The sequence below is a fragment of the Streptomyces sp. NPDC038200 genome (genome assembly GCF_055600785.1).
Window position 1 is genome coordinate 305,475 of the sequence record NZ_JBVJYH010000001.1, and the last position, 115,343, is coordinate 420,817.

A 115,343-nucleotide genomic window follows, 5' to 3' on the forward strand; every position below is an offset into this window, starting at 1 on the left:
GCTGTTGGGGTAGACCCTGGGAAAGATTGGCACCTTTTTCCTGCCACGGGGCCCACGCTCGGTCGCGCCCCCAGGGAACTTCGTAGAAGCCGCGCACGGGGCCGGGCGCCCGGCCGGGTCACTTCAGCGTGGCCGAGGTCAGCCCCGCCTGCACCTGCCGCTGGAAGGAGAGATACACCACCAGCATCGGGATCATCGCGATGGTCACACCCGCGAAGAGAACGGGCAGGTCGGAGGCGTATCCCTGCTGCTGTTGCAGCTGGATCAGCCCCTGGGTGAGGACGTACCGCTCGGGGTCGGAGCCGCTCTGCGGCTGCATGAGGACCGTGGGCAGGATGAACTGGTTCCACTGCCCCAGGGTGTTGAAGATCCCCACGCTGATCAGTCCGGGCTTCGCCATGGGCAGCATCACCTGGAAGAAGGTCCGGGTGTGCGAGGCGCCGTCCAGGACCGCCGCCTCGAAGACCGCCGTGGGCAGGGTCCGGAAGAAGGCGTGCATGAAGAAGACCGTGAACGGCATCGAGTAGGCGATGTAGACCAGGATCAGCCCCTGGTAGGTGTTCAGCATGTCCAGCCGCTTGACCATGAAGAACAGCGGGACCAGGGCCAGGAAGACCGGGAACATCGCGCCGGCCACGAAGAAGTAGTAGAGCAGCCGGTTGCCCCAGAAGCGGTACCGGGCCAGCACGTACGCGGCCATCGAGCCGAACAGCATGGTCAGCGGCACGGAGAACACCAGGACGATCACGGTGTTCAGGAAGTAGTCGCCGATGCCCTTGTCCCAGGCACGGCTGAAGACGCCGAGGGACCAGTGCTCGGGCCAGCCGAAGGCCGAGCCGCCGATCTGGGCGTCGCTCTTGAAGGCGCTGAGCACCAGCCACAGCAGCGGCAGCACGATCAGCAGGGCCCACAGGGCGAGGAAGCCGTGGGAGAAGACGTTCAGGACCACGCCCTCGCCCCGGCGGTCGCCGGGACGGACGGGGTCCTTGGTCACGGTCCGCTCGGGCTGGACGGGGGCGTTCTCTTTGATGGGTGCGCTCATGTCGTCACTCCCGCTCAGAACTCGATGCGCTCGCGGCGGGTGGCGCGCAGCGTGACCACGGACAGGACCAGCGTGAGCAGCAGCATGACCACACCCATGGCGCAGGCGTAGCCGCTCTTGCCGTAGTAGAGGAAGTTCCGCATCATCACCGTCGACATCACGTCGCTGTGGTGGTCGGGGCCGCCGCCGTAGGCGCCCATGTTCTGGGTCATCGAGGACACCAGCACGAACATGTCCATGGCGACGATGCCGAGGTACACCCAGGCGGTCTGCACGGTGTCCCACAGCAGCGGCAGGGTGATGCGGAAGAAGGACTGGTTGCGGCTCGCGCCGTCGATCAGGGCGGCCTCGTAGATGTCCCGCGGCACGGACTGCATGGCGGCCGAGAACAGCACCAGGTAGAAGCCGACGCCGTGCCAGACCACGACCAGCATCAGCGCCCACAGCACCATGCGGGGCTCGTTGAGCCACTCCACCGGGCTGTCCGCGTCGACCAGGCCGATCTTGATCAGGAAGCCGTTGAGCAGACCGCCGCCGTCACTGCGGTACACCGCGTTGAACAGCACCGCGAGGATCGCCAGCGACAGCACCTGCGGGAAGAAGTAGACGATTTTGTAGAACTTCGATCCGGCGACCCCCTGCACCCCGCCGGCCCGGCTGCGTCCGCCCGCGTTCAGCATGAACGCGAAGAACAGGGCGAGCAGAATCGTGATCACCGGGATGAAGATCAGGAAGAGGATGTTGTGCCAGATGGCCTCCAGGAAGACGTCGTCCTGGAACAGCGTCCTGTAATTGTCCAGACCAACGAAGTCGAAGGTCTGCGACTGCCCCTTCCAGTTCGTCAGTGAATACCCGAACGTCTGGATGTACGGCCAGATCACGAAGATCACATAAAGCGCCACGGGAACGAGGAGAAACCCCGCGACGAACCGGTACTGCCCTTTGCGCATGGACTTTTCCTGCCCTGTGGTGTAGCGCCCCGCGGGGGCGGGGGCGGTATCGGTACGCGGCTCCGCCGCGCGGCCTCGACCGGCCGCGACGAAGCAGCGTCCGCACGCGCTCCCGCACCCCTACGGCGGCCCGGCGGCACTAATCCCGGTGGTTCTTCTTCGACGCGGGGTCCTTGGCCTGCTTGTCCACCGCGGCCTGACACCTCTTCAGCCACTCCTTGGGCTGGATGCGCTTGGCCATCAGCTCGTTGGAGGCCGCCTCGATGGCGGTGCCCATCTCGCCGTACCACTCGGTGTACAGGTAGCGGAAGGTGTGGTCGCCCGCGGCCTTGGACGCCTCGACCGTGGACTGGGTGCCCGGGCGCAGCCGGACGCTCGGGTCGACGCCGTCCTTGAGGATGGTGAGCGAGTTGGCCTGCTTGGCGAAGAGCGTCGACCACTCCTTGGAGAGCATGCGCCGCATGAACTCCTTGGCCGCGGGCAGGTTCGCCGCCTTCGCCGGGATGACGAAGGGCTCGCCCGAGCCGGCCCGGATCGCCTCGAACGGCAGTGTGCTGCCGGACAGCAGCGGCATGGGCAGGAACTTCATGTCGAAGTCCGTCGGCGTCTGCTTGAGCTGCTCGTTCTCCAGCCAGGAGCCGGAGGTGATGAAGACGGCCTTGTACTGGTTCCAGCGGGCCTGCGACTCGGTGTGGGTCAGGCCGTTGGTGCCGGGCATCAGATAGCCCTTCTCGACGACCTCGTAGATGGCCTCGATGGCCTCCTGCGCCGCCGCGGAGCCGACGAACGCCTTGGGGTCGAGGTTGTCGATCGCCTTCATGGCGTCCAGACCGCCCTTCTTGGCGATCAGGTCCATGATGGCGACGTTGATGTAGTACGGGTACTTGCCCTGGTGGGCGAGGCCGCCGATGCCCTGCGACTTGGCGTCCTTGCAGATGGCGAGGAAGTCGTCCCAGGTCTTGGGCTCCTCCCAGCCCTTCTCCTTGAAGAGCTTGCCGGAGTACCACAGGCCCCAGACCGTGTAGATGTAGTTCAGCGCGACGATCTTGCCCTCCTGCAGGCCCGGGTCGAGCGTGCCGGGGATCAGGGTGTCGCGGACCTTCTTGGCGGGGTCGTCGACCGAGGGCGCGTCCAGGACCTCGGCGAGGTCCAGCAGCTGACCGTTCTTGTACAGGACGTCGACATTGATCTTCTGGGCGCCCGAGTCGTCCACGATGTCCGGCGGGTTGCCCGCGTTGAAGCGAGGCTGGAGCTTGCCGGTGATCTCCTGGGTGCCGGTGTGGGTGGAGGTGATGCCGAGCTTCTTGCCGAAGTCGGCCTCCCACGCCTTGGCGTAGTCGTCGCCGTATCCGCCCTTGAAGACGACGACGTCGAGCTTGCTGCCCTTCTTGGCACCGAAGGGGTTGTCCTTGGACGCCTTCCCCTTGGTGTTGCCCTCGTCCGTCTCGTCGCTTCCGCCTCCGCTGGCGCAGGCGGACAACAGGCCCATTCCCGGGGCCGCGACCAGACCGAGCGCCGCGGACCGTTTGATCAGATCACGACGGCCGACACCTTCGGCACCGTGGTGCGCAGTGGATCCCATGCTCAAGTCCTCGCCTTCTCCAGGACTCAGGCGGTGAACCGGATCCTCCCCGGCACCGCTGTCGGGTAGTGCTGGGTCGTGCTGGAAACGCCGACAGGTATAGTCCACTTCCCGCCAGCGGAGCAAGATCGAATGCAGGGTTCGCCCTGGGTCTTTTCCGAGTTGAGACCTCACGGAAATCTAAAGGCCCGAACAACGGCCCCCCGGAAAAAGTCGCGACATAACTCCCTGAATGCCACAGCCAACACCCTTGACATCACGGGCCACTTGACCACCTACTGGTTCCTGCGCCCCGAGTTGACAACGTTGTCCGGAGGGGGCGCAGGAGGGGAAATCCGTAGATGCAGCGGAGAACTCGGCACAGATGGGCTCCGGCGGTCGTCGTCACGGCCGCCTTCGTCATGGCCGTCGGCACGCAGGGCGCGGCGGTCGCCCTGCCCGCCAAGGCTCCGGCGGCCGACCGGGAGTTCGCATCCTCGTTCGAGGCGGGCGAGCCGGCGCCGGACTGGCTGAACACCGTCGACACCGGGCCGGACGGCGGCAAACGCGCCTCGGGCGTCGACGGCGGCTACAGCACCGGCATTCCGGGCAATGTCACCGACCATGTCACCGAGGTCCGGGCGAGCGCCGAGAACACGGGCGCCGGCGAGGTCGCGGAGAACCTCGCGGACGGCGAGCCCGGCTCCAAGTGGCTCACCTTCGCGCCCACCGGCTGGGTGGAGTTCGACCTGGACAAGCCGATCAAGATAGCGACGTACGCGCTCACCTCGGCCAACGACTACGACGAGCGCGACCCCGAGGACTGGACCCTCCAGGGGTCCGCCGACGGCAAGGACTGGAAGACGGTCGACACCCGCTCGGGCGAGAACTTCTCCGAGCGATTCCAGACGAAGTCGTACGATCTCACCGAACCGGTCGAATACCAGCACTTCCGGCTGGAGGTGACGAAGAACAGCGGCGCCGCGGACATCCTGCAGCTCGCCGATGTGCAGTTCTCCACCGGAGGCGGCGGCGGACCGGTGCCCCAGGACATGCTGACCCTGGTCGACAAGGGCCCGAGCGGCTCCCCGACCGCCAAGGCGCGGGCCGGGTTCACCGGAAGGCGTGCGCTGCGCTACGCCGGCCGGCACACCGCGGACGGCAGGGCGTACTCGTTCAACAAGGTCTTCGACGTGAACGTCAGGGTCGGTGCCGACACCCAGCTGTCCTACCGCATCTTCCCGTCGATGGCCGACGGCGACCGCGACTACGACGCCACCGACGTCTCCGTCGACCTGACCTTCACCGACGGCACCTATCTGAGCGACCTGGGCGCGCGGGACCAGCACGGCTTCCCGCTCTCCCCGCGCGGGCAGGGCGCGTCGAAGGCCCTGTACGTCAACCAGTGGAACAACGTGGCCGCGCGGATCGGCTCGGTGGCGGCCGGCAGGACCGTGGACCGGATCCTGGTGGCGTACGACTCCCCCGACGGCCCGGCGAAGTTCCGCGGCTGGCTGGACGACGTGTCCCTGAAGCCGGTGGCGCCCGAGAAGCCGAAGGCGCATCTGTCGGACTACGCGCTGACCACCCGCGGCACCAACTCCAGCGGCAGCTTCTCGCGCGGCAACGACTTCCCGGCGACGGCCCTGCCGCACGGCTTCAACTTCTGGACGCCGGTGACCAACGCCTCCTCGCTGAGCTGGCTCTACGAGTACGCGCGTGCGAACAACGCCGACAACCTGCCGACGATCCAGGCGTTCAGCGCGAGCCACGAGCCCAGCCCCTGGATGGGCGACCGGCAGACCTTCCAGGTGATGCCGTCGGCCGCGGCCGGCACCCCCGACACCGCCCGGGAGGCGCGGCAACTGCCCTTCCGGCACGAGAACGAGACCGCCCGGCCCTACTACTACGGCGTGCGGTTCGAGAACGGTCTCCAGGCCGAGATGGCCCCGACCGACCACGCCGCCGCACTGCGCTTCACCTATCCCGGCGCCGACGCGAGCGTGCTGTTCGACAACGTCACCGAGCAGGCCGGCCTGACGCTCGACAAGGAGCACGGCGTCGTCACCGGCTACTCGGACGTCAAGTCGGGCCTGTCCACGGGCGCCACCCGGCTGTTCCTGTACGGCAGGTTCGACAAGCCGGTCACCGGCGGCACGGCGAGCGGCGTCAAGGGTTACCTGCGCTTCGACCCGGGCGCCGACCGTACCGTCACCCTGCGCCTGGCCACCTCGCTCATCAGCGTCGACCAGGCCGAGGACAACCTGCGTCAGGAGATCCCGGACGGCACGTCCTTCGACACGGTCAAGGCGCACGCCCAGCGCACCTGGGACAAGCTGCTCGGCAAGGTCGAGGTGGAGGGCGCGACCCCGGACCAGCTGACCACGCTCTACTCCGGTCTGTACCGGCTGTACCTGTACCCCAACTCGGGCTTCGAGAAGGTGGACGGCAAGGACCGGTACGCCTCGCCGTTCTCCCCCATGCCGGGCCCGGACACCCCGACGCACACCGGCGCGAAGATCGTCGACGGCAAGGTGTACGTCAACAACGGTTTCTGGGACACCTACCGGACCACGTGGCCGGCGTACTCGTTCCTCACCCCGTCCCAGGCGGGTGAGATGGTCGACGGTTTCGTGCAGCAGTACAAGGACGGCGGCTGGACCTCCCGCTGGTCCTCCCCCGGTTACGCGGACCTGATGACCGGCACCTCCTCGGACGTGGCGTTCGCCGACGCCTACGTCAAGGGTGTGCAGTTCGACGCGAAGGCGGCGTACGACGCGGCCGTGAAGAACGCGACCGTCGTCCCGCCGACGTCGGGCGTGGGCCGCAAGGGCATGACCACCTCGCCGTTCCTCGGCTACACCGCCACCGACACGCACGAGGGCCTGTCGTGGGCGATGGAGGGCTATGTCAACGACTACGGCATCGCGAAGATGGGCCAGGCCCTCTACAAGAAGACGGGCGAGAAGCGCTACCGGGAGGAGTCGGAGTACTTCCTCAACCGGGCGCGGGACTACGTGAAGCTGTTCGACGCCAAGGCCGGCTTCTTCCAGGGCCGGGACGCCAAGGGCGTCTGGCGCGTGCCGTCCGCCTCGTACGATCCGCGCGTGTGGGGCTACGACTACACGGAGACCAACGGCTGGGGCTACGCCTTCACCGCCCCGCAGGACAGCCGGGGCCTGGCCAACCTGTACGGCGGCCGGCAGGGCCTGGCCGACAAGCTGGACGCGTACTTCGCCACCCCGGAGACGGCCTCCCCGGACTACGTCGGCTCCTACGGCGGTGTCATCCACGAGATGACCGAGGCCCGGGACGTCCGGATGGGCATGTACGGCCACTCCAACCAGGTCGCGCACCACGTCATCTACATGTACGACGCGGCCGGCGAGCCCTGGAAGGCGCAGGCGTACGTACGTGAGGCGCTGTCCCGGCTCTACACCGGCAGCGAGATCGGGCAGGGCTACCACGGCGACGAGGACAACGGCGAGCAGTCGGCCTGGTACCTGTTCTCCGCGCTCGGCTTCTACCCGCTGGTCATGGGCAGCGGCGAGTACGCGATCGGCTCCCCGCTGTTCAAGAAGGTGACCGTGCACCTGGAGAACGGCCGGGACCTGGTGGTGCGGGCGCCGCGGAACAGCGCGAAGAACGTCTACGTCCAGGGTGTGATGGTCAACGGCCGTCCCTGGAAATCGACTTCGCTCCCCCACTCGCTGCTGTCCAAGGGCGGGGTGCTGGACTTCTCCATGGGCTCCACGCCGTCGGCCTGGGGCTCGGGCAAGGACGCGGCGCCGGTCTCCGTCACCCGGGACGACAAGGTGCCGGCGCCCCGCTCGGACGTGCTGAAGGGGGACGGCGCGCTCTTCGACGACACCTCGGCGACGAGCGCGACGCTCGCCTCGGCGGACCTGCCGGCCGAGGGCGCCGTCAAGCCCGTCCAGTACACGCTGACCTCGGGGGCCGACCGCACGAAGGCGCCGGCCGGCTGGACCCTTCAGGGCTCCACCGACGGCACCGACTGGCAGACCCTGGACCACCGCTCCGGCGAGGCGTTCGCCTGGGACCGCCAGACCCGTGCCTTCACCATCGCCCACCCGGGCACCTACACCCGGTACCGCCTGGTCCTGGACGGCGAGTCGACCCTGGCGGAGGTGGAGCTGCTGGCCTGACGCCGTACGGACCGAGCACCGACAGGGCGGCCCGCACCCGGCATCCGGGTGCGGGCCACTCCGGTGTGCGGGGCTCAGCCCGTGGCGAGGGTGAACACGTGCAGGTCCGCGTCGCGCGGCAGCGTGACGCTCCTGATCCGCTTGCCGGCCGGGGCCCGGTACGGCTCCGTGGCGAAGACGTACGTCGCCACCGGGTCCTTGTCCGCGCCCGCGACGTTGCGGTACGCGGTCCTGGCGACGACCTCGTTGCCGTACTGGACGGTGCCGCCTCCGCCGCCCACGGTCCAGTCGGTGAAGGACAGGTCGACACCGGCGGTGGTGCCGTCGGTGTAGGTGACGGTCGCCCTGGTCTGCTGGTTGCCGTTGACCGCGCTGCCGATGAACGACAACGAGGCGGCCGGGGAGGCCAGTTCGACGGTCTGGCCGGCCGCCGTGGCGTTGTCGGGGCGGCCGGCGGGCGAGCCGGGCCAGGTGAAGGTGAGGCCGTCGACCGTGGCCTGCCCGCCCGGGGTGAGACCGGCCGCGGCGAGGGCCTGGCGGGAGTAGCTCCAGCCGCCGCCGTCGTAGTCGGCCTCGTCGTGGTCGCCCTGGTCGTCGGAGACGCCCGCGTTGTCGTAGGCGGCGAGCAGACTGCCCGGGGCGGCCACGGTGAGGGACACCGGCTGCTCGTACGAGGAGTCGCCCGAGGTCACCGTGACCTGGACGTCGGCGAAGCCCTGCTCGGCGTCCCGCGCCGCCGTGAGGGTGATCTCCTCGGCGCCGTCGGTGACCGTGCCCTGCGCGGGCGTGGCCGTCACCCCGGCCGGGGTCCGGACGCGGAAGCGCACCTCCGGGCCGGTGCCGCCGGTCAGCGACCGCGCGCGGACGCCGATCTTCGTGCTGTCACCGGGGGCGAGGACGGCGGCGGTGGGCCCGACGCCGATCTGGTACGGCTGCTCGCCCTCCCGGAAGGACGGCGGCGGGTTGTCCGTGCCCCAGCCGCGGTCCGGGGTGGTGGAGAGGGTGTAGTCGAGCCGTCCGCCGTCCCGGACGAAGGACGCCGGCAGCCAGGGGCGGTCGCCGGGCCGCCCGTCCACCCTCAGGGACCGGACGTAGGGGGCGTCGGCCGCCGCGCCGGCCGCGCGCACCGAGATGTCGGCGCCGCCCGGCCGGTCGATCTCGATCCGCTCGAACAGCGGCGAGGCCAGGACCAGCTCCGCGCGGGACGGCACCTGCGGGTACATGCCGAGGGCGGAGAAGACGTACCAGGCGGACATCGCGCCGAGGTCGTCGTTGCCCGGGATGCCGCCGGGCTCGGTGGACCACAGCTGCCGCATCGCCGCGCGGACGGTCTCCTGCGTCCGGTAGGGGGCGCCCGCGTAGTCGTACAGGTAGGGGACGTTGATCGACGGTTCGTTGTCCAGCTCGGACTTGGTGCCGCCCTTGCCGGTGAAGGCCCAGCCGCCGTCGGCGTCGTGGAAGAAGTCGTCGAGGCGGGCGAGCGCCTCGTCCCGGCCGCCCAGCGCGGCGAAGAGCCCCGCCGGGTCGTGCGGGACCATCCAGGTGTACTGGGCGGCCGTGCCCTCGACGAAGCCGTTGCCGGTGCCCGGGGTGAAGCCGGTGACCCAGCTGCCGTCGGCCTTGCGGTTGGCGATGTAGCCGCCGCTCGGGTCGGCCGCGATGTTGAAGTTGTTCTGCCACCACTGGGCGCGGCGGGCGAAGCCGGCCGCCGTGTCCTGCTCCCCCGCCGCGCGGGCGAGCTGGGAGATCGCGAAGTCGGCGGTGGACATCTCCAGCGTCTCGGCGGCCCCGCCCCAGGCGTTGGAGACGGACGGCATGTAGTGCGACGCGAGGTACTTGTCGAGGGAGGGGCGCTGGCCGGCCGACAGCACGGGCTTGCCCGCCGGGGACAGGTCCTGCGGCGTGGGGACGGTCGCGGCCCGTACCAGGGACCGCAGGGCGCCCTTGAGGTCGAAGTCCGTGCCGCCGAAGGCGTGGATGCCGGCGAGGGCGGTGGGCGAGGGGTCGCCGTTCATGACGTGGGTGCCGCCCGCGCCGTGCAGCCAGCGGTCCCAGACGCCGCCGTTCTGCCGCGCGAGTGCGTACAGCGACTGGGCGATGTCCGAGCCCGTGCGCGGGTCGAGCAGCGTGAGCAGCTGCACCTGGTCCCGGTAGACGTCCCAGCCGGAGAAGGTGCCGTACTGGGCGCGGTGGCCCCTGCCGACGGTGTGCACCTTGTCGTCGCTGCCGCGGTACCGGCGGTCGGCGTCGCTGATGACGTTCGGATGCAGCAGCGCGTGGTAGAGCGCGGTGTAGAAGGTGGTGCGCTCGGCGTCCGTGCCGCCGCCGACCCGGACCGCCCCCAGCCGCTCCCGCCAGGCCCGCCGGGCCGCCTCCCGCACCGCGTCGAAGGAGCGCCGCGGCGGGTTCTCGGCGGCCAGGTTGGCCTCGGCGGCCTTCCGGCTGACGTAGGAGATGCCGACCTTGACGTTCACCGGGCCGTCGCCGGGGGCGAACTCCACATAGCCGCCCGCGCCCTTCCCGGCCACCGGCCGCCCGCCGTGCGAGAAGCCGCCGGTGCCGCCGGACGCCGCCCGGGAGCCGGGGTCCAGTGTGCCGTCCTGCCAGGTGCCGGTGGCCTTGAAGGCGCGGTCGAAGCGGGCGGTGAAGTGGAGGGTGTAGTAGGCGCGCTGCCCTTCGGGGTCGAGGTAGCCGCAGAAGTCGCCGGAGGTGACCGAGCCGGAGATCGTCCGGGTGTCCGGGTCGATCGTGACCGCCGAGTCCGCCGATCCGACCTCGGAGTTCGCGGTGCGCACCAGCAGGGACGCGGGCTTGTCCGCCGGGTAGGTGAAGCGGGCCGAGCCGGTGCGGGCGGTGGCGGTGAGGTCGGCGGTGACGCCGGAGGCCAGGCCGACCCGGTAGTGGCCGGGCTCGGCGGTCTCGTCGGCGTGGCGGAAGTCGGACGCGTAGACGGCGTCCTTGGTGTCGCTCGCCGGGGAGGAGGTGACCTCGCCGGCGTACGGGAAGAACGGGATGTCGCCGCTGCCGCCCGCGCAGCCCGTCCCGGACATGTGGGTGAGGCTGAAGCCGCGGATGCGGGTGGCGTCGTACTGGTAGCCGCCCGGGGCGGCGGTTCTCGTCGCGTCGCCGCGGGTGTTCTCCGGGCTCCAGGAGAGCATGCCGAACGGCACGACGGCGCCGGGGAAGACGTCGCCGCCGTTCCTGGTGCCGATCAGCGGATCGACGTACGGGGTGGGGTCCTCGACGAGTCCGGGGGGAGCTGCGGTCGCCGCTAGGGCGGGGGCGGTGCCGCAGGTCGCGAGGAGCGCGGCGAGCAGCAGGGACAGGGGTCGGAAACGCATGACGCGGCCCTTCCTCCAAACGGACGGGTCGCGCACCACAGGTCGCACAAGCCGCAGGGACAGTAGCGTGCGCCACCGGTACCACGGAAGACCGCGTGCGCTCCGGGAGGCGCACGCCTGGATCACCCGCCTGGGCTAATCAAGTGGCTTGACATCGTTGTCCGTTGCAGCGGTAGAGTCATGTACAGACCACACCTGACAACGATGTCGCGCGAGCCTCGGGTCGCCGCACAAGCCACGCGGTTCCAGGCCATCCCCTCCGGGCAGGCACCCCACACCCCCCTCGCCTGCCCGGCTCGCGGACCCGGTGCGCACGGCCACCGGGTCCGCCCAGAGCGGCTCAGCCGATCCGGCAGGGCAGGGTGGAGGCGCCGTCGTCGCCGTCCCCCTGGACCACGTATCCGAACGTCGTGGACCGCCCCGGACTCAGTGCTCCGTTCCAGTCGGTGTTGTGGACCATGACGTCCTGACCGCTGTAGGTGGCGTTGCCGTTCCAGAGACTGGCCACCCGCTGTCCGGCCGGCAGTGTCCAGTCGACCATCCAGCCGAGCATCGGCACGTCACCGCTGTTGGTCACCGTCACCTCGACCTGGTGGCCGCCGGACCAGCTGCTCGTGGTCTTCCGGGTGGCGCCGCAGGTGCCGGCCGGGGGCTCGGTGGGGCTGCCGGGGTCGTGGACGCCGGTCACCTCGCCGTTGCCGCCGTCGAACACGACGTCGGAGCAGGAGTAGAAGGTCTCCGCGCTGTCCGACCGCTGCCACACCATGTAGATGACGTGCCGCCCCGTCTTGTTCGACGGGAGTGTGCCGGTCCAGGAGTAGTGCGCCTCGACCGTGCCCGGCGAGCCGGTCAGCGGCGGGTGGTCGACGGTGAGGAACGGCCGGTCCTCCATCCGGTCCCAGGTGAGCGGCTGGGTCGGGTCGTAGCCGTCCTTGGTGACGTAGACGTAGAACCAGCCGGGGTGAGCCGCCCAGGCGTTGTAGGAGAAGTCGACCGTGGTGCCCGCGGTCAGGTGGGTGACCGGCCAGTCGTCACGGGCCAGGTCGAAGCCCGTGAAGTTCGGATTGCCCCCGCTGCACAGCGAGCCGTCGGGCACGAAGCCGCGGGTGCGCCCGGCGCCGTCGGAGCGGAGCACGGAGAACCAGTTGTAGAAGGGCGTGGTCCCGCCGGCCTGCTGGGCGGCTCGGCAGGCGGGGTTGACGGGCTTGATCTCACCGGTGTCGGTGAGTGCGTCCTGCCAGCACAGGAAGGTCCGGCTGCCGGGCTTCATGGGGGTGCCGTGGGCCGAGGCCGGGGCGCCGGCCGCGAGGATCAGCCCGAGGGCGGGCAGGGCGGCGAGCAGGGCCAGGACGACCAGGAAGAAGGCGCTGTGGCGGGTGGGGTGGGGTAATCGGGGACGTACGGACGTGGTTGTCATATGCATGACACTCTCGACCTCCCGTCGGCGGTCGCACGGATAGGGGGCGGACAGGGGAAGGGGTGCGGAGGATATGGGAGCGCTCCCATCCCTCTCTCGTGAAGCTAGCGCCAAGTCCGGCGGCTGTAAACGCCCGTGCGGTTCCTCGATGGGGGCTGTCCATCTCGTGGACGGACCATAGCCACTCGGAAAACACCAGTGCTACAAATACCGCATGTCGGACGCATCGGTCCGATCCAGGCGTTACGCTTGGCGCACTGTGATCGGCAAGAGTCCCCGGAGCGTCGCCGGACAGGTTTTCCTGCTCCAGGTGGCTCTGGTGGTGCTGCTCGTGCTCTGCGCCGTCCTCGCGCTCGTCCTGCAGTCGAAGCGGGACACCACCACCGAGGCCAGGCGGCGGTCCATCGCCGTCGCCGAGACCTTCGCCCACGCTCCGGGCCTGCAGCAGGCACTGAAGCTGCCTGATCCGTCCACGGTCCTGCAGCCGCTGACCGAGGCGGCGCGGAAGGCCGCGGGCGTGGACTTCATCGTGGTCATGGACACCCATGGCATCCGCTACACGCATCCGATGCCCGGCCGGATCGGCAAGCGGTTCGTGGGCGAGATCGGGCCCTCGCTCGCCGGGAAGGTCTACACCGAGAGCGTGCACGGTCCGCTCGGCCACGAGGTGCAGGCCACCGTGCCCGTCGACGACAGTCACGGCAAGGTCATCGCCCTCGTCTCCGCCGGACTGAAGGTCAAGAACGTCACCAGCGCCCTGGACCGGCAGCTGCCGATCATCTTCGCCGCCGGCGGCGGCGCGCTCCTGGTGTCGACCGGCGGTACGGCCCTGGTGGGCCGGAGGCTGCGGCGGCAGACCCACAGCCTGGCGCCGGACGAGATGACCCGGATGTACGAGCACCACGACACGGTCCTGCACTCGGTGCGCGAGGGTGTGCTCATCATCGACGCCGGCGGCCGGCTGCTGCTCGCCAACGACGAGGCCAGGCGGCTGCTGGAGCTGCCCGCCGACGCCGAGGGGCGCGCGGTGCGGGAGCTGCCGGGGATCGAGCCCGCGATGGAGGACCTGCTCGTCTCCGGGCGCGAGGCCAGCGACGAGGTGCTCTTCGCCCAGGGCCGGCTGCTGGCGGTCAACCAGCGGCCCACGGACCGCGCGGGATGCCCCGGGGGCACCGTCGTGACGCTCCGCGACTCCACCGAGCTGCAGGCACTGTCCGGCCGGGCCGAGGCCGCCCGGGAGCGGCTGGAGCTGCTGTACGACGCGGGCCTGCGCATCGGCAGCACACTGGACGTGGTCCGCACGGCCGACGAGCTGGCCCGGGTCGCCGTCCCCCGCTTCGCCGACTTCGTCACCGTCGACCTGGCCGACGCGGTGCTGCACGGGGAGGAGCCGGCTCGCACCGCCACGGACATGCGGCGCGTCGCCGTGAGCGGCATCCGGGACGACCACCCCCTCTACGAACAGGGCCGGCTGATCGACTTCCTGCCCTCCACGCCCCAGGCGCGCGGGTACGACGCCGGCCGCTCCGAGCTGGTCGACCTGCCCGGCGACGAGGGCTGGCGCGTACAGGACCCCGAGCGAGCCCAGCAGATCCTGGACTACGGCATCCACTCGCTCCTCACCGCTCCGATCCGGGCCCGCGGAGTCGTGCTGGGCATGGCCAACTTCTGGCGGGCCAAACGGGGACCCTTCGACGAGGAGGAGATGTCGCTGGCGGACGAGCTGGTGGCGCGGGCCGCGGTCAGCATCGACAACGCCCGCCGGTACACCCGCGAGCACGCCCTGGCGGTCACCCTCCAGCGCAGCCTGCTGCCGCGCGCCCTGCCCGAGCAGAGCGCCCTCGACGTCGGTTACCGCTATCTGCCCGCCCAGTCGGGCGTGAGCGGCGACTGGTTCGACGTGATACCGCTGCCGGGCGGCCGGGTGGCGCTGGCCGTCGGCGACGTGGTGGGGCACGGCCTGCACGCCGCCGCGACGATGGGCCGGCTGCGGACCGCGGTGCACAACTTCTCCACGCTCGACCTGCCGCCCGACGAGCTGCTGCACCATCTGGACGACCTGGTCGGCCGCATCGACCTGGAGGAGGCCTGTCCGGAGCGGGCCGGTGAGATCGTGGGCGCCACCTGTCTGTACGCGATCTACGACCCGGTGAGCCGCCGCTGCGCGATGGCCCGCGCCGGGCATCTGGCGCCCGCTCTGGTCCACCCCGACGGCAGTGTCACCTTCCCCGACCTGCCGGCCGGGCCTCCGCTGGGCCTGGGCGGCATGCCGTTCCAGACGGCCGAGCTGGAGCTGGCCGAGGGCAGCCAGCTCGTCCTGTACACCGACGGCCTCGTCGAGGACCGCAGACGGGACCTGGACGAGGGCCTGGAGCTGCTGCGGCGGGCGCTGGCGGATCACCCCGGCCGGCCGCCGGAGGAGAGCTGCCAGGCGGTGCTGGAGCAGCTGCTGCCCGAGCGTCCCCGGGACGACGTCGCCCTGCTCGTCGCGCGCACCCGGGTGGTGCCGGCCGACCAGGTCGCCGACTGGGACGTGCCGCGCGACCCGGCCGCGGTGTCGGGGATGCGCGGCGCCGTCTCCGCCAAGCTGGCGGAGTGGGGCCTGTCCGAGCTGGGCTTCGGCATGGAGCTGGTGCTGAGCGAGCTGATCACCAATGCCATCCGCTACGGCTCCGATCCCATCCATGTGCGGCTGATCCACGACCGCACGCTGATCTGCGAGGTGGCCGACGGCAGCTCCACCTCGCCGCATCTGCGGTACGCCGCGTCGACCGACGAGGGCGGCCGGGGCCTGTTCCTGGTCTCGCAGCTGGCCGAGCGCTGGGGCACCCGGTACACCCCGCAGGGCAAGGTGATCTGGGCGGAGCTGACGGTGCCCGACCTGAGCAAGTTCCTCGACATCTGACCGGGACGCGGTCCGCCTGCCAACGAGTGAATCCGGCCGTGCGGTGGCAGAACCCGGCGCGACAGCGGGAAGTCCCCTGTGCGTACCCGACACGTCACGGGCAGGGAGCACCCCTATGCCGAAGTTCCTCATCCAGGCCGCCTACACGCCCGAGGGCACGAGGGGGCTGCTGGAGGAGGGCGCGAGTGGCCGCCGCGCCGCCGTCGACCATGTCGTCGCCAGCCTCGGCGGAACGGTCGAGGCCATGTACTTCGCCTTCGGGGAGGACGATCTCGTGTGCATCGTCGACTTCCCCGACCCGGTCTCCATGGCCGCCGTCAGCCTCAGGGTCAAGGCCGGCGGCGCCCTCCGCACCCGGGCCACTCCCCTGCTCACCCTCGCCGAGATCGACGAGGCCACCCGCCGGCACGTCGACTTCCGCCCGCCCGGCGCGTGAACGGACCAGCGGCGGGAGAGGGACCGGGCCCGGCGCCCGAAGCGGGTGCCGCGGGTTCCGGCTGACGCCCGCTCGTCCGCCTGCGGGCACAACGGGTGATCCGCTCGGCGTGGAGCACCGGAGGTTCTGCCCCAGGCCGTTCACTGGGAGGTGTGATCAGGCTTGATACGGCGCTCGCGGGCCTCGGCGGGGCCCTCGGTGGAGGCTTCTTCGGAGCCACGGCCCACTACGTGGTCAAGTCCCTGGGGCAGCGTCGCAGGGACGAGGAGTCGGGGTTGCGGACACAGCGGCAAGCCGTCCACGAGCAGTTCAGGCGCGTCTGTGCGGCCAGGGACTGGGTGGCCGGGCTGTCCGGGCCGACCGGCGTGCCCGACTCGCCCGAGCGGCGGCGGCAGGTCCGGGCCGAAGCGATCAGGCGCAGCGACGAGTGCCACGCGACCTGGGCCACCGTCCGCACCGACATCGACAGTGACGAGGTTCGCTCGGCCATGGCCAGGCTCGATCGAGGGATCGTCGCCGTCCTGGGCCAGGTGGCGAGGGGGGACTTCGCGCCGGACCTGAACCCGCTTCGGCAGAGTCTCGACGGGCTGACAGCGGCTGCGAAGCACCGGCTCACGATCCGTCTCCCCCCGCGGTCCTCCCCCCTGACGCGGCTTCTGGCGAACGGCGAGGCCGGAGGCCGCCACGAACCTCGGTGATCCGGAAAGGCCCTCGCCGCCCCGCCCCGGTCGTCGAGGCGTGGCCGGGCCGCACACCGCCGCGCGTGGGCGGCGGGACGGTCAGGAGGTGAGGATGGAGACGCCGTCTCCGAGCAGTTTCAGCCCGAGCACGAAGAACAGGACGGCCATCACGGCGACATTGTGCCGGGCTGCCCATTCCTTCCAGTTGCCGAGCGTGGACCTGGCCCGGTCCCCGCCGAGGAGGAAGACTCCCAGCGGGGCCAGCAGACCGAGGCTGGCGATCAGGACGAAGACCGCCAGAGAGCCGATCTGCTGTCCCAGCGGCAGCCCGGCGGAGCCGATCGCGGCGCCCGCGGCGATGGTCAGCGGGGCGTTCTTGGCGTTGAGCGCGGCGAGAGCGAGTCCGAGGGCGAATATCTTGACCGGCGTGAGGCGGTCGATCGCGCCCATCCACTTGGGCAGTTGGGCTTGTGAAGGGTCCCGGGGGCGCCGGTGCCACTGCCGGGCGCCGAAGACGACGAGGAACAGGCCCAGCGCGAGTTTCAGGGCGCCCACCCAGGTGGCCGGCTGGTGGTGGGAGGAAGCACCCGCCGGGGAAGCGATCGCCAGCATGAGCGCGCCCAGTGCCGAGAGCCCCAGAATCCAGCCGACGGTGAAAAGGGCCCCGTTGAGACGCCCCCGAGGCGTGGCGAGGATCAGGATGATCGCGATGATCGGGAGCGGGCTGACCGCGACGGCTGCCGCGAAACCCAGTACGTCACCGAGGACTTTGCCCATGGTTGCCTCCGTGTGGGGGTCAGGGTGGCGATCCAGTCGAGCAGGATGCGGCAGAGGGGAGAGCCACAACCGCGCGGACGGCGCAACGTTGCTCTGTGACCGGCTGCGCCGCTGTCTTCACGGCCGCGCGCGGGCGGCCCCCGGAAGAGGTGACGGCGACGTACTCGGCACGTCCCGGATCCATCGTCCTGCGCCGGACCGGATCTGTCCTCGGGAGCCGCCGGGGAGGAGAGGACCCCGGTGCCGGCCTGCCAGGCTCTCGCCGCGGCGAGAGCCGAGATGCGTCACGGCACCCCTGCGGTCAGGATTGACGTGTGAGGGCGAGGGCGCCCCAGGTCCGGGCGCTTGGCGACCCTCGCACCGATCCGAGCAGGAGAATCTCACGATGACTGCGACGACAGGTGCAACCCCAACGGCTCACCCCGAGCGCCCGGGCCGGTCGGACGGGGTCTGCAGCGAGTTCACCGTGTTCACCAAGATCAAGCCGGGCGAGGCCGATGCGTTGCGTGAGGATCTCGCCCTGCTGGCCGACGCGACGAACGACGAGAGGGTCCACGCGGCCCTGCGCCAGATCGGCACCCTGCACGACGCACGGCACGTGATCTTCGACGATGACACCCGGCACATGTTCGCCAGCGTCTTCGACGGCTCCTGGGACAGCTACATCGACGACTTCGCCCAGACGGAGGTCGGGGACCGCTTCGACAAGGTCTTCTCGCACACCGAAGGGTTCCCCGGCGTGAAGGACCCCGGGGTGAAGGACTGGTTCGTCGCGCACCAGGCGCCCGCGGGAGTCTTCGTCAGCTCCTATCCCGATCTGACCGTTCAGCAGGTCTGGAAGGACCAGCGCGTGAGCGAGGCGTTCCAGGCGGTGCTGGACACCCCCGAGTTCCGGTCGGCGTTGGAGAACCCGGCCAATGCGGAGCTGGTGGCCACGCCGGCTTTCCAGAAGCTGCTGGAGGAAGCCTCGGCCTAGCACCCGGCCACAGCCGCCCCCAGGAGCCGACCCGACTTCGGCGGACTGCGTCGGCGGACAACGCTCCAGTCGCCGCGGGGTTGCCCGGGCGGAGACCGATGTGGAGGCGCAAGCGATCATGAGCACCGCGGAAGGCGGCAGCGCGGCCGGCGCCGGCGTGGAGATCGACGACGTCCAGAGCGGAGCCCTGCGTCCGCGCCCGGTGCCCTATGCGGGAAAGTACGTCTTCCTGCGTGTCGACGACCGCCACGCCGGACGTGCTCTGCTGCGGCGGCTGCTCCCGCTGGCCTCGGGGGGCCTGCCCGCGGCGGACCGGAGCCAGGACGCCTGGGTCGCCGTGGCGTTCACCTGGCAGGGGCTCAGGGCACTCGGGGTGCCCCAGGAGTCGCTGGACAGCTTTCCGCGAGCCTTTCGTGAGGGCATGGCCGCTCGCGCGGAGCTGATCGGCGACGTGGGCGAGAGCGCACCGGCGCGCTGGGAGGCGCCGTTCGGGACCGGGGAGGTGCACATCGCGCTGAGCGCCCTCTCCTCCGATACCGCGCAACTCGACCAGGAGCTGGAGGGGGTCCGCGCCGCCTGCGAGGACACACCCGGGGTCGAGGTGATCTGGCAGCAGGAGGTCCGCCAGCTCCCGACCGGGCGCACGACCTTCGGTTTCCGTGACGGCATCAGCCATCCGAACATCGAGGGCGTCGGACTGCCCGGCTCCAACCCGCAGGAAACGCCCATCAAGGCGGGCGAGTTCATCCTCGGCTACCCCGACGAGACCGGGAACCTGTCGCCCATGCCCACCCCCGACGTCCTGGGGCGCAACGGGACCTACGTGGCCGTGCGCAAGATCCACACCAACGTGGCGGCCTGGCGCCGGTACCTGCGCGCGCACTCCTCCGACGCCGAGGAGGAGGCGCTGCTGGCGGCGAAGATGGTCGGGCGCTGGCCCAGCGGGGCACCGCTCGAGCTGTCGCCGGACCGCGACGATCCGGAACTGGCGGCCGATCCGCACCGCGTCAACAACTTCCTGTACCGGGAGAACGACGACCGGGGGTACCGGTGCCCCGCCGGCGCGCACATCCGGCGCACCAATCCCCGGGACGCCACCATCATCGGCGACGCACGGATGCATCGCCTCATCCGTCGTGGCACCACCTACGGGCCGCCGCTGCCCGAGGGCGTGCTGGAGGACGACGGCGCCGACCGCGGCCTGATCGGAGCGTTCATCGGCGCCCACCTGGAACGACAGTTCGAGTTCATCAAGGCCGAGTGGGTCAACGACGGCAACTTCATCGGCTATCCCGGTGAGCAGGATCCGGTGGCCGGACACCACGGCGGAACCGGCAGCGTCACCATTCCGGAGAAGCCGGTCCGGCGCCGTCTGCAGAACCTGCCCAGCTTCGTCGTCACCCGCGGCGGCGAGTACTGCTTCCTGCCGGGTCTGCGGGCCCTGCACTGGCTCGCCGAGCGGGAGGACTGACGGCAGCCGGGCCGGGAAGTCCGCGATCACGCGCCGCGAGGAGAGGTCGAGTCATGGCAACGCAGTTCGTCCGCTACACGCCTGACGTCGAAGACGAGGACCCGAACTTCGACCAGAACCTGCAGACGGTGATCAAGAAGACCGAGGGGTACATCGCCGAGTCGGTCGGCGCCGGGGGCACCGGACAGGCCCTGCGCGACGCCCACGCCAAGGGCTACGGGCTGGTCCGCGGGGAAGTGGAGATCCTGGACGGGCTGCCCGCCGAGTACGCCCAGGGCATCTACGCGACGCCGGGCACCCACGACGCGCTCATCCGCTTCTCCAACGGCTCGCCGCACGCCGGAGCCGACGCGCGGCTGGGCAGTGCGACCGGACTGGCGCTGAAGATGTTCGGCGTCCCCGGCCCCACCCTGCTGGAAGACGAACCGGACACGGGCACCTTCGACTACGCCAACATCAACGGACCGATCTTCTTCTGCAACACGGTCGAGCACTACCTGTTCATCCAGGAGCTGTTCCTGAACGCGTCGGCCTACTTCTCCCAGGGCCGGCCCGGCGCACATCGCTTCTTCACCGAGTTCGTCACCGGCAAGGGCACCCTGGGCCAGGACGACTGGGCGTGGGACGAGTTCCTCGCCTTCCTGCGGCTGTCGAAGACCCCTCCCGCGAACATACTGCTGTCGAGCTACTGGACGATGGGCGCGGTCCGGCACGGGGACTACATCGCCAAGGTACGCATCACTCCCGACCCGGCCTCCGCCGCCGCGGTGGTCCGGCGCGACATCGACCCGGCCTCGGCGGCAGAGGTCTTCCGGCCGGCTCTCCAGGCCGAGCTGCAGGAGCGCCCCTTCGCCTTCGACATCCAGGTCCAGCTCTGCACCGACCTGGAACGCATGCCGGTGGAGGACACCACCGTGGAGTGGCCCGAGCGGCTCTCGCCGTCCGTCACCGTGGCCAGGCTGCGGCTGCCGCGGCAGGACATCTCCGACCCGGAGAACCTGGAGAAGATGGACGCGCTGTCCTTCACGCCCTGGCGGGTCACCGCCGAGCACAGGCCCCTGGGCAACATCATGCGGGCCCGCAAGGAGGTCTACCGGCGATCCTCCGTCGAGCGCCACAAGCTCAACCGGCAACCGCGCACGGAGCCCCGGAGCGCCGACGAGGTCCTCCCCCGCCCGACGTCGTGAGCAGGTCGCGACGGGTACGGCGAAGGGCCGCATCCCCGGTGCCGGGGATGCGGCCCTGAACCGCTGTGCCCTACCGCCTACTTGCGGATCAGGCTGCGCAGCACGTACTGCATGATGCCGCCGTTGCGGTAGTAGTCGGCCTCACCGGGGGTGTCGATGCGGACGACCGCGTCGAACTCGACACCGGTGTCGGTGGTGACCTTGACCGTGCGCGGCGTGGTGCCGTTGTTCAGCTCCTCGACGCCGGTGAAGGAGAAGGTCTCCTCGCCGGTCAGGCCGAGGGAGGACGCCGACTGGCCCTCCGGGAACTGCAGCGGCAGGACGCCCATGCCGATGAGGTTCGAGCGGTGGATGCGCTCGTACGACTCGGCGATGACGGCCTTGACGCCGAGCAGCGCGGTGCCCTTGGCGGCCCAGTCGCGGGACGAGCCGGAGCCGTACTCCTTGCCCGCGAGGACGACCAGCGGGATGCCCTGCTCGATGTAGTTGCGGGAGGCGTCGTAGATGAACGACACCGGGGCGTCGGCCTGGGTGAAGTCGCGGGTGTAGCCGCCCTCGGTGCCCGGCGCGATCTGGTTGCGCAGGCGGATGTTGGCGAACGTGCCGCGGATCATGACCTCGTGGTTGCCTCGGCGCGAGCCGTACGAGTTGAAGTCACGACGCTCCACACCGTGCTCGGTGAGGTACTTGCCCGCCGGGGTGTCGGCCTTGATCGCACCGGCCGGGGAGATGTGGTCGGTGGTGACCGAGTCGCCGAGCTTGGCCAGGACGCGGGCGCCGGAGATGTCGGAGACCGGCTCCGGCTCCATGCCCATGCCCTCGAAGTACGGGGGCTTGCGGACGTAGGTCGACTCGGTGTCCCACTCGAAGGTGTTGCCGGTGGGGACCGGGAGGGACTGCCACTGGGCGTCGCCGGCGAAGACGTCCTGGTAGGACTTGTTGAACATGTCTTCGCCGATGGCGTTGGCCACGACGTCGTTGACCTCGGCCTCGGAGGGCCAGATGTCCTTCAGGAAGACCGGGTTGCCGTCCTGGTCGGCCCCCAGGGCGTCACGGGTGATGTCCACCTTCATGGAGCCCGCGATGGCGTAGGCGACGACCAGCGGCGGGGACGCCAGGTAGTTCATCTTGACGTCGGGGTTGATGCGGCCCTCGAAGTTCCGGTTGCCGGAGAGGACCGAGGTGACCGCGAGGTCGTGGTCGTTGACGGCCTTGGAGACCTCCTCCGGCAGCGGGCCGGAGTTGCCGATGCAGGTGGTGCAGCCGTAGCCGACGAGGTTGAAGCCGACCTTGTCGAGGTACGGGGTCAGGCCCGCCTTGTCGAAGTAGTCGGTGACGACCTTCGAACCCGGGGCGAGGGTGGTCTTGACCCACGGCTTGCGGGTCAGGCCCTTCTCCACGGCCTTCTTCGCGACGAGCGCGGCGGCGACCATGACGTAGGGGTTCGAGGTGTTGGTGCAGGAGGTGATGGCCGCGACCGTCACCGCACCGTGGTCGATCTCGTACGTCGAGCCGTCGGGGGCGGTCACGGTGACCGGGTTGGACGGGGCGCCGTCGGGGTGGATGGCCGGGGCGTCGGACGCCGGGAAGGACTCCTGGCCCGCCTCGTCCACGGTGTCGACGTAGTTGCGCACGTCCTGCTTGAACTGCTCGGCGGCGTTCGCGAGGACGATGCGGTCCTGCGGGCGCTTCGGGCCGGCGATGGAGGGGACGACCGTCGACAGGTCGAGCTCCAGCTTCTCCGAGAAGTCCGGCTCGGCCTTCGGGTCCAGCCAGAGGCCCTGCTCCTTGGCGTAGGCCTCGACGAGCGCGAGCTGCTGCTCGGAGCGGCCGGTGAGCTTGAGGTACTTGATGGTCTCGTCGTCGATCGGGAAGATCGCGGCGGTGGAGCCGAACTCCGGCGACATGTTGCCGATGGTGGCGCGGTTGGCCAGGGAGGTGGCGGCCACGCCCTCGCCGTAGAACTCGACGAACTTGCCGACCACACCGTGCTTGCGGAGCATCTCGGTGATGGTGAGCACGAGGTCGGTGGCGGTCGTACCCGGCTTCAGCTCACCGGTGAGCTTGAAGCCGACGACGCGCGGGATGAGCATGGAGACCGGCTGGCCGAGCATCGCGGCCTCGGCCTCGATGCCGCCGACGCCCCAGCCGAGGACGCCGAGGCCGTTGACCATGGTGGTGTGCGAGTCGGTGCCGACGAGGGTGTCGGGGTAGGCCTGGCCGTTGCGCACCATGACCGTGCGCGCCAGGTGCTCGATGTTCACCTGGTGGACGATGCCGGTGCCGGGCGGGACGACCTTGAACTCGTCGAAGGCGGTCTGGCCCCAGCGCAGGAACTGGTAGCGCTCCTTGTTGCGGCCGTACTCCAGCTCGACGTTCTGCTTGAAGGCGTCGTTCGTGCCGAACTTGTCGGCGATGACGGAGTGGTCGATGACCAGCTCGGCCGGGGCCAGCGGGTTGATCTTGGCGGGGTCGCCGCCCAGCTCCTTCACGGCCTCACGCATGGTCGCGAGGTCCACGACACAGGGAACGCCGGTGAAGTCCTGCATGATCACGCGGGCCGGCGTGAACTGGATCTCCTGGCTGGGCTGGGCCTGGGAGTCCCAGCCGCCGAGGGCGCGGATGTGGTCGGCGGTGATGTTCGCGCCGTCCTCCGTGCGGAGCAGGTTCTCCAGCAGGACCTTGAGGCTGTACGGCAGGCGGGCCGAGCCCTCCACCTTGTCCAGCCGGAAGATCTCGTACGACTCGTCGCCCACCTGCAGCGTGCTGCGGGCGTCGAAGCTGTTCGCCGACACGACAGTCTCCTTCATTGATGTGCGCGTACCACCGTCAATCGTGCCGCCACCCCGGCCTGGCCGAACCAGTAAGGTCAGGCTAAGTTAGGCGTGCCTTACCAGTGTGGCGGCCACGGTGCGCCTCGGCAGATATCTCGATGTCGAGATAACTCTAGTACATGGGCGCGGCCTGGTCATGCCCAACCCGGCCCGGCGCGCACTCCGGGCCGAGCGGGGCGGCGGTCACCAGCTGCGCTCGGCGTCCATCTTGGCGGGGGCCAGGACCGTCACACGCCCGTGGTCGCCGTACACGGTTCCCCGCCAGCGGGCGAACACCTCGGCGGCCCGGTTCAGCTTGCCGTCCTCCCACACGCCGTAGTCGACCCACACCTCGGCCACCGTACGGCCGTCACTCGCCGGCGTGCGGACGCAGACCCGGTCGACATGGGCCGCGAGGGCGGCATCCCCCTTCGGGGCCGCCGTCTTCAGATAGGCACGGAATTCACGCGTCATCGAGAACCAGCGGTGCGACCCGACCTCCGGCACACTCGCCCCGTCCTCCGCGGTGTCACCCGCGGGCACGCCCTGATCGTCCGTGGTGGTGTCCGGAAGCTCCCGGTCGTCCGTGGTGGTGTCCGGGATCCCCTGGTCGTCACTCGTCGTGTCCGGAAGCCCCTGATCGTCGGATGTGACGTCCGGAAGCTCTTGGTCGTCGGATGTGACGTCCGGAAGCTCCTGGTCGTCGGATGTGACGTCCGGAAGCTCCTGGTCGTCACTCGTCGTGTCCGGGAGTTCCCCGTCGTCGTCCGTGGTGTCCGGAGCCTCCTCGACGGCGCACGCCTTGCCGGCCACGGTCGGTCGCGGAGCCGGCGAGCCGTGCCCCGCCACCCCCGCGCGCTGCGTACCGCAGGAGACGAGCGAGCAGCAGCCGGCGAGCAGCGCGGCGACGAGGTAGCGGCGCGTCCTGGTGTTCATGCGTATCCCCCTTCGGGGACAGAGAGGGGCACGCGTGGGCCGGGGTTGCCCGGGTAACCGTGCGTCATGCGACATCGGACGATGTGCCCGCAATGTTCGGGATGGCGTGCCGCCCGTGCGCCAGGCGGCGCTGACGGATCGTCACCGGCGTCACCCGAATGGTCCCCCTGGCGAGCGCAATCTCATATCTGAGATAGCCTCAACCTCATGTCAGACGACTACCTCGTACGCATCGGCAAGCTCATCCGTGACGCCCGGCAGCACCGGGGCTGGACACAGGCGCAGCTCGCGGAGGCGCTCGGAACCAGCCAGAGCGCGGTGAACCGCATCGAGCGCGGCAACCAGAACATCAGCCTTGAGATGATCGCCCGAATCGGTGAGGCCCTGGACAGCGAGATCGTGTCGCTGGGCTATGCGGGTCCGATGCATCTGCGCGTGGTCGGCGGTCGCCGTCTGTCCGGCGCCATCGACGTGAAGACCAGCAAGAACGCGTGCGTGGCGCTGCTGTGCGCCTCGCTGCTCAACAAGGGGCGCACGGTGCTGCGCCGGGTGGCGCGGATCGAGGAGGTGTACCGCCTGCTGGAGGTACTGAACTCCATCGGCGTGCGCACCCGCTGGATCAACGACGGCGTCGACCTGGAACTCGTCCCGCCCGCCGAGCTGGAGATGACCGCGATCGACGCGGAGGCGGCCGTCCGCACCCGCTCGATCATCATGTTCCTCGGTCCGCTCCTGCACCGCATGGACCACTTCAAGCTGCCGTACGCCGGCGGCTGCGACCTGGGCACCCGGACCATCGAGCCGCACATGATCGCGCTGCGCCGGTTCGGTCTGGACGTCGCCGCCACCGAGGGCCAGTACCACGCCCGGGTGGACCGCTCGGTCCGCCCCGACCGGCCGATCGTGCTGACCGAGCGCGGCGACACGGTGACCGAGAACGCGCTGCTGGCCGCCGCCCGGCACGACGGCGTCACGGTCATCCGCAACGCCTCCTCCAACTACATGGTCCAGGACCTGTGCTTCTTCCTGGAGGCGCTGGGCGTCAAGGTGGAGGGCATCGGCACCACCACGCTCACCGTGCACGGCGTGCCGAACATCGACGCCGACGTCGACTACTCCCCCTCCGAGGACCCGGTCGAGGCGATGAGCCTGCTGGCCGCCGCGGTGGTGACCGAGTCGGAACTGACCGTACGGCGCGTCCCCATCGAGTTCCTGGAGATCGAGCTGGCGGTCCTGGAGGAGATGGGCCTCGACCACGACCGCAGCCCGGAGTACGCCGCGGACAACGGCCGTACGCGCCTGATCGACCTGACGGTCCGGCCCTCCAAGCTGGAGGCGCCGATCGACAAGATCCACCCGATGCCCTTCCCGGGCCTGAACATCGACAACGTCCCGTTCTTCGCGGCCATCGCGGCGGTCGCGCAGGGCAAGACCCTCATCCACGACTGGGTCTACGACAACCGGGCGATCTATCTGACCGACCTCAACCGCCTCGGCGGCCGCCTGCAGCTCCTGGACCCGCACCGGGTGCTGGTCGAGGGCCCGACCCGCTGGCGCGCCGCCGAGATGATGTGCCCGCCGGCCCTGCGGCCCGCGGTGGTCGTCCTGCTGGCGATGATGGCGGCCGAGGGCACGTCGGTGCTGCGCAACGTGTACGTCATCAACCGCGGCTACGAGGATCTCGCCGAGCGCCTGAACTCGATCGGGGCGCAGATCGAGATCTTCCGGGACATCTGAGCCGTACAGGAGACCCGGGCCGCGCGTGTCCCTCCGTGGACGAGTGATCCGCGGAAACCCGCCGCGCGGCGAGGTGACGTTCGTTCGGACCGGCCGCCGAGTTACCGCTCGGCGGCCGGAGCCGCTCCCTGCCCGGCTTTGGGGAGGACCCGCTGCGCGGAACCCCGTCGCCCTGCCGTCCGGCACGAGTGCGAGCGACGCCGCAGCCGATGCGGGTCCGACAGCGTGGACGGCACCGGCAGCTTGCGCAGGCCCCCGGCTCGCACCGTGACCGGGCCGATGCGCCCTCCCCCGCCCCGGATCGGTCCGAGAGCCGCCTCCGCCGGTGATCCGGCGCCCTTCCGCGCGGCGTTCCGCCGGGCGTGACTGCAGATGGGGGACGCCGTTCGGGTGAACCACGGCGGAGCCGTGGCCTGCCGGAATCCAGGGAATACGGAGCCGGAACGCATTTCCCGGAGGGCCGGGGGACGCTTCGAAGTGGCAGCCTGCTCGGTGCCTGTCCACACTGAAACCGGTGGCCGGTGATCAGAAAAAGCCGGCCGGTCATTGGTGACGAACGTCCTCAGGAGATCGAATGGTGGAGCAGTCCTCCGAGGTCCCCATATCCGGACCGGACGAACCTGCCGTCTCCCTGCGCGACAACGGTCCGGTCAGGATAGAGACCGAGAGAAAACTCGCGGAAGTACTGGCCGAGGTCACCGGCGCCGAACGCGTGGCGACAGACAGCCATTTCTTCACCGACCTGGGTGCCAACTCCCTGGTCATGGCGCAATTTTGCGCGCGGCTCAGGAAATTGCCGGAGCTGCCGTCGCCCTCCATGCGCGACATCTACCGGAACCCCACGATCCGGGACCTGACAACGGCTCTCGTGGTGGCCGCTCCGGCTTCTCCCGCCTCTGCGGCTTCGATTTCTCCGGCTTCTTCCCCTTCTTCGGCCCCCGCCCATCCGGATTCCTCCGTTTCTTCGGTCGATCCGGCCGGCTCCGCGTCCGTGTCCCCCGCGGTGGCGGCTCCGGTGCCCCACACCAGCCGGCTGCACCACATGCTGTGCGGCACGCTCCAGCTGCTGGCCTTCCTGGTCTATTCCCTCGTCTCCGGGTTCGTCACCGCCGGGGGGTACCGGTGGGTCTCCTCCGGGTCGGGGGCAGGCGGCATCTACATACGGTCGCTTCTGTTCGGCGGCATCGGTTTCATCGCTCTGTGCACCTTCCCGATCGTCGCGAAATGGCTGCTCGTCGGCCGCTGGAAGCCCCGTGAATTCCCCGTCTGGAGCCTGACGTACCTGCGCTTCTGGCTCGTCAAGGTGCTGCTGCACGCGAATCCGATGGTCTTCCTCGTCGGCACTCCGCTGTACGTGCTGTACCTCCGGGCGCTCGGCGCGCGGATCGGCGGGGGCGTCACGATCCTCTCCCGCTCCGTCCCGGTCTGCACCGACCTGCTGACGATCGGCGCCGGCACGCTCATCCGCAAGGAATCGTTCTTCCTCGGCTACCGGGCGTACGCGGGCCGCATCCAGACAGGCCGGATCACGCTCGGCCGGAACGTGTTCATCGGCGAGAAGACCGTCCTGGACATCGACGCCTCGATGGGCGACGGCGCACAGCTGGGCCATTCCTCCTCGCTGCACCGCGGCCAGGCGGTCCCGGCCGGCGAGCACTGGCACGGCTCCCCCGCGGAGCCCACGCGGATCGACTACGTACGGGTCGCGCCGGCCCCGTGCGGCACCGCCCGCCGGACCTGGTACGGCATCGCCACGCTGCTGCAGCTGCTCTTCCTCTACGTGCCGCTCGCCGTCGGCGGGGTCTACATGCTGTTCACCGAGGTGCCGGCGATCGGCAAGCGGCTCGATCCGGAGACGGCCGTGCTGACCCGGCCGGAGCTGATCCCCGACGCGCTGGCCGTGTCGCTCTGCGTCTTCTTCGGCTTCCTCGTCGTGGGTGCCGCCGCCCTGTACGCCGTGCCGCGGCTGCTGAGCCTGATCGTCGAACCGGACCGGGTCTATCCGCTCTACGGACTCCACTACACGGTGCACCGGCTGGCGGCCCGCCTGACGAACGTCAAATTCTTCGCCTGGCTGTTCGGCGACAGTTCGTACATCGTGTACTACCTCCGCGCACTCGGCTACGACCTGTCGCGGGTCGAGCAGACCGGGTCGAACTTCGGCACGGAAGTCCAGCACGAAACCCCGTTCCTGGTCACCGTCGGCAGCGGAACCATGGTGGCCGACGGGCTTTCCCTGATCAATGCCGAATATTCCAGCACGTCGTTCCGGGTGTCCCGGGTGTCGATCGGACCGCGCAACTTCCTGGGCAACAACATCGCCTATCCGGTGGGCGGCAGAACCGGGGACAACTGTCTTCTCGCGACCAAGGTGATGATCCCCCTCGACGGAGAGATCCGGGAAGGCGTGGGACTTCTCGGTTCGCCGTGTTTCGAGATTCCGCGCTCGGTGGAGCGGGACGCACGGTTCGACCATCTCCGAAAGGGCGACGAGCTGCGCCGTCACCTCGCCGCGAAGAACCGTTACAACCTGCTCTCGATGACGTGGATGCTGTTCGTGCGCTGGCTGCACGTCTTCATGCTCACGCTGCTCGCGCTCACCTCCGTGGACCTGTACGGCGTGGTCGGGCACGTGATGATCGCCGTGTATCTGGCGCTGACCCTCGTGTTCTCCACCGCGTACTACATCCTGGTGGAACGCTGCATGACCTCGTTCCGCCGGCTGCGCCCCCAGCTGTGTTCCATCTACGACCGGAATTTCTGGCTGCACGAACGCCTGTGGAAAATTCCGATCGAGTATCTGAACGTCTTCAACGGAACGCCGTTCAAGAGCCTCATCTGGCGCATGCTGGGCGCGCGCATCGGCCGCAGGGTGTTCGACGACGGCTGCTACATGACCGAGCGGACACTCACCACCGTCGGTGACGAGTGCACCCTCAACGCCGGCACGAAGATCCAGTGCCACTCCCAGGAGGACGGCACGTTCAAGTCCGACGGGACCACGCTCGGCGCCGCCTGCACCCTGGGCGTCGGCGCCCATGTGCACTACGGCGTGACCCTGGGCGACGGCTCGGTGCTGGCCCCCGACTCCTTCCTCATGAAAGGCGAGGAAGTTCCCCCGCACGCGCACTGGGGTGGCAATCCGGCCGCGGACATGCCCGAGGCCGGGGGCTGGTCCCACGGCCCGGACCGGACCGCGGAGACGACCGACGCCACCGCCGCTGCCACGAACTGAGGAAGGCCATCCGATGGGAACGCGCGTGGAAACGGACCGGGAGTTCTGGGGCGCCGTGCTGACCGCCGGCGGCATCACCGCCGTGCCGCGGTGGGTCCGGGAGCCGGTTCCGGGAGCGCTCGTGCAGGAGACGGCCGTACCGGACGACGTGGCGTCCCTGGTGCGCGCGCTGGTGCGCCGCTCCGGGCTGCCGCTCAGCGCGCTGCTGCTGGCGGCGCACGCCAAGGTGCTGGCCGCGCTGTCCGGGGAGTCCGAGGTGGTGACGGGCTACACCGCGGGAGTGCGCGGCGAGCCGCTGCCGTGCCGCCTGACCGTCACCCCGGGGTCCTGGCGCGCGCTGGTGTCGGCCGCCGAACGCGCCGAGGCGGAGGTGCTGGCACACCGGGAGTTCCCGCTGGCGCGGCTGCGGGAGGAACTGGGGGTGACCGAGCCGTCGTACGAGGTCGTGTTCGGTCCTCTGGGTGCCGAGGAGGCCCACGCCGGCGAGGGCGTGCTGGAGGTGCGCTGGTGCGAGCTGGGCGGACGGCTGATGCTGCGGGTGCGGTACCGCACGGACGTGCTGGACGCCGACGGCGCGGCCCGGATCGGCGACTACCACCTGAAGGCGCTCCGGCTGCTGGCGGCCGACCCGGAGGCCGATCACACGCAGCAGAGTCTGCTCTCCGCCGACGAGGTGCGCGAGCAGCTGGAAGGGCTGGCGGGGCCGAGCCGGCCGCTGCCGGAGGCCCGCGTCCACGAACTGTTCGAGCAGCGGGTACGGGCGCACCCGCGGGCGGTGGCCGCGGTGCACGGCGAGCGGCAGTGGACCTACGCGGAGCTGAACGCGCGCGCCAACCGGCTGGCGCGGGCGCTGCTCGCCCGCGGGCTGGGCCGGGAGGACGTGGTCGCCGTCGTCACCGAACGGAACCTGGACTGGCTCGCGGCCACGCTGGCGGTGTTCAAGGCGGGCGGCGCGTACCTGCCGATCGAGCCGCACTTCCCGGCCGGCCGGATCGCGGCGACCCTGTCCCGGGCGGGCTGCCGGCTGGTCCTCACCGAGTCCGGCAGCACCCGGAACCTCGACGAGGCCCTGGCCACCGTGCCGGAGGCGGAGAAGCTGCCGGTCGAGACGGCGTACGCGGAACCGCACGCGGACAGCGATCCCGGCGTGCGGGTCGACGCCGGCCAGCTGGCCTACATCTACTTCACCTCCGGCTCCACCGGCGCGCCCAAGGGCGCGATGTGCGAGCACGCGGGGCTGCTCAACCACCTGCACGCCAAGATCGACGACCTGGGCATCGGCGAGGGGTCCGTGGTGGCGCAGACGGCGCCGCAGTGCTTCGACATCTCGCTCTGGCAGCTGGTGTCCGCGCTGCTGGTCGGCGGGCGGACCCTGCTCGTCGACCAGGACGTGGTCGTGGACGTGGAGCGCTTCGTGGACACGCTGGTGCGCGGCCGGGTCGCCGTGGCCCAACTCGTGCCCTCCTATCTGGAGGTCGTGGTCTCCTACCTGGAGCAGCACCCGCGCGACCTGCCGGACCTGCGGTGCGTGTCGGTGACCGGTGAGGCGCTGAAGCGGGAGCTGGTCCAGCGCTGGTTCGCGCTCCAGCCGGGGATCGGGCTGCTCAACGCCTACGGGCTGACCGAGACCTCGGACGACACCAACCACGAACTCCTGCGCGAGGTGCCCGACCGCGTGCTGCTGGGCCGCGCGGTCAACAACGTGCGTGTCTACGTCGTGGACGAGCACCTGTCGCTGGTCCCCCTGGGCGCCCCCGGACTGATCGCGTTCTCCGGTGTGTGCGTGGGCCGCGGGTACGTCAACGATCCCGAGCGGACCCGTGAGGCGTACCGGACGGACCCGTACCGGCCCGGTGAGCGGCTCTACCTGGGCGGCGACTGGGGCCGCTGGCACCCCGGCGGCAAGCTGGAGTTCCTCGGCCGCCGGGACAACCAGGTCAAGATCCGTGGTTTCCGGATCGAGATCGGCGAGATCGAGAACACCCTGCTCCGGGCGGACGGGGTGCGGGACGGTGCGGTGGTGGTCGCCGAGCGGGGCGGCGGGAACAAGCAGCTGATCGCCTTCTACAGCGGCCGTCGCCAGGAACCGGACGAGCTGCGCGAGGCGCTCGCGGCGGTCCTGCCCGGCTACATGGTCCCCTCGGCCTTCCACTGGCGGGAGAGCCTTCCGCTGACCGGCAACGGCAAGATCGACCGGAAGGCCCTGACGGCCCTGGCCGAGCAGACCGCGCAGGCCCCGCGGGCCGAGCGGGCCGAGCGGACGGCGCCGGCCGTCGCGGCGGGCGGGGAGGCGCTCAGCCCGGCCGAGCGGAGACTGGCGGCGGCCTGGGCCGAACTGCTCGGCGTGCCCGAGGACCACATCGGCCGGACGGACCACTTCTTCGACTCCGGGGGCACCTCCCTGTCGGCGGTGAAGCTCAGCATCGCGCTCGACCGAGCGGTCTCCCTGAAGGACATCACCCGGCATCCGGTCCTCGCCGATCTGGCCGTCCTCCTCGAAGGCGCCGGCCGGCGACGCCCGGAGCTGCTGCAGCCCCTGTCGGCGGCGGGCGGCACGCCGGAGAGCGCGCTGGTGTGCTTCCCCTACGCGGGCGGCAACGCGGTCAACTACCGGCCCATGGCGGCCGCGCTGGCGGGCGGCGGTCCGGCGGTCCTCGCGGTGGACCTGCCCGGTCACGACCTGGCGGCCCACCGTGAGCCGTTCGTGTCGGTCGAGGACGTCGCCCGGCAGGTCGCCGACGAGATCACCGCGCGCGGTCTGACCCGGGTCATGCTGTGGGGCCACTCGTCGGGTGCCGCGCCGGCCCTGGAGACGGCCCGCGTGCTCCAGGAGCGAGGCGTGCGGGTGACGCGGGTGTTCCTGGGCGCGCAGCTGCTCGGCACCGCCGCCGACCGGAGTGCCGCCGTCGCCGAGCTGACCCGCCGGAGCGACGCGGAGATCGCGGCGCGGCTGGCCGAGGACAGCGGCTACCCGGAACTCGCCGAACTGAACGAGCGGCACGCCGAGCACATCGGTGCCGCCTACCGGCACGACTGCGTGTCCGCTCACCGCTACTTCCAGGCGGCCCTGCGGAACCCGCCGGCGGTGAGGCTGTCCGCGCCGGTCTCGGTGGTCGTCGCCGCCGACGACCCGCACACGGCCGGTCACGCCGACCGCCACCGCGACTGGCTGCTGCTGGCCGAGCACGTCGAACTGCACGAGCTGGCCGACGGGGGCCACCACTTCCTCCGCACCCGTCCGGCCGAGGCGGCGCGGGCCGTCCTGAGTGCGGCCGTACCCCTGGCCTCCACCTGAGGCCCGTGCCTCCACCGGACGGGCGACCGAAAGGAACCGAAATGCCGTCCTCATCCTTGGCAGCACCACTCGACGCGGAGCTGCGGCCGGACAAGCCCGCGCTGCTGCGCGTCGATCCCCCGGACGACGCCGTGAGCTGGGCGGCCGAGCACCGCGAGGCGCTGCGCGCGCTGGTCACCGAGCACGGGGCGCTGCTCGTCCGCGGCCTCGGCCTGCGGGAGCCGGACCGGATCGGTGCCGTCTTCGCACGGCTGTCCGGCGGCCTCATGACGGAGCGGGAGGCGTTCGCGCCCCGGGAGGCCCACGGCCCGGGGCTGTACTCCTCCACGCCCTGGCCGGCCAATCAGCCGATGTGCATGCATCACGAGCTGAGCTATCCGCTGGAGGTGCCCGGCCTGCTGCTGTTCGCCTGCCCGACCGCGCCCGAGCAGGGCGGGGCGACGGCGGTGGCCGATGCCGAGCAGGTCCTCAAGGCCCTGCCCGCCGACCTGGCAAGGCGGTTCGAGCAGGAGGGCTGGCTGCTGACCCGCACCTACAACGACGAGATCGGGGCGTCCCTGGCGGAGTCGTTCGGCACCGAGGACCGCGCGGAGATCGAGCGCTACTGCCGGGCCAACGCGATCGACTTCACCTGGCGGCCCGACGGTTCCCTGCACACCGAGCAGCTGCGCAGCGCCGTGGTACGGCATCCGGTCACGGGCAGGCGGTGCTGGTTCAACCAGATCGCCTTCCTCAACGAGTGGACGCTGGCCCCGGAGGTGCGCGAGTACCTGGTGGAGGAGTACGGCGCGGACAACCTGCCGTTCAACACCCGCCACGGCGACGGCACCGCGCTCGGCGAGGACGTCGTCCAGCTCCTCAACAGCGTCTACGAGCAGCACACCCGGCGCGAGCCCTGGCAGGACGGTGACCTGATGCTCGTGGACAACATCCGTACCGCGCACAGCCGGGAGTCCTTCACCGGGGAGCGGCAGGTGCTGGTCGGTCTGGCCGAGCCGCGGCGCCTGGCCGACGGCCGCCCGGCCGAGGAGGCGAGCCGACGATGAGCGATCTGTTGTCCACGGCCCCCCGGTCGGCCGTGCACCACCCGGAACCGGGGCCCACCTTCGCGGTGATCTCCGGCAAGCAGGTGCAGGAGGCGCTCGACGGGCGCGAGAAGGACCTGGTGGAGCTGGTGGCGGCCACCTACCGGCTGCATGGCGCCGGTGACTCGGTCAACCCGCCGTCGTACTTCCTGCGCTTCCCCGACCGTCCGACGGCGCGGATCATCGCACTGCCCGCGTCCATCGGCGGCTCGTCGCGGGTGGACGGCGTGAAGTGGATCTCCAGCTTTCCCGAGAACGTGAGCACCGGGCTCCCCCGGGCCTCCGCGGTGCTGATCCTCAACGACCACGACACGGGCTATCCGTTCGCCTGCCTGGAGAGCGGCGTGATCAGCGCGACCAGGACCGCGGCGTCCGCGGCACTGGCGGCCGACTGGCTCAGCCGTACCCGGGCCCGCCCGACCCGGGTCGGATTCTTCGGCACGGGCCTGATCGCCCGCTACATCCACACCTTCCTGGCCGGCACCGGCTGGACCTTCGACGCCATCGGCGTGCACGACCTGTCCGCCGACAGCACCGCCGGTTTCCGCGGCTATCTGCGCGAGTCCGGCGCCACCGGGAAGATCACCGTCCACGACAGCGCCGAGGACCTCGTCCGCTCCAGCGATCTGGTGGTCTTCGCCACCGTCGCCGGACGGCCCCATGTCACGGTCCCCGGCTGGTTCGACCACAACCCCGTGGTCCTGCACGTGTCCCTGCGCGACCTCGCCCCCGAGGTCCTGCTCGCCTCGGCCAACTTCGTCGACGACGTCGAGCACTGCCTGAAGGCGGACACCTCGCCCCATCTGGTCGAACAGCGCACCGGCAACCGCGACTTCCTCAACGGCACGCTCTACGACGTGATGCTGGGCCGGGCGGCCCCGCCCCACGACCAGCCGGTGATCTTCTCGCCCTTCGGCCTCGGCGTCCTCGACCTGGCCGTCGGCAAGTACGTCTACGACCAAGTGACCCGGGCGGGGGAACTCCGCCTCGTCGACGACTTCTTCCACGATCTGCGCCGGTACGGCTGAGGCCGTTGCCCTCAGCCCTTCAGGAGGCTGCCGTGCCCGTCATCTCCGCTCCCCACGCCTTCAACGAAGGAACTCTCTTCGTCGATCTAGAGTCGATTTTCGGATGCCGCCTCTACCTCAAGTGCGAGGGCTTCAACTTCGCCGGCTCGATCAAACTGAAGGCCGCGAACGAGATGGTGGAGAGCGCCGAGCGGGACGGAACCCTGAGGCCGGATTCCATCCTCGTCGAGTCCTCGTCCGGAAACCTGGGCGTCGCCCTCAGCATGATCGCCGCGAGCAAGGGGCACCGGTTCCTGTGCGTGACCGACTCCCGGTGCAATCTGTCGACCAAACTCCTGATGGAGGCCCTCGGCAGCCAGGTGCACGTGGTGACCGACCTGGACGCCAACGGCGGCTTCCTGGGCACGCGGCTCGAGTACGTCCGTGCGCTGTGCGCGTCCGACGAGCGGTACGTGTGGCTCAGCCAGTACACCAACCCGGGGAACTGGCGGGCCCACTTCCGCACGACGGCGCCGGAGATCGCCGGCCACTTCCCTCGGCTGGACGCGCTGTTCATCGGGACCGGCACCGCCGGGACCCTGATGGGCTGCGCGCGCTACTTCCGCGACTGGCACCGTCCGGTGCGGATCGTCGCCGTGGACAGCGTGGGCTCGGTGGCCTTCGGCGGCGCTCCGGGCCGGCGGATGATCCCCGGCCTCGGCATGAGCATGCGGCCCCCGCTGCTCGACGAGTCGTACGTGGACGAGGTGATACAGGTGGAGGAGGAGGACACCATCCGCACCTGCCACCGTATGGCCAGACGCGGCTTCCTGTTCGGCGGCTCCACGGGGACGGTGGTCAGCGCCGCGACGGACTGGCTGGCCCGCCACGGCACCCCCGACCTCACCGCGGTGGCGATCGCGCCCGACCTCGGCGAGCGCTACCTCGACACGATCTACCAGTCCAACTGGCTCCAGGGCCTGTACGGCGACCACCTGGTCGACTCCGATCCGGTGCCGGAGGAGCCCTGGGACGAGAAGAAGTCCGCGTCCCGGACGCCGAACCGCCGCCGGAGGTCATGACCCGGTCCGGTGGTCCCCGCCTCGCTCAGGTTTCGACGAGGGCGGCGGTCCGGGCCCGCCACGGGATCCGGAAGGCGGTCAGTGTGACGATCAGGGCGGAGGCCGCGACCGTGGCCATGCCCAGGGTCAGGCTCGCCGCGCCCGCCACGAAGCCGATCAGGGCCGGCCCGCCCAGCAGGCCGGTGGTGCCCATCGCGGCGACCAGGGCGAGGGCGTCCGAGCCGCGCTCGGCCGCCGCCACGTAGACGCACGGGGTGACGGCCGCCGCGCCGAGGCCGACGCAGGCGAAGCCGAGCAGCGTGGGGACCACGCCGCCGGCCAGCAGGGCGAGGGCCAGGCCGGCCGCGGCCACGGCGCTGCCGGTGCGGACCACGCGTCCGTCGCCCCAGCGGGTGCGCCAGCGGTCCGCGCACACGCGGGCCAGCAGCATCATCACGGAGACGACCGCGATGCCGAGCGGGGCGACGGACGCCGACGCCTTGACGACGTCCTTCATGTAGAGCGTCGACCAGTCGTTCATCGCCCCCTCGGTGATCGTGCCGAAGGCCATGGCCGCGCCCATGAGGAGGGTCGTGCCGGAGGGGAGGCTGCGGCGGGTGCGCCGCTTCGGCTCGTCCGGGGCCGCGGCCGGCTCCCGGTGTGGCAGCAGGGCCGGGCGGGCGCAGCCGAGCAGGAGCAGCAACAGGGCGCCGGCGACGGTGAAGTGGGCCGCAACGGATCCGGTCAGGGCGGTGACGCCGGAGGCGAGCAGGGCGGCGGCGAGCAGCCCGGCGCTGAAGGTGGCGTGCAGCTGCGACATGGCGGTGCGGTCGTACGCCTTCTCCAGGGCGGCGCCCTGCGCGTTCATGGCGACGTTGAGGCAGCCGACCGCGACGCCGTCGGCGCACACGACGAGCAGCGCGAGGGGGTAGTTCGGTACGGCGGACAGGGCCGCGAGGACGGCGATCAGGGCCGCGGCGGAGGCGAGGGACAGGGCCCGGGAGCCGAGCCGGCGCATCAGGACGGCGACCAGCGGGAAGGAGGCCGCGGCACCGGCCCCGCAGGCCATCAGCAGCAGCCCGATCTCGCCGGCGCCCAGGTCCAGCCGGGTCTTCAGCGCGGGCAGCCGGGAGATCCAGGTGCCGTACTGGAAGCCGAGGAAGCAGAACAGCGCGGCGATGGACCACTTGGCGCGCTGGAAGGACGGGTCGGGCATCACAGGGTCGGGCATCACACGGCCTCCCGGGCCTCGTGCGGTCGGGGGTGCGGGCGGGGTGCGGCGGACACCTGGGCCGACATGTAGACCGCGTCGCTGCCGTAGTCCGGCGGTACGGGGGCGGCCGGGTGGGCGCGGTAGCCGTTGGCGTGCCAGAACGGTTCCTTGCCCGCGACGGCGACCAGGGAGACGGTGGCGAAGCCGCGGGCGCGGGCCGTCTCGGTCAGATGGCGTACCAGCCGGGTGCCGAGCCCCCGGCGCCTGAGCGGCGTGCCGACGACCAGGTCGTGCAGGTGGAGGTTGGTGCTGTGGTGGACGGCCTGTTCCGGGTGGGTCAGGTCGGGGCAGCGGAAGCGGGGGTAGGGCAGGGCGAGGACGTAGCCGGCGAGCCGGCCGTCGAGGTCGAGGACGAAGCAGGTGCCGGCCGAGGCGCGGGCGCGGGAGCGCAGCAGTTCCTCGCCCTCGGCGAGGGAGAGGTCCGCGTACGCCTCGCTCTCCAGGGCGGCCAGCCGCGGCCAGTCGGCCTCGGTGATCCCCCGTATGAGGTCGCTCATGTCAGTGGTGTCCTTCCGGGGCGCGTGTGCATACGCACGGCAGCGGGCGGATGCCGTTGAAGCCCTGGGTCGTGTAGCTCGTCGCGTAGGCGCCGGCGGAGAGGATCCAGACCGGGTCGCCGGAGGCGAGGGCGCGGGGGACGCGCAGCGGGTGCCGGCCGCCGCCGTAGGCGTCGTCGCTGTCGCAGGTGGGGCCCGCGACGACGGCGTGCACGAGGTCGGTGGCGTCGCGGTGGCCGGGGAAGACCAGCCGGTGGGTCACCTGGTCCATCTCGTACAGGCCGTTGAACTTGCCGCAGCTCAGGTACAGCCAGTGCGCGTCCGTGCCGTCGGGCTGCCGGCGCCGGGTGAGCCGGGAGACATGGGCGCGGACGGCTCCGTGGTCGGCGACCAGATGGCGGCCCGGCTCCATGACGAGGTCGAGGGGGGAGGGGGTGAGCGCGGTCAGGCGTTCCATGCCCTCGCGGAGCACGGTGAACATCTTGTCCAGCGGCGGTTCGAGGGGATGGCCGTGCCGGTCGAGGTAGCCGAGCGCGGGCAGGCCGCCGCCGAGGTTGACGTGGTCCGGTGCGATCCCCAGCCCGTCCAGTGCCACGAGCACCTCGGCGAGTGTGTCCAGGGCCTGCTGCCAGGCCTCGCCGGTCATCTGCTGGGAGCCGACGTGGACGGACAGGCCGGCCGGGACGAGGCCGGCCGCGCGGGCCGTGGCCAGGATGCGCACGGCGTCGTCCGGGGCGCAGCCGAACTTGCGGTTCAGGCCCCACAGGGCGCCGTCCCCGCTGGTGGCCAGGCGGCAGAACACCCGGGCGCCGGGGGCGTGCCGGGCGATCGCGGTGACGTCCTCGACGCTGTCGGTGGCGAAGGCGCGGACGCCCAGCCGGTGGGCTTCGGCGATGTCGCGGTCGGACTTGACGGTGTTGCCGTAGTGGACGCGGTCCGCGGGGACGCCGGTGCCGAGGGCCTGCACGATCTCGGCGGGGCTGGCCGCGTCGAAGCCGGCGCCGCGGTCCGCGAGGCACCGCAGGACGTCGTCCACGGGGCAGGCCTTGAGCGCGAAGCGGACCCGGACGCCGGGCAGCTCGGCCTGCAGCCGGTCGTACTGGGCCTCGATGCCGTCGAGGTCGTAGAGGAGGCGGTCGGCGGGGGCGGTGGCCAGTGCGGTGGCCAGCCGCGTGCTGATCTCCACGGTCACCGGTCCTCGGGTGCGAGCGCGGTCCGCCGGGCCGCGTCGACCAGCGCGGGCCAGGCCTCGGCGAGCAGGGCGAAGTCCTCGATGTCCTGTCGGGCCTCGGTCAGCAACCGTTCCCTGCGTCCCGCGAGCCGCTCGGCGAACCGCTCGTAGCGGCCGCCCAGCTTGCGGTAGGCGGTGTCGACCCGGTCCAGGCGCCACACGTTCTCGGCGGGGTCCAGCCAGGTGCTGTCGCGGAGTAACGCGACGATCCGGTCCGCCCGTACGTGCTGGTGGTCGTCGAGGAGCCGCGCGCCCTCGGCGGCCATCCGGTCGTAGACGTGGTGGAAGTACAGCATCGACAGCAGGAACTTCACGAAGCGGGTCTGGTAGGCCAGGAAGCCCGCGTCGGTGCGGCGTTCGGGGGTGTAGAAGTTCTCGATGTGCCGGTTGTGCAGGATACCGGGGAGCGTGGCGTCGTGGACCAGGTGGATGAGGAAGTAGTCGCTGCCGATGGTGTCGGTCGCCGGGGGCAGCGGCATCCGCTCGTAGACGTCGCGGTGGAAGGCGATGTTGCACATGTCGACCCGCATCGGGTCCACGAGGCCCAGGGTGGAGTGGTCGCCGGTGAAGGGGGCGGTGCCCGCTCCGGTGAAGGACTCCTCGACGAGGTCGCGCCGCTGCTCCGGTGACGCGTCGGCGGGTGCCCACAGGCCGACCACGTCCTGGTAGACGCCCTCGTCCAGGTCCCGTATCTCGCCGATGTCGACGGAGAGTTCACCGATGAAGGAGGCTCCGGCCAGGGAGACGGGGCGGTGGGCGTGGGCGGGGTCGAGGTCCGTGCGCGTGACGGCGGGCGACGCCTCGGCGGCCGGGCGGCCCAGCCAGGGCAGTTCGTGGTGGACGGGGAAGACGGACTCGCCGTCCAGGACCTGGTAGGTGCTGTCGGAGTCACGGCGGTGCACCGAGTGGCAGCCGAGCGCGGCGGCGAGCAGGAAGGCGCGGTTGGTGCAGGCGCCGTAGGAGACGGCGGGCGGGAGCATGAGGTGCAGCAGCCGGTCCGGCTCGGGCAGGCCGGCCGTCCGGACGGCCCGGCGCAGGAAGTCCCGCTGGGTCTCCTCGCCGAGGTGGTGGACGCTCACCCCCGGCCGCGGGGGCAGGGCGGCGACCGTGCGGGTGTGCTCGGCCCGGGTGCGGTCGTCGGCGGAGTCCAGGATCAGCAGCCGGACGTCGGCGCCGAACCGGCGGGCGGCGTGGTCGGCTTCGGCGTGCAGGGCGGTGATGGTGGCGGCGCAGGCCCGGTTGGTGGGCAGGGCGAGGCAGATGCGGGGCGGGGCGGGTGCCTGGTTCACGGTGCGGTCCACGAGTCGAGTCCAAGGAGTTTCCGGCCGAGCGGATCGAGTGTCGCGGGACCGTAGCGCAGGGCCTCCGGTTCGCGGGCGTCGCCGAGCAGGGTGGCGTTCCAGTCGGGGGTGGCGAGGGTGCGCCAGGACTGGACGCGGGAGTCGCGCAGGGTGGTGTGCTCTTCCAGCGCGGGCATCATCGACAGGTACTGGACGGCCCGGACAGCGTTGTCGGAGAGGTTCGGTGCCACGCCGTGGGCGAGCGTCCCGTTGAAGATCAGCAGGTCGCCGGCCTGGAGGTCGGGGCGGATCACCGGGAACTCGGCGCGGTCGGTCCCGGGCCGGACGGGGTCGCGGCCGGGCGGCTGGGTGAGGCGCCACTCCTCGAAGCGGCGGAAGAGTTCCGGGGCGCACTGGAAGCCGCCGAGTTCGGGGCGGGTGTCGGTGAGGGCGATGATGCCCTGGACGCGCTGCGGCAGCACGGCGAGGGTGGTGTCGACGTCCCAGTGCAGCTCGATGTCGAAGCCCTCGTCGGTGGGCTCGATCAGGGAGCGGGAACGGGTCAGCTTGTTGGGCGGGTTGAGGTTGAGCCGGTCCAGGGTGACCCACAGTTCCGGGCTGTCCCACACGTCGACGAAGGCGTCGTAGACCCGCTGGTTCTGCCGGCTGTCCCAGATGAGCTGGTGATGGTACGCCTCGACGAAGCCGTAGATGTAGAGGTGCTGGTCGAGTTCGGAGCGGAACCGCGGTTCCTCGTACCAGCTGTCGGGGCGGTCGGGGTCGAGTCCCTGGAACTGCCAGGCGAAGTCGAGGAGGCCCTTGGCCTCGCCGGGGGTGATGGCCTCGCGTACGACGACGTAGCCGTACGTCTGCCAGAAGGCGAAGTCCTCCTCGGACAGCACGCGCAGCGGCTGGGTCTTCTCGATGTCGCGCAGCGGGGTGGGGGCGAGGTAGGTCTCGCCGTCGGCGCTGAAGTAGGGGCGGCCGGTCGCCGCGCGGTGGAGGTAGGGGGCGGGCTCGTGCATGCGTTCACTCCGGGTGATCGGGACGACGGCACCTTGGGGTCGGACGTGAGACATGTGCCGGTGGCATACGCCGGGGCGCGAGAGGGCCACCGGGTTCCCTGATGTGGAAGGAGGCCGGCCGCCCGCGGCGGGCGCGGGCGGCCGGAAGGGGGTGGGTCAGCCGGCGAGGACGGCTTCGGCCGCCGCCACACCGCAGACGCGGGCGGCGCCGTAGGTGGCGATGTGCAGGGCGCCGCGCGGGGGTGCCTGCGGCAGGCCCATCTCCACGACGACGGTGTCGGGGCGGGCGGCGAGCAGGGTGTCGAGCGCGGAGCGCATCCAGTCGTGCCGGTGTGCGTCGCGGACCACGGCGACGATCCGGCGTCCGCCGGCGGCGGCGAGTACGGCGGCGCCGGCGTCCTCGCCGGTGAAGGAGCCGGCGGCGGTGCCGGGCAGCAGCCGCTGGAGTTCGGCGGCGACACCCCACGGGGTCTGGTCGCCGACGGCGATGTTGGGGGCCGGGTTGAACTGGGCGACGTAGGCGGGTCCGGTGACCGGGGCGGCGGTGCCGGCGCGGGTCACGGTCAGCGCGCGGCGGGCCGCGATCAGGCCGATCTCCGGGTCGGGCGGGGTCTTCTCCGCGTCGCCGCGGGCCGCGGCGGTCCAGGCGGCCAGGTCGCGTACCCGGGCCGCCGCGTCGGCGAGCCGCTCCTCGGGCAGTTCGCCCGAGCGGACGGCGGCGACCAGCGCGTCCCGGAGGCCCAGCACGGTGTCCTCGTCGTTCAGTCCGCCGCCCACGCAGATGGCGTCGGCGCCGGCCGCGATCGCGAGGACCACGCCGTGCTCCAGGCCGTAGGTGCCGGATATCGCGCGCATCTCCATGCCGTCGGTGACGATCAGGCCCTGGTAGCCGAGTTCGCCGCGCAGCAGCTCGGTGAGGACGCGCCGGGACAGGGTGCCGGGGCGGTCCGGGTCGAGGGCCGGGACGAGGATGTGGGCGCTCATGATCGCCCGGGTGCCGGCGGCGATCGCGGCGCGGAACGGGGGCAGTTCGCGCTCGTAGAGGGTGTCGGCGTCGACGTCGATGCGGGGTACGGCGTGGTGGGAGTCGACGTTGGTGTCGCCGTGCCCGGGAAAGTGCTTGGTGCAGGCGGCGACGCCGGTGGACTGCAGGCCCTCGACCCAGGCGGCGGTGTGCCGGGCGACCAGGCCGGGGCTCGCGCCGAAGGAGCGGACGCCGATGACGGGGTTGTCCGGGTTGGCGTTGACGTCGGCGGAGGGCGCCCAGTCGAAGTTGACGCCGCAGGCGGCCAGGCGCCGGCCCAGTTCGCGGGAGACGGCCCGGGTGAGGTCGGGGTCGTCGACGGCGCCGAGGGCGTGGTTGCCGGGGAAGGAGGAGCCGGTGCGCACGTCGAGGCGGGTGACGTCGCCGCTCTCCTCGTCGATGGCGACCAGCAGGTCGTCCCGTTCGGCGCGCAGCTGCGCGGTGAGGGCGGTGACCTGCTCCTCGCTGACGACGTTGCGTCCGAACAGGGCGACGGAGGCGAGGCCCTCACCGAGGCGGCGGCGCACCCAGTCGGGCGCGGTGGTGCCGTCGAACCCGGGCTGCAGCACGGCGAGGGCGTCCCGGGTGAGAGTGTCGCCCGCGGCGGATCCGCCGTCGGACGCGGCGGTGGCGATGGTGGTCATCGGGGGCGTCATCCCTTCACGGCGCCGTCGGTCAGACCGCTGACAGCCTTGCGTTGCAGGAAGATGAAGAGGATCAGGATGGGCAGCGCGAACAGGGACGAGGCGGCCATGGTGGCGCCCCAGTCGTCGCCGAAGGCGGTCTGGAACTGCGACAGCCACAGCGGCAGGGTCTGCGCTTCGACGTCCTTGTTGAGGATCAGGACGAGCGGGAACTCGTTCCAGGCGGTGATGAAGCCGAACAGCGAGGTCGCCATCAGGCCGGGGGCGAGCAGCGGGAAGATCACCTTGATGAACGCCTGGGGGCGGGTGCAGCCGTCGACCATCGCCGACTCCTCCAGCTCCTTGGGCACCGCGGCGACATAGCCGCGCAGCGTCAGGACGGTCAGCGGGAGCACCATCATCATGTAGATGACGGTCAGCGGGACCAGGCTGTCCAGCATGTCGTTGTCACGGACGAGCATGTAGATGGCGATGATCATGACTTCCCAGGGAGCCATCTGCGCCAGCATGAACGTCACGATGAGACCGCGCCGGCCCTTGAACCGCATCCGGGCGAGCGCGAAGGCCGCGAGCAGGGCGATGACGAGCGAGAACACGACCGACAGGACCGTGACGGTGACGGAGTTGACCACCAGGGTCCAGAAGTGGTCGGCGTCGATCGCCTTCTTGAAGTGGTCGAGGGTGGCGTGGGTGGGGAACCACACCGGGTCGTCGGAGATGATGTCACCGGTCGGCTTGAAGGCCGTGGCGAACATCCAGTACACGGGGAACGCGAAGCCGACGAAGAGGACGACGGCGGTCGCGTTGGGCCAGATACGGCCGAAGAGCGAGCGCTTCACAGCTCGTCCTCCTCTTGCTTGAGCACCAGGCGCAGGTAGTACGAGGTGATGACGAGCAGGACCAGGATGGTCAGGAAGGAGATCGCCGCGCCGACACCGAAGTGCTGGTTGCCGACTCCCTCGACGTAGGCGTAGATCGGCAGGGTCTCGGTGAGGTGGTCGGGGCCGCCCTCGTTCATCGCGAAGATCTGGGCGAAGGCCTTGAAGACCCAGATGACTTCGAGGAAGGTCGTCGCGAGCAGGAACGGCCGCAGGAAGGGCATGGTCACCGAGCTGAAGCTCTTCCACGCGCCGGCGCCGTCCAGTGAGGCGGCCTCGTACAGCTCCCGGGGGATGGTCGTGGTGGCCGCGTAGAGGTTGATCGCCACGAAGGGCACGGACTGCCAGACGATGAGCAGGGTGACCACGGCGAAGGTGGAGAACTGCGTCTGGAGCCAGTTGTGGTCGGCCATGGAGTGCCAGCCGAGCTTGTCCAGCACCCAGTTGACGACGCCGAAGCGCTGGGCGAACAGCCACTGGTAGACGGTGGTGGCCGCGACGACCGGCATGGCCCAGGCGAGCACCAGGCCGAGCATCAGCAGCAGCCGCATCTTCTTGCCGAGCCGGGCGAGCAGCAGTCCGATCAGGGTGCCGAGCGCCATGATCAGTACGACGTTGACGGCGGTGAAGACGACGGAGCGCTCGACGACGCGCCAGAAGTCCCCGCCGGTCAGCACCTCCCGGTAGTTGTCGACGCCGTTCCACTCGGTGAGGTGCTGGATGAGCTGTCGCGCGTTGAGGTTCTGGAACGACAGCAGGCCGTTCTTGACCAGGGGCCAGCCGAGCAGCACCACGGTGGCCAGCAGCGCGGGCAGCAGGAGCAGGTAAGGGGCGGCGGCGCGGCGCCGGGAGGGTGCCCCGACGGTGTGGCCGTCACCTCGCGGCGGGGCCGGCACCCGGGCCTTGCGGACAGCGGGCTCCCCGGCCGTGTCCGTGCCTTCGGTCTGCACTGACATGCGTTGTCATCTCTTCCGTGGCCGTACGAAGGCCGTACGAACGACTTCCTCGGCCGTACGCACGGCGTCCGGGGCCGTACGACGGCACAGGTGTGCCGGGGGCGCCCCGCGGGGCGCCCCCGGCGCGGCCATCAGTTCTGCTGGGCCAGGCGCTTGTTGATGTCGCCCTCGACCTGCTTGGCGGCGTCCGCCGGGGACTTACCGTTGAGCACGGCGGTCATGTAGGACTTGATCGGGTTCGGGTTGTTCTCCACCGCGCCCCACTCGGGGATCAGCGGGGTGGTGCCACCGGCCGCGGCACCGGGCGCGGCGGCCTCGGCGACGGCGTTGCCCTTGAGGTTGGACTCCAGGGACTGCTTGTTCGGGATGACGCCGTTGAGCTTGGCCAGTTCGCCCTCGTACTGGTCGGACAGGGCGATCTTCAGGAACTCCTTGGCCAGGGCCTGCTTCTTGCTGCCCTCGGCGACGGCGAGGTTGGAGCCGCCGAGGAAGACGCCCTCGGGCTTGTCCGCGGTCTCGCCCGGGATGGTGAAGTAGCCGAGGTCCTTCTCGATGGCCTTGTTGGCGGTGACGGCCGTACCGGCCTCCCAGCCCATGCCGATGAACGCGCCGGTCTTGCCCTTGGCGAAGATCTCCGCCTGCTGCGGGGTGGCCTCGTCCTTGTCCTTGGGGGCCTTGGAGAAGGCGGCGTACTTCTTGTAGATGTCCATGGCCTTGGCGACCTTCGGGTCACCGAGGTTGGAGACGTACTTGTCGCCGTCCTTCTTCACCAGGTCGCCGCCCTGGCCGATGATCAGACCGTCGAAGAAGTACCAGTTCTGGCCGGGCAGGTAGAGGGGCTCGGCGTCGGTCTTCTTGTCGATGGTCTGAAGGTCCTTGAAGAACTCGTCCCGGGTCTTCGGGGTGTCCTTGATGCCGGCCTGGGCCCAGATCTTCTTGTTGTAGATGACGACGCGGTTGGCGAAGTACCAGGGGGCGGCGTACTGCTTGCCGTCGAAGACCGAGGACTGCGAGACCGACGGCGTCCAGTCGGCGCCGATCTCCGTCTTGAGGTCGCTCAGGTCGGCGAGGCCGCCGGTGGCCGCGTAGGCCGGGGTCTGGGTGTTGCCGACCTCCAGCACGTCCGGCGGGGTGGACTCGGAGAGGGCGGTGGTGATCTTCTGCTGGATCCCGTCCCACTTCTGCGTCTCGAACTTCAGCTTCGCGCCGGTCTTCTTCTCGAAGGCCGCCGTGACGTCCTTGACCCACTGGTCCGGCGTGGAGCCGTCCATCGCCCAGACCGTCAGGGTCTGGCCCTTGAAGCTGTCCGGTCCCGCGTTCTTGCCACTGTCGTCGTCGTCCCCGCCGCACGCCGACACGGAGACCATCATGCCCGCGATCACGATCGCGGCCGCAAGCTTGCGCTTCACGCCACCCTCCTCAGGGATGCCACTAACCCCCCACGCCCTCGGCGGTGACCTGCGTACGACGCTGTTGCACGTAGGGCTCGGGACCTGGCCACTAATGGTGTAGACCAGTACGGTGGAGCTTGGCCTAGACCTTTTGGAGTGTCAAGGGTGGTTCGGAAAGCCGGTCCCGGCCGTTACGAGAAAGTCACCGGAGCGCGTCCGTCCGGATCCATCCCTTTCGCCCCGGCCCGTTCAGTTGGACTAGACCATAGGGCAGTTGGTCGCTATAACGGGAGCCCATCGACACAGCCGGGAAGGCAGGCATGACCACCGACGTCAGCAGCGCCCAGCCGCACAGAGGGGCATCCGGCCGCACCGCGCGCGTGCCGAAGTACTACCGGATCAAGCAGCAGTTGCTCAGCATGGCCGATGCGCTGCAGCCCGGCTCGGCCATGCCCGCGGAACGTCTGCTCGCCGTCCGCTTCGACACCTCGCGGACCACCGTCCGGCAGGCGCTCCAGGAACTGGTCGGCGAGGGCAGGCTCGACCGGATCCAGGGCAAGGGCACCTTCGTCGCCCAGCCCAAGCTGTACCGCACGCTCCAGCTCACCTCGCACACCGAGGACATGCGCGCCCAGGGCCTCACCCCCGCCTCGCAGACGCTGGACATCGGGGAGATCCCCGCGGACGAACAGCTGGCGGGTCTGCTCGGCATCGGGATCGGCGAGCGGGTGCTGCGCATCGAGCGGCTGCGGCTGGCCAGCGGCGACCCGATGGCGATCGAGACCACCCACCTGTCCGTGCGGCGCTTCCCCGGCCTGCGCCGGTCCCTGGCCACCTGCCCCTCGCTGTACACGGCGCTCGCCGAGGTGTACGGCGTCCATCTCGCCGAGGCCGACGAGACCATCGAGACCTCGCTGTCGACCCCGCGCGAGGCGCAGTTGCTCGGCACCGACGTGGGGCTGCCGATGCTGCTGCTGTCCCGGCACTCGCGGGACGCGGAGGGCGACCCGGTGGAATGGGTGCGCTCGGTCTACCGCGGCTCCCGCTACAAGTTCGTCGCCGCCCTGCACCGGCCGGGCACCACGGTGATCCGGCGGACGACGGCCCCGCCGGACGAACTGAGCCACGCCTGAACCGGAGGTCTCCGCCCGCGGGCCGCGGCCGGAACGCCGGGCCACCCGCACCGTGCCGTCCGCAGCGGGGCGAGCGGCGGCGGCCGAGGACGCGACGGCCCACGACCCACAGGACGCGACGGCCCACGGCCCGGCGGCATGAGCGCGTCCGGCCGGCCGGACGGGCCACGCCCCGGTCAGCGACGGCACGCGGGAGCGGGGCGCCTGACGGGCCGCCGGAAACACGGACGTCCGGCCCCTTCGGCAAAGGGCCGGACGGCGGTCCCCGGGGTCACTTCCGAGCGAGCTTGACGTCCCGGTCCGTCACCGCGTGGAAGTTCGGCAGCAGCAGGATGCCCGAGGGGCGCAGCTCCGTGAGGGTGGCCTCCACATGCGCCTTGCCCGCCTTCAGCTTCTCCGGGTCCGCCTTGCCGGAGTTCTCCCAGCGGTGCTCGGCGCCGTCGCACTGCGCGACACTGCCGCCGATGCCGTGCCGGAGGCCGGGGTCGCTCTGGCTGACCGAGGAGCTGATGAGCACCGGTCCGGTGCCGGCGGTGCAGCGGTAGGTGCCGGAGAGCAGCACGGTGCCGTCGGGCGTGAGCCGGCCGGCGGAGTCGACGGTGATGGTCTCGGCGGGGTCGGCGACGGCCGGGCCGGCGGCGGCGCACAGCAGCGCGGCGGCGCCGAGAGCCGTGGCGAGGGCGGGGCGTACGGGCATGGGATACCTCCCGGGTCCAGAGGGTCGAGGGTTCCCACTCGTACCCGGCGGCCGTGCCGGGGGACGTGACCGTCACCCCATCGGTGGCGCGTCATGGCCCCGTCCGGTCCGGTCACGGCGGACGCGCCGCCCGAGCGGGCCCGCCGGCTACGGCAGTACGGCGAACCCGTCCAGCTCCACCAGCGCCCGCTCGTCCCACAGCCGTACGACCTCCACGACCGCCATCGCCGGATAGTCGCGGCCCGCCGACTCCTGCCAGATCCGGCCCAGTTCGCGCGCGTGGGCGCGGTAGGCGGCGACATCGGTGGCGTAGACGGTGACCCGGGCGAGGTCGGCGGGGGTGCCGCCGGCCGCGCGCAGGGCGGCGAGGAGATTGCCGAGGGCCCGCCGGAACTGCTCGGGCAGGGTGTCGCCGGTGATCTTGCCGTCTCCGTCGAGGGCGGTCTGGCCGGCGAGGAACACCACCCGGGACCCGGCGGCGACGACGGCGTGCGAGAAGCCCGTGGGCGGGGACAGCTCGGGCGGGTTGACGCGCTCGGTGGTCACCGGGTCTCCTTCTCGGCCGTGGCGTACAGCTCCTTGGCGATGATGCCTCGCTGGACCTCGCTGGCACCTTCGTAGATACGGGGGGCGCGCACCTCGCGGTAGAGGTGTTCGAGGAGGTGGCCGCGGCGCAGGGCACGGGCGCCGTGCAGCTGGACGGCGGTGTCCACGACGTACTGCGCGGTCTCGGTGGCGAGCAGTTTGGCCATCGCGGCGCGCCGGGGCACGTCGTCCGCTCCCCCGTCGTACGCCGAGGCCGCCGCGTACACCATCAGCCGGGCCGCCTCGGTGCGCAGGGCCATCTCGGCGACCTGGTGGGACACGGCCTGGAGGTCCCGCAACGTGCCGTCGAACGCCCTGCGCCGGCGGGTGTGGTCCACGGTGGCGTCCAGCGCGGCCTGGGCCATGCCGACGGCGAAGGCCCCGACGCTGGGGCGGAAGAGGTTGAGGGTGCCCATGGCGACGGCGAAGCCGCGGTCGGGTGCGCCGAGCACGTCGGCGCCGGTGACGGGCACGGCGTCGAAGTCGAGGGTGCCGACGGGGTGGGGCGAGAGCATCTCCAGCGCACCGCCGGTGAGTCCGGGCCGGTCGGCCGGGACCAGGAAGGCGGTCACCCCGCGGGCTCTGCTGTCCGGTGTGGTGCGGGCGAAGACGGTGTAGAAGTCGGCCTCGGGGGCGTTGGAGATCCAGCACTTGGCGCCGGTGAGCCGCCAGCCGGTGCCGTCCGGCTCGGCCGCCAGGGCCAGCGCCGCCGCGTCCGATCCGGCTCCGGGCTCGCTCAGCGCGAAGGCGGCGACCGCGCTGCCGTCGGCGACCCGGGGCAGCCAGCGCTCGCGCTGGGCCGGGGTGCCGTGCGCGTGCACCGGGTGGCCGCCCAGCCCCTGCAGGGCGAGGGCGGTCTCCGCCTCGGTGCAGGTCTGGGCGAGGGACTCCCGCATCAGGCACAGGTCCAGCGCGCCGGAGCCGAACAGCCGGGCGAGCAGTCCCAGGCGGCCGAGTTCGGCCAGGAGCGGCCGGTTGACACGGCCGGGTTCGCCCCGGTCGGCGAGCGGGCGCAGCCGTCGGGCGGCCAGCTCGCGCAGCTCGGCACACCAGGCGGTCTGCTCCGGTCCGAGCGAGAATGCGGACACAGCCGGCCCTCCCTCCGGGACGGCCGCCACGACCGTCCCCACCATGCCTCCGGGACGGCCGCCATGGCCGTCCCCGCCACCGTCCGGGACGCGCCCACGGCAGCCCCGGAATGCTCCGGGACGGCCGCCGCGGCCGTCCCCCGCCCGTCGGGGCGGCCACCACGGCGCCCTCCCCGGTACTTCCCCGGGTCGGCCCCGCTGTCCCTCCCACCGACGTTATCGCGCACAGTTGACTGCCGTCACCAACACGATACGCTGAGGTTCCCCCCTCTGGGGGAGCGCGAGCCCACCAGGAAGCCCGTCCGGACGTCTGTCACGGCAAGGGGGCGCACCGCCATGCATCTCTCGGCCCATGTCGACACCTTCGCGCGGGACCATCTGCCCCCGCCGCACGAATGGCCCGAGCTGCGCTTCGACCTGCCGGAGCTGCGCTACCCCGATCGGCTGAACTGCGCCGCGGAACTGCTGGACCACGCCGACCCGGCCCGCCCGGTGTTCCGCACCCCGGCCGGCCCCACCTGGACGTACGGCGAACTGCGCGCCCGGGTCGACCGGATCGCGCACGTGCTCACCGGCTCCCTGGGCGTGGTCCCGGGCAACCGCGTGCTGCTGCGCGGCCCCACCACGCCCTGGCTCGCCGCCTGCTGGCTCGCCGTGCTGAAGGCGGGCGCGGTCGCGGTCACCGTGCTGGCCCAGCAGCGCCCGCACGAACTGGCGACCATCTGCGCGATGGCCCGGGTGGGACACGCGCTGTGCGACATCCGGACGGTGGACGACCTGGCGAAGGCCGCGATACCCGGGCTGCGGATCACCACGTACGGCGGTGACACACCCGACGACCTGCTGCGCCGCCCGGCCCCCGGCACCCCCTACCCCGCGGTGGACACCGCGGCCGACGACGTCGCCCTGATCGCGTTCACCTCCGGCACCACGGGTCGCCCGAAAGGGTGCATGCACTTCCACCGGGATGTGCTGGCGACGGCCGACACCTTCTCCGGACATGTGCTGCGCCCCCACGAGGACGATGTCTTCGCCGGCAGTCCCCCGCTCGGCTTCACCTTCGGCCTCGGCGGTCTGGTGATCTTCCCGCTGCGGGCCGGGGCCAGCACGCTCCTGCTCGAACAGGCGGGGCCCCGGCAGATGCTCCCGGCCATCGCCGAGCACCGCGTCTCGATCCTCTTCACCGCGCCGACCGCCTACCGCGTCATGCTGGACCACCTGGCGGGGCACGACGTCTCGTCCCTCAGGCGCTGCGTGTCGGCCGGCGAGAACCTGCCCGCGGCCACCTGGCGCTCCTGGCTGGACCGTACGGGCCTGCGCATCATCAACGGCATCGGCGCGACCGAGCTGCTGCACATCTTCATCTCCGCCGCCGACGAGCAGATCCGGCCCGGAAGCACGGGGCTGCCGGTACCGGGCTGGCAGGCACGCGTCCAGGACGCCGACGGCACGCCCGTGCCCGACGGCGAGCCCGGCCTGCTGGCCGTGCGGGGACCGGTCGGCTGCCGCTATCTCGCCGATCCACGGCAGCGGGAGTACGTCCGAGGCGGATGGAACATCACCGGCGACACCTACGTCCGCGAGGCCGACGGCTACCTCCGTTACGTGGCCCGCGCCGACGACATGATCATATCCGCCGGTTACAACATCTCCGGGCCGGAGGTCGAGGACGCGCTGCTGCGCCATCCCGACGTGGCCGAGACGGCGGTCGTCGGCCGCCCCGACGAGGCCCGCGGCCAGGTGGTCGTCGCGTACACGGTGCTGCGCCCCGGAGCCCGGCGGGACGCGGACGCGCTGCGCGCCTTCCTCACCTGCGAACTGGCGCCCTACAAATGTCCGCGCGCATTCGTCTTCCTCGACGCGCTGCCCCGCACGGCCACCGGCAAACTCCAGCGGTTCCTGCTGCGCACCGATGGTGACCAGCAGTGATGCGGACGACCTAAAATGATCAACGTGTCCGAGCAGCACGCCCCCAGGTCCCTCATCGTCACGCTCTACGGTGCGTACGGCCGCTTCATGCCCGGCCCGTTGCCCGTCGCCGAACTGATCCGGCTCCTGGCCGCGGTCGGCGTGGACGCGCCCTCCGTGCGCTCCTCGGTGTCCCGGCTCAAGCGGCGCGGCTTGCTGGTGCCGGCCCGCACGGAGTCCGGCGCGGCCGGGTACGAGCTGTCGGCGGAGGCTCGCCAGTTGCTGGACGACGGCGACCGGCGCATCTACGCCGCCGCGCCCGTGGCCGACGAGGGCTGGGTGCTCGCGGTGTTCTCGGTCCCCGAGTCGGAGCGGCAGAAGCGGCACGTGCTGCGCTCCCGGCTGGCCGGCCTGGGCTTCGGCACCGCGGCGCCGGGGGTGTGGATCGCCCCGGCCCGCCTCCACGAGGAGACGGAGCACACCCTGCGCCGGCTGCGCCTGGATCCGTACGTGGACTTCTTCCGCGGCGAGCACCTCGGCTTCGCGCCCACGGCCGAGGCGGTGGCCCGCTGGTGGGACCTGACCGCGATCGCCAAGGAGCACGAGCGCTTCCTGGACGCGCACGCGCCCGTGCTGCACATCTGGGAGCGCCGTCCGGGCACCCCGCCCGAGGACGCCTACCGCGACTACCTCCTCGCCCTGGACTCCTGGCGCCACCTCCCCTACACCGATCCGGGCCTGCCCACCCACCTCCTGCCGGCCGACTGGCCGGGCGTCCGCTCGGCCGCGGTCTTCCGGCGCCTGCACGAGAGGCTGCGGGACGCCGGCGCGGAGTTCGCGGGACTGTGACGCCGGGCCCGGCCGACAGGTCGCCTCAACTCCCCAGCGTGAGCCGGGGTTTGGGGGCGTCGGTGCGCCCGGTGCGCGGGCGGCGGCTGCCCGCCCGGTAGGGCGCGGGCCAGGTGACGCCGGGGCCCTCGTAGCCCTGCTCGGCGGCCGCGTGCAGGGTCCAGTGCGGGTCGTACAGATGGGGGCGGGCCAGCGCGCACAGGTCGGTACGGCCCGCGAGGATCAGCGAGTTGACGTCGTCCCAGGAGGAGATCGCGCCGACCGCGATCACGGGCACGCGGGCGGCCTGCCGGATCCGGTCGGCGAACGGCGTCTGGTACGACCGCCCGTACTCCGGCTGCTCCTCGGCCACCACCTGCCCGGTGGAGACGTCGATGGCGTCGGCACCGTGCGCGGCGAAGGCGCGGGCGATCTCGACGGCCTCCTCGGCGGTCGTCCCGCCCTCCGCCCAGTCGGTGGCCGAGATCCGGACGGTCATCGGCCGCTCGGCCGGCCACACCCCGCGCACGGCGTCGAAGACCTCCAGCGGGAACCGCAGCCGCCGCTCCAGCGAGCCGCCGTAGGCGTCGGTGCGCCGGTTGGTGAGCGGGGAGAGGAAGCCGGAGAGCAGATAGCCGTGGGCGCAGTGCAGTTCGAGCAGGTCGAAACCGGCCCGGGCGGCCCGCCAGGCGGCGGCGGCGAACTGCTCGCGGATGTCGGTGAGCTGGGCCCGGGAGAGCTGGCGCGGGATCTGGCCGTCCGGCCTGTACGGCAGCGGGGAGGCGGCGACTAGGGGCCAGTTGCCGGTGGGCAGCGGCTCGTCCATGCCCTCCCACATCAGCCTGGTGGAGCCCTTGCGGCCGGAGTGCCCGAGCTGCACGCCGATCGCGGTGCCCGGCGCCTGACGGTGCACGAAGTCGGTGACACGCCGCCACGCCTCGGCCTGCCGACCGGTGTACAGCCCGGCACAGCCGGGGGTGATCCGGCCCTCCCCGCTGACGCACACCATCTCGGTCATCACCAGGCCGGCCCCGCCGAGGGCGCGGGCGCCGAGGTGGACGAGGTGGAAGTCGCCGGGGATGCCGTCGGTGGCGGAGTACATGTCCATCGGGGAGACGACCACCCGGTTGCGCAGGGTCAGGCCGCGCAGCCGGAACGGCGTGAACATCGGGGGCGTGCCGGGCGCGCAGCCGAACTCGCGCTCCACGGCCCCGGTGAAACGGGGGTCGCGCAGCCGGAGGTTGTCGTGGGTGACACGGCGGCTGCGGGTGAGCAGGTTGAAGGCGAACTGGCCGGGCGGCTGGCGGAGGTACAGCCGCAGGTTCTCGAACCACTCCAGGCTGGCCCGGGCGGCCCGCTGGGTGGAGGCGACGACGGGCTTGCGCTCCTCCTCGTAGGCCGCCAGCGCGCCGGGGACGTCGGGGTGTTCCGCCAGGCAGGCGGCGAGGGCCAGGGCGTCCTCCACGGCGAGCTTGGTGCCGGAGCCGATGGAGAAGTGGGCGGTGTGGGCGGCGTCACCGAGGAGGACGACGTTGCCGTGCGACCAGCGGTCGTTGACCACCGTGCGGAAGGTGGTCCAGGCCGACTTGTTGGAGCGCAGGGGGCGACCGCGCAGCGCGTCCGCGAAGAACTTGCCGCAGCGTTCGACGGACTCCCGCGGATCGGCCTCGTCGAGCCCGGCCGCCCGCCAGACCTCCTCGCGCATCTCGACGATGACGGTGGAGGCGTCGGCCGCGTAGGGGTAGCCGTGCAGTTGCATCACGCCGTGCTCGGTCTCGGCGATCTCGAAGCGGAAGGCGTCGAAGGCGAAGTCGGCGGCGAGCCATATGTACCGGCAGCGGTGTTCGGTCACCCGGGGGCGGAACACGGGGGCGTAGGTCTCGCGGGTGGTGCTGTGCACTCCGTCGGCGGCCACGACGAGGTCGTACGCGGCGGAGAGGGCGTCCGGGTGCGGGGCCTCGGCCCGGAAGTCGATCCGCACGCCGAGGGAGTGGCAGCGGTCGTGCAGGATCTCCAGGAGGCGGCGGCGGCCGAGGGCGGCGAAGCCGTGGCCGCCGGAGCGGTGGGTGGCGCCCCGGTGCACGATGTCGATGTCGTCCCAGCGGACGAAGTCCTGCCGCAGGGCCTCGTAGACGACGGGATCGGCGTGTTCGATGCCGCCCAGCGTCTCGTCCGACAGCACGACTCCGAAGCCGAAGGTGTCGTGCGGGGCGTTGCGCTCCCAGACGGTGACGTCCCTCGCGGGGTCCAGCCGTTTCAGCAGGGCGGCGGCGTAGAGGCCACCGGGGCCGCCGCCGACGATCGCCACGCGCATCGGGGGCTCACCTCCCCCGCCACTTCGGCGGGCGCTTCTCCGTGAAGGCCGCGTGGAACTCGGCGTAGTCCTCGCCGTTCATCAGCAGGGCCTGGGTCGAGGCGTCCAGCTCGACGGCGGCCGCCAGCGGCATGTCCAGCTCGGCCGTCAGCAGGGCCTTGGTCTGGGCGTACGCCAGCGCGGGGCCGTCGGCCAGCCGGCGGGCCAGCGCGCGGGCCGTCTCGTCCGCCCGCCCCTCCTCGGCCAGCTCGCTGATCAGGCCGATGCGCTCGGCCTCGGTGGCCCGCACCGGGTCGCCGAGCATGAGGAGACGGGTGGCGTGGCCGAGGCCGACGACCCGGGGCAGCAGGTAGGCGGCACCCATGTCGCCGCCGGACAGGCCGACCCGGGTGAAGAGGAAGGCGAAGCGGGCGGAGGGGTCCGCGACCCGGAAGTCGGCGGCCAGGGCGAGGACCGCTCCGGCGCCCGCGGCCACCCCGTGCAGAGCCGCGATCACCGGGAACGGGCACTCCCTGATCGCCCGGACGACCTGGCCGGTCATCCGGTTGAAGTCGAGCAGCTGGGCGGTGTCCATGGACAGGGTGGCGCCGATGATCTCGTCCACGTCGCCGCCGGAGCAGAAGCCGCGCCCCTCGCCGGCCAGCACCAGAGCGCGCACCGAGCGCTCGCGGGACAGCTCGGCGAGCAGGTCGCGCAGGTCGGCGTAGGCGCCGAAGGTGAGGGCGTTGAGTTTGTCGGGGCGGGCGAGCGTGACGGTGGCCACCCCGTCGTCGGTCCGGACCCGCAGGTGGGCCCAGTCGGCGGTGCGGGCGGCGGAGCCGGTGAAGGGACTCATGACGTGCGGCCTCCTTGGGCGGCGGTGCCGTACGTTGCTCTGTCCCACGAAGTTATCACTTGTTTGTGACTACCGTCACGGGCACGCGACATGGCTGCGTCCGTTCGGCCGAGAAGGTCACATCGGTCACCGGTCGGCGACAGCGCCGTAACAGTGGGCGCGCACGCGCGAGGCGGGGGGTTCGGGCGGGTAAGCCGCCCGGTACCGGGGCGGAGGTCCCGGGCGAAGCCCGACGACGGTCGCTGTGGCCGGGCCCGTACCATTCCTACAGTCGAAAGCAGGACAGCCTGCTCCATGAACGGACTCGCCTTGCACGAACGCCCCGCCGAATCGGCCTCCTGGCGCATCGCGCTGCCGCACACCACGGCGGCCGTGCCCGTGGCGCGTGCCCTGGTGCGCTCGGCTCTCACCGAGGTGGAGCACGCGGCGGACTGCGACACGGCGGAGCTGCTCACCGCCGAGCTGGTGGCCAACGCGGTGGAGCACACCGCCGGGCGCGGCCCGATCGAGCTGGTGGTGGAGCTGCGGCCGACCGGCTGCCAGGTCGAGGTGCACGACCCGGACCCGGCGCCGCCCGGCCAGCTGACCCGACCGGTGATCGAGGAGCCCGACGTGTGGCAGGAGGGCGGGCGCGGGCTGCTGCTGATCCGCGCCCTCAGCTCCTCCTGCGGTCACCGCCCCACCCCGTCGGGCAAGGCGGTGTGGTTCAGACTGCCTGTGATTCCCGCTCAGCGACGGCCGGCGTGACCTCGGCGGCCGGGCGCGCCAGCGTGGAGTGCCGGCGGCCGTAGACGCCGTAGACCAGCAGTCCCACCGCGAGGAACACGGCGAACTGGATCCAGGTCGTCCAGCCGGTCTCGTACATCAGGTACAGGCAGAAGCCGACGCCGAGCAGCGGGGCCACCGGGTAGAGCGGCACGCGGAAGCTGCGGGCGAGGCCCGGCTCGCGGCGGCGCAGGGCGATCACCGTGATGTTGACGACGGCCATGATGGCGAGCGTGCCGATGGTGCACAGGTTCATCACGGCGTCGAGGGAGGCGAAGGCCGCCGGGACGGCGAAGACGACCGCGACGATCAGCGTGCCGGCGACCGGCGTGGAGGTCCTCGGGGAGACCTTCTCGAAGACGCGCGGGATCAGGCCGTCCCGGGACATCGACATCAGGATGCGGGTCTGGCCGTACATCACGGCGAGCACCACGGAGGCGATGGCGACGACCGCGCCGAAGGCGACGACACCGCCGCCGACGGTGGAGCCGGTGACCTCGTTGACGACGTAGGAGAGGGCGGCGGGGCGGCCGGCGACCTGGTCGCCGCCGATGGCGCCGATCGCGGCGAGCGCGACCGCGCAGTACAGCAGGGTGACCAGCCCCATGCAGACGAGGATCGCGACCGGGATGTCCCGGCGCGGGTTCTTCGCCTCCTCGCCGGCGGTGGTGATCGCGTCGAAGCCGATGTAGGAGAAGAACGCGGCGGTGGTGCCCGCGCCGATGCCCCCGAGGCCGGCCGGGGAGAACGGGGTGAGGTTGCCGTCCCGGAAGGCGCTGTAGCCGATGGCGCAGAAGGCCAGCAGGATGACGAGCTTCACCGCGGCCATGGCGGCGGTCGCCCGGGCGCTCTCCCGCACCCCGCGCACCAGCAGCACGGAGGCCATGGCGATGACGATCACGGCGGGGAGGTTGACGATGCCGCCGTCGCCGGGGCCCGCGGACAGGGCGGCCGGGAGCTGCCAGCCGGTGAGGCTGTGCAGCAGTTCGTTGACGTACTGGCTCCAGCCGACCGCGACGGCCGAGATGGAGATGCCGTACTCCAGCAGCAGGCACCAGCCGACGAGGAAGGCGGTGGACTCGCCGAGGCCGGCGTAGGCGAAGGAGTACGAGGAGCCGGAGACCGGGATGGCGCCGCCCAGCTCGGCGAAGGAGAGCGCGGTGAAGACGCAGGTGATCGCGGCGAGGACGAAGGAGACGACGACGGCGGGACCGGCCTTGGCGACGGAGTCGGAGAGACCGACGAAGATGCCGGTGCCGACGATGGCGCCGACGCCGAAGCAGATGAGCTGGAAGAGGCCCATGGTGCGCTTCAGGCCGTGTCCCTCGCGGTCGGCGCCGGATTCGGCGACGAGCAGGTGCGGGGATTTGATGCGGGGAGCGGGCATTGCGGGTGGTGCTCGTTTCTGGTGGTGCGGGCGCCCCTCGTACGGGCGCGGCGACGGCACCGGAAGGGGTGGCTCCGGGCCGCCGGTCAGGATAAGGCCAGGTGAGGCCGGTCAGGCAAGGCTTTCCCGGGCGAGTGTGGCGACCAGCACCGCCTTGATGGTGTGCAGGCGGTTCTCGGCCTCGTCGAAGACGACCGAGTGGGGGGACTCGAAGACCTCGTCCGTCACCTCCAGGGAACGCAGGCCGTACGTCTCGTGGATCCGCTGTCCCACGGCGGTGCCGAGATCGTGGAAGGCCGGCAGGCAGTGCAGGAACTTCACGTCCGGGTTGCCGGTGGCGCGGAGGACGTCCATGGTCACGGCGTAGGGGGCCAGGGCCGCGATCCGCTCGCCCCACACCTCTCCGGGTTCGCCCATGGAGACCCAGACGTCGGTGGCGACGAAGTCGGCGCCTTGGACGCCCTCGGCGAGGTCCTCGGTGAGCGTGACGCGGGCGCCGCCGGCGTCGGCGAGCGCCCGGGCGCGGTCGACGATCTCGGGAGCGGGCCAGTACGACTTCGGGGCGACGATCCGTACGTCCATGCCGAGCAGGGCGCCGGTGACCAGGTAGGAGTTGCCCATGTTGAAACGGGCGTCGCCGAGGTAGGCGAAGGCGATCTCCCGCAGCGGCTTGGTGCTGTGCTCGGTCATGGTGAGCACGTCGGCGAGCATCTGGGTGGGGTGCCAGTCGTCGGTGAGGCCGTTGTAGACGGGCACTCCGGCGTGGGCGGCCAGCTCCTCGACCTTGGCCTGGCTGTCGCCCCGGTACTCGATGGCGTCGTACATCCGGCCCAGTACCCGGGCGGTGTCCTTCACGGACTCCTTGTGCCCGATCTGCGAGCCGGACGGATCGAGGTAGGTCGTGTGGGCGCCCTGGTCGGCGGCGGCGACCTCGAACGCGCAGCGGGTGCGCGTCGAGGTCTTCTCGAAGATCAGCGCGATGTTGCGGCCCCGCAGGTACCGTGTCTCGGCCCCGGCCTTCTTGGCGGCCTTCAGCTCGGCGGCCAGCTCGACCAGGCCGCGGAACTCCTCCTCGGTGAAGTCCAGCTCCTTGAGGAAGTGGCGGCCTGCGAGGGCGGTCGGGACTGTCGCCATGGCGGGCGCTCCAGGGGTACGACTACGACGGACTATGGAAGTCTATACGACCACTCACATTTCTATACAGCGTCTCGCTCCACGGGACAGCTCATGCACCGGGGTCCGCCCCGCCCCCGGCCCAGCTCGCTGCCGGGGATCTCGATCACCTCGATGCCCTGCTTGCGCAGATGGGTGTTGGTGGTGGAGTTCCGTTCGTAGGCGACCACCACCCCGGGTTCCACGGCGAGGACGTTGCAGCCGTCGTCCCACTGCTCGCGTTCGGCGGCGTGCACGTCCTGCGTGGCGGTCAGCACCCGGATCTCCCCGAGGCCGAGCGCGGCGGCGATCGCCCGGTGCATGTGCTCCGGGGGGTGGTCGGTGACCTTCAGCTCCCGCTCGCCGACGCCCGGCTCGATGCTGTACGAGCGCAGCATGCCGAGCCCGGCGTACTGGGTGAAGGTGTCGCCGTCGACCATGGTCATCACCGTGTCGAGGTGCATGAAGGCACGCCGCTTGGGCATGTCGAGCGCGACGATGGTGCGCGCCGAGCCGGCCGCGAACAGCTTGTGCGCCAGCATCTCCACGGCCTGCGGGGTGGTGCGCTCGCTCATCCCGATCAGCACGGCGCCGTCGCCGATGACCAGGACGTCGCCGCCCTCGATGGTCGAGGGGTAGTCCGCCTGCCCCCGGGACCAGATCCGGAACGTTTCGTCACGGAACAGCGGATGGTGGCGGTAGATCGCCTCGAAGTGGACGGTCTCGCGCTGCCTCGCGGGCCGGCGCATGGCGTTGATGGAGACGCCGTCGTAGATCCACGCCGAGGTGTCACGGGTGAAGAGGTGGTTGGGCAGCGGGGGCAGCAGGAAGTCGTCCAGCTCCATGACGTGGAAGCGGACCGAGGCCGGTTCGGCGTGGGCGTCCAGGAACTCCCGCTTGGTCATGCCGCCGACCAGGACCTCGGCCAGCTCGTCCGGGGTCATCCGGTCGAAGGCGGCGCGCAGGTGGTCGGTGGCGAGGGGGCCGTACTCCTTCTCGTCGAAGACCCGGTCCAGGACGAGCGCCCGGGCCTCGGGGAGCGCCAGGGTCTCGGCGAGCAGGTCCCCGAAGAGATGGACGACGACGCCGCGGTCGCGCAGGACGTCGGCGAACCCGTCGTGCTCGGCGCGCGCCCGGCGCACCCAGAGCACGTCGTCGAAGAGCAGGGCGTCCTTGTTGCTGGGGGTGAGCCTTTTGAGCTCCAGATCCGGCCGGTGCAGGATGACGCGGCGCAGCCGCCCGGCCTCGGAGTCGACGTGGAATCCCATGCCTCCATCCTGACCACCGGCGTGGCGCTTCACCCCCGGCTCGGCGGTTTCCGCACCACCGGATTTCGCCCTCCCCCTCGGCTCACCCCCGGCGCACTGGGAGCGGGCGCGGTCCGGCCGGCGGGCGGCGGGGCCGGATCACGGTGCGGAGCCGCGGGCCGGCCGGAGGGCGGCGGGCTCAGATCGCGGTGCAGGGCACGGGCCACTGCCGGAGGCGCGGCGGCAGGGTCACCGCCCAGCCGCCGCCGGCCAGCACCAGCCGCTCGGCGGTGAGCAGCCCGAGCGCCTCCCGCTCCGCCGTGTCCAGCGCGTCGACGGGCGTGGGCGCCAGGAGCCGGAGGAACGTGGCGAGCAGGACGGGGTGGTCCAGGGTCAGCCGGACGGCCGTGCCGCGCTCCCTGCGGTCCAGGACCGTGACGAAGTCCGGGCCGCGCCGGTGGTAGAGGGCGCCGTGGCTGTGGTCCGCCCGCCAGGCCGCCAGCACACCCGGGTCCGCGGGCAGTTCGGTGGGCGGGGGCAGATGGCGCAGCACACGGAGGTCGTAGCCCGGGGTGCCCGTCGCCCGCCAGCTCACCCGGAGAGCGAGGCTCTGGCACTCGCGCAGGAACCGCACCGCCTCCGCCGTCCCGCGTCCCGTGCCGCTGATGTCCAGGGGCACGGCCGCTTCGACCTCGCGCCCGCCGCGCCGGTGCGGCACGGTGCCGGGCAGCCCGTTCATCCGGCCCCCTCGGGCAGCCGGACCGGCTCGCCCCAGGTCGGCAGGGCGACATGGGTGACGCCGTCCCGGAACAACAGGCCCAGGGAGAACGCCTGTCGGACCCAGGCGTCCAGGTCCGGGGCCGGCACCTCGTGGCCGTCGGCGGCCAGCAGCCGGTGCAGCGCGGCTACGGTCCTGCCGTCCTCCAGGTGACGCAGGGCCGCGGCACGCCAGCCGGTGAAGCGGTGGGTGGCGGGCGGGCGGCCGTGCCGGCGGTCGTGCACCAGCAGTTCCGTGCCGTCCTCCTCGAACAGCAGCCGGGAGCCGGCGTGCCCGGCCCGCCAGGCGGCCACCGCTTCCGTCAGCCGCCGCTCGACCGTTCCGGAGATGCCCGCGGGCTCGGTGTCGAACAGGTACACCAGATCGGCGAGTTCGTCCTCGGGCAGGTCGTAGACGTGCTGGTACATCTCGGCCGGCCGGCGCTTGCCGAAGCCGAGGCCGGAGTCGGTGAAGTGCGGGCTGAACCGCTCCAGCTGGATGCGGTGGGCACCGCTCGGCGGCTGGAGGTGGACGAGCGCCGGGAGCTGGTCGACGACGGGGGTGTAGTCGTCGGCGGTCTCGCCGGGGAAGCCGTACAGCAGGTTCCAGGAGCAGGTCAGGGCGTGGTTCTCGCACTCGCGCAGCGTGCGGACGTTGCGGGCGCCGGTGACGCCCTTGGCCATGAGGTCCAGGACGCGGCTGCCCAGGCTCTCGATGCCGGGCTGGATGTGCACCGTGCCGGCGTCGCCGAGGAGCCGGAGCTGGGCGGGTGTCAGGTTCGACTTGACCTCGTAGTGCAGCCGCAGGTCCCAGCCGCTCTCCACGACGCGGGGCAGGAAGTCGCGGAAGTAGGCCATGTCGATGATGTTGTCGACGGTGACCACGTCGAGGAGGCGGTGGCGGCGCACCAGCCGGTCGATCTCCGTCCACAGCCGCTCCCCCGGCTTGGCGCGGAAGGCCATCGAGGAGCCGTTCAGTCCGCAGAACGTGCAGTGGTGCTTCTCGCCCCACCAGCAGCCCCGGGCCCCCTCCACGACCAGTTTCGGGTGGAGGTACTCCTGGACCGGGGAGGCGTCGAGGGCGGCCTGCCACTGGTCGTAGTCGGGCGAGGGGATGTCGGCCGGGGCCACGGTCCGCCGGGTCTCCGTGTTGGCGCGGGACTCCGTGCCGTCCCACCAGCACAGGCCGGGGACGTCCACGGGGTCGGTGCCCTCCTGGAGGTGGTGCAGCAGGGCGGGGAAGGCGTACTCGGCCTCGCCGCGCACCACGTGGTCGACGAAGGGGTGGTTGCGGTGCAGCGCGTGGCCCATCGGGCCGTCGCAGTTGCTGCCGCCGAGGACGACCGTCAGCCCGGGGAGTCTGCGTCCGAGTTCGCGGGCCAGGGCGAGGGACGGCACGTTCTGCATGAAGGTGGTGGTGAATCCGACGACGTCCGGCTCGGCGGCCAGCACCTCGGTGGCGCAGGCGTCGATGAAGGCGGCCGCGTACGGGCGCATCGCCAGGGCCGTGTCGATGGGGACGCCCCGGCGGGCCGCGTAGTCCCGGAGCCGGGCCACGCCCCAGCCGGGGTCGTCGTACAGGACGCCGGAGAAGACCCAGTCGCCGAGGCCGTGGAAGATCGCGTCGCTGCCGACCTCCACGCAGTCCCCCGGCAACAGCCGGCCGCCGGAGTGCTCCAGCAGGAACTCCGCCCAGCGCAGGGAGCCGTGGAACTCGCTCACCTCGTCGCCGGGGCGGGTCTGCCGCACGATCCGGTTGAGCAGGCCCAGTTGCAGCGAGGGCAGGTCGAGCGGGTGCCACGGCATCGTGACCAGATGGACGCGCATGCTCAGCGGGTCGGCCGCTTCTCCAGGATGGCCGGCCGGCGGGAGGTGCTCTGCCGGTCCTCGCGGACCACGACCTTCTTGATCTCCACGGCCACCACTCCCTCATGGCGTGCGCACACCCCTGTGCCGCACGGCCGTCCACGATATGGACGGATGTGTGTGCGGCACAAGGGCGTTGTGTGACGGAGGTGGTGCCGCGGGCGGGGCCTACAGGCGCGGGTCGACCGGTTCCGACTCCAGCGCCAGCACCCCGAACACCGCCTCGTGCACCCGCCACAGCGGCTCCCCGTCGGCGAGCCGGTCCAGGGCCTCCAGGCCGAGGGCGTACTCGCGCAGCGCCAGCGACCGCTTGTGGTTCAGGAACCGCCGGCGCAGCCGGTCGAGGTTGTCCGGCCGGGTGTACTCCGGACCGTAGATGATCCGCAGGTACTCACGGCCGCGGCATTTGATGCCGGGCTGCACCAGCCGACCCTCCGGGGTGCGGACCAGCGCGCCGAGCGGCTTGACGACCATGCCCTCGCCGCCCCGGCCGGTCATCTCCAGCCACCAGTCGACGCCCGCGCGGACCGACTCGGGGTCACCGGTGTCGACGTACAGCCGCCGGGTGGTCTGCAGCAGTCCGCTGCCGTCGTGCTCCACCAGCCGGTCGATCAGGGCCAGTTGCTCGTCGTGCGGCAGCCCGGCGAGGCTGCGGCCCTGGACCGCCGGCAGCTGGAAGGGGGCCAGCCGGACGCCGTCCAGGCCCTCGGTGGTCCAGCAGTAGCGCCGGTAGGCGGCGGTGAACGCGTCGGCGTCGGCCGCCCGTTCCCGCTGCCGGGCGAGCAGTCCGGCCACGTCGGCGCCGCGCCCGGCCGCCGCCTCCAGCGCGGCGAGCGCACCGGGGAACACCGCCGAGGCGGCGGCGCCCACGGCCGCGTACTGGCCGCGCAGCAGCCCCGTGGCCTTCAGCGACCACGGCATCAGCTCGGCGTCCAGCAGCAGCCAGTCGGTGGACAGTTCGTCCCAGAGTCCGGCGTCCGTGATCGCCGAGCGCAGGCGGCCGAGGATCTCCTCGGTCACCGTCTCGTCGTCGAAGAACGGCCGGCCGGTACGGGTGTACAGCGATCCCGTGGGGCCGTCCACGCCGAACCTCCGGCGCGCCGCCTCCGCGTCCCGGCACACCAGCGCCACCGCGCGCGAGCCCATGTGCTTCTCCTCGCACACGACCCGCGCGACGCCGTCGCGCGCGTACTGCGCGAACGCCTCCTGGGGGTGCTCCAGGTAGCCGTCCACCTGTGAGGTCGCCGTGGGTGCCATGGTCGGCGGCAGATACGGCAGCAGGCGCGGGTCGGTCGCGAAGCGGCTCATGACCTCCAGGGCCGCCGCCGCGTTCTCCTCGCGGACCGCCACCATGCCGGCGTGCCGGGTCTCCACGGCCCGGCGGCCGCGCACGTCCGCCAGGTCCAGCGGCCGGCCGTCGTGCCCGCCGGGCGCCTCGGTGCGCAGCGGCTTGGCGGGCTCGTACCAGACCCGCTCGGCCGGTACGTCGACCAGCTCCCGCTCCGGCCAGCGCAGCGCGGTCAGCTTGCCGCCGAAGACGGCACCGGTGTCCAGGCAGATGGTGTTGTTGAGCCATGTCGCTTCCGGCACGGGCGTGTGGCCGTAGACCACCGCGGCCCGGCCCCGGTAGTCCTCCGCCCACGGATAGCGCACCGGCAGCCCGAACTCGTCGGTCTCGCCGGTGGTGTCGCCGTACAGCGCGTGCGAGCGGACCCGGCCGGAGGTGCGGCCGTGGTACTTCTCGGGCAGGCCGGCGTGGCAGACCACGAGCCGGCCGCCGTCCAGGACGTAGTGGCTGACCAGCCCGTCCAGGAACTGCCGCACCTCGGCCTTGAACTCCTCGCTCTCGCCCTCCATCTGCGCGACGGTCTCGGCGAGTCCGTGGGTGTGCTGGACCTTGCGGCCCTTGAGGTACCGGCCGTACTTGTTCTCGTGGTTGCCCGGCACGCACAGCGCGTGGCCCGCCTTCACCATGCCCATCACCCGGCGCAGCACTCCGGGGCTGTCCGGGCCGCGGTCGACCAGGTCGCCGACGAACACGGCGGTGCGGCCCTCGGGGTGGGCGCCGTCCGCGTAGCCCAGCTTCGCCAGCAGCGATTCCAGTTCGGCGGAGCAGCCGTGGATGTCGCCGATGATGTCGAAGGGGCCGGTGAGGTGGGTCAGGTCGTTGTAGCGCTTCTCGGTGACGACGGTGGCGTTCTCGGCCTCCTCGACGCCGCGCAGGACGTGCACCTTGCGGAAGCCCTCGCGCTCCAGGTGGCGCAGCGACCGGCGCAGTTCGCGGATGTGCCGCTGGATGACCCGGCGGGGCATGTCGGCGCGGTCGGTGCGGGCCGCGTTCCGCTCGGCGCACACCTCCTCGGGCACGTCCAGCACGATGGCGATGGGCAGCACGTCGTGCTTCTTCGCCAGCTCGATCAGCTGCCGCCGGGAGTCCTGCTGCACGCTGGTGGCGTCCACGACGGTGCGACGGCCGGCGGCCAGCCGCTTCCCGGCGATGTAGTGCAGGACGTCGAAGGCGTCCCGGGTCGCGCTCTGGTCGTTCTCGTCGTCGGAGACCAGGCCGCGGCAGAAGTCGGAGGAGATCACCTCGGTGGGCTTGAAGTGCCGCCGGGCGAAGGTGGACTTGCCGGAGCCGGAGGCGCCGACGAGGACGACGAGGGAGAGGTCGGTGACGGGCAGGACCCGTCCCCTGTGCTGTGTGCCGGTCATGCCGCCTTCGCCTCCTTCTCGGTGATCCTCGTGAACACGGCCATCTGGGTGGGCGGTCCCACCTCCGGGTCGTCGGCTCCGACGGGGGCGAACTCGACGTCGTAGCCGTGTCGTTCCGCCACCGTCCCCGCCCAGTCGCGGAATTCCTCGCGCGTCCACTCGAAGCGGTGGTCGCCGTGCCGGACGTGCCCGGCGGGCAGGCTCTCCCAGCGGACGTTGTACTCGACGTTCGGCGTGGTGACGACGACCGTGCGCGGGCGCGCGTGCCCGAACACGGCGTACTCCAGGGCGGGCAGCCGGGGCAGGTCGAGGTGTTCGATCACCTCGCTGAGCACGGCGGCGTCATAGCCCTTGAGCCGGTTGTCGGTGTAGGCGAGGGAGCCCTGGACGAGCTGGACGCGGGCCGCCTGCCGCTCCCCCATGCGGTCCAGTCCGAGCCGCCGGCCGGCGATGGCCAGGGCCCGTACGGACACGTCGACGCCGACGATCTCGGTGAACCGGGTGTCCTTCAGCAGCGCCTGCACCAACTGGCCCTGGCCGCAGCCGAGGTCGAGGACCCGTGCGGCACCGGACGCCTCCAGCGCGGCCAGGATCGCCACCCGGCGCTGCTCGGCGAGCGGGGTGGGCCTCTCCTCCGCCTCGGCCTCCTGCGCGACGGCGTTGTCGATCTCCTCCACCGCGCTGTCGTCGGCCTCGGCCAGCCGCACCAGCTCCAGCTGCTCGCGGGCCTGCCGGGTCAGCGACCAGCGCCGGGAGAGATAGCGGTTGATGATCAGCTGCTGCTCCGGGTGGCCGGCCAGCCAGCCCTCGCCGGCCCGCAGCAGCTTGTCGACCTCGTCGGCGGCGACCCAGTAGTGCTTGGCGTCGTCGAGGACCGGCAGCAGCACGTACAGGTGGCGCAGTGCCTCGGCGAGGGTCAGCCGGTCCGACTCCAGCACCAGCCGCACGTACCGCGAGTCGCCCCACTCCGGGAACGCGGTGTCGAGCGGCACCGGGTCGGCGGTCACGGTCCAGCCGAGCGGTACGAACAGGCGCCGTACCAGCTCCGGGCCGCCGCGGGCGGGCAGCGCGGGGACCTCGACGCGCAGCGGCAGCGGGGCGGCGGCCCGCTCCGGGCGGGCGTTGCACACCCCGCGCAGGGCGCTGGAGAAGACAGTGCTCAGTGCGACCGCGAGGAGCGAGGAGGCGGCGTAGGGGCGGTCGTTGACGTACTGGGCGAGGGCCGCGTCGGGTGCGCCGCCGCGGCCCTTGCCCTTGCCCCGCCGGACCAGCGCGACCGTGTCGATCTCCAGCAGCAGGGCGGCCGTGCAGCGCTCCGCGTCCGCCTCGGGGTAGAACACGTGCGCCGTGCCGTACGAGGTGGAGAAGGCCTGCGCCCGGCCGGGGTGCTTGTGCAGCAGGTACCCGAGGTCGGTGGCCGGGTGGCCGGCCGTGCCGGTGGTGGAGATCGTCAGGAACATGCTGGCGATTCTCCCTGGTCAGAGTGGCTCCGACCACCGGTTTTCGTCGCCTCGGCGGGCGGCCGGGTGCGCGGAGCCGGCCGCCGTGCTCAGGACTGTCCGGCGACGATCTTCCGGGCGTTGGCCAGGGTGCGCGCGTCGGCCGCGCGTTGGTCCTCCAGGGCCTTCTTGTGCCGGGCGATGGCGTCCTTCTGCGCGCGGCTCTCGATGGCGTGCACCGTCTGGATGTACTCGGTGTCGAGCTTGCACCGGGCGTCGGCGGCGGCGGTCTCCTTCTCCTTGCCCGACGCCTTGTCGGTGCCGAACCAGTCGGAGTCGATGGACGCCTCGTCCGGGCCGGGGTAGTGGAAGCCCTCCTTCTTCATGCAGTCCGACCAGGCGCGGTCGGCCTTCTTCCAGGCGGGTTTCTTCGTCGCCGCCTTGTGCGCCTGGTACCAGAGGGTCGCGGCGACCGAGTAGTGGCCGGTGAGCTTGATGCCGCCGATCTCGGTCGGCTCGGGCTCGGGACCGGCGATCTTCCGGAGCGCCTCGCCCATGCATCCCTTCTCGGGGATGGGCCTGCCGTGCGCCTGGTGGCTCTCGCCGGACTCGAAGGTGCCGGTCAGCGCCGTGTACTGGTCGGCGGGCCACTCCATGGCCTGGTCGGTGCCCTCGTCCCGCGGCCGGTCGTGGTAGCCGTGCTCGGCCGCCAGGTCGGGGTCGTCCACGCCGTACGGACTGTCGTCGCCGAGCTTGCTGCTGCCGGCGAGGGTGCCCTGCCGCACCGGGTACGTCGCGTCGACCGTCCTGATGTCGAGTGTCTTGAAGCCGGTGAACCCGAGCCGGATCATGCACTTCCGGGCGACGATCCACTGCGCCGTGCCGACGGCCTTTCCGTCGGCCGACCCCGCGTCGGGGAGGTAGGCGTGCAACGGGAACGCCTTCATGGCGTTGAGGCGGTGGGCCTCGTCACCGGGATCGTCACCGCCGACGAACTGGCATGCCGACACGGCGAACAGGCCGGTGAGAACGAGAGGGAGGAGTTTACGCACCAGGTCATACGACCAGTCAGGGATCATGCGCGCTGTGATGGAGCCCACAGTTCCGGCACGAGGCGTTCACGGAAGGCGCATGTGATCTCCGTTATGGCCGCCCGGGTCCCGGAACTGATGGAGTGAGCCCTCGTCAACTGACCAGTGACAGAAGGGGGAACCATGACCATCGGCCAGGGATTCCGAGTACGGAGAAGAGCCGCCGCCGCACTGGCGACCGGTGCCGTCCTGAGCGCGGGTGTCCTCGCGACCGCTCCGGCCCACGCGGCCACGGCACGGCCGGCGACCACCGCCGCGCGGACCGTCGCCGCGGCGCCGCAGGTGCAGGCCCAGGGCGCCTTCGCGATGAACGCGGCCACGAGCAAGAAGCTCTTCGACAAGGCTCCGGACGCCCAGCTGCGGACCGGCTCCACCACGAAGATCATGACGGCCCTCGTGGTGCTGTCGCAGCGGAACGTGGACCTCAAGAAGAAGGTCAAGATCAAGAAGGAGTACACCGACTACGTCATCGACCCGGTGACGCACACGCAGCGGTACTCCAGCGCGAACCTGATCCTCGGCGACTCGATGCCGGTGGGCGACCTGCTCTACGGCCTGCTGCTGCCGTCCGGCTGCGATGCGGCCTACGCGCTGGCGGACACCTACGGCACGGGCTCGACGACGGCCCAGCGGACCAAGTCGTTCATCGGCAAGATGAACAGCAAGGCTCGCGAACTGGGCCTGAAGAACACCCACTTCGATTCCTTCGACGGGGTGTCCAACGGGAAGAACCACTCCTCGCCGCGCGATCTGGCCAAGCTGGCCCAGGTCGCCCTGAAGAACAAGACGTTCAAGAAGGTCGTCGGCACGAAGGTCTACGACGACATGCGGTCGTACCGGCCCGGCGGCGGCACACACGCCATGACGCCGTGGAACAACTCCAACAAGCTCCTCGGCTCGTACCGGGGCGCGTTCGGTGTGAAGACCGGCTCGGGACCGGAGGCGAAGTTCTGTCTGGTGTTCGCGGCCACCCGCGGCTCCAAGACGATCGTGGGCACGATTCTCGCGGACTCCTCGGCGGACCAGCGCTTCAAGGACGCGACGAAGATCCTCGACTACGGCTTCGCCCAGCGCGGCTGAGCCGGACCGGGGGGGCCGGCGCGTCCCCCGGCGTCCCGGTCCCGGCGGAGTCCGCGCGGACTCCGCCGGGACCGCGGGGGCAACCCGAGCGGCCCGGCGGCCCTCTCACCGGGCGGACAGGTGAGACAAGGACCTCGAGGGGGAACGCACCGTGTTGACGACCTATCCGGCCGGCAGACGCCGAGGTGTCTGGGCACCGGCCGTCCTGGCGGCCCTGGGAGTGCTCGCGGTGTCCTGCGACACCGGCGCGCGGCAGCCGCCGTCCGCCGCCCGCCCGGCCGTCCCGGCCCATGTCGCGGCGTACGACGCCGGCTGGCGCACCGGCAAGGGGCTGTACGAGTCCGGGGGCAAGGGAACGGCGGTCCGCGAGGTCGTCTGGGGCGGTTGTGTGCGCCGCTCGCTCACGGCCCGGCCCCGCCAGGTGGTGGACCGGGACCGCGGCGCCTGGGTGCTCGGCTGCCGGCACGGGGTCTCCGGGGAACCGCACCGGCGGCCCGCCCATCCGGTGACCCGCCGCGAGACGGACCCCGATCTGCTGGCCCGCTTCCGGTCCTGGGCCGCACGGAACGGCGCGAAGGATGCCGCGGCCAGGGCGACCCGGGTCGTCCTGGTCCGTCTCGGCGACGACGCCTACGACGTCGAACTCACCGGCGACCACGGCCCCGGTGACGGCAAGGCGGACGCCGAGAGCCTCGCCGACGCGTTCACGCGGTGGTGGGACGGCGACGACGGGGACGCCGGCGTCGCCTGGAACCTGCTGGTCCTCAGCCGGGACGGGGAACGTCTCCTGACCCGGGATCTCTGAGCGGCTCCCGGCCCGGGGGCAGCCGGGAGCGGCATGAAGGCCGGGCCCCTCTCGGGGAGCCCGGCGTGATCCAAACGAGAGGCCCTAGGACAGCTGGGACTGGACCTGGGCGGAGATCAGCTCCAGGTGGTCCAGGTCGGCGAGGTCCAGCAGCTGGAGGTAGATCCGCCGGGAGCCGATCTCGGCGTACCGGCCGATCTTGTCGACGACCTCGGCCGGGGAGCCGGCCAGCCCGTTGGCCTTCAGCTCGTCCACCTCACGGCCGATCGCGGCGGCGCGCCGGGCGACCTCCTGGTCGTCCCTGCCGACGCAGACGACGAGCGCGTTGGAGTACGTCAGGTCGTCCGCCGCGCGGCCCGCCTCCACCGCGGCGGCCCGCACCCGGCCGAACTGCCGCTCGCTGTCCTCGACCGAGGCGAACGGGATGTTGAACTCGTCGGCGTACTGTGCGGCGAGCCGCGGGGTACGGGTCGCGCCGTGGCCGCCGATGAGCACCGGGACCTTCCGCTGCGCGGGCTTCGGCAGCGCCGGCGAGTCGGTGAGGTCGTAGAACGTGCCGTGGAAGTCGAAGGTCTTGCCCACCTCGGTCGCCCACAGCCCGGTGACGATCGCCAGCTGCTCCTCCAGCCGCGCGAACTTCTCCTTGGGGAAGGGGATGCCGTACGCCTTGTGCTCCTCCTCGAACCAGCCCGCGCCGAGGCCGAGTTCGACCCGGCCGCCGGACATCTGGTCGACCTGGGCGACCTGGATGGCGAGCACGCCGGGCAGCCGGAAGGTGCCGGCGGTCATCAGGGTGCCGAGGCGGATGCGCTTGGTCTCCCGGGCCAGGCCGGCCAGCGTGATCCAGGCGTCCGTGGGGCCGGGCAGGCCGTCCGCGCCGCCCATCCGGAGATAGTGGTCGGAGCGGAAGAAGGCGTCGAACCCGAGGTCCTCGGTCGCCTTCGCCACGGTGAGCAGTGTGTCGTAGGTAGCCCCCTGCTGGGGCTCGGTGAAGATTCGAAGGTCCATACACCTATCCTGCACGGCGACCACCGCCTCCACCTCGCCGGTACCGTCCGGCACGGCCGTCCCCGGTCGGGTGAAAATCGCCCGCCCCGCCCGCGGGCCCCGCCCCGGGCCGGTGACCGGCCCCCGGAAGTGATCGTTGATCCGCCGGAGCCGGACCGTCCGGCGCCCGCGCCGGACGGTGGCCGCCGTCGCGCGTCACCGCGCCGGTCCTGCCGGGCCGGGGGCCGAGGAGGCCGTCATGTCCGAAGAGTCCGTCCCCCCGCGGGAACCCGCCGACCGGTCCGGCCGATCCTCCGGCCGGCCGGAGGGGCTGCTGGAGCAGATGGAGGAGCTGATGGCGGCGCTGAACGCGGAGCTGTCGGCACTGGAGGACCTGCACTCCGGGGCGCCGGGCCCGAGGGCGGCCGACGAGGCGGGCTGACCCCCGCGGCCTCCGGCTCCCGCGCCGGCCGATGAGGCGCGCCCGCCGATGACGCACGCCCGCCGATGAGACGCGCCCGCCGATGAGGCGTGCCGGCCTGCGCGGACGTTCACACCCCGGACGGGCTGTCCTGGACGTCCCCCGGCAGCATCTCCTCCCGTGCCGCGAGCTTGCGCAGCATCTCCAGGACCCGGTCGCGGGACTCGTCGGCCGCGTCGATCGCCTCCATGCACTGCCAGTACGTCGTCTCGTCGGCCGCGGCGCTGGCCATGCCGACCAGGGCTATGCCCACCTCGCCGAGCAGACCGCAGAGGCAGAGCAGGGTCTCGCGGGCGTCGTCCAGCTCGGTGAGCTGGGCGGCGCGCAGGTCCCCGGGGTCCAGTTCGGGCGGGTCCAGCACTCCGCAGCCCCGGCCCGCCAGCTCGGTCAGCCCCAGCGCCTCACCGCGCAGCTCCGGCGGGCCGGAGACCGCGAGGCGGCTCCCGATCGCCTGCGCCAGGGCCTGCGCCTGCCAGACCTCCGCCATCATCTCCGCCGCGTCGGCGCCATGCGCCAGGGCTCGCCTGCTCGCGAGGATGAGTCGTACCGCATCCATCCGGTGCCCCCGTCCGTCCGCCGTGCCGTCTCGCACGGTCGCCTGAACTCCCTTGTTCACTACCCAGAGTGAGGGTCCATGGGGCGAAAAGCCAGAGGAAGACCGAAATCTGCGGACAACAATTCGGATTCGGTGCGCTTTTTGACTCCGGAGAGTAATACCGGACTCTAGGAGTCCGCCTGTTGGTCCTCCGGGCCCGCGCCCTGCCGGTCTCCGGGGCCCGGGACCGGGAACCGGTGCTCGTTGCGGTCGATCTTGGCGGCGAGGGCGGTCAGCGGGTCGACGCCGAGGACCTCGCAGAGCTGCAGGAGGTAGGCCAGCACGTCGGCGACCTCGTCCGTGACGCGGTGCGCCGTGCCGGGATCGTCCATCACCCGGGCGGACTCCTCCGGTGTCAGCCACTGGAAGATCTCGACCAGTTCGGCTGCTTCCACCGAGAGGGCGGAGGCGAGGTTCTTGGGCGTGTGGTAGGGCTGCCAGTTCCGCGCCGCGGCGAACTCGGCCAGCCGGCGCTGGAGTCGGGCCAGGTCGGGGTGTTCCGTCACGGGTTCAGGTGTACCACCGTGACACCCGGCGTTCCGGCGGCCCAGGAGGCGTCGCTCACCGCGGCCACGCAGCGGATGTGCCCGCGCTCGCCCATCCGCGCGGCCGTCCGCAGCAACTCCCGCCGCTGGGACGGGTCCAGGGCGCGCTCGAAGCCGTCGGCGAGGACGGTGAGGGACCGCAGGGCGTCGGGCACCTCGCCGGGAGTGTCCATGTCCAGCACGCCGGGTCCGGTCAGCAGCACCAGCGTCAGCGCGAGATAGCGCAGCTCGCCGTCGCCGAGCCGGGAGATCTCGGTGCGCAAGCCGTCGCCGCGGTCGAGCAGCGCCCGTACCGTCCCGTCGGGCAGCGGCTCGGCGACCAGGTCGGCCACCGAGCCGGCACATCCCGCGCGCAGCGCCTCGACCAGCAGGCCGTGCCGGCGGCCGCACTCCGCACGCGTGCGCCACAGCACGTCGGCGAGGTTGTCGCAGCCGGGGAGCAGCCGGCCGGATCCGGTGGGGACGGGGACGCGCATGTGCTCGGGGCGGGGATCGCACGGGAAGACGGAGCGCAGGGCGACGACCATCTGCTCGGCCGCGGCCAGCACATGGCGCTGGCCGTCCGTCTTGCCGGCCACGCGCAGCGGCAGCAGTGCGGTGCCCAGGCGGTCGTCGGGGAGCGGGGCGCGGGTCACCGGCGCGGAGCCCGCGGTGTGCCAGGCGGCCTGCACCGTCCGGCGTCCGGGGTCGCGCAGGGCGGTCTCCAGCAGGACGACTCCGCGCGCGGTCAGCCGTTCCCCCACGATCCGCAGCTCCGGTTCGGCCTGGACGGCGACGTCGAGCCGGACCGGGCCCTGAGCGCCGTCGGCCGTACATCCGATCCGGAAACCCCGGCGGCCCTCGGCGTCGGGACGCGCCCGCTCCGGTACACAGCCGGCCGGATCCGGGAACGCCTGCGCGAGCGGGGCCCCGCCGCCGAGCCGCGCCAGCGCCTCGTACGCGGTGAGCGCGGCCGTCTTCCCCGCCCCGCTGGGCCCCGCGAACAGGGTGAGCGGCCCCAGCGGGAAGCCGGCCCGCCGGTGCCCGGCGAAGGCCGACAGCCGCAACTCGGTGATCCGGGCGCGGAGGTCGAGGGACGGGCGGGACGGCGCGGGCACGGTCCCGGCGGGCGCGTCGGCCGCCGGCGGCTCGGCGGAAACGGAGGGCACGGCCATATGCGGACCGTAGAACTCCCCCCGCACGCCGAACCGTTTCAGCGCGGTGGTCTTCCTACGATCGGGGGACGATCCCCCGCCGCCGGGGACCGGCCCGTACCCGGCGGGGCCGACGTGGGCGGCGGTGACGGCGACACGGTCACCGCCGGTCGCCGGGACGGCCGGGTGCGCCGCCGGTCAGCCGCCCGAGATGCCCGCGCCCTCCATGAGTCCGCTGACCTCCGTGCCGGGCGGGGTGAGGAGGAAGACGTTGCGGTCGACCCGGTGCATCCCGCTGCCCAGGCCGAAGACCACGCCCGTGCTGAAGTCGAGGACGCGCTTGGCGACGTCCCCCTCCGCGCTGGACAGGTCCAGCAGGACCGGCACCCCGGCCATCAGGGTCTCGGCGACTTCCCTGGCGTCCGCGAAGATGTTGACGCGCAGGACCACGAACCGGCGCCGGGTCTCGGTCTCGGCGTCGGGCAGCGAGCGGTGATTCACCGCGGACGGCCAGGCGTCCCGGCCCCGCAGCGGCACGACCTGGGCGAGCCCTTCCCACTGTTCATCGGTGACGTCGTAACGGCTCACCGGCTCCCCCCGACCTGACTTGCACTCATTGCCTGCACCAGCCAATTCTTACGCCAAGTCACCCGTTCGGCCCAACAACGACACGGTGCGCGACCGGTTCGGCCGGCTCTCACCACCCGTCCTTGAGCCGTATGAGTGGAAATGTCGGCTCCTTACCGCGCTCATACCCGACTCTTCACCGGCCTCCGCTCCCCGCTCACCCGCCGCCACTAGCGTCCGATGCCGTGCACGTGGCAGAGACACAGCAGGTGACACCCGAGCGGCGGACATCGTCGGCGGTGTCCGCCGGCCCGGGGGGCCGTCCGCAGACCCCGGAAGGTCCCGCGCAGTGGCACCGCGTGCTGACGCTCCTCGCCGACGTGAGCCTGTTCATCGGCACGCGCTCGGTGTGGACCCAGGCGGCCACGCACCAGCCGGCCCTCGCGGGGGTCGTCTCGGCCTGCTACGCCTCGATCCTGGTCACCGGCGTACTCGCCCTGACGGTCCGCCGGACGCGCTCGCTGGCCCGGCTGGACCAGGTGGTGCTGGCGACCGCGATCGTCCTGGCCCTGTGCGCCTGGTCGCTGAACCACGGCGGGGGCGACGAGGCCGTCCTCACCACCCAGGCCGCCAGGGAACTCGTCGCCGGGCACACGGTGTACGACCGGCCCTGGCCCTGGCTGTTCCACGCCAAGGGCGTCGCGCTGACGCCGACCATGGACGGCGGCTACGACTTCACCTACGGCTACCCCCCACTGGCCCCGCTGCTCACCGCGCCCCTGCTGTGGCTGGGCCACGGCGGCACCCCGGCGACGGCGGCGGCCACGGGGACGCTGATCGCGGGCACGGTGACGCTGTGGCGGCTGCTGCCGGTGCCGTGGCGCTCGGCCGCGACGGCGGTCTGCCTGGGCTTCTCCTTCCTGCCGCTGTACGCCCGGCAGGGCTACCCGGCGATCACCGGCCTCGCCCTGCTGCTGCCGGTGGTGGTGCGCTGGCCCCGGCTCGGCGCGCGCGGCCGGCTGGGCGCGGCCGGGATCGCGCGGGCCGCGTGTCTGGGCGCCGCCTGCGCGGCCCAGCAGTTGCCCTGGTTCGTGGCCCCCTTCCTGCTGGCCGGGATCTACGCCGTGCGCCGCGGCGAGCTGGGCGCCCGGGCGGCGGCACGGGTGGTGCTGCGCATCACCGGGATCGCGGCGCTGACCTGGCTGCTGATCAACGCGTACTTCGTCGTGCGCGAGCCCGGCCCGTGGCTGGAGGGGGTGGCCCTGCCGCTGACGCAGGGCGCGGTGCTGCACGGCCAGGGCCTGGTGGGCATCTCGCTGTACTTCACCCACGGCAGCGACCGGCTCGACTGGTACAGCCGTGCGAGCGCGCTGCTCGCGGCCGCCCTGCTGGCGTTGTTCGTGCTGTTCGTCCGGCGGCTCGGGCCGGCCGCGACCGTGCTGCCCTGGTGCGCCTTCTATCTGGCGACCCGGTCCCAGGACGGCTACTACCTGATGATGACCCCGCTGTGGCTGGCGGCGGCGGTCACCGCGCCCCTGCCGGAGTTCGCCCACGCCTGGCAGCCGCGGCCCCGGCCCCTGGCCGGACCGCGCCGCCGGGCCGCGCTGTGCGCGGCCGTCGCGGCGCTGGTGACGCCCGCGGCGGCCGGCGTGGTCCTGGCGGCGACGGGCACACCGCCGCTGCGCATGGACGTCACGGCGACCCGGCACACCTCGCCGCGGAGCCTGTCCCGGCTGACCCTGCGGGTCGGCAACACCGAGGACGTCGCGCTCACCCCGCACTACATGGTCACCACCGGCCAAGGCATGAGCCGGTACTGGGCGCGGGTGCGCGGCCCGGCCACGCTGCCCGCGCACACCACGGCGATCGTCGAACTCCGGGCGCCGGGTGGCCGTTTCGCGGTGCCGGCGGGGAAGAGCACCCGACTCAGGCTGCGCGCCTTCACGGCGGACCCGCAGACCCTGTCGACCTGGGAGGTGCGGCGGGCCGACCTGGGCGTCGGGCAGCCGCCCGGGTGAAGCGGAGCGCGGCCGTCACGGCGGTCAGGACGCGCGTCCTGCCGCAGATCCGTGGGCGGCGACCAGCGGGGCGTTGCCGGTCGCCCCCACCGACAAGGCCCATGACCTGCCGCGCGAGACCTCCGCCCGGCTCACCGGGACCGCCCGGCGGGCCCTCGCCGACTCCATGGGCCCCGGCCGGCGGGCGGCCCCGTGCGCGCTCGTACCGGACCCGGAGAACGAGGCCCGCCGAGCCCGCGGAAAGCGTGTTCCCCTCCGGGAGCGGCGCAAGTCACCACCGCAAGAAGAGAAACCTCACAGCCCGTGCTCCGCCAAGGCTCCACCGGCCTGGCCTAGCATCCCAGCCATGACGGTCCTGCCTGACGACGGGCTCCCCCTGGCCGCCGAGTTCCCTGACGCGACGCATGAGCAGTGGCAACGCCTGGTCGAGGGCGTACTGCGCAAGTCGGGCAAGGAACTCTCCGGCGCCGCAGCTGAGGACGCCCTGTCCACGACGCTGGAGGACGGGCTGCGCACCCGGCCCCTGTACACCGCGCGCGACAGCGCGCCCGACCCCGGTCTGCCGGGCTTCGCCCCGTTCGTGCGGGGCGGCCGCCCGGAAGGCGCCATCGCGAGCGGCTGGGACGTACGGCAGCGGCACACGGCACTCGCCGACGGCGCGACGGACACCGTGCTCGCCGACCTGGAGAACGGCGGCACCTCCCTCTGGCTGGTACTGGGCGAGGGCGGCATCCCGGTCTCCGAGCTGGGCCGCGCCCTCGACGGCGTCTACCTCGACCTGGCCCCGGTCGCCCTGGACGCGGGCCGCGACACCGAGCAGGCCGCCGAGGCCCTGCTGCGGCTGTGTGCCGACAAGGGCGTGGCGGCCGAGGCCGTACGCGGCAATCTGGGCGGCGATCCGCTCGGGTACGAGGCCCGTACCGGCACCGCGCTCGACTTCGCGCCGTTCGCCGCGCTGGCCGCCCGCTGCGCCGAGCAGTACCCGGGCCTGCGCGCACTGACCGTGGACGCACTGCCCTACCACGAGGCGGGCGGCTCGGCCGCGCAGGAGCTGGGCGCCTCGCTGGCCACCGGAGTGGCCTATCTGCGGGAGCTGACCGAGTCGGGGCTGAGCGTCGAGCAGGCGGCGGGCCAGCTGGAGTTCCGTTACGCGGCCACCGCGGACCAGTTCCTGACGATCGCCAAGCTGCGCGCGGCGCGCCGGCTGTGGGCCCGGGTCGCCGAGGTCTGCGGGGCTCCCGGCGCTCAGGTGCAGCACGTCGTGACCTCGCCGGTGATGATGACGCGCCGCGACCCGTGGGTGAACATGCTCCGCACGACGCTCGCGACCCTCGCCGCCGGAGTGGGCGGCGCCGACTCCGTGACCGTGCTGCCGTTCGACCACGCGCTCGGCCTGCCCGACGCGTTCGCCCGGCGCATCGCCCGCAACACCTCCTCCATCCTGATCGAGGAGTCCCACCTGGCCCGGGTCATCGACCCGGCGGGCGGCTCCTGGTACGTCGAGCGGCTGACGGACGAACTCGCCGAGGCCGCCTGGCAGTACTTCCGGTCCGTCGAGCGCGACGGCGGCCAGCCGGCCGTGCTGCGCTCCGGCCGCATCCGCACCGACCTGGCGACGACCTGGGCGGAGCGGTCCAAGAAGCTCGCCAAGCGACGCGAACCCATCACCGGGGTCAGCGAGTTCCCGCTGCTGGCCGAGAAGCCGGTGGAGCGCGCGCCCGCACCCGAGCCGCCCTCGGGCGGTCTGCCGCGCGTGCGCCGGGACGAGGCCTACGAGGAACTGCGCGCCCGCTCCGACGCCCACCTGGCGGCGACCGGCGCCCGGCCCCGGGTCTTCCTCGCCACGATCGGCCCCGCCGCCGCGTACACCGCGCGCTCGGCCTTCGCCGCCAACCTCTTCCAGGCGGGCGGCATCGAACCGGTCACCGAGGGCCGCTTCGAGGACAGCGGCGCGACCGAGGCCGTGCTGTGCTCCAGCGACGCCCTGTACGCCGAACAGGCCGAGCAGACCGCCGAGTCGCTGCGCGCGGCCGGTGCCAGGCATGTGTTCCTGGCGGGCCGGGGAGACCACCCCGGCATCGACTCGTACGTCTTCGCGGGCTGTGACGCCGTGGACGTGCTGTCCGCGACCCTCGACCGCATGGGAGTGTCCTGATGGGAATCCCCGACTTCTCGGGCATCGAGCTGGGGGCCCCGGTGACCGACGGCTCCGACGGCGAGTGGAGCGCGGCCGTCGAGCGGGCCACCGGAGGCGCCGAGCCGCTGTGGGAGACCCCGGAGGGCATCGGGGTCAAGCCGCTGTACACCGGGCGTGACCTGGAGGGCCTGGACTTCCTGGGCACCTACCCGGGCATCGCGCCGTATCTGCGCGGCCCGTACCCGACGATGTACGTCAACCAGCCCTGGACCATCCGCCAGTACGCGGGCTTCTCCACCGCCGAGGAGTCCAACGCGTTCTACCGGCGCAATCTGGCGGCCGGCCAGAAGGGCCTGTCGGTCGCCTTCGACCTGCCCACGCACCGCGGGTACGACAGCGACCACCCGCGCGTGACCGGCGACGTCGGTATGGCGGGCGTGGCCATCGACTCCATCTACGACATGCGGCAGCTGTTCGACGGCATCCCACTGGACAAGATGACCGTGTCGATGACGATGAACGGCGCCGTGCTGCCGGTGCTGGCGCTGTACATCGTGGCGGCGGAGGAACAGGGCGTACCGCCCGAGAAGCTGGCCGGAACCATTCAGAACGACATTCTGAAGGAGTTCATGGTCCGCAACACCTACATCTATCCGCCGAAGCCGTCGATGCGGATCATCTCCGACATCTTCGCGTACACCTCGCAGCGGATGCCCCGCTACAACTCCATCTCCATCTCCGGCTACCACATCCAGGAGGCCGGTGCGACGGCCGACCTGGAGCTGGCCTACACCCTCGCGGACGGCGTGGAGTACATCCGCGCGGGCCGGGAAGCCGGCCTGGACGTGGACGCGTTCGCGCCCCGGCTCTCCTTCTTCTGGGCGATCGGCATGAACTTCTTCATGGAGATCGCCAAGTTGCGCGCGGCCCGGCTGCTGTGGGCCAAGCTGGTGAAGCAGTTCGACCCGAAGAACAGCAAGTCGCTGTCGCTGCGCACGCATTCGCAGACCTCCGGCTGGTCGCTGACCGCGCAGGACGTGTTCAACAACGTCACGCGCACCTGTGTCGAGGCCATGGCCGCCACCCAGGGCCACACCCAGTCGCTGCACACCAACGCCCTCGACGAGGCCCTCGCGCTGCCCACCGACTTCTCGGCGCGCATCGCCCGCAACACCCAGCTGCTCATCCAGCAGGAGTCCGGCACCACCCGGGTCATCGACCCCTGGGGCGGCAGCGCCTACGTCGAGAAGCTCACCTACGACCTCGCGCGCAGGGCCTGGGCCCACATCCAGGAGGTCGAGCAGGCGGGCGGCATGGCGCAGGCCATCGACGCCGGCATCCCGAAACTGCGCGTGGAGGAGGCGGCGGCCCGCACCCAGGCCCGCATCGACTCCGGACGCCAGCCGGTGATCGGCGTGAACAAATACCGGGTGGAGACCGATGAGCAGATCGACGTGCTCAAGGTCGACAACTCCTCGGTCCGCGCCCAGCAGATCGAGAAGCTGCGGCGGCTGCGGGAGGAGCGGGACGAGGCCGTGTGCCGGGACGCGCTGGACGCGCTGACCCGGGCGGCCGACGGCAACGACAACCTGCTGGAGCTGGCCGTGCGCGCGGCCCGCGCCAAGGCGACCGTCGGCGAGATCTCCGACGCCCTGGAGAAGGTGTACGGGCGGCACGCGAGCCAGATCCGTACGATTTCCGGCGTGTACCGCAACGAAGCAGGCCAGTCCCCGTCCGTGGACCGCACCCGGGCCCTGGTCGACGCGTTCGAGGAGGCGGAGGGGCGCCGCCCGCGCATCCTGGTCGCCAAGATGGGCCAGGACGGCCACGACCGCGGCCAGAAGGTGATCGCCACCGCCTTCGCCGACCTCGGCTTCGACGTCGACGTCGGCCCGCTGTTCCAGACCCCGGAGGAGGTCGCCCGCCAGGCGGTCGAGGCGGACGTCCACGTGGTCGGCGTGTCCTCGCTGGCCGCCGGTCACCTCACCCTCGTACCGGCGCTGCGCGAGCAACTCGCCGAGGAGGGCCGGGAGGACATCATGATCGTGGTCGGCGGCGTGATCCCGCCCCAGGACGTGCCCACGCTGCTGGAGATGGGCGCCACGGCCGTGTTCCCGCCCGGGACGGTGATCCCGGACGCGGCCCACGACCTGGTCAAGCAGCTGTCGGCCGACCTCGGCCACGAGCTGTAGCGGCGATGGCAGCGATCGACCTCGACACGTATGTGAAGGGTGTGCTCGACGGCAGGCGGGCCCTGGTGGCCCGCGCCATCACGCTCGTCGAGTCCACCCGGCCGCAGCACAGGGCGCTGGCGCAGCAGTTGCTCACCGAGCTGCTGCCGCACAGCGGCCGGGCCCGGCGGATCGGCATCAGCGGGGTGCCGGGCGTGGGCAAGTCGACGTTCATCGACGCGTTCGGCACCATGCTGACCTCGCTGGGCCACCGGGTGGCGGTCCTCGCCGTCGACCCGTCCTCGACCCGTACCGGCGGCTCCATCCTGGGCGACAAGACCAGGATGGAGCGGCTGGCGGTCGACCCGGCGGCCTTCGTCCGGCCCTCTCCCAGCGCGGGCACGCTGGGCGGGGTCGCCAAGGCCACCCGCGAGTCGATGGTGGTGATGGAGGCGGCCGGCTACGACGTCGTCCTGGTGGAGACCGTGGGCGTGGGCCAGTCGGAGACGGCGGTGGCCGACATGGTCGACTCCTTCCTCCTGCTGACCCTGGCCCGCACCGGCGACCAGCTCCAGGGCATCAAGAAGGGCGTCCTGGAGCTGGCGGACGTGATCGCCGTCAACAAGGCGGACGGCCCGCACGAACGCGACGCCCGCGCCGCCGCCCGGGAGCTGGCGGGCGCGCTGCGGCTGATGCACGGCAAGGAGGCGTTCTGGACGCCGCCGGTGCTGCACTGCAGCGCGCGGGAGTCGACGGGCCTGGACACGGTGTGGGAACGCCTGGAACAGCACCGCACCCTGCTGGACTCCACCGGCAGACTGGCCGCCAAGCGCCGGGACCAGCAGGTCGGCTGGACCTGGGCGATGGTCCGCGACGAACTCCTCGGCCGGCTGCACGCCGACCCGGCGGTGCGCGCGACCGCGCCGGACCTCGAACAGCAGGTCAGGGAAGGCCGGTTGACGGCGACCCTGGCGGCGGAACGGATCCTCGCGGCGTTCGAGGAGCGTACGCCCCGCCCTTGAGACGCCGGACCGGCCCGCCCCGCCCTTGAGACGCCGGACCGGCCCGCCGTGATCGCTGAGACGCCGGGCCGGGGCAGGGGGGCGGGTCAGGGGCGGGGGCGGGGGCGGGGGCGGGACCAGCGGCTCACGTCAGCTCGTCCTGCGGACCGCGCAGACCTTCCTCGCGCCGTCGAAGACCGGCCAGGAGAGCGTCTGTCTGCCGGCGCGCTCGGGGCAGCTGCCGCCGCTCAGCACCGCCGTGATCACCATGATCGCGTTCTCACCGCTCGGCACCTGCGTACGGTCACAGCCCCAGACACTGAACAACCGTGCCTCGCCATGCAGGGACCCGTCCGCCCGTTCGCTCAGTGCCGCGGCAAAGCACTGCCCCGCGGCGAACACCCGGTCCAGACACAAGGCGATGGACGATCCGTCGTCGTTGACGTGCCCCCAGCCCCATCGGCCCGCCCCCGTCGGGCAGTTCGACGCGTACGCCGTCACCATGGTCACCTTAGAGAAGGCGAATCCGGCACCGCAGTCGACGGCGACGGGCCGCTCGCGGTTGAGCTTGCCCCAGCCACCGTCGTACACATCGAGGCAGGTGCCCACGCCGACGGAGGCGAAGGCCACGTCGGCCGGGTCCGGCGGCCTGGAGGCAGGAGAGTCGCCGGGTGTGGGACTGGCACGGGGGCTGCGGGAGGTATCCGGGTCCTCGGGGCCCTCGGTGTCCTCCGGGGCCTCGGAGGCGGACGTCGGCTCCCGGCTCGACCGGCTCGACGCGGTCGCCGCGGAGGACCCGCCGGGGCGCTGCGGTCCGACCCCGGCCTCCGTGCGGTCCCGCCGGCCGCTCGCGGCCGTTTCCTGCCACGGCTGCCACATGCCGAGGAAGAGCACGAGACCCACGAGCGCGGCGAGCGCCGCGGACGAGGCGGTGACGACATAGGTGCTGTTGATGTCACGGCCGGCCACGGTGATCTTGGACCGGCCGTCCGCTCGTGCGCTGACGCGGGTCCCGCCACCGGCGGCGCCGCCCCGGCCGGCGCCACCCGGGCTCCCTCCGGAGTTCAAACGGTCACCCCTCGGTGATGTTGACGTCTCGACCGGCCAGGGTGACGCGCGACCGCCCCGACGCGTTCGCCGTCAGACGGACACCGCCGCCCGGTGACTCCGCCTGCTCGGCCAGGGGCCGCAACGCGTCGACGACGCGCCGGAGTTCCGGTACCAGCTCCGGGTCGGCGGCCAGCAACCTGCGCAGCCGCGTCCGCCATTCGCCGACGAGTTCCCGCTCGGCCCGCTCGTCGCCGTTCCGCCGGGCGAGGAGCACCTCGGCGCGCGCCTCGTCCAGTTCGGCCAGCACCGTGTCCGCCCGCTCGGGGTGCGCCCGACGCCACAGGTCGCCCATCGCCCGCCGCGCGCTCTCCCATCCGGCCGTGGCCATTCCGCCGACCACCGTCGACGCGGCCAGCTGCACCAGTGCCGCCAGTTCCGCTTCCATTTCCCTACTCCCGTGTCTGCTCGATGTGCCGGCCCATGCCCGTGCAAGCCGGTCCGTACCGTCAAGTGCCTCAGTGCCTCAGTGCCGGGAGGCGAGGATCAGGAGGAGGACCAGGACGGCCAGGGCGATCAGGCAGCCGGCGCCGCCGGACGACGATCCCTTGCGGAACTCGACCATCCCGCCGGGAACGACATCCGGATGGCTTCGGCCGTAGTGGGCCTCGATCGTCTCCGCCCCCTGTGATTCGCTCCCCCAGGAGGTGCGGTGCCCGCACTCACCGCACCGATATCGATAGCTGTCGGCCATGACCGTCTCCTTCTGGGTCCTGTGTCGTGTGTGGCCGCCGGTCACATCCGTCGGACGTGGCACCTGGGGCGGCGGGCGGCGGACGTCGGCGGCGGCCGAGGGGAACGCCGTGGAACGAGGGGCCGTACGTCAGGCGCCGTCCCGCTCGGCACCGGCGAGGTGCTCGGCGAGGGCGTGGAAGACGCAGAGGTTCGGGACACCGGCCGCGACGGTGGCCCACACCTGCCAGCGGCCGGTGGCGCGGACGGCGACGAAACCGTTGAGGACTTCGATCCGCTGGACCTGCGCCCACCGCAGGGCCGTCGCCCCGGAGCCGACCTCGTCCCCGGTGATCCATACGGGACCGAAGGCCAGCCGCGCGCCCCGGCGGAGCGCGGCCAGGGCCCGCGGCACCTGCGCGTCGACGACGGCCCGGCGGATCTCCGGCCACCACTCCTCCGGCCGCCCGAAGTCACCGCAGCGCAGCACGATCCGCTCGCCGTCGACGTCGACGAGGACCAGGGCGCGGGTGACACCCCGCGAGGACAGCACTCGGCGGCGGCGCACCACCGTGGTGTCGAAGCGGACAGCATGGATCCGCTTGCCGGCGGCAGCCGTCATCCCCTGCTCGTAGAGGTCCAGCCGTGCGCCCGCCCGCGTGACCGGTCCGCCGCCGGTTCGCAGCAGGCGCCGCAGGCCCGCGCCCACGGTGGCCGCCCCTCGGGTTCCCGGCTCGGCGGACAGCGCCCGATAGGTGGCGCGGCGCCTGCCGAGGCGTGCCCGGCCGGCGGCCGCGGAGATCCGCGCCAGCAGCAGTTCCTCCTCGCGTCCTCGGGGCGCGGCTCCCCCGCTCACGCCGCGCCCGCCCGAACACGACCGGTGCCGGTGTCGTCTCCGCGCAGGACCGCCCGCCGGGCCCGCAGCAGCACTTCGCCCGGCGCCACCCCCAGGTCCTCGGCGAGGCGCCGACCGGCGCGGTCGAAGACGGCCAGCGCCTCGGCCCGCCGGCCGCCGTGCCGCAGCGCGTGCATCAGCATCGCGGCGACCGGTTCGTTCAGCGGCTCCTCCCGGGCCAGGGCGGACAGCCCGGCGATCGCCTCGGCGTGCCGGCCGAGCCGCAGCTGACAGTCCGCCTTCCGCTGTGCCAGGGCGACCCTGCGCTGGGTGAGCCGTAGCCGCTCCGACTCGGCGAACGGCCCCGGCAGCCCGGCCAGCGGCTCACCCCGGAACAGCTCCAGCGCCCGGGCACACAGCCGTACGGCCTCGGACAGGTCACCGGCACGTTCGGCCGCCCCGGACCGGGTGACGAGGTCCTCCATGCACAGCACGTCCACCTCGGCGACACCGCGGACCAGTCCGTATCCGTACCGGTCGCGCCGGATCACCGAGTCCGGGCGCTCCCCGAGGCGCAGGCACTTGCGCAGCCGGTACACGTAGACCGGTACCACGTTCCCGTCCGGCATGTCCCTCCCCCACACGTCCTGCAGTAACTGCCGCCGGCTCAGGGAACGGCCCTGGCTCAGTGCCAGCGCCGCCAGCACGGCCTGCTGCCGCACGGGTCCGACGTCCACGGGCCGCCCCGCGAGCCTCGTCCGCAGCGGGCCGAGCAGCGACACCCGGAGCCAGGGACCGGGCACGGTGCCCGCACCCCGCCCGGCGGTGATCCCCGGCACCGGTACCGGCCCGCGCGGTCCCTGCCCCGGTACGACCAGACCGCAGTCGAAGGCGTGCACGATGGCGGCGGCCCGGTCGCGCAGCCCCAGCTTCCGCAGGACGCGACCGAGCCGCTCGGCCACCATGTGCTCGGGCAGGGCCAGGACGCCGGCGATCTCGGCGTCCGCGAGGCCGCATCCGAGCGCGTAGAGGGCCTCGCGTTCCTCGGCGGTGAGGACCGTGCCGCCCGTGGTGCCCCGGGCTGCGGTCGTGCCGCCCGTGGTGCCCTGGGCTGCGGTCGTCGTCGGCATGGCGGCTCCCCGTTCTCGGGACCGGTCGATCCCCTCGCCCCGGTCGATCATGTCGATGCCTTCGAGGCTGGCCGCCGTGCAGGAAATGTGGACAGAGCATTGAACCGGTCATATGTGACCGGTGGCCGCGCTAGAGTCCCGACCTGCGAAAAGGCGGATATCTCGGGGGGAAGGGCCGTGACCTGTGGCCAGTGAGTTCGGCACGGTCCTGCGGCGGCTGCGCGAAAAGGCGGGGCTGACACAGGACGAGCTGGAGCGGCGTTCCGGGATCAGCGTGAGCACCATCCGCGGTCTGGAGACCGGCAAGCGCAGCAACCCACGGATGACCACGGTGCAGCGGCTGGCCGACGCGCTCGCCCTGCAGAGCGAGGACCGCGAGGAGTTACTCGCCGCCGCCGTCCCGGGACAACCGGGCGGTGGCGGGCACCCGGGCGGTGGCGCGGGCACCGCCGATGAGCCGGGACCGGGGCCGGGGCCGGGGCCGGGACACCCGGTTGGCGAGCACCCTGCCGGGCGGCAGTCGGCGTCGGCGGCGCAGAACGCGCTGGCGGACGCGGCCGAACTGCTCGCGAAGGCGGTCGCGGCCCGCTGGCAGCGCGAGGAGGAACAGCGGCGGATCCAGGACCCCTATCCGCTGCCGGTCCGCTGGAAGGCCGCCTCCGAGACACTCACCGACCACTGGGCCAACATCCGCCGCCTCCCGCCGGGAGCCGCGAGCGACCCCCTGGACCTGAGCGGCCGGCTGGAAGAGATCGCGGAGACCTACCGCAACGTCCCCTCCGGGCGCCTCGTGGTCCTCGGCAGGTCCGGGTCCGGGAAGACGATCCTCACCCTGCGCTTCGTCCTCGACCACCTGAAGTCCCGGACACCCGCGGAACCCGTTCCGGTGATCTTCAGCATCGGCGCCTGGGACCCCACCACCATCACCCTGCGCGACTGGCTGACCGAGCAGCTGACGCGCGACCACCCCGGCACGGCCGCCCGGGGCCCCGGCCGGGTGAGCCTGGCCTCCGCGCTCGTCGACTCCGGCCGCGTACTGCCGGTGCTGGACGGCTTCGACGAGATGGCCGACGGGCTGCGCCGACCCGCGCTCGAAGCCCTCAACGCCACCACTCTCCCCCTCGTGCTGACCAGCCGCCCCGCCGAGTACGCCGCCGCGGTCACGGAGACCGACGTGCTGACCTCCGCCGCGCCGATCGAACTCACCGACCTCACCCTCGACGACCTGGACCACTACCTGCCCCGCACCACCCGCAAGACCGACCGCGCGGACCCCGCGGCGGGCGCCTGGGACTCCGTGCTGAAGACACTGCGCGAGTCGTCGCCGGACGGACCGGTGGCCCCGCTCGCGACCGTCCTGTCGACTCCGCTGATGGTCGCGCTCGCCCGCACGGTCTACAGCGACACCCCGGACCACGATCCGGCCCGCCTGCTCGACACCGAACGGTTCGGCAGCGCGGAGGAGCTGGAGGAGCACCTGCTCGACAACTTCCTCCCCACCGTCTACCGCCGCCGCCCCGGGCCGGGGGGACGCGGCTGGGACCCGGACCGCGCCCGGCGATGGCTCGGCTACCTCGCCCACCACCTGGCAGAACTCCACACCCCCGACCTGGCCTGGTGGCGGCTCGGCGACGGACTGCGCGACTCCACCCGCAGCCTGGTCACCGCCCTCGTGACCGGACTGGTCATCGGAGTCGTCGACGGCGCCGTCGCCGCGGCCTTCCACGGCACGCTCGCCGGCGTCCTCCTGGACGGAACGATCGTCGGGCTCTTCGCCGGCTTCCTGTTCGGACTCGTGCACTGGCTCACGTACACGGTCACGGGCAAGGACGTCACGCCGTCCGCCGTACGCCTGCGGATCCGCGGCCGGCCCGGGACCACCACGTGGACGGCCGGCCCCCGACTGGTGATCGGCACGCTGGGCGGCGCACTCTTCGGCCTCGCCTACGGATTCGTGGTCGGCCTGGTGCAGGCGTACGCCGGGAAGGCCGGGTTCTCGACGGCGCTGCACACAGGACTCGTCGACGCGATCGTCTACGGCCTGGTCTTCGGCGGCGGTACCGGCCTCACCTTCTGCCTCCTCGGCCTCCTCGAGACCCCCCTCGACATCGTCTCCGCCGTCAGCCCCCGCAGCGTCCTGAACACCGACCGGGGGGCAGTGATCACCCAACTGGCGGTCTGGGCACCCGTTTTCGGCGCGACGGTCGGACTCGGGGCCGGGTTGGTGGTCGACCTGTTGCAGGGGCACCTGGGCCGGCTCGTGCTGGACCCCACCGCCAGTCTCACGCTCGGCACCATAAGTGGCCTGGGCGGCGCCATCGGCTACACCCTGAGCCTGACGGCCTGGGGCCAGTGGTGCGTGCTCTCCCGCGTCTGGCTGCCGTTGACCGGACGCCTGCCCTGGGCCGTCGCCACCTTCCTCGACGACGCCTACCAGCGCGGCGTCCTGCGGCAGGCCGGCGCGGTCTACCAGTTCCGCCACGCCCGCCTGCAGAGCCACCTCGCCCAGGCCCACCGGCGGAGCTGAGACTCCCACCGGACCGAACCCGACGGCACCGGCCGCACGGCGGACGACGGCCCCGGCTCGACAGCCACGGCCCGGCACCGGAGCCGACGCCGTTCAGCCGCCGTCCGCAAGGAGACACCGAACAGATCCCGTCACTTCCTGACCGGAGCATCCAGTTCCGGCAGCAGGGTGAGGACGGACCGGCAGACCTCGACTTGCGCGTCGGTATAGGCCAGGAGGTAGACCGTACGGACGCGGGAAGCGGGATGGGCCTGGAAGTAGCCCACGACGGCGGAGGCCAGTTCCTCCGCCGTCCTCCCTAGATCGCTGTTGCCGCCTCCCGTCCCCAGCAGGGGCAGCACGACGGAACGCAGTTCCTCCCCGGCCTCGTTCAACCGGTCCACCTCGCCCAGCAGATTCCGGACGCACCGCTCCAGATCCATGACCTGGCGGAATCCCGAGGCCGGTTCCCCTTCCACCGCCGCGACATGGGCGATGCGTTTCACACCATGGCTCCCGCGCAGCTCACCCGGCCCGGTGACCAGCACCTGACCCGCGGCGACGTGCGTGTGACCGGCCATCCGGTCGGCCAGTTCCCCAGCGATGCGGTCCGCCACGAGGTGGCCGCCCACGTCCCGGGTGCCTCCGTGATAGCGAATGGTGGCGGAGATCGTCGGCTCGGTGATCCGGGACATCTCCATACGGGTGTTCTCGGGATTCACCCACACGTCCACGCCCACCACGTTCGCCAGATTCCCGGTGATCATTCCGAGCCGGTGCCGACGGTCACCCTTGATCGGAGCCTCGTACCGGGTGCTGCGAGCCGGCGGCACCGGTGCGTCGTGCGCCGCCAGGGCACTGTCCAGGCGCCTGCGGAGCCGGGCGTTCTCCTTCGTCGCGGCCTTGAGGGCACCCGCCGTTTCGTCATGGGACCTCGTCCTGGAGAGCCAGGCGTACGAGGCCAGCATGAAGAACCCGGCGAACCCGGCGGCGCCGCCGAGCCCGAACCCCATGGCCCGGCCCTCCGAGACCGAGTCCGGGAAGACCGAGTACAGGAAGAGGGCGCTCGCCAGCGAGTAGAGCAGCACAGCGGGCAACTGCAGCGCGTACTGCCTGCCCTGTCCCCTCGGCCCCGTGGCCCAGACCTGGAGCCCGACACCGGTCGCAATGAGACCGCCCGTCACGACCAACAACAGCACGCTCATCGGTGGTGCACCCTCCCCAGCCGCGACCCGAACAACCGCCGCAACCTCCAGGCTGCCGGCCGTCCTTGACTACCACAACGGCCACTCCCGCAGTCGTACGGAACCTTGCTGAAACCACGTCACGCCGCCCTCACCGTGGGACGATTGGGGCGATCAGCCGCGCTGCCCCATCAGGTTCGATGCACTCCGCGCGGTGAGCGGAAGGAGTCACTTCGTTGCCAGACCTTCAGTCGCTGCTGACCACGAGTCAGCTCCACTCCCTCAAGACAGCAGCCCGGAACGGTTCGTACCATGCGCTGCTCGGTGCGGGCGCGAGCCGCGGAGCCCACAACCAGCACGGCGAGGTCCCCATGGCGAGGGCCCTGGTGGAGGCGCTGGCCAAGGAGTACCCGGACGTTCCGATCAACGTCGCCGAGGACACGCTGATGCGGGCCTATCAGCGTGCGGTGATCGGCTCGTCGTCCCAAGCGGTCTGGCGGTTCCTCAAGAAGGTGTTCGGGGACGTCCAGCACGCCGACTGGTTCACCGACCTGATCAGCCTCCCGTGGAGGCGCATCTGGACCCTCAACGTGGACGACGCGGCGGAACAGGCCTACCGTTCGAGCCCGCTCGCCCGCTATCGCCCGGCGCGCACCATTTCCTGGGACGAGGAGTTCTCGGAGACGGGCGACCTGGAGATCATCCATCTCCACGGTCACATCATCGGTTCGCAGCCGCGCAGTCTGATCTTCTCGTTGTCGGAGTACCAGGCCGCCGCTCACGGGCGTGTCGTCTGGGACCAGGTACTCGCGTCGACCATCGGCTCACAACCGCTCGTCGTCGTGGGGGCGCGCCTGCTGGACGATCCTGATGTCGAGCGGCTCCTCACCAGGAACCGGCCGAGTGCGGCAGCGCCGTCCATCGTCGTGGATCCGGGGATCTCGACCGCGAACGAGTGGGAGCTGAAGCAGTACGGCTTCGTGGTGTACAAGGGCACCGCCGAGGAGTTCACCAAGGACTGGTTCACGCAGGTCGGCCTGGACAGCGACTCCCTCCTGGAGCTGGCGCAGAGCGAACAGCTGAGCGTCCCTCAGATCCACGAGCTGCAGACCAACCATCCCGGGCCGCGGCCGAAGTCCCATCGCTACCTGGACGGCGACGAGCCTCTCTGGTGTGACGTCATCGACAACCTCGTGGCACCGCTCTCCTGGATGCGGGAGGTCGCCCAGGACATCCGGGAGTGGGCCGCCTCGGAGCTGCACGAGCCGAGGATCCGCCTGGTCTACGGCTCCCGTCTCACCGGCGTGTCCAGTGGTCTTCTGTGGATAGCCAGGGACATACGATCCGCGGGCGTCCGGTGCTACGACTTCGACCGGTCCAGCCGCTTCGACGTCCGACGACTGATCGACAAGTTCAGCGGTCAAGGCCCCTCTGTCCTCTTCATAGACGGAGCTGCCGACTTCGCCGACGACATCGACATCCTCCTCTCCGAGGCCAGGCTGGAGAGCACGGCCGAGATCTACGTCGTGGCGGCGGAGCTCCCCAGCAGGAACCTCCAGCTGGAGGCCCGGCTCGAAGTGGCGCACGAGAACAGCACGTCGGCTTCCGTGCCGTCCCGGCTGCAGCGCCGTGACGCCGAGGTCCTCGTCGACAAGCGCGAGAGGCTTGGCCGGCTCGGCAAGCTGGAGGAGTTGAACAGGAACCAGCGGGTCGGCCACTTCAAGAACCGTGACGTCTTCTCGGCGATGATGGAGCTGGAGCACGGCATCGGCTTCCACAAGCGCATGGACCAGGAGGTCCTCCTGCTCGACGCCGACTGGAAGAAGTCGCTGATCCTTCTGCTCTCCGTCGCCAGCCGCGGCCGCAATTCGGTGAGCCTGCTCGAATGCGCGAAGGCGCTCAACGTCTCGTCGGACACGATCGTGCGAGCCGCCCAGCGAAGCATGGCACCGTTCATCGAGATCCAGGGTGACGTCGTCGTGGCCCGTCAGCGCGATGTCCTCATGGAGTCCATCGTCAAGTCCCTGGGCGACAGAGGTGCCCTCGCGGCCCTCCGGGAGTGCATCCAGAACCTGTCCCCCCTGGTGAACCAGGACAGCCTGCGCGCCCGCAACAGGGCGGCGATGTTCGTCCGCTACACGATGACCCAGAAGCTGTTGACCAGCATCTTCCCGGACGATGACGTGGAGAAGTTCTACGACGACCTGCTTCCCCAGTTCGGCAGCTGGAACGCCCGCTACTGGGAGCAGAGGGCCATCCACGCGAAACACCTGAACGACTGGTCGCGCGCCGAGTCGTTCGCCGAGCGGGCCGTCAACCTGCTGGACGACGCGTTCACTCGGACCACCTGCGGCACGATCCTGATCAACAAAGCCAATTTCTTCGCCCGCCAGGGCGAGAACAAATGGCAGGAATTCCACCAGCGCGGCAAGAAGCACTTCGATGTGGCTCTCACCGCGGACCGGGCGAACCGCGTGACGGCGTTCGCCTATCTGGAAGCGGCGATGACGCTGGCGGAGGGGGCCACGGAGCGCAGCGTCCCCGAATGGTCCACCCCCATCGCTGATCTGCTCCACGAGTGGAAGCCGATCTACAGCGGCCTGCGCCTGGTCCTCGGAAACGATCCGGCACAGGAATCGGTCCGCCGAGCCGAAGCGCTGTCCCGCCGTTGGGAAAGGCTGTCGGAGTAGGGACTTCCCACCGAAGAGCCAAGGGGTCGACTCCACCGGGAGCCGACCCCCCGCTGCATCCGCCTCGGAACCGCCCCGACGGCCGGCGGCGGCCATCAGCCCCCTACCGCGCCGTGCAGGCAAGGGAACTGGGACGAGCCTCTATCTGCGCCATGGTGCAGTCGCCCGGCATGCGCAGGTCCGGGGTGTTGGCGGCGACCCGTCCCTGGGCACCGGTCGTCCACTGCTCGTACGACTCCTGGAACTCCCGCGCGACTGAGTCCGCTTCCTGCGGATCGCAGGCGAATCTTTCAGCCATCGGCTCGGATCTCCCCCGTGAGACCTCAACTGCGCGCCCGTACTGGCTAATCTGCTGTCAGGTCAGCGTACGGGGCGCCGACCGGTAAGCGATCCGACAGGAGCGCGGTGGTGACGGGGACGAACTCCTCCCGGACGGGACCACGACTGGTCGCAGGGCGCTACCGGCTGACGGAGGTGCTCGGCCGGGGCGGCATGGGCGTCGTCTGGCGGGCCACCGACGAGCTGATCGGCCGCACCGTCGCGGTCAAGGAAGTCCGCGTCCCGCACGGGCTGCTCGCACCGGAACGGGCTGTGTTCGGCGAGCGGGCGCTGCGCGAGGCCCGCACGGCCGGGCGCATCCGCCATCCCGGAGTCATCGCCATCCACGACCTCATCCCGGGCACCGCACAGGACGACGCGGTCTACGTGGTCATGGAGCTGGTGGAGGCCCCCTCCCTGGCAACCGTCCTGGAGGAGCACGGCGCCCTGCCCGAGCTGCGCGTGGCCCGTCTGGGACTGCGATTACTGGAAGCGCTGGAGGCCGCACACGCCATCGGTCTGGTGCATCGGGACGTCAAGCCCAGCAACATCCTGGTCCTGCCCCACGACAAAGTGAAGCTGGTCGACTTCGGCATCGCCCACGCCGTCGACGACACCCGTCTCACGCGGACCGGCGTCGCCGGCTCCACCGGATGCATCGCCCCCGAACTGTTCGAGGGCCACTCCCCCACGCCCGCGGCCGACCTGTGGTCCCTCGGCATCACGCTCCACCACGCCGCCACCGGCCGCAGCCCCTTCGAGCGCGAGTCCACCGCGGCCACCATCCGCGCCGTCCTCCATGACGACCCTCCGCCACTGGACCACCATCCCTCGCTCGTCCCCGTGATCGAGGGCCTCCTCGTCCGGGAGCCGAGCGGGCGCATGGGCGGCCGAGAAGCAGCGGTGTGCCTTCGCGCTGCGATCACCTCGGCCCGGGAGACGGATCCCGGCTCGGTGCGGCGGAACACCCGCCCGGACGAGGGCGCCGGCCGACCGGCCTCATGGCAGAACCGTACGACCTCCGTCCCCTCCCGCCCCACCGGCGCGGGAGGGCCGAGAGGCAGAGCGAGCGCGACGGGACAGGCGTCCGCCGCCGGCCGGAACAGGGCGTCCGGATCACCGGCGCGGCCAGGGCCGGCTGACGACTCCTCTGCCGCCCTCCGCCGCCGTGAGGCACAGCTGAACAACAGTGGCAGCCGACGGGTCGGATGGGAGGAGCGGCCCACCACGGTTCCTGCACGGGCGAGAAGGTCGGCGGCGCGATCGCAGGCGGCTGGGCGTACGAGCATTTCCACGACGTCTGATGACGCCGAACGCTACCCGGTCCTTCCCACCAAGGCCGCGGGGTGGCTCAACTTCCTGACCGCGATCATCTCCCTGGGGTTGATCATGGGAGCGGCCTGGAGGCTCATCTACTCACTGGATACAGGTCCTTACATCACGGCACTCATCCCGGCGATCGTTGTGGCGATCTGGGTCATGACGGCAAGCCTGCCGACCCTGTGGTGGGGCAGCTTCGCCCTCGGTGCCGAAGGCATCAGCCTCTTGCTCAACAAACAGGACCGGGCCGGGCGCCGTCTGCCTCAGATCTCCGGCGTTTCGTTGGCGTGGGAGCACATCGACAAAGTGGTCCTCGTTCCCCGGCACCGCGCCGGGATCGCCAGCCGGGGCGGCGACAGGACCGCTGTCGTCCTTCACTTCGCCGCCACCACGCCGGCCGACGTCAGGAGGAAGGCTCCCCTGCGCGGTGTCGATCGCACGGGTGGCCGAAGCGCCTTCCCCTGGAACATGGGTGAAGTGGAGCGTTCGGTCACCGAGTTGAGCGAGGCCTTTCGCGCTGCCGCGCCCCTCCATGTAACCGTCGCGCATCCGTCCGGGCCAGACATCGAGGGCTTGCGGTATCACGGCCCTCGCCGTGTCTGGTCGGGGGTGGTGTCCCTGGTGCTCACGGGGCTCTTCGCGGCGACCTTTGCCCTCCCCCACGGTGGAGGACCGGTCCAGCTGACCGAGGCCGGATGGGACAGCGCAGTGGAGTTCAGTCCCGACGGGGCGACACTGGCGAGCAGCAGTACCGATCACACCATCAGGCTGTGGAACCCCGCCACCCGCAAGGAGACCGGTACGCTCTCTGGCCATACGGGCGACATCTCGGTGATGCGGTTCGCCCCGGACGGGAGCCTGCTGGCCGCCGCGGCCGAGGACATGGACGAGCTCACCATCAAGGTCTGGGACGTCTCCGAGCAAACCGAACGCAGGACCTTGACCGTGGGCGAGGGCACCTCGGCGGTGTCGTTGGCCTTCAGTCCTGACAACCACACCCTCGCCGGCGTCACCGACGACGGCACCATCGCGGTGTGGGACGTCCGAACGGGCCAGAAGACCGCAACGATACGCGAGAACACACCTGACGCCTTCCCGGTCGAATTCAGTGCGAGCGGCACCTTCCTCAGTGGCCTCGACAGCTCTGACCGGCCACACCGGTGGGACGTCGTCACCGGCCGCCGCGCGTCCGCGTCCGCCGACGACGGGCTCTGGGCGCGCGTCTCGGGTTCCGTCGTCTACATACAGGACGGCTCCGGGTCGACCCAGCACGTACTGACGGGACACGACAGCAAAATCACCGACTTCGACTGGGCGGGGGGCTCGGCCCGACCCGACGCGACCGGACTGCTGGCCACGGTCGGCCAGGACCGCACGATTCGCATCTGGCACACCGATACCGGCAGGACCGCCGGGAAGCTGCAGTTGGAGCGGGACAACGGCTTCACGGCCGACGCCGTTGCCCTCAGTCCGGACGGCGGCACACTGGTGTACAGAAGTGGCCCATCCCTGTGGATATGGAAGACGGGTATCGACGCGTAGGTCGTCCGTGACCGCTTCCCGGTCCACGCTCAGCACAGGGCGCAGCGCCTCCGCGAGCCGCGGCTCCGCTCTCGGAACGGTCACGGGACCGGCAGGGGGCCCGGCGTTCCACGGACACCCCTTCACGCCTCAACTCCCGCCTATTCATTGGGTGTTCCTTACTGAGAACTGCCCGCTACCCTGTTGTCACGCCGGCGTACGGGGCGTCGGCAGGTGAGCCATTCCGACAGGAGCGCGACGTTGACGGGAAGGCCCCTCGGCAGTGCTGACGGCACGGCCGACGCCGTCGGGGTGGCCTTGTGCGCTGCTGGTCCGCCGAACACGGGCGCCGGCGCTCCGTCGGCGGCCCGACCACGGCACGGTGGGCATCGACCTCTTCGAGAGCGCCCACCTGCTGCTCCTGTCCGGTCCGCCCGGCTCGGGCCGCACCACCGCGACGGCCGCACTCGCCCACTCGCTGCGCCGAGCCGGCATCGGCGTGCTCGCCGTCACCCCGCCCCGCTCCCCCCTGCCCGGCCTGCTCCCCGACGACCCGGGCGTACGCATCCTCACCGGCATCTCGCACAAGGACACCGACCTCCGCGAGGCCGCCCAGGTCTTCGGTGACGACCCCTATGCCCTGATCCTCGACGACGCGGACCACATCACGGTGCTCCCCACCCAGGAAGGATTCACCGACGCGCCCACCCTGCTCGACGACATCGCCCGCCCCTCGGCACGCGGCCGCCACGCCCTCGTCCTCAGCTCCGACGCGACCCCGGTCCTCACCGGCTTCCCCAGCCCACTCGCCCGCCTGATCAACACCATCCTGGCGACGGGCCACCGGCTCCTGCTCACCCCGGCCGACCGCCCCACCGCCGTGGCGCACAGCATCGCCCTGGAACCGGACCAGTTCTTCGCCGCCCCTCCCGGCCGGGGATATCTGCTCTCGGGCCGGGCACAGGTACTCCTCCACCTGGCCATGGCCCTCGAACGCCTGCCCTGATCACAACAGCGGCATTGATCTGGGTCCTGCGGCCGGTCGCGGGCCCCCCAGGGCGACGGCGGCACCGACCGGACGTCTTCACGTCCGAGCGCTGATCAAGGCCCGGTACCAGCGGAAACTGTCCTTGGGGACGCGCCTCTGGGTGGCGTAGTCGACGTACACGAGACCGAACCGCTTGCTGTACCCGTAGGACCATTCGAAGTTGTCGAGGAGGGACCATACGTAGTAACCGCGTACGTCGACACCGTCGGCGATCGCGGCGGCGACGGATCCGAGGTGGCCGTCGAGGTAGGAGATCCGCTCGGCGTCGTGGACGGCTCCGTCGGACGTCAGCACGTCGTCCTCGGCGGAGCCGTTCTCCGTGAGGTACACCGGCGGCAGCGCGTCCCCGTAGCGCTCACGCAGGCCGACGAGCAGTTCGTACAGGGTGTGCGGGGCGACTGGCCAGCCCATGGCCGTGTGCCGGGCCTCCGGCATGCCGACCCCCTCGAAGCGGTTGTCGTCCGCCGTGCGAGAGAGCGGGTCCGGCTCTCGGTAGGGCGCGTCCCGGACGACGGAGGGCGTGTAGTAGTTGATGCCGAGGAAGTCCAGGGGCGCGGAAATGACGTCGAGGTCCCCGATGCGCCGGAAGGACTGATGGCGTATCAGCTCCTCCCAGGTGTCGCCCTCGGCGTCCGGATAGCGCCCCTTCAGCAGCGGCTCCGTCCAGATCAGGTTGCGCTGCGTCTCGGCGCGCAGGGCCGCGGCCACGTCCTCGGGGGCGAGGGTGGCGGGGACGACCCGGTCGAGGTTGAGCGAGATGCCGACCTCCCGGGCGCCCGCTTCGCGCAGGACAGGCACGGACAGTCCGTGGGCCACGAGCAGGTGATGTGCGGCGGCCAGAGCCGGCGTTCCCTCGCGGGCACCGGGAGCGTGCAGACCGCTGGCGTACCCCAGGAAGGCACTGCACCACGGCTCGTTGAGAGTGATCCACCGGGGCACCCGGTCGGCGAGGCGGTCGGCGACCAGCCGGGTGTAGTCGGCGAACCGGTACGCGGTGTCACGGTGGCGCCAGCCACCCCGGTCCTCCAGGGGCTGGGGCAGGTCCCAGTGATAGAGCGTCACGGCGGGCTCGATGCCGGCCTCCAGCAGTCCGTCCACCAGGCGCTCGTAGAAGTCCAGGCCCGCCGAGTTCGCGGAGCCGGCTCCCGTCGGCTGGACACGCGGCCAGCTGACGGAGAACCGGTAGGACCCCACGCCCAGTTCCGTCAGCAGAGCGAGGTCCTCGCGGTACCGGCGGTAGTGGTCGCAGGCGACATCCCCGGTGTCACCGCCGAGGACGGCCCCGGGCCGCCGCGCGAAGGTGTCCCAGATGGAGACGCCACGGCCGTCCTCGCCGATCGCGCCCTCGATCTGGAAGGCGGCGGTGGCCGCACCGAAGACGAAGCGGGGCGGGAGGGAAGGAAAGTCATTCACGTGACGTCCAAGTCCTGTCGGCGACTGCTCAGCCAGCATCGTCAATTAATAAACCGGTTTCGTCCAGCAAGATGACGTTCAGACGCAAGAGATTACTAAACGATTGCTTAACTTGCAGGCAGAGTGGACAACGTTGTCAGCCGCCCGGCACAGTGTCCGTTCGCGGGGCGCCGGGCCCCCCGTTTCCTTCAGAAGGGCTGACGTGGTGGCCGTGTACGGAGCACTCGACATCGGTGGGACCAAGATCGCCGGGGCACTCGTCGACCCCGGCGGACGGTTCGTCGTCCGGTCATATCGGCCCACCCCCGCCCGCGCGCCGGCCGAGGTGGTGCTGGCCGCTGTGAGTGCCGTACTGGACGACCTTTCCACGCACCCCGCCTGGGCGGATCTCGCCTGCCTGGGCATGGCGAGCGCGGGCCCCGTCGACACCGTCGCCGGCACCGTGAGTCCCGTCAACATCCCGGACTGGCGCCGCTTTCCGCTGGTCGAGCGGATCCGCTCGCACCCGCGTGTGCCCGCCCACGTGACTCCCGTGCTGATCGGGGACGCCGTCGCCATGACGGCGGCCGAGCACTGGCTGGGCGCGGCTCGCGAGGTGGACAACGCGCTGTGCATGGTGGTCTCCACGGGGGTCGGTGGCGGGCTGGTCCTCGGCGGCCGGCTGCACGCCGGGCGATCGGGGAACGCGGGGCACATCGGGCACATCTCCGTCGATCTGGACGGGGCCGCGTGCCCGTGCGGTGCCCGGGGATGCGTGGAGGGCCTGGCGAGCGGCACGGCGACAGCCGCACGAGCCCTGGCCGCGGGCTGGGTCCCGCCTGCGGGCGCCGAACCGACCGCCGCGGGCGTTGCCACCGCGGCCCGGCAGGGCGACGGTATCGCCCGGTCGGTGTACGACCGGGCCGCGCAGGCCCTGGCGGCGGCCATCGCCGCGACGGCCGCTCTCGTCGAACTCGACCTCGTGGTCATCGGCGGAGGTGTGGCGCAGGCCGGTGACACGCTGTTCGCGCCCCTGCGCCGGTGGATGACCCGGTACGCGGTCCTCGACTTCGCGCGCGACGTGCCGATCGTGCCGGCGGAACTGGCCCTTGACGCCGGCCTCATCGGCGCCGCCGGCGCCGCCGCGGGAACGGTGAGGACCGTGAGCGCAGCCGCCCCGGCCCCCCGTCACGGCGACGACGCCGGTCCCGGACGCGCGCCCGCTGACGCCGTGGCGGCCCGGGGCGAAGTACCCGGCAGCGGCGGAGCCGTCGCGCCCGGGACGCCCGCCCCGACGCGTACGGGCACCACCGGCGCCGGCATCGGGGCTCCCGCGCCGGCGGCGTCGTGGCCGCCACCGCGCCCGGCATGAGCACCGCCGCCCCCGTTCCGCAGGGGCGCACCGGCCGCGGACGCCCCGGTCGCACCGCTCGCACGCTCGTCAATGCCCATCGTGAAAGGAAGTCCCTCCCGTGGACCGTCTCATCAACACCGTCCGCCCCTACCCATGGGGTTCGACCACCGCGCTGCCCGAGCTCATGGGCACCACCCCGGACGGCTCCCCGCAGGCCGAGCTCTGGATGGGCGCCCATCCCGCCGCACCCTCCGTAGTCGAGCGCGCGGGACGCGTGCGGGGGCTGGACCGGATCATCGAGGCCGATCCGCGGGGCGAGTTGGGCGATGCCGTCGTGCGTCGCTTCGGCCCACGACTGCCGTTTCTCGTCAAGCTGCTGGCGGCCGAATCCCCGCTGTCCCTGCAGGTGCACCCCGATCCGGACCAGGCAGCCGCCGGGTACGCGCTGGAGAACGCCCGGGGCGTCCCGCTCGACGCCCCCCACCGCACCTACCGCGATGCGCAGCACAAGCCGGAGATGATCGTCGCGCTGACCCCGTTCGAGGGGCTGTGCGGATTCCGGTCGCCGGGCGAGTGCGCCGATCTGCTGGCCGCCCTGGGCCTGGACTGGCTGGCCCCGTACATCCTGACGCTCCGCTCGGCACCGGAGGAGCCGGCGCTGCGGGAGGTCTTCTCCGCGTTCCTGTCCCTGTCGCCGGACCGGCTCGCCGAGGTCGACGGCGCACTGGCGGACGCCGCGAGCCGATCCGGCCCGCTCCGCGAAACCTTCGCGGTGTACGCCAGGATCGCCCGGGTCCACCCGGCTGATCCCGGCGTCCCGGCAGCTCTGCTGATCAGGCACGTCCGTCTCGCGCCCGGTGAGGCGCTGTTCCTCGGGGCGGGCATACCGCACGCCTATCTGCGGGGGCTGGGTGTCGAGGTCATGGCCGCCTCGGACAATGTCCTGCGCTGCGGCCTGACGAGCAAGCACGTGGACGTGCCGGAGCTGCTGCGCGTCGTCCGCTTCACCTCCCTCCCGGCACCGCTGGTGTGCCCCCGGCCCGGAGTGGCAGGCGAAGAGGTGTACCCGGCGCCCGTCGAGGATTTCCGGCTCTCCCGCCTGGTGCCGGGCGCGGACGGAGACACCCGTGTCCTGCCCGGGACCCGGCCCCAGGTCCTGGTGTGCACCGCGGGCACGATCCGCCTCACCAGCCCGCGGCACGAGGTCGTACTCGCGGCGGGTGCGTCCGCCTATGCGCCGGCCGGTGAGGAAGTCACCGTCTCCGGTGAGGGCGCGGTCTTCCGGGCCACCCCTGCCGATCCGAGGGCCGACATCTGAACTCGAACTAAACTTAACCGGTTTGGTCGCAATGGTTGAACGCTCGGAATTCTCGTCCTAGCCTCTCTCCCAGCCGCCGATCGAAGGGCATGGCCACGTCATCACTTTGTGGCGAGGCCGGCGGCCTTCGTCGGTTGATTCGCCGTCCCGCCGCCCGGTGAGTCGCTGACCGACACCCGGGCGGCGGGATTCCACACCGGCTCGCACATTTCCCTTTCCGGCCTTCCGGCGCACCGCCGGGGCCGGGAGGTGAGCCGGTGACAGAGCCACGCCATGAACGGCAGTGCCGTGCCGCCGACGCGCAACGCGTCCGGGCGGCACGCGCCACCATCTTGGGAGCAGGGATGAAAAAGAGACTGGCCACCGCGGCGGGAGCGCTGCTGGCCCTCGCCGCCTCCGTACTGGCCGCACCGGCCACGGCGCAGGCGGACACGCGGGCCGCGTCGGGGTTCCACGTCACCGACGGACGGTTGCTGGACGCGGGCGGCGAGGAGTTCGTCCTGCGCGGCGTGAACCACGCCCATGCCTGGTACCCCACCAGGACGGCACAGGCGCTGAAGGACATCAAGGCGCTCGGCGCCAACTCCGTGCGGGTGGTGCTCGCCACCGGTGACCGCTGGACCAAGAACGACACCGCCGACGTGTCGGCCGTCGTCTCGCAGTGCAAGCAGAACCGGCTCGTCTGCGTCCTGGAGGCACACGACACCACCGGCTACGGCGAGCAGGACGGAGCCGTCGCCCTCGCGCGCGCCGTCGACTACTGGATCAGCGTCAAGAACGCGGTGCAGGGTCAGGAGAAGTACGTCATTCTCAACATCGGGAACGAGCCGTACGGGAATTCCGGGTACACGTCGTGGACGTCGGACACCGAGAGCGCCCTCGCGCGCATGCGGGCAGCCGGATTCCACCACACGCTCATGGTCGACGCCCCCAACTGGGGACAGGACTGGTCCTTCACCATGCGCGATCACGCCGCGGAGGTATTCGCTGCGGATCCCGATCGGAACACCGTTTTCTCGATCCACATGTACGGCGTATTCAACAGCGCCGACAAGGTCAAGAGCTACCTTGACCGGTTCACTTCGCAGCATCTGCCCATCGTCGTCGGGGAATTCGGCAACATGCACTCGGACGGCGATCCGGACGAGGACGCCATCATGTCCACCGCACAGCAGTCGGGCGTGGGCTACCTCGGGTGGTCCTGGAGCGGGAACGGCGGCGGCGTCGAGTACCTGGACATGGCCACCGGCTTCGACGCGTCCCGGCTCACCGCCTGGGGACAGCGGATCTTCTCCGGCCCAGGCGGGATCCGGCAGACCGCCAAGGAGGCCAGTGTCTTCACCGACACCGGTTCCGGCAGCGGCAGCTGCGCGGTCAGCTACCGCCTCAGCGACTGGGGCACCTGGTTCAACGCGGACGTCACCCTCCGCAACACCGGTACGACGGCCGTCAAGGGCTGGCAGCTCGCCTTCGCCTTCCCCGGCGACCAGAAGCTCAGCTCGGCGTGGAACGCCAGGGCCGTGCAGCAGGGCAGCGAGGTCCGGGCGAGCAACGAGTCCTGGACGGAGACGATCCCGGCCGGTGGCACCGTGAGCTTCGGCTTCAACGGCTCCTCGACCGCCGGCGCCAACGGCGTCCCGGCCGCCTTCAGCCTCAACGGCGCCACCTGCGAGAAGAACTGACACCACGCCCGCGGCACGCCGAAGGGCCGCGCCCCCTGGGGGCGCGGCCCTTCGGCATCGTCATGACGCGGCCGCTCCCGGCGCCGGTGCGGTGGAACCGCGCGGGATCAGTGACGGCGTCGGCACCTGGTGTCCGCCCGTGTGCGTGCCGGCGACCACCTCGAACAGCACCCGCGCCACGTCGGCACCGAAGTTGTGCACGTCGTGGCTCATGGCCGACAGCGTCGGATGCGTGATCCGGCACAGTTGCGAGTCGTCCCACGCCAGCAGCGACAGGTCGTCGGGGACCGTGAGCCCCATCTCGGCGGCCACGCCCGCGCCCGCGACCGCCATGATGTCGTTGTCGTAGACGATGGCGGTGGGCCTGTCGGCGGCGAGCAGCAGGGTGCGGGTGGCCCGCGCGCCCTCCTTCTCGTCGAACCCGGTGCCGATCTGCCGCGCCTCCTCCAGCCCCAGTTCCCGGATCGTGTCGGCGAAGGCGCGGGCCCGGATGGCGCTGTGCCCGAGGTCGGCCGGGCCACCGACGCGGGCGATGCGCCGGTGGCCGAGGGCCGCGAGGTAGCGGACGGCCTCGCCGACGGCCGACGCGTCGTCCGTCCACACCGCCGGGAAGGGACCCGTGAGGGAAGGGTGGCCGACGGCTACCGCGGGCATGCCGAGGCCCTGCAGGGAGGACACCCGGGGATCGTTCTCGCGGAAGTCCACCAGAATGGCGCCGGCGATCATCCGGCCGCGCCACCACTCCTTGTAGAGCGCGATCTCCTCGTCCAAGTCGCGCACCAGCCGCAGCAGCAGCGAGCAGGAGCGTTCCGCCAGGACGCTCTCGATGCCGGAGATGAAGTCCATGTAGAACGGCTCCAGGCCGAGCAGCCGGGCCGGGCGGCACAAGGCGAGCCCGACGATGTCGACCCTTCGGCTGGACAGGCTGCGGGCCGTGGCGCTCGGGGCCCAGCCGAGTTCCCGGGCCACCGCGAAGATCCGCTCACGGGTGGCCTCGGAGACGCCGGGCTTGTGGTTGAACGCGAGCGACACCGCCCCCTTGGACACCCCGGCGCGGGCCGCGACATCCTTGATCGTGACGCGTTCCGGCGAGCCGCTCACACCACATCCACGCAGAACAGGGCAGCCCTCACCGCGTCGGCCGGGACGGAGCCGCAGCCGCTGACACGGATGCGCGTCCGCTCACCGGGCAGCAGGGTCTGTCGGCCGCGGTCGCAGACGGCGGCCGGGTCGAGCCGGTCGGGCTGCAGCAAGAGGTCTCTGACGAGAGTACGGGCGCTCACCACGACATCGACTCTATCCCTCTGACCGGGCACCGGCTCCACCGCGACGTCGTAGGCCGGGCGCGGGTAGGCGAACTCCTTGTCCGGCACCGGGAAGTGCAGGGCGCGCAGGTCTCCCGTGCCCTCGTCGTCGCGCGAGCGGGGTGATTCCCAGGCGTCGGCCACCAGGAACTCCTTGGCGGACCCCTCGTCCGGCGTCAGCGCCGCGGGGACGGCGACCCTGGTGACGGAGCGGGGCTCGACGGAGACCTCGACGACGACCTCGCCCACGGTGGCGCCGTCGGCTTCCATCCGCCGCAGGGTCACCGCCGTCCGCCAGGCCGCGGCGGCCTGGTTGATCACGGCGAGCTCCAGGCCGCCGGTGCCGGGTTGCAGGGTGAGCAGCCGGTCGGCGTAGACGCGGCGCAGCTCGTGGTAGAGCGGCTTGGGGCGGCCGTCGCCGTCGATGGCGGACCACGAGGTGACCGGCCAGCAGTCGTTGAGCTGCCATACGACCGTCCCCGCGCACACCGGCCAGTGCGAGCGCCAGTGCTCGATGCCCGCCGCGACCGCACGGGCCTGGACGAGCTGGGTGAGATAGTGCCAGCGGTCGAAGTCGTCGTCGGGCAGCGGGAGGTGGCGGGCGACGCCGCGGTGCAGCTTGCCGTTGCCGTCCTCGGCCTTCTGGTGGTGGAGCATGCCCGGGGAGTCGGGGGTGAGGTCCTCGCCGGGCAGGGCGCGGCGCAGGGTTTCCAGGGCGGGCGGCGCCTGCCAGCCGAACTCGGCGACGAAACGGGGCACGCTCGCCCGGTACTCGGCGTAGTCCTGGCGGTTCCACACCTCCCAGGAGTGGTGGGTACCGTGCGCGGGGTCGTTGGGGTGGTGGTCCCAGGACCCGGACCACGGGCTGCCCGCGGTGTAGGGGCGGGTGGGGTCGAGTTCGGCGACGACGCGCGGCAGCAGGCCGAGGTAGTAGCCCTCACCCCAGGAGTCGCCGGCGAGGGGGCGCTCCCAGTCCCAGTCGCGGAAGCCCCAGAGATTCTCGTTGTTGCCGTTCCACAGCACGAGCGAAGGGTGCGGCATCAGCCGGACAACGTTGTCGCGGGCCTCGGCCTCGACCTCCCCGCGCAGTGGCTGCTCCTCGGGGTAGGCGGAGCAGGCGAAGAGGAAGTCCTGCCAGACCATCAGGCCGAGTTCGTCGCAGGCGTCGTAGAAGGCATCGTCCTCGTAGATGCCGCCGCCCCACACGCGGACCAGGTCGACGTTGGCCTCGGCGGCCTGGGTGAGACGGGTGCGGTAGCGCTCGGGCGTGACGCGGGAGGGGAAGGCGTCGTCGGGGATCCAGTTGACGCCGCGGGCGAAGATCCGGACGCCGTTGACGACGAGGGTGAAGGCCGAGCCGTGTTCGTCGGGCGAGCGGTCGAGCTCGACCGTGCGGAAACCGATCCGCCGCCGCCAGGTGTCGAGCGGCCCGGTCTCGTCGTCCAGGGTGACGTCGAGGTCGTACAGGGGCTGGTCGCCGTAGCCGCGGGGCCACCACAGACGCGGGTCGGGGACGTCCAGGCGGAGGACCGCCTCGTCCCCGCTCAGTTCGGCTTCGGTGTGCACCCCGGCCACCTGGGCCCGGACGCGCAGGACCCGGCCGCGCCCCTGCGCGGTGCGCTCGACCCGCAGCCGTACCTCGACCCGGCCGGTCCCCTCGGCCACGGTGACCAGGGGGCGCACCTGGGCCAGGCGCGCGGTGGACCAGTGCTCCAGCCGGACCGGCCGCCAGATACCGGCGGTCACGAGCGTGGGCCCCCAGTCCCACCCGAAGCTGCACGCCATCTTCCGGATGTACTGCGACGGCTCGGGATAGACGTTGGGCCGCTCCCCCGTCACCGCGCGAACGGCCGCGGCCTCGTCGTACGCGGAGGCGAAGCGGACCTCCAGTTCACCGGTGCGGCCCGTGACATCGAAGCGGTAGTGGCGGTGCATGTTGCGCGTGCGTCCGACGGGCCGGCCGGCAAGCGTCAGGTACGCGGCCGTGTCGAGCCCCTCGAAGACGAGATCGGTGCGCTCGTGCGCGCTGTCGTGATCGAGGTGGCGGACATACGTCCAGGCGCGGCGCCCCACCCAGGCGACGTCGGTCTCGTTGCGGCCGAGGTAGGGGTCCGGGATGACCTGAGCGGCCAGCAGATCGCTGTGGACGCAGCCCGGCACCTCGGCCTCCAGCACTTTCTCCCCATGGCGCAGACTCCAGCCGTCGGTGAGCTGGGTGACGTCCTTCATGGTGCGGCTCCAATCGCCTGACTCGGACGGGTCAAGGGACAACGGCGAACAACCTAACGGGCTGGTCACAGGCTTGTCTATAAACCGGTCTACCTACGTAACCGTAGGCCGCACTTCCAAAAATCCCCACGTTGAAGGCCACGAGAGAGGGGAGATGATAACGATTAGGCATCACCGTCGAAATCTGAGCTTTACCGGTTAACAGAGCGGCTGACATAGTGCCGACATCCCACCCACAGAGTTGAGCCGCCATCCTGAAGGAGCTGGGCACATGAGGACGAAGAAGACGCTCACGGGAGCGCTTCTGGCTGCCGCGATACTGACCGTCGCCGGATGCGGGGGCGGGGGCTCGGTCTCCGGTGAGACCGCGAAGGCACCTGCCGACCCGGCCGACGCGTCGGGCACGATCAAGGTGCTGACGGCTCGGACCGATCTCGTCCAGAACGGGACGATGGCCCGGTACGCCGCCGAGTTCAACAAGACCTATCCCAAGGTCAAGGTGAAGTTCGAGGCCCTCACGGACTACGAGGGCGAGGTCAAGATCCGGATGAACACCGAGGACTACGGCGACGTCCTGATGATCCCGGCCGCCGTCGCCAAGAACGACTACCCGAAGTTCTTCGCCCCTCTGGGCACCACCGCCGAACTGAGCGCCAAGTACCGCTTCAGCGACAAGACCGACGTCGCGGGCAAGGTCTACGGCATCGCCCAGTTCGGCACCGCCAACGGCTTCGTCTACAACAAGGCCGTCTGGAAGAAGGCCGGCGTCACCAAGTGGCCGACCACCCCGCAGGAGTTCCTCACCGACCTGCGGGCCGTCAAGGCGAAGACGGACGCCCTGCCGTACTACACGAACTTCAAGGACGGCTGGCCGCTGACCGCCTGGAGCAACAACATCGGCTCCGTCACCTGCGACGCCAAGGCCAACGACAAGCTCGCCGGCGCGGTCTCGCCCTGGAAGAAGGGCAGCGAGCTGAACACGATCGACTCCCTGCTCTACGACATCGTCAAGGGCGGCCTGTCCGAGAAGGACCCCAGCACGACCAACTGGGAGACGTCCAAGGGCATGATCGCCCAGGGCAAGGTCGCCACCATGCAGCTCGGCTCGTGGGCCATCACGCAGATGCAGGACGCGGCGAAGAAGGCGGACAGGAACCCGGCCGACATCGGCTTCATGCCCTTCCCGGTGCAGAAGGGAGGCAAGTACTGCACCGTCCTCGCCTCCGACTACCAGCAGGCCGTGAACGTCCACTCCTCGCACAAGGCGGCCGCCCGGGCCTGGATCGACTGGTTCACCGACAAGTCGGGCTACTCGGCCGAGGAGGGCGCCGTCCCGGCCCCCAAGTCCGCCCCCATGCCCAGCACACTCAAGGACTTCACTGACAACGATGTCAGCTCTGTGGAGCGCTCCGAGGTGAAGACCGGCGAGGTCAACACGATCGACAACGCCGCGGAGATCGGCCTGAACAAGCCCGATTACCGCCAGAAGCTGGTCGACCTCGCCCGCGGCGCACAGAAGGGCAGCCTCGACGACTACTTCGCGGACCTGGACAAGCGGTGGAACGACGCGGCCCAGGCCGCCGGCTCCTGACCGGGGGCCGCTCACCCGCCCTGCCCTCACCGACCGCGGCCGCGGCCCCGTCCGCACCGGACGGGGCCCACCGGTCGGTGTGCATCCGCGAAGACGAAAGGTCCGGCATGACCGAGACGACCGACACGGCGCCCGCGAAGGTGCCACGCAACGCCGCACCAGGCCGTACGCCGGTGCCGGACGGCTCCCGCCGGGGCGGGAGCCTGCTGCGCAGGCTCACCCCGTGGCTCTTCCTGGCCGTTCCGCTGGCACTGCTGATCACGTTCACCTATGTGCCCGTCGGCAACATGATCTACTACAGCTTCACCGACTGGGACGGGGTCAGCCCGGACCGCCACTTCACCGGCGTCGACAACTACGAGCAGATCTTCACCCGCCCCGAACTGTTCCGGGTGTTCTTCGTCAGCTTCTACTACCTCGCCGCCTCCGCCGTTCAGATCGCGATCGCTCTCTACTTCGCGACCGTGCTCAGCTTCGACCTGCGGTTCCGCAACCTCTTCAAGGGGATCCTGTTCTTCCCCTACCTGATCAACGGCGTGGCCATCGGCTTCGTCTTCCTGTACTTCTTCCAGGACGGCGGCACGCTCGACTCGGTGCTGTCCTGGTTCGGCGCCGGCTCCGACCACGCCTGGCTGGGCGACCCCGAGTCCGCCAACACCTCCCTCGCGGGAGTGTCCGTCTGGCGGTTCACCGGCCTGAACTTCGTGCTGTTCCTCGGCGCGATCCAGTCGATCCCCGGCGAACTGTACGAGGCGGCGCAGCTGGACGGTGCCACCCGCTGGCAGCAGTTCCGGCACATCATCGCCCCGAGCATCCGCCCGGTGGTCAGCCTGAGCGTCATTCTGGCGATCTCGGGCTCACTGTCGGTGTTCGAGATCCCGTACATCATGACCGGCGGCGCGACCGGTACGACGACGTTCGTCATCCAGACGGTGAAACTCGCCTTCCAGTTCAACAAGACCGGCCTGGCCTCGGCCGCAGCCGTCGTCCTGCTCCTGATCATCCTGCTGATCACCTGGATCCAGCGCCGCCTCGTGCCCGACGAGAAGGTGGACCTCGTATGACCACGCCTCCGCCCGCCCGGCGCCGGCTCGCACCGGCCCTGACCTACATGTCGCTGATCGTCGCGTCACTGGTCGTCCTCGTGCCGCTCGCCGTCGTCTTCCTCACCTCCCTCAAGACGTCCAGGGAAGTCACCGACGGCGGCCCCCTGTCGCTGCCGAACGACTGGCTGAACCTGGACAACTACGCGACGGCCTTCACCGACGGCAAAATGCTGTCCGCCTTCTTCAACACCAGCGTCATCCTGCTGTTCTCCATCACCGGCACGGTGATCATCGGCTCGATGACCGCGTACGCCATCGACCGCTTCGACTTCCGGGCCAAGAAGCCGATCATGGCGCTGTTCCTGATCGCCACCCTGGTGCCCGGTGTCACCACCCAGGTCGCGACCTTCCAGGTGGTCAACAGCTTCGGCCTGTTCAACAGCATCTGGGCGCCGATCCTGCTCTACATGGGCACGGACATCGTCTCGATCTACATCTTCCTGCAGTTCATCCGCGGCATCCCCGTCTCTCTCGACGAGGCCGCGCGTCTGGACGGCGCGAACTCCCTCACCATCTACTGGAAGATCATCCTGCCGCTGCTCAAGCCGGCGATCGCCACCGTCGTCATCATCAAGGGGATCACCGTCTACAACGACTTCTACATCCCCTTCCTCTACATGCCGTCGGAGGATCTGGGCACCATCTCCACCGCCCTCTTCCGCTTCAAGGGGCCGTTCGGCGCGCACTGGGAGGACATCTCGGCCGGCACGATCCTGGTGATCGCCCCGACCCTGGTCGTCTTCCTCTTCCTCCAGCGGTACATCTACAACGGCTTCGCGCAGGGCGCGACCAAGTGACCTCGGCGGATCCCGGCTGCTGCCCACACCGTTCCGGGACGGTCGTGCCGGTTCGATCGCGTGGGCGGTGGCGGCCCGGGCCCCGGCGTGGATACCGGGGCCCGGGCCGGAGGCCTGCGCCCCCACGACCTGCCCGCCGAAAGCCTCCCCTGCTCGGCCGGGCCGATCCGGACGGCCCGTCGACGCGGATGCGGGATCGGGTCCCTGCGCCGAGGGCGCGGTGAACGATCCGGACCGAGTCGGCTTCGTCCCGTCGTCCCAGGGGCCGGACATTAGCGGGCCTGGGCGGAGCGGGCCGACGGATCGTCCAGCGACTCGAAGCGGACGTCACCCGGGGCGTGGATCACTGCGCCGCGCAGGAGGGGGGTCCTTTGCGTACGTCAGGCCGGACCGCTGCGGCGGTCCGCGTACGACCGGTCCCGGGACGCGAGACGTCTGTGCACCGAGGGCGGGCGGCCCCGGCCCCGCCGACGGACGGCCGGGACGGCACCACGTCTTCCAGGTGCCCGCCGTTCCGGCGGGCAGCCAGCCACCGCCGATGGGTGTACCTGCAGTACATCCCTCCCGCGGCCCGCTGCACGCACGGGCGAAGGGCGGACAACCAGCACGAGGTCCGTGAGCTCCTCGCCTAGCGGCAAGCCAGGATCGCCCCCGAGCGGCCGGGCTCGCCTTCGGGGCCCGGCGCCGCGTCCCCGGCCTGCACCGCAGCGAGGTCGCGGCCCTCACCGACATGAGCGTGGAGGACTACGCGAAGCTCGCACGCTTCACCTTCCTCGACCCCGTCTCCCGCTCCCTCTACCCCGACTGGGACCTCGCCGCCGACGTCACCGTCGCCATCCTGCGCACCAAGGCCGGCCGCAACGCCCACGACGAGGACCTGCACGACCTCCTCGCCGAACTCTCCACCCGCAGCGACGAGTTCCGCACCCCTGGGGCACCCCCTCCAACGTCCGTCACCACGGCACCACCACCAAGCGCTTCCACCACCGCGCCGTAGGCGACCTCACCCTCGTTTTCGAGGGGCTGGGGACCGCGGCCGAACCGGGCCTCACCCTCACGATCTACACCGCCGAACCCTGCTCACCCTCCGAACAGGGTCTGCGCCCGCTCGCTTCGTGGGCTGCGCCACAGGACGCCCTGCCCCCCACCGCCCCCGAAGACATGAGCCGACCACCGCGCCTGGCGCCCGTTCCGGCGGTGACGGCGCCCTGCCGGACGGAGGTCGGTCGGGCCCGTTGCCGCCGGCGCGTGCGCGCCGTATGGGAAGACGCCTTCCCTCAGCTCGCCTCTCCCGAACCCGGGCAGTCGCGTGACGGACATGCCGGAGCTGCACACGCGGCTCCTGGCGGATGTAATCGCGCTCGGTTCCCCGTATCCACTGGCTCTCACCGGTGGATACGCCGTGCGGCACGCCGCCTCGTGAACCGCCCCCGCCAGGACCTCGACGTCGCCACCGAGAACCTGGCGCCCATGGCCGACATCGCCGCCACGCTCCGCGCCGGCCTGGAACCGCGGCTGGAAGGTGCACGCGCTGGAGACCGCCCCGCTGTCCGCCCACTTCACCGTGACCGACCCAGCCACCGGGCAGGAAGCGAAGTCGACATCCTCAAGGAGATCTTCTGGCGGCCGGTCGCCCAGTGCCCGTACGGCCCCGTCCTCGCGGAGGAGGACGTGATCGGGACCAAGTTCCGCGCCCTCGCCGAGCGCGGAGCGCCCCGCGACAGGTCGCACGGATTCCCGGCGACATCCAACTCTGGCCTACCGAAAGTCGGTACGCTTCCGCCGCATCCTTCGAGGCCCTCGCCGACCTTCACTACTGGTCTTGGTCACCAGCGATGCAGACCAGGCAGGTTTTCTGGCGAAACGTCAGCAGGCCCCTGCCGGCCAGCATGAAAGGGCGGCCCGCCTCGTCACCCCGACAGGACGGGCACAGTACCGTCAAACCAGTGCCCTGGTCGCGCCGGGCGCCCAGATCTTCCAACGCTTCGGACAGTTAGGTTAGGACAACTTAGGCAAGCGCGTGCGGAGCAGGCGCCGGGGGGCACGCTCCTCATATCCCTCCGAGCATCTCGTCCTCATCAAAGCCGAGTTCGTCCTCAATGCCGAGCTCCTCCGCTGCGTGCCACTTGAGTGGCTTGGGCCAGACGCCGGTAGCTACGTCCCGCAAGACGTCGTGCGCCTCAGGCGTGCCGATCTCGGCCAAAGACTGAATCATTTTGATGCACAAGTTAAAGAAGGGTGCATCGGATTCTTTCATGTCGCGGAGGAGGAGACTGATCGGGCCGACTGCCTCCGACGCACGGAGCTCTCCGAGCATATCGATCAAGTCTTCCGAATTCACACCTCGCGTATTTCCCCAAGCGCTTTTCGAGCCCGGAGGCGCTTGCCCGCTTCCCGTACCCGATTCAAGTGCCGACAGGACAATTTCAGCGAGCCCGTCCGGATGGATATGCACGGCGACCGCGGCAAATCGCTCGAACCGATGCCAGTCTCCGGCGCTGACCATGCGCCTCAGCCAATCTAGGACTCGCGTCCTTACCTCAGGGATATCGGTTGTAATTGACGTGGCCTTTTCCTTGCTAACATAACCCCTGCCGATGAGTGCATCGACGCGGTCGATGAAGGGGTCCGCACCCTCCGTGGCGGCTGGCATCTCTCCACTTTCCTTACTTGGTTACGCGGTCACTCGAGGCGTTCCGCTCGACTAGAGCAACGTATAGCTGAAACCGATGATATTCGAGTTGAACACTTCAACGGAGCTCGCACGGAGACCGAAGTTCAACCCGCCACGCTCCATCTTCAGATGCACGAAGTCGACGCTGTCGCCGATCTCTTCAAGGTCGATTCCGAATGTCTCGCGGATGGCCGCTATGTTGTCACCGGACCCCCGGCCTGCCGCGATCAGCGCATCCCTGGTCCCCGGCTGCATCTCGTAACGCACGAGATGGGTGTACTTCTGTGCGTTCCGTCCCCCGCGTCGAGAAAATCTCTCTGCGATCCCTGTGACATAGTCGCGTTCTTGGGTCACGAAGTTCTCGCCTCGAGGAGTAATCTCACCCTTGTCGCCAAGACGCGTGAACTCTTTTTCGGACATTACTCGATAGAACGCCTCATAGGGTGCCAAGCCAAACGGGTCTGACCAGGTTAGGGGATTGTCGACGTAGGCGACAGGGTTCGGCGCAGGCCCTATACCGAGAGGATCCGGGGTGAGGTACCGAGCTGCATCCGGGTCGTAGTGGCGGAAGTAATTGTAGTGGAGGCCGGTTTCGGAGTCGTAGTACTGGCCTGGGAAGCGTAGAGGGGTATAGGCCGTGCTGTTGGCCGGCCAAGCCGTCGTGCCCCATAGGGTGCTGCGGGTTCGCCAGGCGATCTCGCCCTGTTCGTCGATCAGTTCGCTCGGGGTGCCGACCAGGTCCGTGACAATCGCGAAGAAGCGGGAGTCGATCTCCTGTTGGGGTGCGTTGGTCGCGGTGATGCGTTCCCTCTGGACGAGGGGGCGTAGGCCCTGATGATCCCAGGTGAGGGTTGCCGGGTGAGGGAGGTCGGCGGAGGTTGTCGTCTGTTCGCAGAGCGTTGTGCCGTCCCAGGTGAAGTCCACCCGCTCCACCACCGTTTCGCTGTCCTCCGCGAGACGGCGTTTGGTCGTGCGACGGCCCAGGGGGTCGTAGGTGTAGCGCCAGCGGGTGCCGTCCGGGGTGACCACAGACGTCAGGCGGTCCTCGGCGTCCCATTCGTAGCGCCAGGTATCCGGTTTCCTGGACAGGCGGCTTTTCTGGCGGAGGGTGATACGGCCCAGGGCATCGTGTTCGTAGCGGACGTTCCCGGCTCGGGTGATGCGGGTGCCCGCGTACGTGCGCGGACCCCTTGCCTCTGCGCCCGGGTTGTCCGAAGACCAGGACGCTTCGGTTTGGTTGCCTGCCTCGTCGTAGGCGTACCGCTCCGTCCAGCCGGCCGCGTGGACCGCCGTCACCCGGCCGGTCGCGTCGAGGTCGAAGCGGCGGGAGCCGGACAAGTGGTCCTCGATGCCTATCAGGTTGCCGTCGGCTCGGTACGTGTATCGCCGGTGCTGGACCGTGCGGCCCTGTGCACCGGTCACCGACTGGGTCGTCAGGCGGCCCAAGGGGTCGAAGGCGTGCTCGAAGACGACGGTGCCGCCGATGCGCCGGGACACCTCGCGATCCGCCTCGTCATACGTGAAGTCGATCGCCCTGCCCGAGGCCACCATGCGCGTGCGGCGGCCCGCCGCGTCGTACGACCACGTCGTCTCGGCCCCGGAAGGGGTGGTGCGGCCCGTGCGACGGCCCAGGGCGTCGTACGTGTACTTCAGTGTGCGGCCGTTGACCGTCTCCGAGCGCAGGCGGCCGTAGCGGTCTCGCAGACGCGTCAGCGTCGTGCCGTCGGGGCCCGTCGCCCGGGCCAGTTGGTCGGTCAGGTCATAGGCGTACGTGGTGATGCGGCCCGCGGCGTCCTTGCGGATCACCTGGCCGAGGTCATCACGCTCGAAGGACGTCAGCTCGTCCAGTTCGTTTCGTCGCGACACCAGGCGGCTCGCCGCGTCGTACGCGTACGTCAGCCTCCGGTCGTCGAAGTCCGTTTCCGTCACCAGGCGTCCGGCCGCGTCGTACTCGTACGTCCATGTCAGGCCCTGCGGGTTCGTGACTCTGGTCAGGCGTAGTTCCGTGTCGTGGTCGAACTCGTAGCGGACGCCGTCCGGGCCTGTGCGGGCCGTGAGCAGGTCGAAGTGGGTGTACTCGAAGTGGGTGGTGCCGCCGATTGCGTCGGTGTGGCTCGTGCAGTTGCCCTCGCCGTCGTAGGTCCAGGATTCCTCGGCTCCGTCCGGGTCGGTCCGGCGCTCCAGCTTGCCCTCGACGGTCCAGGACAGGCGGGTGGTGGCGCCCAGGGGGTCGGTGATCGTGACGATGCGGCCGAATGCGTCACGCTCGTACCGGGTGACCGCTCCCAGCGGGTCGGTGACGGCGAGGGGCAGGCCGGCGGCGTTGCATTCGACGTGCATCGTGTTGCCCAGGGCGTCCGTGGCCGATGTCAGGTTGCCGCGGCCGTCGTAGGCGAAGCGGGTCGTCGCGCCGGAAGCGTCGGTGACCGCCGTCAGGTTGCCGCTCGTGTCGAACTCCCGGGCGACTTGGGTGCCGTCCGGTTCGGTCACCCTCACCGGCAGGCCCTGGTCGTCGTAGGCGACGGTGATCTCGCGGCCGTCGGGGCGCGTGATCGTCAGCGGGCGGCCCGCTTGGTCGTATGTGTAGGCGACCATGTGGCCGAGCGGGTCGGTGACGGTGAGGGGCCGGTGGAACCGGTCGTATGCGGTGTGGGTGGCGGCGCCGTCCGGGCGGATCTCGGTGACCGCCTGGAGCCTGTCGTTGATCAGGTACCGGCTCGTGTGTCCGAGGGAGTTGGTCACCGTGGTGGCCTTGAGGCCCGTCGCCGGGTCGGTGTCGCCGTAGGTGTAGGTGTTCCGCAGGTGCCCGGCGTCGCCTGTCTGGTAGGTGCAGCGGTCCTCGTCGTCGTACTCGTACCGATACGACGAGCCGTTGGTGTCGGTCCAGGCCGTGATCCGGCCCACCGCGTCGTTGGTGAACCGGGTGGGTACGCCGCAGGCGTTCGTGAGCGAGGACAGGTGGCCGTGTTCGTCGTATCCGAAGCGGAGCAGTGGCTGGTCGCCGCCGTCCTCGGCTGCCTCCGCCAGATGGAGGGCGGTGATGCGCTCGCCTTCCGTGGTGATCTTCAGGTGGTAGCCGGCCGAGTGCCGGATCGCGGTGGGGGCGCCATTCGTGTCGTAGGTGAACGTGAGCCGCTGGGTGCCTGAGCGGTCGGTGAGGTGGGCCAGGAGTGCGATGCCGCGGCCGTCGGGGCCGGGTGCCGCGAAGTCCCATCGACGGCCGCTGACGGGATCGGTGACGGTGTAGTCGCCGTTGGTGTCGACCGTCAGCGGAAGCCGGTCGCCCTCGGCGGGCAGCGAGGCGGCGTCCGGGCTGGGGTGGGGATAGGACAGGAGTGAGCCGTCCTCGCGCACGAAAACGACGCCTTCGGTATCGATCTCCAGCCGCTGGTCCGCCGTCGAGGTCCAGGCGCGGCCGAACCAGCGCCCGGCACGGTAGGACGACTCGAAGTGGCGGGAGAACACCAGCGGGAGTCGGGCCGGCAGTGTCAGATCAGTCTGCGCAAGGGCCATCCGGCCGGTGGCCACGTCGACCGGATCGCCGCAATACGACTTGCTCTCGTGTTTTCTGGCCACATCGTGGAGAGCCGACCTCACACTCCGTCGGGCCCAACCCGTCGCGGCGCCTCGCGCCGCCCCGCGGGCTGCTTTCAGGGCGGTGGTACGCGCGAAGGTTCCGCCGTTCCTGCCGGAGGCCGCCCCGGTCGAACCGAGCGCGGGTATCGCGGCGCGTATGGCCTGCGCACACCGCATCTCCGCTTCGGCCGCGACCCGGGCCACCTGTCGGGCCATCGTGGCGGCGGCCTGCCGTTCCCGCTCGGCCTGGGCGGCATAGGCGCCGATCCGTGCCGCGGCGGCGCGGACCTCGGGGCGTTGGTACTGGGTGCACCTGAGCGCGAACGGCTCGTCGAGCCCGCGCCAGTTACCGGTGTACGAGAACCCCGGGACCAGCGTGCAGAACTGCT

Annotated in this window: 80 protein-coding genes and 3 pseudogenes (1 of these 83 only partly in view); 36 read left to right on the forward strand and 47 right to left on the reverse strand. The window is 71.3% G+C overall.

All coding sequences use genetic code 11. The annotated features are described in order from the left end of the window. Positions 1-118: 118 nt before the first annotated feature. The 3 genes from ACZ7KF_RS01350 to ngcE form a co-directional block, all read right to left on the reverse strand. Positions 119-1,042, reverse strand: a complete 924-nt coding sequence (locus ACZ7KF_RS01350) for a carbohydrate ABC transporter permease (protein WP_471068096.1) — start codon at positions 1,040-1,042, stop codon at positions 119-121. Positions 1,043-1,056: 14 nt separating this feature from the next. Then, entirely contained in the window at positions 1,057-1,992 is a 936-nt protein-coding gene (locus tag ACZ7KF_RS01355) for a carbohydrate ABC transporter permease (protein ID WP_471068099.1), read from the reverse strand. A 139-nt stretch (positions 1,993-2,131) separates the two neighbouring features. Continuing rightward, positions 2,132-3,574 (reverse strand): N-acetylglucosamine/diacetylchitobiose ABC transporter substrate-binding protein, encoded by a 1,443-nt coding sequence (ngcE, locus tag ACZ7KF_RS01360; protein ID WP_471068102.1) that lies wholly within the window; start codon positions 3,572-3,574, stop codon positions 2,132-2,134. Positions 3,575-3,915: 341 nt separating this feature from the next. On the opposite strand from ngcE, the gene ACZ7KF_RS01365 reads away from it, so the two are divergent. Then, a complete protein-coding gene (locus tag ACZ7KF_RS01365) occupies positions 3,916-7,719 on the forward strand; it encodes a GH92 family glycosyl hydrolase (protein WP_471068105.1) in 3,804 nt (1,267 codons plus the stop codon). Between the two features lie 74 nt (positions 7,720-7,793). On the opposite strand, the gene ACZ7KF_RS01370 is transcribed toward ACZ7KF_RS01365, so the two are convergent. Next, positions 7,794-11,060 (reverse strand): GH92 family glycosyl hydrolase, encoded by a 3,267-nt coding sequence (locus ACZ7KF_RS01370; RefSeq protein WP_471068107.1) that lies wholly within the window; start codon positions 11,058-11,060, stop codon positions 7,794-7,796. Between the two features lie 340 nt (positions 11,061-11,400). Continuing rightward, positions 11,401-12,477 (reverse strand): lytic polysaccharide monooxygenase auxiliary activity family 9 protein, encoded by a 1,077-nt coding sequence (locus tag ACZ7KF_RS01375; RefSeq protein ID WP_471068109.1) that lies wholly within the window; start codon positions 12,475-12,477, stop codon positions 11,401-11,403. Positions 12,478-12,691: 214 nt separating this feature from the next. On the opposite strand from ACZ7KF_RS01375, the gene ACZ7KF_RS01380 reads away from it, so the two are divergent. The 3 genes from ACZ7KF_RS01380 (at position 12,692) to ACZ7KF_RS01390 (ending at position 16,516) form a co-directional block, all read left to right on the forward strand. Next, complete coding sequence (locus ACZ7KF_RS01380) at positions 12,692-15,382, forward strand: SpoIIE family protein phosphatase (RefSeq protein ID WP_471068114.1); 2,691 nt, start codon at positions 12,692-12,694, stop codon at positions 15,380-15,382. 115 nt (positions 15,383-15,497) lie between these two features. Next, positions 15,498-15,818: a GYD domain-containing protein gene (locus tag ACZ7KF_RS01385; RefSeq protein ID WP_471068117.1), complete on the forward strand. Its 321-nt coding sequence runs from the start codon at positions 15,498-15,500 to the stop codon at positions 15,816-15,818. 152 nt (positions 15,819-15,970) lie between these two features. Then, on the forward strand, positions 15,971-16,516 hold the full coding sequence (locus ACZ7KF_RS01390) for a hypothetical protein (RefSeq protein ID WP_471068120.1): 546 nt from the start codon (positions 15,971-15,973) through the stop codon (positions 16,514-16,516). A gap of 81 nt (positions 16,517-16,597) precedes the next feature. On the opposite strand, the gene ACZ7KF_RS01395 is transcribed toward ACZ7KF_RS01390, so the two are convergent. Continuing rightward, on the reverse strand, positions 16,598-17,275 hold the full coding sequence (locus tag ACZ7KF_RS01395; protein ID WP_471068122.1) for a GAP family protein: 678 nt from the start codon (positions 17,273-17,275) through the stop codon (positions 16,598-16,600). A gap of 466 nt (positions 17,276-17,741) precedes the next feature. Here ACZ7KF_RS01395 and ACZ7KF_RS01400 point away from each other — a divergent pair, with 466 nt between their 5' ends. From ACZ7KF_RS01400 to ACZ7KF_RS01410, 3 genes are all read left to right on the forward strand, one after another. Then, the gene (locus ACZ7KF_RS01400; RefSeq protein ID WP_471068125.1) at positions 17,742-18,251 is read left to right on the forward strand and encodes a hypothetical protein; all 510 of its coding nucleotides are present in this window, start codon (positions 17,742-17,744) and stop codon (positions 18,249-18,251) included. A gap of 118 nt (positions 18,252-18,369) precedes the next feature. Continuing rightward, positions 18,370-19,722, forward strand: coding sequence for a Dyp-type peroxidase (locus tag ACZ7KF_RS01405; RefSeq protein ID WP_471068127.1), 1,353 nt, complete (start codon positions 18,370-18,372; stop codon positions 19,720-19,722). A gap of 53 nt (positions 19,723-19,775) precedes the next feature. Further along, positions 19,776-20,909, forward strand: a complete 1,134-nt coding sequence (locus tag ACZ7KF_RS01410) for a catalase family protein (RefSeq protein WP_471068130.1) — start codon at positions 19,776-19,778, stop codon at positions 20,907-20,909. A gap of 77 nt (positions 20,910-20,986) precedes the next feature. On the opposite strand, the gene acnA is transcribed toward ACZ7KF_RS01410, so the two are convergent. Then, entirely contained in the window at positions 20,987-23,704 is a 2,718-nt protein-coding gene (gene acnA, locus ACZ7KF_RS01415; RefSeq protein WP_471068132.1) for an aconitate hydratase AcnA, read from the reverse strand. A gap of 222 nt (positions 23,705-23,926) precedes the next feature. Further along, positions 23,927-24,658 carry a hypothetical protein gene (locus ACZ7KF_RS01420; protein ID WP_471068134.1) on the reverse strand — a complete coding sequence of 244 codons (732 nt, stop codon included), beginning with the start codon at positions 24,656-24,658 and terminating at the stop codon, positions 23,927-23,929. Positions 24,659-24,865: 207 nt separating this feature from the next. Here ACZ7KF_RS01420 and ACZ7KF_RS01425 point away from each other — a divergent pair, with 207 nt between their 5' ends. From ACZ7KF_RS01425 to sbnA, 6 genes are all read left to right on the forward strand, one after another. Next, positions 24,866-26,395 carry a helix-turn-helix domain-containing protein gene (locus ACZ7KF_RS01425; protein WP_471068136.1) on the forward strand — a complete coding sequence of 510 codons (1,530 nt, stop codon included), beginning with the start codon at positions 24,866-24,868 and terminating at the stop codon, positions 26,393-26,395. A gap of 574 nt (positions 26,396-26,969) precedes the next feature. Continuing rightward, positions 26,970-29,630: a Pls/PosA family non-ribosomal peptide synthetase gene (locus ACZ7KF_RS01430; protein WP_471068139.1), complete on the forward strand. Its 2,661-nt coding sequence runs from the start codon at positions 26,970-26,972 to the stop codon at positions 29,628-29,630. A gap of 13 nt (positions 29,631-29,643) precedes the next feature. Continuing rightward, positions 29,644-32,925, forward strand: coding sequence for a non-ribosomal peptide synthetase (locus ACZ7KF_RS01435; RefSeq protein ID WP_471068142.1), 3,282 nt, complete (start codon positions 29,644-29,646; stop codon positions 32,923-32,925). Between the two features lie 41 nt (positions 32,926-32,966). Continuing rightward, positions 32,967-33,971, forward strand: a complete 1,005-nt coding sequence (locus tag ACZ7KF_RS01440) for a TauD/TfdA family dioxygenase (RefSeq protein WP_471068144.1) — start codon at positions 32,967-32,969, stop codon at positions 33,969-33,971. Next, positions 33,968-35,038: a 2,3-diaminopropionate biosynthesis protein SbnB gene (sbnB, locus tag ACZ7KF_RS01445; RefSeq protein ID WP_471068147.1), complete on the forward strand. Its 1,071-nt coding sequence runs from the start codon at positions 33,968-33,970 to the stop codon at positions 35,036-35,038. Before ACZ7KF_RS01440 ends, sbnB begins: the two co-directional genes overlap by 4 nt. 32 nt (positions 35,039-35,070) lie before the next feature. Next, positions 35,071-36,099: a 2,3-diaminopropionate biosynthesis protein SbnA gene (gene sbnA, locus ACZ7KF_RS01450; protein WP_471068150.1), complete on the forward strand. Its 1,029-nt coding sequence runs from the start codon at positions 35,071-35,073 to the stop codon at positions 36,097-36,099. Positions 36,100-36,124: 25 nt separating this feature from the next. Here sbnA and ACZ7KF_RS01455 read toward each other — a convergent pair whose 3' ends face one another. The 9 genes from ACZ7KF_RS01455 to ACZ7KF_RS01495 all read right to left on the reverse strand — a co-directional run bounded on the left by ACZ7KF_RS01455 (position 36,125) and on the right by ACZ7KF_RS01495 (position 46,295). Continuing rightward, positions 36,125-37,309, reverse strand: coding sequence for an MFS transporter (locus ACZ7KF_RS01455; protein WP_471068153.1), 1,185 nt, complete (start codon positions 37,307-37,309; stop codon positions 36,125-36,127). Beyond that, complete coding sequence (locus ACZ7KF_RS01460) at positions 37,309-37,848, reverse strand: GNAT family N-acetyltransferase (protein ID WP_471068156.1); 540 nt, start codon at positions 37,846-37,848, stop codon at positions 37,309-37,311. The genes ACZ7KF_RS01455 and ACZ7KF_RS01460 overlap by 1 nt, the downstream gene beginning before the upstream one ends. 1 nt (position 37,849) lies before the next feature. Beyond that, positions 37,850-39,040 carry a type III PLP-dependent enzyme gene (locus tag ACZ7KF_RS01465; RefSeq protein ID WP_471068158.1) on the reverse strand — a complete coding sequence of 397 codons (1,191 nt, stop codon included), beginning with the start codon at positions 39,038-39,040 and terminating at the stop codon, positions 37,850-37,852. Further along, positions 39,037-40,380, reverse strand: coding sequence for a DUF6271 family protein (locus ACZ7KF_RS01470; RefSeq protein ID WP_471068161.1), 1,344 nt, complete (start codon positions 40,378-40,380; stop codon positions 39,037-39,039). Before ACZ7KF_RS01470 ends, ACZ7KF_RS01465 begins: the two co-directional genes overlap by 4 nt. After that, positions 40,365-41,384 carry a phytanoyl-CoA dioxygenase family protein gene (locus ACZ7KF_RS01475; protein ID WP_471068164.1) on the reverse strand — a complete coding sequence of 340 codons (1,020 nt, stop codon included), beginning with the start codon at positions 41,382-41,384 and terminating at the stop codon, positions 40,365-40,367. Before ACZ7KF_RS01475 ends, ACZ7KF_RS01470 begins: the two co-directional genes overlap by 16 nt. A gap of 156 nt (positions 41,385-41,540) precedes the next feature. After that, complete coding sequence (locus ACZ7KF_RS01480; RefSeq protein WP_471068167.1) at positions 41,541-43,052, reverse strand: glycoside hydrolase family 3 protein; 1,512 nt, start codon at positions 43,050-43,052, stop codon at positions 41,541-41,543. An 8-nt stretch (positions 43,053-43,060) separates the two neighbouring features. Continuing rightward, entirely contained in the window at positions 43,061-43,891 is an 831-nt protein-coding gene (locus ACZ7KF_RS01485) for a carbohydrate ABC transporter permease (protein ID WP_471068170.1), read from the reverse strand. Further along, positions 43,888-44,886: a carbohydrate ABC transporter permease gene (locus tag ACZ7KF_RS01490; protein WP_471068172.1), complete on the reverse strand. Its 999-nt coding sequence runs from the start codon at positions 44,884-44,886 to the stop codon at positions 43,888-43,890. The genes ACZ7KF_RS01485 and ACZ7KF_RS01490 overlap by 4 nt, the downstream gene beginning before the upstream one ends. A 131-nt stretch (positions 44,887-45,017) precedes the next feature. Then, the gene (locus ACZ7KF_RS01495) at positions 45,018-46,295 is read right to left on the reverse strand and encodes an extracellular solute-binding protein (RefSeq protein ID WP_471068175.1); all 1,278 of its coding nucleotides are present in this window, start codon (positions 46,293-46,295) and stop codon (positions 45,018-45,020) included. Between the two features lie 302 nt (positions 46,296-46,597). Here ACZ7KF_RS01495 and ACZ7KF_RS01500 point away from each other — a divergent pair, with 302 nt between their 5' ends. Further along, on the forward strand, positions 46,598-47,410 hold the full coding sequence (locus ACZ7KF_RS01500; RefSeq protein WP_471068178.1) for a GntR family transcriptional regulator: 813 nt from the start codon (positions 46,598-46,600) through the stop codon (positions 47,408-47,410). Between the two features lie 271 nt (positions 47,411-47,681). Here the strand turns inward: ACZ7KF_RS01500 and ACZ7KF_RS01505 are convergent, their stop codons facing one another. From ACZ7KF_RS01505 to ACZ7KF_RS01515, 3 genes are all read right to left on the reverse strand, one after another. Then, complete coding sequence (locus tag ACZ7KF_RS01505; RefSeq protein WP_471068180.1) at positions 47,682-48,107, reverse strand: DUF6299 family protein; 426 nt, start codon at positions 48,105-48,107, stop codon at positions 47,682-47,684. A 147-nt stretch (positions 48,108-48,254) separates the two neighbouring features. Then, positions 48,255-48,653, reverse strand: a complete 399-nt coding sequence (locus ACZ7KF_RS01510; protein ID WP_471068182.1) for a RidA family protein — start codon at positions 48,651-48,653, stop codon at positions 48,255-48,257. Beyond that, the gene (locus ACZ7KF_RS01515; RefSeq protein WP_471068184.1) at positions 48,650-49,780 is read right to left on the reverse strand and encodes an acyl-CoA dehydrogenase family protein; all 1,131 of its coding nucleotides are present in this window, start codon (positions 49,778-49,780) and stop codon (positions 48,650-48,652) included. The genes ACZ7KF_RS01510 and ACZ7KF_RS01515 overlap by 4 nt, the downstream gene beginning before the upstream one ends. A 336-nt stretch (positions 49,781-50,116) precedes the next feature. Between ACZ7KF_RS01515 and ACZ7KF_RS01520 the strand changes: the two genes are divergently transcribed. Beyond that, the gene (locus ACZ7KF_RS01520; RefSeq protein ID WP_471068187.1) at positions 50,117-51,709 is read left to right on the forward strand and encodes an AMP-binding protein; all 1,593 of its coding nucleotides are present in this window, start codon (positions 50,117-50,119) and stop codon (positions 51,707-51,709) included. Between the two features lie 15 nt (positions 51,710-51,724). Next, positions 51,725-52,537 carry a PaaX family transcriptional regulator gene (locus tag ACZ7KF_RS01525; protein ID WP_471068189.1) on the forward strand — a complete coding sequence of 271 codons (813 nt, stop codon included), beginning with the start codon at positions 51,725-51,727 and terminating at the stop codon, positions 52,535-52,537. A 25-nt stretch (positions 52,538-52,562) separates the two neighbouring features. Here the strand turns inward: ACZ7KF_RS01525 and ACZ7KF_RS01530 are convergent, their stop codons facing one another. Continuing rightward, complete coding sequence (locus tag ACZ7KF_RS01530) at positions 52,563-54,830, reverse strand: bifunctional salicylyl-CoA 5-hydroxylase/oxidoreductase (RefSeq protein WP_471068191.1); 2,268 nt, start codon at positions 54,828-54,830, stop codon at positions 52,563-52,565. A 7-nt stretch (positions 54,831-54,837) separates the two neighbouring features. Then, positions 54,838-55,665, reverse strand: a complete 828-nt coding sequence (locus ACZ7KF_RS01535; RefSeq protein WP_471068194.1) for an enoyl-CoA hydratase family protein — start codon at positions 55,663-55,665, stop codon at positions 54,838-54,840. Between the two features lie 294 nt (positions 55,666-55,959). On the opposite strand from ACZ7KF_RS01535, the gene ACZ7KF_RS01540 reads away from it, so the two are divergent. Continuing rightward, the gene (locus ACZ7KF_RS01540; RefSeq protein WP_471068197.1) at positions 55,960-56,412 is read left to right on the forward strand and encodes an ATP-binding protein; all 453 of its coding nucleotides are present in this window, start codon (positions 55,960-55,962) and stop codon (positions 56,410-56,412) included. Here ACZ7KF_RS01540 and ACZ7KF_RS01545 read toward each other — a convergent pair. The 8 genes from ACZ7KF_RS01545 to ACZ7KF_RS01580 form a co-directional block, all read right to left on the reverse strand. Further along, the gene (locus ACZ7KF_RS01545) at positions 56,372-57,817 is read right to left on the reverse strand and encodes an amino acid permease (protein ID WP_471068200.1); all 1,446 of its coding nucleotides are present in this window, start codon (positions 57,815-57,817) and stop codon (positions 56,372-56,374) included. The genes ACZ7KF_RS01540 and ACZ7KF_RS01545 overlap by 41 nt on opposite strands. A 111-nt stretch (positions 57,818-57,928) precedes the next feature. Next, complete coding sequence (gene argF / locus ACZ7KF_RS01550; protein ID WP_471068203.1) at positions 57,929-58,951, reverse strand: ornithine carbamoyltransferase; 1,023 nt, start codon at positions 58,949-58,951, stop codon at positions 57,929-57,931. A gap of 62 nt (positions 58,952-59,013) precedes the next feature. Next, positions 59,014-60,237 carry an arginine deiminase gene (locus ACZ7KF_RS01555; protein WP_471068205.1) on the reverse strand — a complete coding sequence of 408 codons (1,224 nt, stop codon included), beginning with the start codon at positions 60,235-60,237 and terminating at the stop codon, positions 59,014-59,016. A gap of 178 nt (positions 60,238-60,415) precedes the next feature. Continuing rightward, complete coding sequence (locus ACZ7KF_RS01560) at positions 60,416-60,955, reverse strand: DUF5825 family protein (protein ID WP_471068208.1); 540 nt, start codon at positions 60,953-60,955, stop codon at positions 60,416-60,418. Continuing rightward, a complete protein-coding gene (locus ACZ7KF_RS01565) occupies positions 60,952-62,799 on the reverse strand; it encodes a RiPP maturation radical SAM C-methyltransferase (protein WP_471068211.1) in 1,848 nt (615 codons plus the stop codon). Before ACZ7KF_RS01565 ends, ACZ7KF_RS01560 begins: the two co-directional genes overlap by 4 nt. 207 nt (positions 62,800-63,006) lie before the next feature. Then, on the reverse strand, positions 63,007-65,550 hold the full coding sequence (locus ACZ7KF_RS01570; RefSeq protein WP_471068213.1) for a polynucleotide kinase-phosphatase: 2,544 nt from the start codon (positions 65,548-65,550) through the stop codon (positions 63,007-63,009). Next, entirely contained in the window at positions 65,547-67,010 is a 1,464-nt protein-coding gene (locus tag ACZ7KF_RS01575; protein ID WP_471068216.1) for a 3' terminal RNA ribose 2'-O-methyltransferase Hen1, read from the reverse strand. The genes ACZ7KF_RS01570 and ACZ7KF_RS01575 overlap by 4 nt, the downstream gene beginning before the upstream one ends. 89 nt (positions 67,011-67,099) lie before the next feature. Further along, positions 67,100-68,068 carry a hypothetical protein gene (locus tag ACZ7KF_RS01580; RefSeq protein ID WP_471068219.1) on the reverse strand — a complete coding sequence of 323 codons (969 nt, stop codon included), beginning with the start codon at positions 68,066-68,068 and terminating at the stop codon, positions 67,100-67,102. A 135-nt stretch (positions 68,069-68,203) separates the two neighbouring features. Between ACZ7KF_RS01580 and ACZ7KF_RS01585 the strand changes: the two genes are divergently transcribed. Together ACZ7KF_RS01585 and ACZ7KF_RS01590 are read left to right on the forward strand one after the other, a co-directional pair. Then, positions 68,204-69,160, forward strand: coding sequence for a D-alanyl-D-alanine carboxypeptidase family protein (locus ACZ7KF_RS01585; protein WP_471068222.1), 957 nt, complete (start codon positions 68,204-68,206; stop codon positions 69,158-69,160). Positions 69,161-69,311: 151 nt separating this feature from the next. Then, a complete protein-coding gene (locus ACZ7KF_RS01590; protein ID WP_471068225.1) occupies positions 69,312-69,965 on the forward strand; it encodes a hypothetical protein in 654 nt (217 codons plus the stop codon). 84 nt (positions 69,966-70,049) lie between these two features. Here ACZ7KF_RS01590 and ACZ7KF_RS01595 read toward each other — a convergent pair whose 3' ends face one another. Further along, complete coding sequence (locus tag ACZ7KF_RS01595) at positions 70,050-70,973, reverse strand: LLM class F420-dependent oxidoreductase (RefSeq protein WP_471068228.1); 924 nt, start codon at positions 70,971-70,973, stop codon at positions 70,050-70,052. Positions 70,974-71,211: 238 nt separating this feature from the next. On the opposite strand from ACZ7KF_RS01595, the gene ACZ7KF_RS01600 reads away from it, so the two are divergent. After that, the gene (locus ACZ7KF_RS01600) at positions 71,212-71,394 is read left to right on the forward strand and encodes a hypothetical protein (RefSeq protein WP_471068231.1); all 183 of its coding nucleotides are present in this window, start codon (positions 71,212-71,214) and stop codon (positions 71,392-71,394) included. 109 nt (positions 71,395-71,503) lie between these two features. On the opposite strand, the gene ACZ7KF_RS01605 is transcribed toward ACZ7KF_RS01600, so the two are convergent. The 4 genes from ACZ7KF_RS01605 to ACZ7KF_RS01620 all read right to left on the reverse strand — a co-directional run bounded on the left by ACZ7KF_RS01605 (position 71,504) and on the right by ACZ7KF_RS01620 (position 74,294). Then, positions 71,504-71,989 (reverse strand): DUF6099 family protein, encoded by a 486-nt coding sequence (locus ACZ7KF_RS01605; protein ID WP_471068233.1) that lies wholly within the window; start codon positions 71,987-71,989, stop codon positions 71,504-71,506. Positions 71,990-72,156: 167 nt separating this feature from the next. Beyond that, complete coding sequence (locus tag ACZ7KF_RS01610; protein WP_471068236.1) at positions 72,157-72,534, reverse strand: nucleotide pyrophosphohydrolase; 378 nt, start codon at positions 72,532-72,534, stop codon at positions 72,157-72,159. After that, the gene (locus ACZ7KF_RS01615; RefSeq protein WP_471068239.1) at positions 72,531-73,727 is read right to left on the reverse strand and encodes an AAA family ATPase; all 1,197 of its coding nucleotides are present in this window, start codon (positions 73,725-73,727) and stop codon (positions 72,531-72,533) included. The genes ACZ7KF_RS01610 and ACZ7KF_RS01615 overlap by 4 nt, the downstream gene beginning before the upstream one ends. A gap of 177 nt (positions 73,728-73,904) precedes the next feature. Further along, positions 73,905-74,294 carry a cell division protein SepF gene (locus ACZ7KF_RS01620; RefSeq protein ID WP_471068242.1) on the reverse strand — a complete coding sequence of 130 codons (390 nt, stop codon included), beginning with the start codon at positions 74,292-74,294 and terminating at the stop codon, positions 73,905-73,907. A gap of 278 nt (positions 74,295-74,572) precedes the next feature. Here ACZ7KF_RS01620 and ACZ7KF_RS01625 point away from each other — a divergent pair, with 278 nt between their 5' ends. From ACZ7KF_RS01625 to meaB, 4 genes are all read left to right on the forward strand, one after another. Next, a complete protein-coding gene (locus ACZ7KF_RS01625) occupies positions 74,573-76,291 on the forward strand; it encodes a hypothetical protein (RefSeq protein WP_471069552.1) in 1,719 nt (572 codons plus the stop codon). A 346-nt stretch (positions 76,292-76,637) separates the two neighbouring features. After that, positions 76,638-78,446: a methylmalonyl-CoA mutase family protein gene (locus tag ACZ7KF_RS01630; protein ID WP_471068245.1), complete on the forward strand. Its 1,809-nt coding sequence runs from the start codon at positions 76,638-76,640 to the stop codon at positions 78,444-78,446. After that, positions 78,446-80,620, forward strand: a complete 2,175-nt coding sequence (gene scpA, locus ACZ7KF_RS01635) for a methylmalonyl-CoA mutase (RefSeq protein ID WP_471068248.1) — start codon at positions 78,446-78,448, stop codon at positions 80,618-80,620. Before ACZ7KF_RS01630 ends, scpA begins: the two co-directional genes overlap by 1 nt. 5 nt (positions 80,621-80,625) lie before the next feature. Beyond that, complete coding sequence (meaB, locus tag ACZ7KF_RS01640) at positions 80,626-81,621, forward strand: methylmalonyl Co-A mutase-associated GTPase MeaB (protein WP_471068250.1); 996 nt, start codon at positions 80,626-80,628, stop codon at positions 81,619-81,621. A gap of 129 nt (positions 81,622-81,750) precedes the next feature. On the opposite strand, the gene ACZ7KF_RS01645 is transcribed toward meaB, so the two are convergent. The 5 genes from ACZ7KF_RS01645 to ACZ7KF_RS01665 all read right to left on the reverse strand — a co-directional run bounded on the left by ACZ7KF_RS01645 (position 81,751) and on the right by ACZ7KF_RS01665 (position 85,344). Further along, the gene (locus ACZ7KF_RS01645) at positions 81,751-82,668 is read right to left on the reverse strand and encodes a hypothetical protein (protein WP_471068253.1); all 918 of its coding nucleotides are present in this window, start codon (positions 82,666-82,668) and stop codon (positions 81,751-81,753) included. A gap of 4 nt (positions 82,669-82,672) precedes the next feature. Next, positions 82,673-83,095, reverse strand: coding sequence for a hypothetical protein (locus tag ACZ7KF_RS01650; protein WP_471068256.1), 423 nt, complete (start codon positions 83,093-83,095; stop codon positions 82,673-82,675). 78 nt (positions 83,096-83,173) lie between these two features. Then, positions 83,174-83,401: a hypothetical protein gene (locus ACZ7KF_RS01655; protein ID WP_471068259.1), complete on the reverse strand. Its 228-nt coding sequence runs from the start codon at positions 83,399-83,401 to the stop codon at positions 83,174-83,176. A gap of 129 nt (positions 83,402-83,530) precedes the next feature. Beyond that, positions 83,531-84,235, reverse strand: a complete 705-nt coding sequence (locus ACZ7KF_RS01660; protein ID WP_471068262.1) for a DUF6585 family protein — start codon at positions 84,233-84,235, stop codon at positions 83,531-83,533. After that, complete coding sequence (locus tag ACZ7KF_RS01665; RefSeq protein ID WP_471068264.1) at positions 84,232-85,344, reverse strand: BTAD domain-containing putative transcriptional regulator; 1,113 nt, start codon at positions 85,342-85,344, stop codon at positions 84,232-84,234. Before ACZ7KF_RS01665 ends, ACZ7KF_RS01660 begins: the two co-directional genes overlap by 4 nt. Before the next feature lie 184 nt (positions 85,345-85,528). On the opposite strand from ACZ7KF_RS01665, the gene ACZ7KF_RS01670 reads away from it, so the two are divergent. Beyond that, complete coding sequence (locus ACZ7KF_RS01670; protein WP_471068266.1) at positions 85,529-87,871, forward strand: helix-turn-helix domain-containing protein; 2,343 nt, start codon at positions 85,529-85,531, stop codon at positions 87,869-87,871. A 131-nt stretch (positions 87,872-88,002) separates the two neighbouring features. Here ACZ7KF_RS01670 and ACZ7KF_RS01675 read toward each other — a convergent pair whose 3' ends face one another. Next, complete coding sequence (locus ACZ7KF_RS01675) at positions 88,003-89,055, reverse strand: macro domain-containing protein (protein WP_471068269.1); 1,053 nt, start codon at positions 89,053-89,055, stop codon at positions 88,003-88,005. A gap of 215 nt (positions 89,056-89,270) precedes the next feature. Here ACZ7KF_RS01675 and ACZ7KF_RS01680 point away from each other — a divergent pair, with 215 nt between their 5' ends. Next, the gene (locus ACZ7KF_RS01680; RefSeq protein WP_471068272.1) at positions 89,271-91,724 is read left to right on the forward strand and encodes a P-loop NTPase; all 2,454 of its coding nucleotides are present in this window, start codon (positions 89,271-89,273) and stop codon (positions 91,722-91,724) included. Between the two features lie 103 nt (positions 91,725-91,827). Here ACZ7KF_RS01680 and ACZ7KF_RS01685 read toward each other — a convergent pair whose 3' ends face one another. Beyond that, positions 91,828-92,022: a hypothetical protein gene (locus ACZ7KF_RS01685; protein WP_471068274.1), complete on the reverse strand. Its 195-nt coding sequence runs from the start codon at positions 92,020-92,022 to the stop codon at positions 91,828-91,830. A gap of 110 nt (positions 92,023-92,132) precedes the next feature. Here ACZ7KF_RS01685 and ACZ7KF_RS01690 point away from each other — a divergent pair, with 110 nt between their 5' ends. Further along, positions 92,133-94,904 (forward strand): WD40 repeat domain-containing serine/threonine protein kinase, encoded by a 2,772-nt coding sequence (locus tag ACZ7KF_RS01690; RefSeq protein WP_471068276.1) that lies wholly within the window; start codon positions 92,133-92,135, stop codon positions 94,902-94,904. Between the two features lie 361 nt (positions 94,905-95,265). Next, positions 95,266-95,889, forward strand: a complete 624-nt coding sequence (locus tag ACZ7KF_RS01695; RefSeq protein ID WP_471068279.1) for an ATP-binding protein — start codon at positions 95,266-95,268, stop codon at positions 95,887-95,889. A 78-nt stretch (positions 95,890-95,967) separates the two neighbouring features. Here the strand turns inward: ACZ7KF_RS01695 and ACZ7KF_RS01700 are convergent, their stop codons facing one another. Further along, the gene (locus ACZ7KF_RS01700; protein WP_471068282.1) at positions 95,968-97,344 is read right to left on the reverse strand and encodes a GH1 family beta-glucosidase; all 1,377 of its coding nucleotides are present in this window, start codon (positions 97,342-97,344) and stop codon (positions 95,968-95,970) included. Between the two features lie 205 nt (positions 97,345-97,549). On the opposite strand from ACZ7KF_RS01700, the pseudogene ACZ7KF_RS01705 reads away from it, so the two are divergent. From ACZ7KF_RS01705 to ACZ7KF_RS01715, 3 genes and pseudogenes are all read left to right on the forward strand, one after another. Continuing rightward, a pseudogene (locus ACZ7KF_RS01705) lies at positions 97,550-98,500 on the forward strand (ROK family protein); the annotation flags it as partial. 295 nt (positions 98,501-98,795) lie between these two features. Further along, positions 98,796-99,995, forward strand: coding sequence for a mannose-6-phosphate isomerase, class I (manA, locus tag ACZ7KF_RS01710; RefSeq protein ID WP_471068285.1), 1,200 nt, complete (start codon positions 98,796-98,798; stop codon positions 99,993-99,995). Between the two features lie 344 nt (positions 99,996-100,339). After that, positions 100,340-101,677: a cellulase family glycosylhydrolase gene (locus ACZ7KF_RS01715; protein ID WP_471068288.1), complete on the forward strand. Its 1,338-nt coding sequence runs from the start codon at positions 100,340-100,342 to the stop codon at positions 101,675-101,677. Positions 101,678-101,737: 60 nt separating this feature from the next. Here ACZ7KF_RS01715 and ACZ7KF_RS01720 read toward each other — a convergent pair whose 3' ends face one another. Continuing rightward, positions 101,738-102,778, reverse strand: a complete 1,041-nt coding sequence (locus tag ACZ7KF_RS01720; protein WP_471068291.1) for a LacI family DNA-binding transcriptional regulator — start codon at positions 102,776-102,778, stop codon at positions 101,738-101,740. Beyond that, entirely contained in the window at positions 102,775-105,210 is a 2,436-nt protein-coding gene (locus ACZ7KF_RS01725; protein WP_471068294.1) for a glycoside hydrolase family 2 protein, read from the reverse strand. Before ACZ7KF_RS01725 ends, ACZ7KF_RS01720 begins: the two co-directional genes overlap by 4 nt. 271 nt (positions 105,211-105,481) lie before the next feature. On the opposite strand from ACZ7KF_RS01725, the gene ACZ7KF_RS01730 reads away from it, so the two are divergent. The 5 genes and pseudogenes from ACZ7KF_RS01730 to ACZ7KF_RS01750 form a co-directional block, all read left to right on the forward strand. Continuing rightward, positions 105,482-106,801 carry an ABC transporter substrate-binding protein gene (locus tag ACZ7KF_RS01730; RefSeq protein ID WP_471068296.1) on the forward strand — a complete coding sequence of 440 codons (1,320 nt, stop codon included), beginning with the start codon at positions 105,482-105,484 and terminating at the stop codon, positions 106,799-106,801. Between the two features lie 107 nt (positions 106,802-106,908). Next, positions 106,909-107,865 carry a carbohydrate ABC transporter permease gene (locus tag ACZ7KF_RS01735; RefSeq protein WP_471068299.1) on the forward strand — a complete coding sequence of 319 codons (957 nt, stop codon included), beginning with the start codon at positions 106,909-106,911 and terminating at the stop codon, positions 107,863-107,865. Then, on the forward strand, positions 107,862-108,704 hold the full coding sequence (locus tag ACZ7KF_RS01740; protein WP_471068302.1) for a carbohydrate ABC transporter permease: 843 nt from the start codon (positions 107,862-107,864) through the stop codon (positions 108,702-108,704). Before ACZ7KF_RS01735 ends, ACZ7KF_RS01740 begins: the two co-directional genes overlap by 4 nt. A gap of 644 nt (positions 108,705-109,348) precedes the next feature. After that, a pseudogene (locus tag ACZ7KF_RS01745) lies at positions 109,349-109,862 on the forward strand (MmyB family transcriptional regulator); the annotation flags it as partial. Between the two features lie 160 nt (positions 109,863-110,022). Next, positions 110,023-110,426, forward strand: a pseudogene (locus tag ACZ7KF_RS01750) (nucleotidyl transferase AbiEii/AbiGii toxin family protein); the annotation flags it as partial. A 328-nt stretch (positions 110,427-110,754) separates the two neighbouring features. Here the strand turns inward: ACZ7KF_RS01750 and ACZ7KF_RS01755 are convergent. Both ACZ7KF_RS01755 and ACZ7KF_RS01760 read right to left on the reverse strand, forming a co-directional pair. Beyond that, complete coding sequence (locus ACZ7KF_RS01755; RefSeq protein WP_471068305.1) at positions 110,755-111,357, reverse strand: hypothetical protein; 603 nt, start codon at positions 111,355-111,357, stop codon at positions 110,755-110,757. 51 nt (positions 111,358-111,408) lie between these two features. After that, a protein-coding gene (locus ACZ7KF_RS01760) for a DUF6531 domain-containing protein (RefSeq protein ID WP_471068307.1) crosses the window boundary here: on the reverse strand, positions 111,409-115,343 show its 3' portion. Its footprint extends 358 nt past the window's final position; 3,935 of the gene's 4,293 nt are visible here — the last part of the coding sequence; the start codon falls outside the window, past its right edge; its stop codon occupies positions 111,409-111,411.

Coding starts and splice junctions, on each gene's coding strand:
- ACZ7KF_RS01730 (WP_471068296.1), top strand. CDS start 105,482: ATGAGGACGAAGAAGACGCTCACGGGAGCGCTTCTGGCTGCCGCGATA.
- ACZ7KF_RS01480 (WP_471068167.1), bottom strand. CDS start 43,052: ATGACCACCATCGCCACCGCCGCGTCCGACGGCGGATCCGCCGCGGGC.
- ACZ7KF_RS01375 (WP_471068109.1), bottom strand. CDS start 12,477: ATGACAACCACGTCCGTACGTCCCCGATTACCCCACCCCACCCGCCAC.
- meaB (WP_471068250.1), top strand. CDS start 80,626: ATGGCAGCGATCGACCTCGACACGTATGTGAAGGGTGTGCTCGACGGC.
- ACZ7KF_RS01715 (WP_471068288.1), top strand. CDS start 100,340: ATGAAAAAGAGACTGGCCACCGCGGCGGGAGCGCTGCTGGCCCTCGCC.
- ACZ7KF_RS01685 (WP_471068274.1), bottom strand. CDS start 92,022: ATGGCTGAAAGATTCGCCTGCGATCCGCAGGAAGCGGACTCAGTCGCG.
- ACZ7KF_RS01440 (WP_471068144.1), top strand. CDS start 32,967: ATGCCGTCCTCATCCTTGGCAGCACCACTCGACGCGGAGCTGCGGCCG.
- ACZ7KF_RS01500 (WP_471068178.1), top strand. CDS start 46,598: ATGACCACCGACGTCAGCAGCGCCCAGCCGCACAGAGGGGCATCCGGC.
- ACZ7KF_RS01530 (WP_471068191.1), bottom strand. CDS start 54,830: ATGCGCGTGGCGATCGTCGGCGGCGGCCCCGGTGGCCTCTACGCCGCC.
- ACZ7KF_RS01425 (WP_471068136.1), top strand. CDS start 24,866: ATGTCAGACGACTACCTCGTACGCATCGGCAAGCTCATCCGTGACGCC.
- ACZ7KF_RS01600 (WP_471068231.1), top strand. CDS start 71,212: ATGTCCGAAGAGTCCGTCCCCCCGCGGGAACCCGCCGACCGGTCCGGC.
- ACZ7KF_RS01735 (WP_471068299.1), top strand. CDS start 106,909: ATGACCGAGACGACCGACACGGCGCCCGCGAAGGTGCCACGCAACGCC.
- ACZ7KF_RS01380 (WP_471068114.1), top strand. CDS start 12,692: ATGTCGGACGCATCGGTCCGATCCAGGCGTTACGCTTGGCGCACTGTG.
- ACZ7KF_RS01355 (WP_471068099.1), bottom strand. CDS start 1,992: ATGCGCAAAGGGCAGTACCGGTTCGTCGCGGGGTTTCTCCTCGTTCCC.
- ACZ7KF_RS01410 (WP_471068130.1), top strand. CDS start 19,776: ATGGCAACGCAGTTCGTCCGCTACACGCCTGACGTCGAAGACGAGGAC.
- ACZ7KF_RS01385 (WP_471068117.1), top strand. CDS start 15,498: ATGCCGAAGTTCCTCATCCAGGCCGCCTACACGCCCGAGGGCACGAGG.
- ACZ7KF_RS01575 (WP_471068216.1), bottom strand. CDS start 67,010: ATGTTCCTGACGATCTCCACCACCGGCACGGCCGGCCACCCGGCCACC.
- ACZ7KF_RS01545 (WP_471068200.1), bottom strand. CDS start 57,817: ATGCCCGCTCCCCGCATCAAATCCCCGCACCTGCTCGTCGCCGAATCC.
- ACZ7KF_RS01565 (WP_471068211.1), bottom strand. CDS start 62,799: ATGCGCGTCCATCTGGTCACGATGCCGTGGCACCCGCTCGACCTGCCC.
- ACZ7KF_RS01520 (WP_471068187.1), top strand. CDS start 50,117: ATGCATCTCTCGGCCCATGTCGACACCTTCGCGCGGGACCATCTGCCC.
- ACZ7KF_RS01350 (WP_471068096.1), bottom strand. CDS start 1,042: ATGAGCGCACCCATCAAAGAGAACGCCCCCGTCCAGCCCGAGCGGACC.
- ACZ7KF_RS01665 (WP_471068264.1), bottom strand. CDS start 85,344: ATGCCGACGACGACCGCAGCCCAGGGCACCACGGGCGGCACGACCGCA.
- ACZ7KF_RS01570 (WP_471068213.1), bottom strand. CDS start 65,550: ATGACCGGCACACAGCACAGGGGACGGGTCCTGCCCGTCACCGACCTC.
- ACZ7KF_RS01605 (WP_471068233.1), bottom strand. CDS start 71,989: ATGGATGCGGTACGACTCATCCTCGCGAGCAGGCGAGCCCTGGCGCAT.
- ACZ7KF_RS01595 (WP_471068228.1), bottom strand. CDS start 70,973: ATGGACCTTCGAATCTTCACCGAGCCCCAGCAGGGGGCTACCTACGAC.
- ACZ7KF_RS01435 (WP_471068142.1), top strand. CDS start 29,644: ATGGGAACGCGCGTGGAAACGGACCGGGAGTTCTGGGGCGCCGTGCTG.
- ACZ7KF_RS01365 (WP_471068105.1), top strand. CDS start 3,916: ATGCAGCGGAGAACTCGGCACAGATGGGCTCCGGCGGTCGTCGTCACG.
- ACZ7KF_RS01650 (WP_471068256.1), bottom strand. CDS start 83,095: ATGGAAGCGGAACTGGCGGCACTGGTGCAGCTGGCCGCGTCGACGGTG.
- ACZ7KF_RS01755 (WP_471068305.1), bottom strand. CDS start 111,357: ATGCCAGCCGCCACGGAGGGTGCGGACCCCTTCATCGACCGCGTCGAT.
- ACZ7KF_RS01370 (WP_471068107.1), bottom strand. CDS start 11,060: ATGCGTTTCCGACCCCTGTCCCTGCTGCTCGCCGCGCTCCTCGCGACC.
- ACZ7KF_RS01525 (WP_471068189.1), top strand. CDS start 51,725: ATGATCAACGTGTCCGAGCAGCACGCCCCCAGGTCCCTCATCGTCACG.
- ACZ7KF_RS01580 (WP_471068219.1), bottom strand. CDS start 68,068: ATGATCCCTGACTGGTCGTATGACCTGGTGCGTAAACTCCTCCCTCTC.
- ACZ7KF_RS01540 (WP_471068197.1), top strand. CDS start 55,960: ATGAACGGACTCGCCTTGCACGAACGCCCCGCCGAATCGGCCTCCTGG.
- ACZ7KF_RS01555 (WP_471068205.1), bottom strand. CDS start 60,237: ATGGGATTCCACGTCGACTCCGAGGCCGGGCGGCTGCGCCGCGTCATC.
- ACZ7KF_RS01490 (WP_471068172.1), bottom strand. CDS start 44,886: ATGTCAGTGCAGACCGAAGGCACGGACACGGCCGGGGAGCCCGCTGTC.
- ACZ7KF_RS01585 (WP_471068222.1), top strand. CDS start 68,204: ATGACCATCGGCCAGGGATTCCGAGTACGGAGAAGAGCCGCCGCCGCA.
- ACZ7KF_RS01420 (WP_471068134.1), bottom strand. CDS start 24,658: ATGAACACCAGGACGCGCCGCTACCTCGTCGCCGCGCTGCTCGCCGGC.
- argF (WP_471068203.1), bottom strand. CDS start 58,951: ATGGCGACAGTCCCGACCGCCCTCGCAGGCCGCCACTTCCTCAAGGAG.
- ngcE (WP_471068102.1), bottom strand. CDS start 3,574: ATGGGATCCACTGCGCACCACGGTGCCGAAGGTGTCGGCCGTCGTGAT.
- ACZ7KF_RS01655 (WP_471068259.1), bottom strand. CDS start 83,401: ATGGCCGACAGCTATCGATATCGGTGCGGTGAGTGCGGGCACCGCACC.
- ACZ7KF_RS01615 (WP_471068239.1), bottom strand. CDS start 73,727: ATGGCCGTGCCCTCCGTTTCCGCCGAGCCGCCGGCGGCCGACGCGCCC.
- ACZ7KF_RS01460 (WP_471068156.1), bottom strand. CDS start 37,848: ATGAGCGACCTCATACGGGGGATCACCGAGGCCGACTGGCCGCGGCTG.
- ACZ7KF_RS01505 (WP_471068180.1), bottom strand. CDS start 48,107: ATGCCCGTACGCCCCGCCCTCGCCACGGCTCTCGGCGCCGCCGCGCTG.
- ACZ7KF_RS01475 (WP_471068164.1), bottom strand. CDS start 41,384: ATGCACGAGCCCGCCCCCTACCTCCACCGCGCGGCGACCGGCCGCCCC.
- ACZ7KF_RS01395 (WP_471068122.1), bottom strand. CDS start 17,275: ATGGGCAAAGTCCTCGGTGACGTACTGGGTTTCGCGGCAGCCGTCGCG.
- ACZ7KF_RS01675 (WP_471068269.1), bottom strand. CDS start 89,055: ATGAGCGTGCTGTTGTTGGTCGTGACGGGCGGTCTCATTGCGACCGGT.
- ACZ7KF_RS01405 (WP_471068127.1), top strand. CDS start 18,370: ATGAGCACCGCGGAAGGCGGCAGCGCGGCCGGCGCCGGCGTGGAGATC.
- ACZ7KF_RS01430 (WP_471068139.1), top strand. CDS start 26,970: ATGGTGGAGCAGTCCTCCGAGGTCCCCATATCCGGACCGGACGAACCT.
- ACZ7KF_RS01630 (WP_471068245.1), top strand. CDS start 76,638: ATGACGGTCCTGCCTGACGACGGGCTCCCCCTGGCCGCCGAGTTCCCT.
- sbnB (WP_471068147.1), top strand. CDS start 33,968: ATGAGCGATCTGTTGTCCACGGCCCCCCGGTCGGCCGTGCACCACCCG.
- ACZ7KF_RS01455 (WP_471068153.1), bottom strand. CDS start 37,309: ATGCCCGACCCTGTGATGCCCGACCCGTCCTTCCAGCGCGCCAAGTGG.
- ACZ7KF_RS01560 (WP_471068208.1), bottom strand. CDS start 60,955: ATGAACGGGCTGCCCGGCACCGTGCCGCACCGGCGCGGCGGGCGCGAG.
- ACZ7KF_RS01740 (WP_471068302.1), top strand. CDS start 107,862: ATGACCACGCCTCCGCCCGCCCGGCGCCGGCTCGCACCGGCCCTGACC.
- ACZ7KF_RS01725 (WP_471068294.1), bottom strand. CDS start 105,210: ATGAAGGACGTCACCCAGCTCACCGACGGCTGGAGTCTGCGCCATGGG.
- ACZ7KF_RS01535 (WP_471068194.1), bottom strand. CDS start 55,665: ATGAGTCCCTTCACCGGCTCCGCCGCCCGCACCGCCGACTGGGCCCAC.
- scpA (WP_471068248.1), top strand. CDS start 78,446: ATGGGAATCCCCGACTTCTCGGGCATCGAGCTGGGGGCCCCGGTGACC.